This window comes from Ancylobacter pratisalsi (genome assembly GCF_010669125.1).
GTDB lineage: Bacteria > Pseudomonadota > Alphaproteobacteria > Rhizobiales > Xanthobacteraceae > Ancylobacter > Ancylobacter pratisalsi.
Window position 1 is genome coordinate 451,598 of record NZ_CP048630.1, and the last position, 111,038, is coordinate 562,635.

Here is a 111,038-nt window from a genome sequence, read left to right on the forward strand (position 1 = left end):
TATTCCTTTGATTGTCGGGGGATCAGCCGCCCGTGAGCAGTGCTCGCAGGAAATCGGCCCCATTGGTCGCCGTGCCGTCAGGATCCCCCTGACCACGCTTCAGGTTGATGCGCACGGCGCGCTCAGCCTGTGAGTTGGAAAGGCCGAATGGCTCCGCCTTCAGCAACCGTTCCCACTCGCGTTCGGAAAGCCGGTCCCCGGCCTTCAATCTCTCGATCGCTTCAGCCACTTCGGCCTTCACGCTTGTGATGCGCGCCTGGATATTCATCGGCATGGTCACGAGCGAAATCTCGCGTAGGTCGATCGTCTTCAACCGACTGACACCTGGGCGCTTGTCATCTTCGATGATGCCACCCGGCGGGATCCGGTAGCCGATCGACATGCCGCCGAGCGCTTTGGCCTTGAGCTTTCCATAGGCCCGCTGCGCGACGGGATCGCCGTCTAGAATGAGCTGACCTCGCACATAAAGACCCTTCGCGTCTTCGGCGATATCGGTCCAGATGCCGATTGGCTCATCCTGCTTGTGCTGCCAGAGCATTGGAATCGTGCGCCCCTCTTTCTTGGAGCGCACAATGCTCTCGATAAAGGCGCCAGGCTCGACGACATCGCCGCCCTGATCGACGTTGCCGAAGGTCGAAGCATGCCCTTCGAATTCGCCTTCAGAGCCGATCGACTTGGTATCGAGCACGTAGTCATAAGTCTGGGTCATGAAGACCTCCGCATAAGCGAGGCTGCGCGCCATCAGGCCGCTTCGTCCTGATCGGTTTCATCGTCGAGTAGCGGGCCGCCATTATCGCCTATGCCGCGGGCATTGGTGATCGGCTGGTTCTGCACCTGCATGCGGGGCACGTCTCCGCCGGCGACTGGCGCAAGCCCCTCAAGCGCTCGCACCTCATTAATCGTCATGACGCCCGCCCCAAGCATCGACGTATAGAAGGCCGCGCGCGCCGATGAATCGCCACGCAATAGCGCCTCTAGGTTGAATGAAACAGTTACGCCCTTAGCCTTATCGTCGGAGCTCAGCAGTTGCTTGCGAATGGCCTGCTCGATCTTCTTAAGCCGGCGACGAAGCGTGAACTTCTGAAAGGCTAGCACCTGTTGCTCAAGACCAGATCCCCAACTGGTAGACTTGACGGTGTGGCCAACCATGAAGGGCGGAACGCCGAAGATACGGCAGATCTCCTCTACCGAGAATGCCCGGCTTTCGAGCATCTGCGCGTCTTCGGGATTGATCGACAATTTCTCGATCCCCACGTCGCCCTCAAGGCGGATCGGGCGGCCGGCATTCCGCGCGCCTTGATAGCGCTCGACCATATCCAGTTCGACCAATGCCCTCTGTTCTGGGCTCAGAAACTTTCCGAATTTGAAAGCGATCGTCGGGTGTAGCCCGTTCCGGAAGGTCGAGCGGGCGGCGCGGTCGATTGCCTGAGCGACGCCGAAGGTGTTTCGTCCGTGTGCAAGTGTGGACATGCCACCAAGAGCATCGCCGCCAAAGCCGCGCACATGAAAGACACGCTCGGCGGGCTCGACATACGAATATCCCTCTTCGCTCCAGCGATATTCGAGAGTGCCCTCGCGCGTGCGACGAACAGTCACCAGGTCCGGACGGATCGGTACGAGTGAGATGATCTTGGCGCCGTTCCTTTCGATCCTGGCATAGGCATTGCCCCACAATTCGAGGCTGATGCACATGAATTCCCAGAAGTCGATCGGCGTCTGGTCGGCATTGGGGCTCTCGCGAAGAACGCGCTGGAGCGGATGATCTGGCGCCTCTTCGACGGCCCCGCCATTTCCTGCCATCTTCAGGTCTATGGGTAGTGCCGAAATCGTGCCGGCGAGCAGGTTGACGCAAGCCCATGCCGTCGACAGCGCGAGAACATTATCTGCCGTTATACTCTCTCCGGCCGGGAGGGCATCTTCGCCCCGACCCGGCAGGCCCAGGTCGCGCAGCCCGAACGGCCTCACCAGATAGGCGGCAGCTTTCCGAAGCAGCTTCACGATGCCACCGCCATGCTCTTGAGGTAGTCGTCAAGGGATCCGCCGGCAGCCGACGGGTTGCGGCTCATCATCTCGATCGCGTTGAAGGCGGCCATCACCACGTCGATCTTGGAGCTGGCGGTGCGCTTCGTGAGATAGACGTTACTGCCGCGTGCCTCGGCTTGAATGTTGCCGACGCACCAGGTCAGCAGGCTGGAGCCGCAATGCTTGAGCGTTCCGTCCGCGAGCTTGCGCTCGGTACCGAAGATCGCCGACGAGAGGCGATAGCCCTGACTGACGGCTGCGGTGCAGGGCTCGCCGATCTCGTACATCGCCAGCTCCTCGAGCAGCGCCGGCACGCCCGCCGGGTCGAGGCCGATGCCGCCCTTTTCGGGTAGCAGCCCCTTGTCTCGCAGATCGACGATGATTGCTGCCGCCTCTTCCGCGTCCTGCGTGACACGCTCGCAGATGACAAGGTCTCCGGCCTTCTCAAAGTCGCGCAGGCGCTCGGCAATCTCTTTGTGCCGCTCCAGCACGATCGGCTGTGCCCATGCCTTTGCCCACAGCATCCAGTGCCGTGTGACCTTGTGCCGGCCGAGCACGGCGAGACCCCACAGATCGTCAAGGCCGCCGACATCGCCGCCGGCGACGACGACGTCGGAATGTTTCTTGATGTAGTCGAGCGTGATCGCCTGATCGGCAGCCGCCTCCCAATAGTCGGCCCCGACCCAGCGACCGCCATGCATCGCCATGCCGACCTGCACGTTGAGGTGCTGCGATGCCCACTCCCGCGCGGCGCCTTCACCCTTGGCCTGAGCCGTTCGCCACTCTTTCTGCAACCTGTCGAGCGTGAGCGAGCGGCCGAGATTGGGCAGCACAAGGGGCCAGTTGGTAGGATCGTTCCACGGCTTGTCTTCAGCGACCTGCATCTCCTCGGGAAACTCGTAGAGGATCGGCAGCATGCGCACGTCCTCGGTAACTTCCCCGCTGCGAACCTTCCGCGCGTAGTCGAGTTCATCCTTGAATACGCCGAAGGGCGGAACTTCCGACTGCGTCGTGATGATGATCAGCAGGCTTTCATCGTTGGTAACCATACCGCCGCGGATCTGTCCGATGACGCGGCTCGCGAAGCTGCTGTGCGCCATGGCGTGCAGTTCGTCGAGGATCGCGAAGGCGGGGATCGAGCCGGTGACCACCTTCGGATCGAAGCTCTTGATCTTCAGCTTCGCGTTGCGCTTGACACCGGTTGCCGGGTCGACGTGCTGGTCGATGATCGTCTTCTTGTGGTCGATCACCCGGAAGCGGCGCTTGAGGTACTCGTCGGCGCCGATCATGAGGCTTGCCTGCTCGAAGCACTTCTCCGCCACCTCCTGCGTCGGGCCGACGATCATGCCGTCGACGTTCGGGCGCCGGTTCATCATCAGCCAGATTAGACCGAGCGTAGCGGCGTTCGTGGTCTTGCCGTTCTTCTTCGGCACCAGGTTGAAGATCTCGCCGACGAAACGCTTGCCGGTTTCAGGATCAAGCGAGCCGAAGGCGACGCGAACAATGTCGCGCATCCATTCGCCGGCCGCGTCCGCCATGGTCGGCATGCCCTTCACGTCCGGCACGCGAAGCTTGTTGAACAGCGCGACTGCGCAATCCGCCGCCACCTCGTCGAGCGGCAGCGCCGGAATTGGTGTCTCGCCGCGCTTCAGCTTCTCGAACCAGTCGGGGCAGGCGAACACAACATCACCCATCAGTGCCGCCGGTCCATTTTCTCGAAGATGTCGCCATAATCCGCCGGCACATCCTGTGCGTCCTGCAGGCGCTGCTCTTTCTTGCCGAGCGGTACGGCCTTGGCCGCGTCGTCCTCGTCGTCTTCGGTCTGCATCTTGCCGCGCGACCGTGGCGCCTGTGGACCGGCATCGGCGAGCACCTCGCGAAGCTGGCGGATGCTGGCGGCACGCCCCTCGCGTACCTGCTTCAGCAGCACATCCAGCACTAACCCCTCGACGAACAGGCGACCGCCCTCAAGCTCGCGGGAAAAATGTTTCCGCAGCGTCTTCTCGTCGATCCCCATGTCGTCAGCGATTGCCTTCTGCGTCCACCCGGCCGCCACGCGAACCGATACAAAGTCTTGATTATCCTTATCTTTCCTGAATGAGGGCCGCCCGCGCCGATCACGGATCGGGCGCACCGGGAGGCCGAACAGGTCGACCTCCGCCGCCTGCCCCGAAAAATCGTCAGCCATGAGGAAAAAATCTCTGAATGAGGGGGGCGCGGGTACGTACGCGAGGGGCTATTGGGACTTTTTACCCCCCCCTCCCGGTGGCGAGGCATCAGAGGCCGGACCGGCGCTCCTCGGCCTGCTTCACCCGATCATGGCAGGGCTTGCAGAGGGTTTGCAGGTTGCGTTCATCCCAGAATAGCGCCTCGTCGCCACGGTGCTGGCGGACGTGATCGCAGACGAGCTTTGAGGTATTGCCCTCGACCTTGCCGCAACCCGCCATCTGGCAGGTGAAGAGGTCACGGGAGAACACCGATAGCCGCAGGGCGCGCCAACGTGCCGTCTTGTACCAGGCGCGCCATGGCGCCAACGCGGCACGCAGCCGATCACGGTCGGGACCTGTATGCGACTGCACGGCGAGGCGAGAAGGAAGGGACGAGAGGCGCGGCGGCAGAGTGCTCAATCGCGCCATGCCAACCTCCGGATACGACAATGCCCGGCAGCGTCTCCGCTCCGGGCACATCTCCGACAATCTCATTTCGTGCGCTGACTATAGCCCGCATCCGGCCATATTGGTCAATCGTCGGCGTAGACGATTTTCACCTCTTTCTCGTCATACGGCCACGGCGCCTTGCTGTGGGCCGTCTTCCGGGTTCCTGCCCTCTGTGGATATCCCGCGCCGTCCTCATCCATCTTCCAAAGCCTGCACAGGGCCGATAGCCCTTGATTGAGTCGCTCGACCTGCTTCGCCGATGCCGGGAGACCCTTCAACACGACATGCTCCAAAGCCATGAACACCAGCGGCGCATGGTCGATATCGCGCAGGACGCGCATAGCGGCGCCATGCTGCGCAAGCACGCGGTCGTGCATCTCCTCTTCGGTTTCGGGCCGCTCGCTATTACCGGACGCCTCGTCCTGACCGATGCCTGGCGCCACCATGCGCCCCAGGGAACTGCCGCCAACCATCGGTGTGGCCAACACAACATGGAACTGCGTGATGATCGACTGCCAGCGCTCGGCAGCCCAATACTTGGCTTCGGAGATCCGGCCGAGCAGGAACATGCGCCCGATCTCGGTTCCCGCGCGCTGGTCCATCCGGCAGTCTTCGGGCAGAACCGCCCGGTGCGGCTGCGCCATCACCACCTCTCGCTCTGAGCGTTCCAGGATCGCAACCGTCGAACGGGAGAGCTGGCCCGATGCCGTCCTCTTCCCCGCCTTCCTCGGCCTGCCTCGCCTTGCCATCGCCCCGCTCCTATCCGCCGCTGCCCATGTACTTCTCGATCTCTTCCGCGCTCGGCCGATCGTCCGGCGGGCCGGTGGCGTCGGAAGCGCCGTCGCCGTTGCCCGCCTTCGGCGGATAGCGTTGCGGGAAGGTCCGGCCCGGCGCGGCGGAAAGCGTCCACCGGCCAAACTCGTCCTGCACCTGAAGGTGGCGCCCCCGCGTCCAGCGAAGGCCGAAGCCAGCGGCGATAAAGGCGCAACGCCACGCCTCCCACGCGTCAGACTCCTCCTCGACGAAGTGCCAGTCGGTCTTGGTGGTCGCATTGAGCACCCACATCACCGCCTTGCGGACCGGATCGGTCTCCGCCGTCCGCTTCGGCGCCTCGTCGGCCTTGGCGGCCGGCGCCGGCAGGCTGGCCATCGCCTCCCAGCGCCGCTCCGCCAGATAGGTCGAGGGATCGCAGATCCTGCGCCTGGCGGCCCGACAATGGTCCAGAAAGCGCGGCAGCATCGCCAGCGCTTGCGCCCGGTCGGCCGAGGCCAACCTTGCCCATGCCCGCAGCGCCTTGGTACGGCTCGCGGCCGGATCGGCGCCATATTGGGCCCACAGCACGTCGAACTGGGTGTCGGACGCCTCGGCAGGGGTCACACCCTCCTGCCCTTCCCCGTCAGAATTTGAAAACCCATCCCCGGCCCCCTCGGGGGTTTGGGGGGTCTTTTCCTTTGAGGGTTCTTTCTGATGGTTCAAGTCCCCCTGTTTTTGCGGGGTACGTACCCCCTGTTCCTGCGGGGGTGGTACCCCCTGTTTTTGCGGGGTACCCACCCCCGCAATTTGCGGGGTACCCTGCGCCGTCAGAAGAAGGCGAACCATGTCCGTGGTGCGGCGCCCCTTCTTGTCGAATCGCGGCTCACGCTCCAGTAGTCCAAGGCTCTCGAGCGTCTTGATATGCCGGGAAATGCTGTCCCGTGACATCTCTGTCACGTCGGCCAAAGTGGCCTGAGAGGGGTAGCAATAGCCGTCTTCGTCGGCATAGTTGGCGAGCGCCAGCAGCACCAGCTTGGCCCCGGCAGACCCCGCCCGCCGCTTGTTCGACCATGTGATCGCCTCGACACTCATTCCGCCGCCTCCCGGAATGCCGGGCTGACCGGCCAGTGGTTGACGCAGGCGAGCACGATGTCATCGAGTTGCCAGCCGAGCGCGAGCAGAGCCTGGATGCAGCCGGTGGATGAACCGCCGGCACCGCAGAGAAGATCGGCGACGAGGAGCTTGCGGGGCATCAGCGGGCCGCCTTCCGTGAGGATATGAGCACAGACTGATCCGGCACCAGGGCGATGTTCATGACCGCATTTCCGGTCATGAGTTCGAAGTCGATCTCGTAGCTACACACCGCAGGCACCATCGCACTCGTGACCAAAGAGGCCGGCAAAGAGCGGCGCTTCGGGTGCATCGATGTTGGCGCTTGCTAGCGGCTCGCGAGACGGATGCAGGAACAGTTCGCCCCGGAAGCGAGCGACCTGATCAGGCAGGCGCAGCCATTCGTCGAGTGCGATGACGCGCGCCCAATCCTCCGAACAGGATCGACGCCGACGCCACCCCACATTCCCTTGGAAACCGCAATAGATGCAGGCCGACTTCGGCGGTACAGGATAGCCATTTGCCTCCAGCCAAAGCACGCAGTCGCGCCGCGACATCCACTTCTCGATCAATGGATGCCGATTGATGATAAACTGCACGCCGCTAGGGCGCTTGCGCACGGCCTCGTCGGTTGAGATGCCGATCCAGCTTTCCACCGTGCCGGCCCGCACATAGCCGCGCGGCCCAACTGCCAATACTTCGCGGATCTTTCGCCGAATTGGCTTTATCTTGAAGTTTGTCGTGCATTGCCGCTTCGAAAGCCCTCCGGCGCCGACATAACAGGGCACACGGGCGGAATCGTCCCCGCGAAACAGGCTGTCGCTAAGCCGTCCTGCCGTCGTCACATAGACCGGAAACGGGAGCACGTTGGGCGACATGAGCCATTGCAGATGATCGTACACTTCCGCGGGCTCGTCCTGCGTGTCCGCGAAGATGGCGCAATCCGGCATCGGCCCAATTTCGCCATGCGCAGCCATGAGCGCGAGCGTCGTCGATTGCACGCCGGCGCCAAGCGATATGACACGGAGAGGATTATCCATCACGCCGCCTCCTGGCCATCGCCCGCCAACATGTCCACCACGGCGCCGATCGGGCCGAGCGGACGGCCTTCCTCGTCGCGCGCCATGCCGCGGCGGAGAACGGCGGGGCTGATGTCATGCTGAAGCAGGATGGACAGCAGAACGGCGGCATCCGAAGCGTTGACTTCGGCATCCGAGCCCGCCTTCGGCCCGTCGATGAACACCTCACCAACACGCCCGTCGTCATAGAAACCCAGCGTTGCGGTAAAGCTCATGCCGGCGGCAAGAAAGTCGCGGCTCTCGGAGAAGCGCCGCACGGGAAGCGGTTCGCGGCTCATTCGGCGGCCTCCGCGAGATCCGCCGCTTCCTCCATCCCGCCGGGATCGAGCATGCCGATATCCTCGGCGTCACCCGCCCGGGCGCAGTTGCGCCGCGCCTGTGCGAAATAGCTGGGCTTGATCTCGAAGCCGATGCCGCGCCGGCCGGCACGCACCGCGCAGAAGACCTCGGAGCCGATGCCAAGGAAGGGCGTAAGGACCGTATCGCCCGGGTTGCTCCACAACTCGATGCACCGCTCGATCACGTCGAGCTGCAGCGGCGAGATATGCTGCTCGTCCTGCCCGTCCCGGCCGGCGCGGTACTGCAGCGTCCGCGTCTGGTTGATGTCCATCCACACCGGCGAGGCGTAGCGCTGCCAGATCAGCGTCGACACCCATGTCTCGTAAGGCCATGGCCTGTGTCCCGCCTTCAGTCCGGCACACCAGCGGGCATAAGCCTCGCGCGAAAGGTCGATCCCCGCGCCGACGAACCGTTCGAACGGCCCGGCGATCGGCTCGGGGTTGTCGCCCGGCTTGCGGAAGGTCAGCACATAGTCCGCCAGCCCCTGCCCGCTCAGCGCCGAGTCCTTGCAGACCTGCTTGTGCAGCAGCCGGATCGACTTGGTGCGCTGCTGCGCCACCACCGGGTCTTTCCAGATGCAGACCTCGGAATGGTAGATCCAGCCGGCATCCTCATAGGCGCGCACGATCTCGCCGCGAAAATCGCGCATGCCGATATGCCCGTGCCGGATCTTGCTGGTCGGAAGCTGCATGCAGTGCACGCTGTGCAGCCGGCCGGGCATGGTCACGCGCCGCAGCTCGTCGATCAGGAAGGCGTAATGTTCCCAAAACTGCGCCCCCTCGCTGTTGGAGAGGTCGCGGTCGAAATTGGTGAACTTGTAAAGGCCCTCGAAGGGCGGCGAGTGCACGCCAAAATGCACGCTTCCCGTCGGGATGGCGCGGATCAGCTCGCAGGCGTCGCCCTGGTAGATCGCATAGGCATCCGTCACCGTCTGGTCGACGGCGAGTATGTCGGGGTTCACAGACACGAGGTCGCTCCACATTGACACCGTGACAATGTCACAGTAAAAAGGATCATCTTCGGAGGAGGCGCGCGATGATCGAGTTCTTCATTGTCAAGGTCCGGGACGGATTCTCGCTGATCGCCGACGGCGAAAAGATCGCCGTCTTCGCCAGTGCCGGAATGGCCGCCGAAATGGCCATCAGGTTTGCGCAGGACACACAGGCGCACAGCTACCGGATCATCTATTGAGCCCGCCGGAGTTCCGGGAATGGCGCCTGCGGCTGGGTTTGACCCAGGCGCAGGCCGCGCGGGCGCTCGGTCTAGCGACGACGTCGGATGGGACGTCGTCAGACGCCGTACGCCACTACGAGAACGGCCGACGCTCGGTTCCGCAGACCGTGGCGATCCTGTGCCAATATATCGAACGTTATGGGCCGCTTGCCTGATCATGCGGCCTCTCCGATCCAGTCGGGAAGTTGCATCCGCAGCGCCGGGGCATAAGCGCCCCGCTCGCGCGTGACCCCACGCACCGCGCGGGAGGAGAAGCCGGCCATGTGCCGCACCATTGCCGCCGCCATACGCTCGGCATCGGCCTCCTTGCGGCGCTGGTTCGCCAACACCGCACCCTCGGCCTCGGCGACCACGAAGTGCACGTTGACGGGCATCGTCTGGCCGAAGCGCCAGAAGCGGCGGATGGACTGGTAGACCTGTTCGAAGCTGTCGGTCAGGCCGACGAAGCCGGTATCGGCGCAGTGCTGCCAGTTCATGCCGAAACCGGCGATCGAGGGCTTGGTCACCAGCACGCGGATGCGGCCCTCGGAGAAGGCGACGAGCTTGCGTTCCTTCTCGTCCGGATCGTCGCTGCCGCGCACCTCGACCGCCCCGGGAATGATGGCTGTCAGCCCCTCGCTCTCGGCGTTCAGGTTGCACCACCACACGCACGGCCGGTCGGCAGGCGTCAGGCTCGCCGCCTTGGCGATCCGCTGCGCGACCGTCTCCCGGCGGGCGGCAAGCCGGTCCTTCAGCGTCACGGCAACCGGGGCGAACAGGCCGAAATCGCCTTCCGCCGCCGGCGCGCTCACCATGTGCTCGAACTGGCGCAGCGGCGGCAGCCGATAGGCGCCATCCTCATATCCGAGGTCGGAGGGCCGGCGCAGCATCACCGCCCAGCTCGCCATCCAGTGCCAGAAGGCATCCTCGGCGTGCCCCTTCAGGCGCCACTGGCGGGTGTCGCCGCCGTCATGGGTGAAGAAGGTGGCGAGCATGTCGGTGTAGCTCATCACGCCGAGAAATTCGGCGTGGTTGCCCAGCTCCATGAAGTCGTTCGGCGCCGGCGTCGCCGTGGCAGCGAGGCGGAAGGGAATGCCCGCGCATTCCTCGATAAGCCGCGTGCGGTAATGCCCGTCCGTGGATTTGAGGATCGAGCTTTCGTCGAGGATGACGCCGGCAAAGCGCGACGTGTCGAAATGGTCGAGCTTCTGGAAATTGGTGATGTTGGTGCCCGGCTCGCATTCGCGGCCGGCGCGCACCACGCGTGCTGCCAGGCCGAACTTCTCCGCCTCGCGCCCGAGCTGGGCAGAGACGGCGAGCGGGGCGAGGTGCAGCACATCGCCGCCGGTCTCGCGGTGCACCGCCTGCGCCCATGCCAGCTCCATCAGGCTCTTTCCGAGCCCGGTTCCGGCAAACAGCGCCGCCCGACCGCGCTTCAGTGCCCAGCCCGTCACCGCCGCCTGGAAGTCGAACAGGCATTCGGGCAGGTCGCGCGGCTCGGGAATGCCACTCGGCGGGTCGAGCAAGGCCTTGCCGGCGAGGAACTGGCGATAGGCGGAAAGATCGCTCACGACACCGCCTCCGCAACGAGGCGTGCGCGGCGACGCGCATAGGCCAGCTTCATGTTGCGCTTCTGGAACACCGGCCGCAGATGCGCCGGATTGCAGCAGCGCCGCGCGGCGCAGACGTGGTCGAGCTGCTCGCCCTTGCGCAGCGGTCGCCCGCCGGAAATCTGCCACACCAGCCGGTGCACCGACTGCGTGACGCCGAGCCATTTGACGCGGCCATAGCCGCCCCCGCGCCCGCTGCCACTGGTGGCTCCCTGCCAAATCCAGCATCCGGTCACGAGGTCCTCGCCGACCATGGCAAGCAATCGCGGAGGAAGATTGGTGCGGGTAAAGACCTGTCCGCTCATATCCCGCCCCCGATCGTCCGGCGAAGGCTCGCCACTTCCGCGCGCAGGTCAGGGTCGCGTGCCACCAGCCCGGCTACCTTGCGCACCGCATGCAGCACCGTCGTGTGGTCGCGCCCGCCGAACAGCCGCCCGATCTCCGGCAGCGAGCGCAGCGTCATTTCCTTGGTCAGGTACATCGCCACCTGGCGCGGTCGCACCACATTGGCGGTGCGCCGCTGCGACAGGAGATCCTCATGCGAGACGCGGTAGTGCCGGATCACGGCGCGCTGTACATCCGCAATCCGCACCTGCTTCCCGATGGTCTCGCGCATCAGCCCCGCCAGCAGGGTGCGCGCGTCATCCACCTGCGGAAGCGCCCCTTCCAGCCGCACCTGCGCGGCGATCCGGTTCACCGCGCCCTCGAGCTGGCGCCCCTCATGGCCGCAATGCTCGGCGATGAAGCCGGAGATCGCGGCGCGCGCGTCATGGTCGGCATCGGGAGCGACATGGAGCAGACGCACATCGACATAGGCAAGCCGCAACTCCCGCTCCATCGGCGTGATCTCCGCAACCAGCGCTCCCCCGAGGCGCGAGAGCAGGCTGTCGTCATATCCTTCCAGCTCCGCCGGCTCGCAGTCGGCGGCGAGTGCGCTCGCCATCCCCGCGTCCAGTCGCGCGCGCATCAAGGCGGCGAATTCCCGTCGCGCCAGCGCTCCGGTGATCAGCCGCACATCGTCGATCAGCACGAGCGGCGCCGCGCGCAGCGCGTGGAGCGCGTCCGGCCTGCCCTGCTTCGCCGCCTCCGCCACGGCCATCGTGAACGAAGAGGCGGTGAGATAGACCGCCTCGCCCCCCGCCGCCCGCACCATCGCGGCGCACCCCTGAAGGAGATGGCTCTTGCCGAGCCCCGTGCCGCCATGGAGGTAGAGCGGCGCCAGGGGCGCACCTCGCGCCAGGTCGAATATCGCCGCGCGGGCAAGCGCATTGCTCCCTCCCGCAATATGAGCGCCGAGATGCATGCGCGGATCTAGAGGCGCGCCGATCCCCGCCATCATCTCCGGCACCATGGGCGCCACGGGCACGACGGATGGGACAAGGGCCGCCCCATAGGGGGGTGATGGCGGCGGCACAGGTTCGGGGGCGGCATGCACAGCCCGCGCGCGCGCGTCCCGCAGCATGATCGCTGATCCCGCGATGCCAATCTCCTCGCGCCATCGCGCGGCAAGCCATTTCCCATAGCGCCGCTCCACCCACCGGCGCAGGAAGGGTGTCGGTGTACTGAGATGGACGACGCCGTCCACCACCCGCTCAAAGCGCACCGTGTGGCACCAGATCTCGAAGTCTTCCGCCCCGATCGCGGCGCGCAGCTCCTCACGGATCCGTGCCCACAAGGTCTCCATCCCGTCATCATCAGAGCGGGTGTCCATGGCCTCACTTATCGGCGTCATCAAAATCACCTCGTGATATCAGGGTGTTACAGCGGGTGTTTCCCGTGACGCCGGCCGTCTCGGCCTGCAAAGAGCCCAGCGGGCGCGGCGCGGCGGGCGCGGTGTAGTCCTGCGGAAGCCGCCCGATATAGGCGGCAAGCCGCGCCAACGAATCGAAGCTCAGGCAATGCCCGTTCTCGCAGCGCGAAACCGTGGCCAGCGACACCCCGGCGATGGCGGCGCAGCGCCGGGCGGAATGCCCGCGTCCCTCGCGCACCATACGCAGCCCGGCCCCGAGCGAGGCCCAGCACACCGGCCCGCGCGGGGCTATGCCGGGCGGGGTGGAAATAGACACCGGCGTCACCCCGACCGCATGACAAATCGCCATGTGCGCGTCGGCACCCACCGGGCGCCCGGCCGCCGCATTGCGCCATATCCGGCGATCGATGCGCGAGGCCGCGCACAGCACATCGAGATCGGCGGGCGAAAGCCTGAAGGTCGCAAGCCGCGCGGCAAGGCGCAGGCGACGTGCAAGGGCGGTCATGGCGGTGTCCTCCATGCTCATCACCGGGCCTTTTCGGAAAGCCGGGAATAGAGGTTGGACACCGCCACCAGGACGTCGCGCACCAGGGGCAGCGCGTCGCGTGCCTCGTGGGGCGTAATCGCCACTCCGCCCTCGGACGCGGGCGCGACGGCGGCGAATATCCTCGCCACCACCTCGGCCATTTCCTGCATCGCTTCGGCTGTCAGTACCGCCGCAGGCTCATTGTCGGGAGGCATGGGGATGAACACCCCGCCCGCGCATAGCGCCAGATGCTCCGCCCCCGCCGTGCAGCCGAACTGCCGGGTCAGCTGCACCACGCGGGCATAGGAGATTTCAGAGCCGCTCTTCTCCGGGTCCAGCTGGGCGCGCAGCGTCCAGTGCGACACGCCGAGGAAGTCGGCGGCGACGGCGAGCCCCTCGGAGGCCGCGCCCTTGGCTCCATGGGCCTCGCCGATGGCATCGAACAGGCGGTCGAGCGCGTCATGCGCGCTTCCTGGAAGCGGGCGCTTGGTCATCCCAACACCTCATGATGATTGGCATTTCCCGGCGCCGGAGGCGGCGGCAGGATGGTGGGCATGAAGTCCGTCGCCGTTACCGCTCCATTCGTTGCAACCTGAATTGCCGCAACAGTCGCCAAGCTCGGTGTCGCGCGGCCGGTACGGAGGCGAGTAACAAACGAACGTTCTCGACCGATCCGCTCTGCGAACGCGGCATCGGTCAGCTCATTTGCGGCGAGATAATTGGCAAGGTTCATACGCGATAAAGTGCATGTCATGCACTGTGCATGTCAAGCACAACGTGCACCCCATGCCGTCGCTACGCGACCTGTAACGCGAGACAATGCGACATGGCACCGATCCCAAAACCCAAGCGCCAGCGACAACGCCACTTCATCAAGCAGTGGCGCATAAACGCCAACCTCACCCAACAAAGGGCGGCGGATCGAATCGGCATGTCGCGGGAGAACTATGGACGGATCGAAAATGGAAAAGTGCCATACGATCAGGACTTCCTCGAGGAAGCAGCAAAGGCCTTCAACTGCTCTCCTGCCGATCTGATCATGCGCGATCCGAGCGCCCCTAATGCACCATGGTCAATTTGGGAAACGCTCAAGCCAGACCAGCAAGAAGAGGCGCTCGATTTCATTCGATTTATTCAATCGCGTGGCAAAAAGGCCAATGATGACAAGGCGGCCTAACTTCGGATACATGCATCATGAGCGAAGAAAAGAAGAAAGATCCTCCTCCACCTCCACCTCCGCCGGCGCCAACCCAGCACCAGCGCAGCGAGTGCCAGGTAGAGCTCGATCAGAAGCAAGCACAACGTCGTTCAGGTCGCTAGTAGAGCATAGAGCAGACTAAACATCACGGTAGAGATAGCTGCCGCTGGAGCGGCAGCTATCCCACACGCGCGGGCGCGACCGAGCCAGTCGCTCAATTCTCGATTGATCTCGTCATTGTCATGGTCTGTCGCAATCATCCCGGCGGTGTATGCCTTGATGATGCCATCCTCCCCGATACCATGATCAATGGTCCATTGCCAGAACGCGCTTTCCCGCCCTGGCAAAGTGATTTTAGATGTGGCGAGGATGCGGTAACAGCAAAGCCCGCCGAGCATAAAGGCGATACCTGGACCTATCAGGGATGCCGCAAAGAGTTTTGCCGACATCGAAGCTGCCGCCATTGCGGCAGCGGCGCCTGAAATACATGCCACGCTAAGCATCGAATACGTCCCAAGCAATGCGACTGCCTGCTGATCCTGCGAACGAAGTAGTTCGATCACGGCTTGGCGGCGTGCGCGCATATCGTCCAGAGCGAGTTGGGAAATGGATGTCATGGCAGATCCTCGTAGTGGCGTCTTGTGGCGATAGGCGCAATCTCTGCGCATGATGCCTTGATGCGTCGTCTGTCGCACCGGCGATTTGATGAGGTCGGCGCCGCAACTTCTGCTGCTGATACGCGGAAGATGCACCGGCCGCCGATTCGTCCTCGCAATGCAAGTGATCGATGATACATCGGCGAGTGTGCATGAGATACACTTTTCTCGTTGACAGATAAGTGCATCCCATGCACATCTTAACCCATCAACCAGATGGGAGCCCCTCATGCAGACCTCACCGACCCGAAACCGCACCGGCCGCGCGGGCAAGGCCCGCGCCATTGACGCTATCGCCGCCGCGCATGAGCGCGAGGTCGAGCGTCTCGCCCGCGACATCGAATCCATTCAGTCCGCCAGCGGCAGCGTGAAGGATGAGGATCTCCTCACCCTCGGCTGGTCGCTGCCAAAGATCGCCGAGCTCGCCCCCGACGCGCTGAAGCGCGTGCGCGGCCGTGCCCTGCGCGAAATGAACTGATCCCCCTCCCGACCCCTGGCGCGCCTCCCCCTGGCGCCAGGAACTGACCGGAGCGGGCATCCGCCGCGCCCGCTCCGGCTCTTCTCCCGCCTGCGATGGAGGACGCCATGCCGTTTCGCCTTCCCGCTTTCCTGCGCCGTCCGCTGCTGCGGGCCTGCTTCTCGGTGATGAACAGCCGCCGGCCGGATATGGTGATTGGCGGCACGGAGCGGCCCTATATGCGCCGCTGGTGGCTTCTGCCGAGAAACCGCTGGTTCAACGTCTACCTGCACCATTTCCTGCGCGATGATGATGACCGCGCGCTCCACGATCATCCCTGGCATTCGCTTTCCGTGCTGCTGTCGGGGCAGTTGATCAAGACCTTTGCGCCGATCCCGGCCTTGGCCGCCTGTCCGGCGCATCAGCGCGCGCGCTCCCACGCGGCCGGCGCCATTGTCTGGCGCGGCTGCCGGTTCGCGCATCGCCTCGCGCTGCCGCTGGGTAGCGATCTGGAGCCGCGGCCCGCCGTCACCCTCTTCATCATCGGCCCGCGGGTGCGTGAATGGGGTTTCTGGTGCCCTTCATCCTCGCCCGCCGGCGGCTGGCGGCCCTGGCGCAAATTCGTGGCGCCGGATGACCCCGGCGCCGTTGGCCCCGGCTGCGAGTGAGGGTGGGCCATGGCGATCCTCTTCACCGCCCTCCTGCTCATTGCGAACTCGGTTCTCGCCCTGTGCGCCGGCCCTCGCCCTCTCGCCGTGGCGCATGCCTTCGCCTCCGGCGCCCTGGCGATGATCCTTTTTGTCCTGGTCACGGAGATCTGAGCATGTTGCGCGTTCTGCTCCACGAGGCCGCCACGCTTTGCGCCCTCGGCCTGTTCATCGCCGCCCTGAATGTGTGGGCCGGCGCAATCTCATGGGTGCTGCGATGAGCGGCGCCATCCTGCTCGGCTTTCTGCTTGGCGCCGTCACCACCCTGCTTTTGGTCGGCATTGCCAGCGAATGCGCGCTCCGCCGCCGGCGCGAGCAGCGCGATGCCACGATGGACCGCATGCGCGGGGCACTGGCCTCCATCATTTCCACCTGCGGGCGCGACGGCGATGGCGAGGCCAGCGAGCGCATCCGGCACATCGCCACCAGCGGGCTGTATCCGCCGTCTGGGGAGGAATGGGATCGTGGCTAAGCGTTCCGATACCGACCGTTGGGGCAAGGCCGGCCGCCGCGCGGCCGAGGTCGTGGACGGCCCCTCCGCCCCGCCTACCAACGAGCCGATTTCCGAGGCCGCCGCCGGCTTCGCCAGCGAGCAGTTGCGGGCCTTCGTCGAGCGCATCGAGCGTCTCGAGGAAGAGAAGAAGTCGATCGCCGACGACATCAGGGATGTCTTCGCCGAGGCAAAGGGCAACGGCTTCGACACCAAGGCCCTGCGCGAGATCCTGCGCCGACGGAAGGCCGATCCCGACCAGCTCGCCGAGCATGAGGCGATCGGCGGCACCTACATGCACGCGCTCGGGATGATCGACTTCGACGACACGCCGCTCGGCCAGGTCGGGAGGGCATGATGGTCACCGAACACGACCAAAATCACGAGGACCACGACGACCACGTTGCCGCATGGGCGGCGTGGCTGGTCGAGATGGACTTCGACGCGACGGCCGCCGTGATCATCGGCGACGTCATCGCCGACATCCGCGCCGGCAGGGATGTCGACCTGCGCGCCGCGCTGGAAGATCTGGACGGTGCCGCTGAAGAGGCGGGCGACGACCAGGCGCGCGAAGACTATGCGATCGACTTCGATTGCCCCCCCATCTTCGAAGCCATCCTTGGCGAAGCGCGCGACCTTCTGCGGGTCGGGGAGCGCAAGGAGGCAGTCCGCCGGCTTCTCCTGCTGATCAACCCGAAATGGCCGAGCGAAGGCGCCTGCCAGGCTGCCTATCTCGGCGTGATGGCGGACCAGCGCGCCCGTCACGAAAGCATCGCCGCCTTTCTCGGCGACTTCATCAACACGCCGCTTGGCGCCACGCTCCTGAGGTAGCCCCATGAAACTGATCGTCGAGCGCACCCACCTGCTCGCCGCGCTGAAGGCCGTCGGCCATCTCGCGGATCGCAAGGCCGCCATCCTCGCGGTGCAGAATATCCGCCTGCGCACGCAGGGCGATACTCTGTTCGTCGCCGCGACCAATCTCGACGCCTATGCCGAGGCGGAGATCCCTGCCGAGGTCGAGCGGCAGGGTTGCGTCGCCTTTGCCGCCGATGTCCTGCAGCGCATGGTGCAGAACTTCGCGGAAGGCGCGCAGGTCCGCGTTGACGTCGGCGAGACGACGGCGACGATCCGTGCCGGCCGCAGCCGCTACCAGCCCCCGGTGCTTCAGGGCGACGACTTCCCCGCCATATTCGAGACCAGGGGGGAGCCGGCGCGCTTCACGCTGATGCCGGAGGAGGTGCTGCGCCTTTTCTCGCTCATCAAGCCCGCCGCCGCCAAGGGCATGAAGGACCGGCCTTACCTTGAGGGCGTCTATCTCCACGCCTCGGATGACGAGGCCATGCTATGGGGCGTGGCCGGCAGCGGCTATGTGCTGCTCGCCGCCGATATTCCGCTGCCGGAGGGCGCCGCCGGGCTGCCGAAACGGATCGACCCGACCGAGGATGATCCGCGCCAGCAGGCCCGCGGCGTCATGGTGCCGCTGGAGTCGGTCGATCATCTGCTGCGCATGGGTGGTTCCGGGATCGAGATCGAGACCGACGCCAACGTGCTGTGCGCCCGCACCCCGCCGGGAGGCGCCGTGAAGGTCAGCTATGCCACACGGCTGATCGAGAACCGCTATCCACCCTATGAGCGGGTTGTTCCCCCGCTCCACGGGCCGCGCATCACAGTTGAGGCCGGCGCCTTCGTCGCCGCCGTCAGGCGCCTTGCCGACATGGCCGGCGACGACGACCGCGCCGTCGCCATCGAATGGGGCGAGGAGGGCGACCTGTCGCTCTGGCTCGACGACCACGCCGCCGGCACCTATGGCGAGGAGACGCTGGAGATCGGCGAGCGCGAGGGTGTTGCCCGTGTCGGCATCAAGAGCGGCTTCATCATGAAGGCCGTCGAGGCGGTCGGACGCGGCCGGCTGGAGATCTGGTGCGCCGGCGAGAAGGCCGCGACCCGCTTTCGCAACCTCGACGATCCCGAACTCATTGCCGTCGCCTCGCCCCGCGTCCTCACCCGCCGCCCGCACCACGGCCCGGTCTTCGAGACGGAGGACGCGGCATGAAACTTTACGCTGTGCGTTTGATGGATACGTGCGAGGCGGTCGGCGTTTTCTGGGCGCCCGACGTCGACGAACTATGGGTCATGGTGGACGCCGCAGCGGACCCCGGCCAGTGTGAGTTTTGCCTTCTCAAGGGGATCGCTGCAATCCTCTGGGAGGGAAGGACCGAAGCGCGTTTCGGTAAGGCAGCTCCCGACGATGAAGAGGGTCTGTCCTCAATATTGGAAGATGCCACTCTCGAATGGTCGCTCGGTGACATGGTGTGGGATGAAGGCGCTCGATGGAAGCGCCTTCCGCTTTTCGATGAGCCTGGTGGCGGCTTCGATATCATCAAACGGGAGAGAAAGGACCGGCGGTCATGCTGATCAAGCACATCGCCGGCGCCACCCGAACCATCGGTAAATGCCAGGGCTATATGGGCCTACCGCTCCGCGACGAGCCGATCCACTGCACCGTCAACGGCCCCGCTACGCCAAGCATGGTGACCGCATGGGAGCCGACACCAGACGAGATCGCCCGCATCAATGCCGGCGCGCCTGTCCTGCTGCGCGTGCTCGGTACCCAGCATCCCTCTGTCATGATCGAGGTCGGAGATGCGCCATGACACTCGCCATTGAACTCGGCTGGTGGATAGCGCCAGCGGCAATCACGGCGATCAGCTACGTCGTCGCGTTCTGGTCCATCCCGGAGCCCCAACCTTCATCGTTCCTCCCCGACCTTGGCCCGGCGATCACGGGTTTCATCAACCTGTCGGTAGCCACGATCATCTCGCTGGTCGCGTGGCTTGTCTGGAGTCTCCTGTCATGACCACGCACGATACGACGTCCGCTTCGGTCGAGCCTGCCTCTGGAGAAACCATTCAGGCCACACAGATCACCATGGGGCATGGCTTGGTCGATGTAGGTGACATCAGCCACCCGCGCCGCTCTCGCCAACGGAGACACCAATGCTGACACCTGAGCGCATTACCGGCGTGGCGATCATGGACGACAAGGGGCGCCCCGGCGCGCAACTGGTAGTAACGCTCTATTCGGAGGATCTATGGTGATGACCCTCACCCCCTCACAGCGCGACGAAGTGGTCGAGGCGATGGCGCGGACGATGGTCACGAGTGTCTCGTGGTCGTCGTTCTGGTCGCATGAAGATGCCAGGAAATTGTGCCGGTGCGCCCTAGCCTCCGCCCTGCCGCTGATCGAGCGGGCGGTGATGGAGGAGGCGGCGGCTGAAATGGACCGGCGGCGAGAGGCGGCGAACGGACAGTGCTCGCCGTGATCACCTACAGCAACGCAGCGCATGCCATCCGCGCCCTGATCGACCAGCCCGCGAGCGCGGGAGGCCGGGATGGGTGATCCGATGCGCCCTGAGCCCACCGACCCGATCCGCTTGTCGGTGGCGGCCACTCTGGCCTTTCCGGACGGCAGCATGAAGGTGGCCGGCTTGCGGCGCGAGGCCGAGCGCGGCAATCTCGCCATCATGCGCATCGCTGGTAAGGACTACACCACCCTCGCCGCTATCCGGGAGATGATCGACAAATGCCGCGTCCCGCCAAAGGAGCGCGCCTCTGGCTCCGGCCGGCCCGCCGAAGCGATGGCCGGATCACACACGCCGCGACATGGATCATCCTCGACAGTGGACACCAGTACCCCACTGGCATCGGCGCGTCTGATCGTGAATCAGCTGAGAGGGCGCTCGCCGAGCACATCGCCCAAAAATACCAGCCGCCGCGGCGCGGTCGTGACCTCGATCAAGTCCCCATAGGGGACGTGATCGCCATCTATCTGCGCGACCGCGCGGCACACCAGGCAAACCAGAGAACGCTCGCCGAGCGCAGCGACCGCCTGCTGGACTGGTGGGGCAACAAGACCCTTGCCGATGTATCAGCCACCAGCTGCCGGGAATATGCCGCCTCGCGCGGCGGTGCCGGCGGCGCCCGCCGCGATCTCGAGGATCTGCGCGCCGCCATTCACTATCATGGGCGGGAGGGCTTCCACCGTGGAGAGGTCCGTGTGGTGCTTCCAGAGAAGGGCCCCGCCCGCGAGCGCTGGCTCACCCGCGACGAGGCCGCCCGCCTGCTCTGGGCATGCTGGCGCGCGCAGGAGAAACAGCGCCGCTCACACAAGGGCCTGCCGGGCGAGGCGCTACCTACCCGCAAATACACCATGCGCCACCTGGCGCGCTTCATTCTGATCGGCCTCTACACTGGCACCCGCGCCGGTGCCATCGCCTCGGCCAGCTGGGCAGCCGCCTCCGGTCGGTCCTATATCGATGTCGAGCGCGGCGTCTTCTACCGCCTGCCGCAGGGCGCCAAGGCCACGCGCAAGCGCCAGCCCCCGGTGCCGATCCCCGATCGCCTGCTCGCCCATATCCGGAGATGGAAGGACATGGGCATCTCGCGCGAATACCCGGTCGAATATCACGGCCAGCCGGTCAAGTCGGTAAAGGTGGCGATGGCCCGCGCGGTGAAACTCGCCGGACTCGACGGCAGGATCACGCCGCATACGCTGCGTCACACCGCCGCGACATGGTTGATGCAATCCGGCGTGCCGATGTGGGATGCAGCCGGCTTCCTCGGCATGTCGGTTGCCGTGCTCGAAAAGACCTACGGGCACCACCACCCCGACCACATGAAAGCCGCGAGCCGGGCGCTAAGCATTGGCGCCAATAAAACGCCAATGAAACCCATGAACCAAAAGAGAACATCCCCCACCGGAGCCGCTTAGTTCTGCACGGTTTCATGCGGTTTTGCTGCGGCAGAAACACGCTCATAACGGTCTGGTTGCAGGTTCGAGTCCTGCCGGGCCCACCAAATCCGCCGATGGGCTTTGATTTCTCATTGGTTTTCGCTCGTTTCGTCCCATCGGGGATTTTAGCGGCCGAAAGTGGGACACTCTTTCGGGCCGTCTGCGCGTCCAGCCGGGCGAAAGCGTTGCTCGCCATCAGCTTGCGCTGTGCCTTCCGAACATAGATTTCGGCGGTTTCGAGCTTCGACCAGCCGAACACGGCGCACAGCTCGGAAGCCGTCGCGCCGCTCTCGGCGAGAATCGTCGCTGCCGCCTTCCGCACGCCATGTGCCGAGCAATGCGGCAGGCCGGCCTCATTGCACCAGTCGCGGAATCGGTTGCCGAAGCTCTCCTTGGTGTAGGGCCGCCGTGCGCCGAGACGATAAAGGAGAGGTCACCCGTCGGCGTGGCGGCGATGACCGCCTGAAGCTCCGCCCGCACCGGGATCTCGATCCGCACCGCGCGGCGACGGCGGTTCTTTTCCTGCACGAACGAGAAGTAACCGCCGACAATATGCTGCGGGCCGAGCGCGTAGATATCGCCACGCCGGCCGCCCGTGTGCAGGAGCAGCGCCAGCGCCAGGCGGGCCTGAGAGCCGATCGGGTGCGCCTTCTCGAACTGGCGCACCTCGTCGGGCGTCCAGGCATGGAAGCCCTCGGACGAGGTGTTGATCTTCGTCACACCCGTCGCCGGGTTCGCCGCAATCAGGCGTTCCCGCTCGCACCAGGCAAAGAAGGCCTTGAGGTATTTCACCAGCTTGTCCGCTGCGCCGGGACGCTCCCTGCGCTTGTCGCGGCTCTTTTCAATGTCCTCGCGCCGGAATGCCGCCAACGGCAGAGGGCCGGCGTTCACGGCGTAGCGGTCGAGCACACTGCGCTTGTCGCGCTGCGTCGCCGCCTCGTGCCCCTTGAACAGCGGCGAGGCGTAGTAGCGCGTCAGCGCGTACTGAAAGCTGCCCTCGGCCACCCGTTGCAGCTTGGGGCGGCCCTGCTCCTCCTCGACACCCCGAATGGCGCGAAAGTACGCGCTCATGAATGCATCCGACAGGGTGCCGTCTTCGTTCAGCCTCGCCCGAATCCGCACCTTCTTGCGACCGGGCACGCGCACGTACCAGCGCACATTGCCGCGCTTGTCGGTGTCTTCCACCAGATAGCGGAGCTTTACCGGCGCCATCACAGCACCATCTCGTCGAGCGGGTTATGGGTCATCACCCCGTCCCGCAGCGCCAGCCAATGCTCTCGAATCTGCTCGGTATCCCACAGCATCAGCCCATCGATCTTGCGGCCCTTCGGCATACGCCCGTCGCTCACCCACTTGTCGAAGGTCGAGGCCGACACACTCAGGCTCGCCGCCGCCTCCTCGCGCCGGAGCGCGAAGCGGGGCAACGTCTGTTCCCTGAGCGAGCGCGCCGTCACTGCTTTACCCTTTCCGGTCGTGCTTCAGGTCGTCCAGTTCCTTGCGATTGATCACAAGGGGCGAGGTCCTGCCGCCGGAGAAGGCCTTCTTCACCGGCAGCTTTCCGTTTGCGGCGAGCCGCGAGACGGTGCGGGGCGAGCAGCCCAACTCGTGCGCGATGGCCTTGGCGCCGCGGATGATCGGCGGATTGTTGCCGCTCATGCGTCAATCCTCGATGCCGATGGGGCCAATAACCCGCTCTTCGTCCTCTTCACGAAGACGGGCGCTGATGCGTTCGCGGATCAGTTTGAGATTCCACTTCCTCTCGGAGAGGACTTCACGCCCGCCCAGAAGCACCGCGCCGCGGTCCAAGGCACCGCTCTGACGCCATGCGGACGTGAGAGGCTGGCCCTCGAAAACCACGTAAACAATGTGGTCGAGCTTCATCCATTCCTCGCCCACCAGGGGCATTTCCTGAAAATAGGTCAGCAATCGGCACGCCGCCGCCCCGGCATGCCGGGGCGTAATGCCCTCGTCCAGCAGCCGGCCGTAGATAAAGAGCACGACGAGATCGACGAGGCCGAACGAGCGCGCGCGGCCAGCCACCGTTTCGGGCGCACAGGTGTAAAGTCCGGACGCAACAGCTTCGTTGAACCGCTGACGATCGATACGGGCAATTTCGGCGGCAAGGGCGGTAGTGGCACGGAGCTTGAGCATGAGCATGGTCCTATTGATATTACCAGTGGTAAATTCGATAGGTATCACACCTAATGGACTTTGCAATAGCTTCTTCCTAGTTGCTCACCAAGAAGTCGCCCTTCCCCACGGCGTCGTCGAAAAAGTGCCGTGCCGAATAGCCGTGAGGATGGGCGCCGAGGGCGCCGCCAACTGAGTAGCTATGGAACGACGCGTCACCGCTGATGTGCCAATCCGGGTGCAGCTCCCATAAAGCCGAGCGGATCTCATCCATTGCCGCGGCAATCCGCTCCTGAGGTGTCGCGCGCGCCGGTGCTACGGGGAGCGTCGCCGCCGGTGTCGCGAGCAGGACCGGGCCGGCGCCGAGAAGGAGAGAGCGGCGGTTCATCACGGCACCACCTCTCCTATGGAAGTAGGACCCCAGCCCCGGAAAAACCTATCCAGGTCACCGGGACCACAGTCCTCCCAGTCCAACTCGCAATCGAGGCTGCCCAGGGAGCTGCCGCCGGCGAAGCGGGAAGGATTGCCATCCTCCCAGCCGAGGGTGGGCTCTTCGTCGCCGCAGTCCTCGAGGTCGGGATCGGTGTCGAGCTGGTCGAGAATGTCCATCAGCGCCTCGATGGTGCGCTCGGCCCGCTCGCGCAGGCGCTGGCGCTCCACCATCACGAACTCGCGTGCGTGCGTATTCATACGCGTGCCTCCCCAGCGAGAGAGGCGATCTCGCGCAGGAACTGGACATAGCAGAGCACTTCCCAGTCCATGTCCTCGTCGGCCACGCTGTCATGGCTGCCCGTCGCGAAGCTCTCGAAGAGAACCACCCGCGCCTTGACGTACAGGCCATGGATGCCTCGGGCGGGAAGCTGCCGGATGCGTCCAGCGACTTCGGTCACCTTATCGCTCGCCGCATCGTTGGCCGCCGTCGCCTCTGCGCAGCCATTGGCGTTCGAAACCTGGCAATAGCGCTCCCAGACGCTGGTTGCCTTTCCGGCAAACGCCAAGGCCTCCGTCCGGGTAACGCTTTCAAAGTCCGACCAGCGGCGCCAGAGAGGCAGCCATTCTGAGTAGAGCCGATCGAACTCGGCGCCGAGACGGATCAGTTCGGCGTCGGGGGATGTCTCGTCACCCAGCGCGGCCGCGCCGAGCGGCACAGCCGCGGCGAGCCCGCTGATGGCGATGGTACGCATCGCCTGGCGCCGGCTGGTGACGCACTTCTCCCGTTCGCGTTCATGGGTGCCCATGCGCGTGCTCCTCATTCAGGCAGATTGAAGAACGGCGACGTCAGTCGCCTATTGATTTACCCGCGCGAGCCATCCGCTCGCGGATCGAACGGACAATCTCCCACGTGCGGGAGGAGCCGTTGACCCGGGCCTGCCCGTCGAGCCAATCCTTCAGCTCGATCGGCAGTCGGACGACCACTTGGGGATCCTGTCGTGACATTCTGGCCTCCCGACCAATGTATTACCGTGATATGTATCACCGTGGTTTATTGCGCGCAATAGCACGGTGATATATTTCCTCGCCATGGCGAGAAATGACCCTCAGTTCAATCTTCGGATTCCCGCTGAGTTGAAGCAGCGGATCGAGGCGCAGGCCGAGCGCTACGGCATCAGCACGACCGCGGCGATCGTGGGCGCGCTCGATGAGCAGTTCCCTGCGATCATTACGACCGAGGATGTCTTCGCCCTGCTGCGGGCGGTGGAGGACTTCCAACGCAAGCATCCTGAGCGTCCGATGCCCTACGACGTCTATCGAAGCCTGGCAGATTGGCTTCACCATCGAGAGATGGAGCTCGACCTGCCGCGCACACCCGCCAAGGGACATATGTTGAAGTAGGCTCATTGAGCTGATCCAACGCGCCCAGTACGGCTGGGGACGCACTTCTCCCGTTCGCGAACATGGGTGTCCATGCGCGTGCTCCTGTGATAGAAATTCGTTGACCATCAACGAATAACGTTGATCGGCGGAGAATGTCAACGGTTTTCGTGGATTATAAATGGAAAGCGCCAACTCTGCGATAACGCCCGCGCAGTCGCGGGCCGCCAGGGGCCTCCTAGACTGGTCTCAGTCGGCGCTTGCTCAGGCCTCGAACCTCAGCGAAAGCACCGTTCGCGATTTTGAGAAGGGCCGCAGGTCGCCGACGGTGAACAATCTTGCCGCAATTCAGCACGCTCTCGAAGCTGCGGGCGTCATCTTCGTCGCCGAGAACGGCGAAGGGCCGGGGGTGAGGTTGAGGAAGGAGCGAACGGCATGAGCAACTTTGCGGCACCGGTCAACGTCAGCCCGGAAGAAATCGAGCAAGACCGTATCGAGCGACTCGCCGCTGAGGCCGAAGATCGAGAGTCGACACCCGAGGAACTGATCGCAGATTTCGCGCCCGGCACTTTTGGCTGTCATGAGGCGCTGCACACGGCCTCCATCGTCATGAACTTGGTGGACGAACGGCTGTGCGAACACCCGGCGATCCTCGCCAATCCCGACTGGTACCGCCTCGCAAGCGAGGCGCACATGGCATTGTACAACCTTTATCAGGCAATCGGCGCGCGTCACATCGGCGACGAGGTGCAAGAGGCCTGACACCCGAAACAGGCGAGGCGATCAGAAACGTTTTGGAGACTGTGGGGGCCGTCTTCGTCGCCAAACCCGCGACTGGCCGCCAAGAGGGTGAGGGAGGGCGCCACGTGACAGTCACCGGGAAGATGCTCATCGCCTTGGAGGCACCTAGGTCGCGGCGGCAAGCAGCCCTAGAGCGAATGGCTGTGGCCGTTTCGCCATATTGCGAACCACGAGTGATCCATGCACAACAGCGCTAGAATTTAACCGCGCTGGAGCGGCGAGCGCTACGGAATCGCAGTACGTTGGAAAACTGCATGCGACCCGCGCTCGACCGTAACGGCCGTTCAGGAAGGGGCGGCTTCGAGGCCTGTGCCACCTGCTCGCGATTATAATCCGGCTGCTGAACGAAAGGCCTATAAGATGAACTTCGCGATCCCCGCAAGCGGATTTGCTTCGGTCACCTCGATTGAGAGCGGAGACTCCTATAAGGGGACAGGCAGCACTGTGGACGCCTATTTTTCAGCCGACGTCGAGACCGACGGTCCGATCCCCGGTCCGTTTTCAATCCTGTCGTTTGCTCTCGTATATGCGGGAACGTTCGACGGGGAAAAATTTCAGCGGCCCTATTCATACGACCAGACTTTCTATCGGGAATTAAAGCCCATTTCGGACAATTTCCAGCCCGAAGCCCTTCGTGTGAACGGCTTGGACCGGGATGTGCTTCGCCAGAATGGTGCGAGTCCAGAACAGGCAATGTCTGATGCAAATCATTGGGTCCGCCAGATAGCTGGGCATGCAAGGCCGGTGCTAGTGGCATATCCTCTTAGCTTCGACTGGGCTTGGCTATATTGGTATTTTGTTCAATTTTCTCGTCTCGGCTCTCCTTTTGGTTATTCCCGGTGCTTTGATATCAAGACCGCAGTGGCCGTTAAAGCTGGCATTCCCATTTCAGAAGCGAGCAGATCCCGACTGCCTATGCATTTGACTTCAAAGCATGTCCACACTCACAATGCGCTTGATGATGCCATTGAGCAGGCTGAAGTCTTTGCCAATGTGTTCGAGTGGGGCGGGGAAAGATGACCATCTTCGATGAACGTCGAGAGGATACAAGACAACGAATTGAGAAGCTGCAGGGATTGCTCACAGAAGATGGCGCCAGAATTAAAGGCGCCGCCTGCGTCTACGCCACGGGCTCATTTGGGCGTGGCGAAACCGATAAGAACAGCGACCTCGATCTCTTTATCGTGAGTAAGAATAAGATATCAAATCAGAAGGACGAAGCCCGAGAAAGTCGCCTTAAGCGACTAGATGAGATTCGCCTTCAGGCCAGCTTGATAAACGCAACAAGCGAATTAGACATGCCCGAATTTGACGGCGACGGGCGATATCTCATACACTATACGTTAGCCGATCTTAAAGGGAAGCTCGGAACGCCTGACGATGATGCTGTAAATACCTTTACTGCCCGCCTCCTCCTTCTTCTTGAAAGCAAGCCTCTTCTTGGATCTGATGTATATTCAGATATTGTAGATGAAATAATCGGAGCTTATTGGCAGGATTTTCCTGACCATCAGCATGAATTCCTGCCTGCATTTTTGGCAAATGATATTCTGCGGCTTTGGAGAACACTGTGCGTAAACTATGAAGTTCGAACATCACGAACGCCAGAAGAAAAAAATATTAAAAGACGACAGAAAAATTACACACTTAAGCATAGCCGACTTTTAACGTGCTATTCAGCGCTACTATACCTTCTTTCCATTTATTCTGATGCTAGCACAGTAAGCCCTGAAAACGCGAAGGAAATGGTGAGTCTTTCGCCCACTGAACGTCTTGAGCGAATACTAAAGACGCCCAAATTCTCTGATTCATTTTCCTCCATTAATAATATCCTTCAGAAATATGACGAATTCTTGCGCGTCAAAAGCGATGCCGATGGATTTCATGCGATGTTCGTTGGAGAGGCCGCCAAGGATCACATGACTGCCGCCCGCGAGATCGCGGGTCATTTTTTCAAGGCAATCGAAGCGATTGGGCAGGGAAATCGACTTCATCAGCTATTGCTGGTTTAGAGCGGCTTCAGCGCCTAATCGGGCTCATATCTAGGCTCGGCGAAGAAGCTCGCGACTTGCCGCCACGTGAGTCGATCAATGAAGCAGCCATCAGCGGCCGAAAATTTCCGTTTATCTGGCCGCCTCGCCGCCTCTTCAGTTTTTGATGCGCCAAATGCGGCTAAAGAGGCCTTGCTTTCCGAGAAAGCGGAAGAGAAATGACATTTCCCGCCGAATCGAACCAATGGTTCGGAAGCGATGCGAGATCCTCAATGTCGCGAGCGGAAATAACGAACTCGGTCTCAAGCAAATCCTGCCTCGATCTGATGCCGTCCTCAACTAGATCAATGATGGCACGCGCCATTAGCTTCGGTTTGTCACGGGGCCAGTCACGGTCGAGAGGCTCGCCGCGGTTCCAACCCTTAAAGCTATAGTGCTTATAAAGCTGCGTAGCTGATGCTTTATCGATCAGATCTAGATCGTTGCACCGCATGATCATAGCCTTCACCGAGCAGCGCCACCTCTCCTTCAATGCAAGAAGCCCTGCCAATGTCGGGTGACGGACTTCCACCGCAAAGCTAGTCGCGGGCATCAAAAACGCGCTCGCAAGCCGAAAAGCCTGGCTTTCGATCCGATCGAAATCCTGCTCAAACTGCTCTTGCGTAAGATGCCTATGTAGGATCGCATGCGCCATCTCGTGCGCGGCATCCATCTGAGATCGAAAGAACGATTCCTTATCGCGCGCCAGCAAAACATAGGGGCGCTGATCTGACTCAGACCAATTGCAAACGCCATCGAGCCGACCGGAATCGGCAACGTCGTAGACAACCACAAACCCATGCATCTCGAGCACGGAGATCATGCTGGTGATTGGTCCAGTCCCGAGGTTCCAGTGCGTCCGCAAATCAATTGCGATCGCTTCAATATCCTCGTTATCCAGAGAGGCATAACTCCGGCCGCGAAGAAAATCAGGCACGTCATACGTCGGAAATTCATAATAGTGCTGAAGCACAAGCGAAATGTCCTGCGCCCAACGCAACCTTGCTCGCTCCCGAGCTTGAACCGCGGGCTCCACTGATTTGCGGGCACGGAGGAAAAAGGCACCACCGCCATGATCCGGCATTGGGCGCAGAAAATAACTCCGGCGGACATTTAGGGCACGCGCGAGCGCATCCAGGGCCTCCGGCTCGGGCGTGACTTCGCCGGTTTCCCAACGAGAGATTGTGCTGGACGGCTTGCCGATCAAATTGCCAAGGGCAAGCTGCCTATTGAGGCTGCGTGCCTCCCTCGCTTCTACGAGGCGGCGCGCGATGAAGCCAGGAGTTCCGGGGCGCATAGAATCCCTCCAGCCCCCGAGGCAGCTGCGTCGGGGGCACTACGCGATACAAATGATCAGCCGTGCTTCTTATCGTCGTCCGGCAAAATCTCTTCGGGAGGCTGATAGGCGCCGGCCCGCTTGCGCACAAGGGGCGGATCTGCGACCGGCACCGGTGGCGGGGCATACCGGGCCAGCACCTTTTCGAGAGCCTCATAGAATACAAAATTGTCATGCCGATGATCGACGATAGCGACGGCAATTTCGCCGATACCGTCGGGCTGCCGGCGATCCGGGCAGACGAGGAGGAAGACCGCGACAGAGCTGATGAACTCCCGCACCGCCGCGGGAGAGAAGAGATCGGCCGTAGCGGTCACAACGCGATTGAGGCGCTCTACGAGCTTCTTGCGAGACTTGTTCGCCGCCGGCAGCGTAGACGGAACCGAAATGGATGCACGAACAACAACCGCGCGCCCCACCTTGGCGTGCGCCTGATGGACGAAAAGATCCGTGCCCTCGATCGTACCCCGCTCCGCCGCGGAAAAGCCGCCGGAACCAGCAGCACGGAGCAGCCCTTTCTCGATCAAAGCAGTGCGGATCTGGCCCACAACACGGGAACGATCGCGATCGGTAACATCGAGGTCAGCCCCCTTGGCCAACGCCAGCCGACCCGCTGCACGAGCAGCTTCGTCAAATTCACGAAGGAACGTTTCCGTCAACTCGCTGACGATAAACTCACCCATATCCACGTCGGCCATGGAATCAACTCCAAATCCCGTTATGTGGGAATATGGTCGTATTTCTCTCCACAATCAACCTCTCCTTTCACCTGGTGATTTGGGTGGGAACACCGCTACAACACCATCATCTCTGGCGACCACTCGTCGCTCTCGTAGATGCTGGCGCCGCCCTCGGCGCTGGCGCGGGCAACCGCCATGGCGCAGGCCACGGCGCCGTCGATGCGGTCGCGGCTCTTGCCCTTGTGGAACACGCGATTGCCGGCGGTGTCGGTGTGAACGGCGATATTGTCGAAGCACCAGCGCAGCACCGGATGGCCGCCATGGGTGAACTGGCGCCCGACAATGGCGCGTTCCAGCTCCTTCACCGCCGGCGCCATCGTTACCCAGCCCTGCCGCATCTCGACGGCCGGTAGCCCATCGTCGAGCAGGTTATTCAGCACGTTGCGGGCGAGGTGCGGATCGAAGGCGATCTCCTGCACGTTGAAGCGGGCGCAGAGGTCGCGGATCGTGTCTTCCACAGTGCGGAAGTCGACGACGTTGCCGGGCGTGGGAATGATGAAGCCCTGTTCCGCCCAGGTCGGATACGGCACGCCGTCCCGGTCGGCGCGGGCGCGCAGGTTGTCCTCGGGACAGAAGAACCAGGGATGGACGACGTACCCTCCCGCCTCGTCCCGCCAGGCGCCGACGACGGCGGTCAGGTCGTGATTGCTGGAGAGGTCGACGCCGAGCCAGCAAGGCGCGCCTTCCGACGCATCAAGATCCACCGGGGCGGCGCCGGCGTCGTACACGTCCATATCGACGAACGGATCGGCGGAGTGATCGAGCCAGATATTGAGGTTGAGCTGGCGAAAGGCCTCGCGGTCGCCGATGCGCCGCTGCCCTTCGCGAGCAAGCTGGCGCAGTCCTTCAAGGTCGGGATAGCCATAGGCAAGGCCGGGGTTCACCCGATGCCACACGGCTTCGTCCGTCCAGTCGCAATCGCGCTCCGCCTCGAACAGGATGGGCAGGATCGAGGGATCGTCGACCTCGCCACGGGCGACGCGGCGCGCATCCTCGACGATGTCCCAGGCGACGTTCTCCTGCCCCCGGCCGGCCGTGGTGGCTACGACTAGGAGCGAACCCTTCTGTTTCACCAGGCCGGAGCGCAGCACGTCCCATAGCTCGCGCTTGGGCCAGGCGTGCAGTTCGTCCGCCAGCACGAAGGCGGGCGTGCGCCCGTGCTGCGTCCCGGCATCGGCCGAGATCGCCTCATAGAACGATCCGTCACGCGGGAAGGTCAGGCGGTTGCGATAGTCGACGACACGGGTATTCGCTGCCGCCTGCGGTACGGTACGCACGATGCCGAGCGCCTCGGCATAGGCGAGCCGCGCCTGCTTACGGTCGGCCGCGGCCGAGATCACCTCGCCGCCCGGAACCCGTTCCGGCCCGATAGTGTGCAGCAGCGCCAGCGCCGCCGCGAGCGCGGTCTTGCGGTTGCCGCGGGGCAGCAGCAGCACCACGGTCTTGACGATGCGGGTGCCGTCCGCGTGGCGTGGACCATAGATCGCCCGCACAATCCGCTCCTGCCACGGGTCGAGCTTGAACGGCCGGCCGGGCAAGGTGCTCTTGGGATGGCGCAGCATGCTCAGCCAGCGTACCGCCCGCTCGCCCCGCCCCATCGGGTCAGCAATCTCGCTATCGTCGAAGATCCAGTCGGGATAGGTCGAGCGCGCCATGGTCAGAATTCCATGTCGAACAGACCGGGGCCCATGCCTTGGCCGGTATCCGAGCGCGCGGCCGGCCGCGAGCGGCTGACCGGCGTCAACCCCAGCTCACCGGCCAGCAGCCGCGCCTGAGTCATCGCATCGGAGCGTATAGCGACGGCCGGATGCTTCTTCGGCCCCGTCTTCGATTGGTAGGTCATGCCCTCCGCTGTGATGATGCGGCTTGCCTCCGCCGCCTGTCCGATGGCGACGCAGTAGTTCACCAGGCTGGCGATGTCGGTCACGGTCAGCGTGCGCCGCTCATCGATCAGTATGGGTGCCACACGGTTCCACTCGGCAACCGCGTCTTCTGACAACCAGTCCGGCGGATCAAGCGGCTCGCGCACCGGCGAGGAGCCGGAAACGATCAGGTAGGGTTTAGCGCCCCTCATGGCCCGACCTTCGTACAGCGCAGTTCAAGCCCACGCCGCCGGCCGATCTCATCCGCGCCGACGACCTCGAAAGCGGCGCCCTCGTAGAGGACGCGGTCAAAAACCCCTATCCCAGCGATAAACCGGCCGCGGAAAACGATGACTTCCTTTTCTTCAAATCCAGCAGCCAGGACGACAGGAGCCGCCTCTCCCTCGATCTTCTGCGCCCACATCGTTGCAAAATCGCGCCACTCGAGGATCTCATTGCCTGCCCCGTCGTCACCGATCCGTACCGATCGCTGAACGATGATCACACGATCAAGTGCGCCTGCCCTCATGGTCAGAACTCCCACCTGCGGTAAGGTCCGATGAGGTCATGGAACCCGAATGGCACCTCGGAGAGGGTCGCCTGTCCATCGGAGGTCGCCTCCCTGTTCTCATAGAAGTGGCCGGCGAGCTGCTTCAGCGCCTCCACGAGATCGGCGGGCACCTCTTCGAAGTCGTCCAGCAGCCCGACCCACGCCTCGATGTGGCGCCGCGCCGCCTCGAGCATGTCGCTCAGACCCGCATCCTCTTCGCCATCATCGACGCGCAAATGCGCCTCCAGCTCGGCAAGCGTCACAATCTCGCTCGTCTCGATCATCCGCGCGTCTCCCTTTCCGCTGCAGCGAACCAGTCGCGCGCCGCCTGTTCCATGCGGGCTACGTCCCCGCTGCGCCGGGTATCGGCGCGGATACGGCGCAGGCATTCGTCCAATGGCGTCGGCATCAGGACCACAGGACAGGTCCCGAGCTTGCGCATCCAGAGTTCGCGCTCGGTCCTTTCCGGAGCACCGACGATGAACCAGGCGCGGATGCTCCATATCGTTCGCAAGGCTGGCGAGGAGGCGATTGCGCTCGTCGAGCGCCGGCCCGAGCCATTCCTGACCGGAGGCATAGAGAGCGGCGCCCGACAGCCGCGCGCGGATCACGTCGAGGTCGATGACAAGATCATTCGGCCCCTTGTTCTGCTCGACATAGGTGCTTTTTCCCGAGCCGGGCGCGCCGCACACCAGCACCACGGGAATGCGCGACCGAGCGAGGAACGGCTGCGCCCGCCGTCCGGTGGACGGGCCGCCCCGCTTCTCTTCGGATTGTTTGCGCCCGTCATGGCAGGCCTTGCAGAGCGGCTGCCAGTTGGAGCGCGACCAGAACAGCTTGCGATCGCCCCGGTGGGGCATGATGTGATCGACGACGCTCGCCGGCGCGCCACAACCCGGCCAGGCGCAGCGCGGATGAACCTTCAGATAGGCCGCGCGCTCCTTCTGCCATTTGCCGTCATAGCCACGCCCATGGGCGGACGGGCGCTTCGTGTCGGCCCGGGCCCTGCGCTCCGCATCGCGCTTGCGCTCGCACGGGCACTGCGCGCCGCCGGCGATACGGTGGCCGCAACCGCAAATACGAGGTGCACGAACAGGCATCAGGGTTTCCTTTTTCAAAGAGTGGGAGGCGGTCTGCTCGCCCGCCTCCCGTGAGCCCTTGGCCGAGGGGAGAGCCCCGGATGGTGCTCGCGACCATCCCCGCCTTGCCTCCCATTCAGGCTCTCGCGAGCCGGGCGCCGGAGAGGCGGGGTTACCGTTGTTGGACAGGCCGCTACGTGCCCTCAATAAGCGGGCGCCCCATCCTGTCAGGCCACCGGCCGTTCGCGCGCGTGGCCCTTCACAAGGCTGACGGAAAGCGGCGTGGCGGTGCCGTGCGTGCCGGAGAAATCCGCCAGCAGCTTCAGGAACCGCTTGTTGCCGACATAGCCGACGCGCGTGATCGAGGGCGCCGCATGGGCGGCAACCAGCGAGCGGACGATACCGCCGGAACCGACGCTGGCGATGCCCTGCACGTCGTCGATAGTCACGGCGGTATAGGTCGAATCGTCATCCGAATGCGTAAGCTTGAACTCGATCTTGTTCGTCCCGCTGAAGGTGATGCCGCCGACGCCGACGTGAATGGCCAGCATGGCGGAATCGAAACCCTGCAGGTCGATCGCGGCGGGCGTGTTGTCCGCGTCGTAGGCCGCCGGCGCAATGACCGAGGCGACGGCGATGTTCGAGATGATGTCGCGCATGGAAGATCCTCCGGGGAGCGCGTGAAGGGGAACGGCGACCGTCAGGACACCGCCATCTTGAGCTTGCGCAGCGCCCGGGCCTGCACCACGCCGGCGCCGGTGCGGCGCGTGGCGTGAATGCGGGTGATGCCCTCGGTGGCGCGGATGTACGGGTTCACCAGGATCGACAGCGCCAGGCGGTCGACGATCCGGTAACCCGTGGCGAAATCGCCGAACAGGATGGGATAAGCGTTCGCCGCCACGTCCGGCATGTCGATCGCTTCCACCACCGGGCGGCCGAGGATCATTTCCGGCTGGCCGGCCTGATAGCTCGGCTGCCAGAGATAGTTGCCCTGGCCGTCCTTCATGGTGCGCAGCTTGGCGAGGGTGCCACCATTCATCAGCCAGGAGCCGCGCGAGCGGTAAGGTGCCGGCAGCGCATACATGAGGGCGATCAGAGCGTCGGCCGAAAGCGTCGTCGCGTGGCCGTTGAGCGTCTCGGCGAGGCTGGCGGCGGTCAGCAGCCCTTCCGGCTCGAGGATGCCATTGCCCGAGACGAAGGCGAGGCCTTCCTTCTGGCCGAAGTCCTCCGCGAGGGCGAGATTGATTTCCGCCTCGGCGGTGCCGCCGCTGTCGGCGAGGAGCTGGTTGCTCACGTCGACATAGGTGTTGACCTCGCGGATCGGGATTTCGACCTGCCCGAAACCTGGCTCGCTCGCCTCCTGCGCCTGCGTCTCACCCTTCCACTTGGCGTTGGTGATGCCGGTGCGCTTGGGATAGCTGACGGCGGGAGCGAGCGTGGTGCGCACAGTGGCGAGGGTGCGGATCGGCGAAAACTCGGTGATGTCGCGGATAAACTCGGCCGACATTTCGGTCGGCGCCAGGTAGCCGCCCTGCGTGTCCGACGACACCGTGAGCACCTTCAGCTCGGCATCGGGGGCGCGGTCGCCATGGCGCAGATAGGCGCCGAAGGCCTTCTGCTCGACGCTCGGCTCGCCCTTGGCGTCGGTGCCGCCTCCAGGGCGGTTCACCTTCGCCTCGATCTTGTCGAGCCGCTCGGTGAGCTTGGCCGCCGGATCGTCCTTCTTGTCGTCCGGCTTCGCGCCCTTGGTCTCCATCGCCGTAAGCCGGTCGCCAAGCGCCTTTTGGCCGTCGTTGACGGTCTTCGTCAGCTCGTCGAGCGCTGCCGTGACGGTGGCGATCGGGTCGTCGTTTTCGCCCTTCAGCTCCAGAGCGCCGGGCGCCAGCATGTGCAGACAGGTATGCTTCATCGGTCAGTTTCCTCGGATGGCCGCCGCGGCGCGACGGAGGGATTCGGCGAGCCGGAAGGCGTCCGCCGCGGATTTGGCGCCGGTAATACGGGCACCGGGATGCATGGGAGCGGTGACGAGCGACACCTCGAAAAGGTCGAGAGCCTTGATCGTGCGCCCGCCTCCGGTCCGCGCCACGGCCTTGCGGGTGACGAAGCCGATGGAGAGACCGCCGACCGCACCGGCCTTGACCAGCGCCCGGACTTCACGGGCGCGGGGCACGTCCTCGACCAGCATGCGGCCCTCGAGGGCGAGCCCGGCGCCGGTCTCCAGCGCTTCGGTCCACACGCCGACAGGGTCGTTCATGTCGTGGCCGAACAGCATCGGCAGGGGCAATTTCAGCCCCTTGAAGGCGCCAGGCTCGATCATGTCGCCGACGCGATCGGGGATGCCGAACTTCCATGCCAGACCGGAGATAAGGCCGGCATCGTCGGCGAGGATCTTGGTCTCGATGAAAGCGTGCTCCATCAGGCGGCCTCCTCGGCAGGGGCGCCGCCGGGCTGGCTGGAGCCGGTATTGGGATTGGCGTATTCCGCGCCACCGGCTCGCGGAGGCATGTCGAGCCACTCGCGCCCCTCATTCGGGTTGAGCACCCGGGAGGCGATGAGCGAGGAGATCGCCGAGGCGCGCTCGGTCAGGCTGGCGCGGGTAAGGTCGTCGCGGTCGAAGGCGACGCGGTACTCGCCCCGCTCCTCGGCCGAGAACAGCGCGCGGCGAAGGGATGCCTCGAAGGCGCGAAGCCACGGTTCCAGCGAATAGGTGAGGAACTCCTTGCCCATCTGCTCGGAGTTGGACCAGGTCGCACGGTCCAGTTCGTAGAGCATCGACGGTGGCACGCGGAATGCGCGGGCGATCTCGACAATCTGGAAGGTACGCAGCTCAAGGAACTGCGCGTCGGTCGACAGCATCGTGAGTTGCGCATAGGTCGCCCCGCCTTCGACGATGGCCGTGCCGCCGGACTTGCCGTTGCCATGGGCGAGCTGCCAGGCGTCGCGAATGCGCTTCAGTGCCTCCGGCGTGGTGCGGTCGGCCAGGGAGAGCACGCCGGACGGGCGAGCGCCGTCGCGGAACAGCCGGCCGGCGTGTTGCTCCATGGTCTTGGCCACGCCGATCGCATCGGCCGCCAGCGAGAGCGGGCACCGTGCGAAGGGCGAGCGCAGGTGCACGACGTCATCCGCCGACACCGGCACGTTGTTGATGCGGAAGCTCGGCTCTAGCCGGCCATCTCCGGAATAGTCGACCGTGAAGTGCGCCGGCTCATACCGCACCAGCTCGATCACACGCCCGTTGATCTTGTTCGCCAGCGCCAGCGAGCCCTTGTCGCTGATGAGCGCCGCCGCGACCATGTCGCGGATGAAATCGAACGTGCCGGTCCAGTCGTTCGGGCGATCGGCGAACAGCTGCGCGACGGGATGATCGGAGGCCTCCGTGTCGGTGCCTCCGACGCGGCGCATCACCTTCAGGTCGAGGCAGGCGGACGCTTCCGAAAGCAGCCGGATCGCCGAGGCCACCGCCGGCACGGTCAGTGCCTGCGCCGCGCCAACCGACAGCCCGGAGGGCAGCGCGCCGAACACCGCCTGCAGCTCCGCATCGGGCGCCGCCAGGCTCTTGGTCGGCAGGCCGAACCAGTTCTTGACCGTCGCGAACACCGCAGAAAATCCCTCGATCTCTACCAAGCCACTGATTGAAAAGCCTAATTCGCCTCTATCTCACGCAATTGGGGGACGCCGGTCTAAGACCGAAAGGCAAAAGTCGGCGACCACCCCGGGGACGACTTCCGCCGCCAGGGTTGATCAGGTCGAATGCGTGGTGAGGTGCTGTCCCATCGACCATTTTATGCGCCGCCGCTCGCGCCAGCTCCAGACGGCCACTAGCGCCAACTTCTGCCAATTGACGCCACGCCTGCACCCTTCTCTTTCCGCAGGCCAGCGACGGCACCGCCGGGATCGCGGTTTGAAGAGGGAGATGATCCTTTGATGGGGTCTGTTCTTCTTCCTGTGTTCTTCGTGGGGGTCACTATTTTGGGTGAGTGCGTCGACGTTTTGGATCCTATCGGCCTGTGAGCCGCAGGACCACGCTTGAGCCACGCCAGCCACTCGGCGGAGACGATGACCACGAGGTTTGTCAGGTTCTTCCTGCCGCGCTGGGGGCGCCCGGTGACCTTGATCAAGCCGAGCCTGCGGGCCTCGTGCACCGCGTTCTGCACCGTGGTGCGGCCACAGCCGGCCAGAGCGGCGATCCTGTCGATCGGCAGGTCGCACTGCCCATGGTGCTTGACCTCGCCGGCGATGATCGTCAGGGCGGCGCGCTGGCCCTCGGTGAAAGCCCGGCGGATGGCGGCCGGCATGTTGCCCGCGCCGCCGAGGTCACGCCGACGATCGCGCGCCGCCTGCCGATCGGGAGAGCACGGACGGCGGCGCGGCTTGAACCGGCTCAGCAGCCGGGCGCTCGGCAACGGCGTGCCGACCGGGGATGCGCGCTTGCCACGCCGCTCCTGCGCCAGATCGGCCAGCGACTGCGCTTCGTCATCGCAAAGGCGCTTGGCGCCCCATTGCTCCCACACCAGGGCGGACAGGCGGTCGATCTCGGCAGGCCCGCTGGACTGGCCGATGGCGAGCCGCAGCATCTCGGCGGTGGCGGCGCTCACGGGAGCCTCCCGGCCGCTTCGCTCACCGCCGCAGCGGCCGCCTTCATCGTCCGGAAACGGCCGAGAAGCCGGCCATCGATCGACGTCGCTTCGAAGCCGCCGGAGGCGCGCTCACGCACGCTCCCCAGCCGAACGCGGCCGTCATAGAGGGCACAGCGGAGCAGGCAACGATCGGCGTCCGACCGACCTCGCCGTTCTCGCGAGAGTGGGACACGGACGGTTGTACCGCCCCCGGAAACACTGGATTTCGCTTTCGTCCCGACCGAACCTAAGCCGTTGTCATTTCTTGCGACGGGTCGGCCTGCCGGGCCCACCAAATTTGATCCTCCTGCCATGGCCTGAAGCCCCCCGGAAAGGGCCGGCGATGGTGGCGGTTCGATAAGTCTCCTCGACGTGTGCCGGAGGAGCCGCCCGTTGCGGCCCTTCGACCCTGCCGCCGTCATGGGCCGCTCGCAGCAGGCCCACAGGGCCGTGCCTCGCAGGGAAGTCGTCGCGGGTGTCGTTGCGTCGGCGCCGTGAAGAGCGGCCCTCCTCAAAGTAGGATGAGGCCGATAATGAGCGAGACTGAAACCGGCCCCCAATAGCGGAAGGCCGGGAGCCAGGTCATTCCGGCGGCCCTCAGCCGGCGCCGGCCATTGGTGTCTCGCCTCGCTCCATCTCGACAAAAATGTCGCGAAGGATGTCGAGCCCCTCGTCCATCTGATCCTCGCTGAAGGCGCTGAAGCCAAGCGTGACCAGATGATCGGCCTGCACGTCGTGTGCGAGAACGGCGATGGGCAGGATCTCCAGCCCCCGGCGCGCCGCGGCTTCCGCTACCCGTTGCCCACTCAGCCCCGCGGACAGGCTGGCGATGATCTCCATGCCGGTATTGGTCGGCGCGGCGGTCATCCACCGGGAGAGGCGGCGTTCGATCCCCTGCAGCAGATAGTCCTGCCGCCGCGCGTAAAGCCGCCGCATGCGCCGCACATGGGTGGCAAGATGGCCATCGTTCATGAAGCGAGCAACCAGTGCTTGTTCAAGCATCGGCGAATAGCGCCCGACGATGGCGCGCGCCGAGACGAATGCCTCGACCAGAGCATCCGGCAGCACCGCGAAGCCGAGCCGCAGGCCGGGAAACAGCATCTTGCTGAAGGTGCCGAAATAGAGGACGCGGCCCTCCCGATCCAGCGCGTGCAGCGCAGGCATCGGACGGCCCGCATAGCGGAACTCCGTATCGTAATCATCCTCCAGCACCCAGGCGCCGGCGGCGCCGGCCCATTGCAACAGGGCATGGCGTCGCTCGAGACTCAGTTCCATGCCGAGCGGGAATTGTTTGGACGGCGAAACATAGGCGAGGCGGGCATCCGGCGCGAGAGCCATGCCCCGCTCCACCACGATCCCTTCTTCATCGACGGGTATGGCCACGGGAATGGCACCCGCCGCGGTCGCCGAGGCGTAGATGCCGTCATAGCCCGGGTCCTCGCACCAGACCCGCTCGCCGGGGGTGAGCAGGATACGGCAGGCGAGATCCACCGCATGCTGCGCGCCCGCGAAGATGACGATGTTATGCGCGGTGCAGGTGAGGCCGCGGCTGAGCGCGACATGCTCGGCAATGGCGATGCGCAGCGGCTCATAGCCCTGCGGGTCGCCCTCCCCCAGCAACGCCCCCGCGGCGTCGGGATCCAGCTCGCGATAGAGAGACGCCGCCAGGCTGGCCCATTGCCGGACCGGGAACATCTCGACCGCCGGAAAATTGGCGCGGAATGGCACCGGCCGGCGCATGTGACGCAGGGTGGGTGGCGCATGGGTGATCGCCGAATCCGGCGCCATGGATCGGCTCAGATGTCCGGCCGCCTCGATGGCGGGATTTATGCGCGCGGACGCCTTCGCGGGACGCTGTTCGGGCAGTTCCCACGAGACATAGGTGCCGGAGCCGGTGACGGGCTCCAGATAGCCCTCGGAAATCAGGTGGTCGAAGGCGAGCACGACCGTGTTGCGCGACACCTCCAGCAGCCCGGCGAAGTCGCGCGTCGAGGGAAGCTTCTCGCCCGGACGCAGCGCGCCGGCGGTGATCTCCTCCACGAGCCGGTGATAGAGCTGCCGGTGCAACGGCGCTTCGGCAGCCCTGTCGATATGGAGCGCGAGCGAATCCAGCAGCCTCACAAATGCCTCCCGATCTGACCGATCGGGAGAACGCAAGTTCCGCACCATCCGGCCCGCGTCTGCGCGCTATACGGCGCTGCGTTCGCGTTCCGGCCGGTGGCCGAAGGTGACGAGGCCGGTCCTCATGAGCACGAACATGAGCCCGAGCAGCAGGAAGACGACAAGATTCACGCAGGTCGCCAACGCATAGAGTTCCGGTTTCACGCCGTAGCGCAGCGCACCCCAGGCCGCCGACGGCAGCGTCGGCGTCGCGCCCAGCAGGTAGAACGAGATCTCCAGATTGTTGAAGGCCATGATGAAGGCGACGATGAAGGCACCGAGCAGGCCGGGCCAGATCAACGGCAATGTCACCTCGAAGAAGGTGCGGGCCGGGCTCGCCCCGAACACCATCGCCGCGTCGTCGAGCCGCCAGTCATAGCGATAGAGCTGTGTCGCGATGATGAGCAGCGCATAGCTGAAGCAGTGGACCACATTGGCGAGGATGGCCGAGGCCATATTGCCGCGAAGCCCGAGAAACAGGCCATTGAAGATGAGCGAGGAGATACCGAGCAGCACCTCCGCCACGAAAAGCGGCGCGATGAACAGCGCCAGATAGAACGACGCGCGCCGGCCAGCGTGACGCATCAGCCCGATTGTCGCGAGCCCCGCGAGCGCGGTCGCCAGCAGCGCCGAGAAGATGCCGATGATGAGGCTGTTGGCCAGCGCGGTCTGGTAGAGCGAGTTGGAGAAGAGCCGCGTCATGGTGTCGAGCGACCATTTCGGCGGATAGGGGAAGTTCGAGTTCCGCGCGAAGCTTGCCAGGCCGATATGGACGACCGGCAGATAAAGGAACAGGTAGGAGACGGCGACCGTCGCGAGCAGCGCGGTCTTTCCCGGTTTCAGGCGCATCTCATCCCCTCCCGAAACCGGTGAAACCGGTGCGGCGCAGATCGATCAGCCGGGAGACCGCGACGACCAGCAGCACGGATACGGCGAACAGCACGACGCCCATGGCCGCGCCCAGCGCCCAGGTGCCGCTCTCACCGAATTGCTGCGCCATCGCCATGCCGTAGAGCGTGCCATTGGGGCCGCCGAGGAATCGGGGCGCCAGCGTCGCCGACAGACAGGGAATGAAGCACAGCGCGAAGCCGATCAGCGTGCCGAACAGGTTCAGCGGCCAGGTGACCTCAAGAAAGGCGCGCGCCGGGCTCGCCCCGAAAATGGTCGCGGCATCGATCAGCCGCTGATCGAAATTGAGCAGCGAGAGGTAGATCACCGTCACCACGATCGGCAGGTAGAGGTAGACGAGGCCGATGGCGCTGGCGACATTGGTGTACATGATCACCCGCAGCGGCGCCGCGCCCAGCGACAGCAGCACGCCATTGAGCAACCCGACCGGGCCGAGAAGCCCCTGAAGCGCGATGATGCGCAGCACCTCGCCGGTGAGGAAGGGCACGGCGAAGGCCAGTGTCAGCAACAGCTTGTAACGTCCGCCGTAGAGGGTGATGCCGTAGGCGACGGGCCAGGCGATCAAGGTGCAGATCAGCGAGACCGCGCTCGCCATCACAAGCGAGCGCACGAGAAAGGTCACGTAGGCCCCCTCGGTCGCCAGCACCTCGTAATTGTGGAAGCTGAAGTCGCGGATGATGTGGTAATTCTCGGTCCGCCAGACGCTCAGTACCAGCATGGAGATGAGCGGTAGCACGAACAGCCCGACCAGAAACACGCTGGGTATGCCGAGAAAGATGGCCGGGGCAAAGCGTCCTTTCATCGCCCATCCTCCGTCACCGGATAGAGGTCGATGTCCGCCTCATTCCAGAAGCAGACCACCTCCGTGCCCTGGGTGAACTCCGCCTCGCTGCGCGGCCGGCTGGCGATGATCTCGCCACCGCTCCAGCCGAGCACATATTCGGCATAGGCGCCGCGAAGGATGACGTACCGGATCGTCGCCTTCAGCGCGTTGGTTGCGGCCGCCGGCGCGTCTGCGGCAAGCCTGAGCTGGACCTTCTCGTTCTTCACGTGGGCGACAAGCGGGTCGCCCTCGGCGATGTCCGGCCGGGCTGCCGTCTCGATCCGCACATCGCCATCGTCGAGGGCGACCTTCCCCCCGGTGACGATCGCCGTGCCCGTGAACCGGTTCGAGCGCCCGACGAACTGGGCGATGAAGGCGGTTCGGGGATGGTCGTAGATCGCCGTGCGCGAGGCGAAGTCTTCGATGCGCCCGCCGCGCACGACCGCGATGCGGTCGCTCATCGACAGCGCCTCTTCCTGATTGTGCGTCACATAGATGAAGGGGATGCCCAGATCCGTCTGGTGCTTGCGGATCTCGACCTCCATCTCCTGTCGCAGCTCGCGGTCGAGATTGGCGAGCGGCTCGTCGAGCAGCAGCGCCTTGGGCCGACCGACAAGGCCGCGCCCCAGGGCAACGCGCTGCTGCTGGCCGCCGGAGAGCTGGTTCGGATAGCGCTTTTCAAGCCCGCGCAGGGCGAGGATGCCCACGACCCATTCGACGCGGGCCTCGATCTCGCCCCGGGGCAGCTTGAGCATGCGCAGCGGGAAGGCAAGGTTCTCGTAGACCGTGCGATGCGGGAACAGCAGGAATTCCTGGAACACCATCGCCACCCCGCGCTTGTGCGGCGGCAGGTCGGTCACGTCCTCGCCATCGATGAGCACGCGCCCCTGTGTCGGGCGCTCCAGCCCCGCGATGATGCGCAGCAGCGTCGTCTTCCCCGAGCCGCTGGGGCCGAGCAGTGAGACGAATTCATGTTTCTCGACCGCCATATCGACGCGATCGACCGCCCAGACGCTTCCATACTGCTTGGAAACGCCTTCGAGATGGATATAGGCCAAACGCCGAACTCCCTGATCGAACCAACCGAAGCAAGGCCCGGGCCGTTAAAGGCCCGGGGCTAGGGCTTGTCAGGCAGCCTGCACGCGCGACCAGACGCGCTCCCACTTCTCGGTCGAGGAGGGCTGGTCGAACTGATACATGCTCGACAGCTCCTCCGTGCGGTCCATCAGGAACAGCTTCTGCTCTTCGGGCGTGGAGATCGAGCGCAGGTCGACCGTCGCCGACGATCCGGCAATGAGCGAGATCTTCTTGATGTTCTCCGGCGCGAGAAAGGTGTTCATGAAGTCATGGCAGATATCGAGCGCGGCCGGATCGGTCACGCCTGAAGTCACCAGCCAGGTGTCGACCCAGCCGAGGCCACCTTCCTTCGGCACCAGCTGATGCGAGAAGTCGGCGGAGATGTCACCCTTCTCCTTCTTCTGCACCAGAATGCGATAGACCTGCGCAAATTCAGGAGCGGCGACGATGGCCCCGCTTTCCAGCAACTGCTGCAGGGTGGTGTTGTCCTGATAGCGCGTGAGCAGCAGCGACTTCTGCTGGATCAGCAGCTTCTCGACCTCGGCGAGTTCCTCATCGGTGAGGACATAGGGGTTGAACGGCTTGCCGTCCGGGCGCGGCTTGTCCTTGGTGCCCATGCGGGTGGCGGCCAGAATGCCGGTAAGCGCGATGTTCTCCTCGAAGCGGGCGCTGGTCGCGAGGCGTCCGGAAAAGGCGGGATCAAACAGCACCTCGATGCTCTCGACCTTCTCCTTCGGCACGTCGGCGGTGTTGTAGGTGGTGCCGTAGCTGCCCCAGCACCAGGTGACGCCGAAATGCTTGCCGCTGGCTTCGTCGGTCAGCAGCTTGAACCGGTCGGGCTTGAACACCGGATAGACATTGGCGGTGTTGGGGATCTTGGCATAGTCGATGTTGCGGATCAGCTTCTCGCGGAAATACAGGCCCGGCCAGAAGCCGTCGGCTTGGACGAGATCGAAATCCCTGGTGCCGCCGACGCGCAGCTTGTTGTAGGCCTCGGAATTGCCGTCGAAGAAGGTCGGGGAGAACTTGATCTTGTGCTTCTCCTCGAAGGCTCCGACGATATCGGGAACGGCATAGACCTCCCACATCAGCGCACGCAGCTGGGTAGGCGCGGCCGAGGCGGGCCGAATGTAGGGCGCGGCAAGCGCGCCGGCGGTTCCCGCCGCGAGTGTCTTCAGCACGGTACGGCGATTGACGGAGGCGGCGGACAGGGCCGCAGCGCCGGAAGACTTGAACGTCGATTTGGTCATGACCACGCCCTCTGGTTTTTTTGAGATCGATACGATCGGTCCTTGCGGGGCCCGTGCCTTGTGCGTTTCCTCCTCGGGGCAGTCTGAGCGCCGCCCCTGAGCCGTCACATCGGATGCGCTTCAGGCCGCGACCTTGAAGGGATTGTCGGCATCGGCGTAGTTGACCGGCGTCATGTGCCAGCCTTCCTTGTGCTTGCGCCAATAGGTCTCCTTCAGCTTGGCGCTGATCGGACCCGGCCGGTCATTGCCATAGATGCGCTCGTTCACCCGCGCACAGGGCATCACGCCGCCGGCGGTGGTGGTGGTGAACACCTCGTCGGCATCCATCAGGTCCTCGAAGGTGATCGGGCCGACGACCGGCTCGAGACCGAGCTCGGGGCACAGGTCGAGCACGGCGAGGCGGGTAATGCCGCGCAGCGCGCCGCGATCCGGGGTGGTGACCTTGTTGTCCTTGACGATGAAGACGTTGAAGCCGGCGCCTTCGGTCAGGTAGCCCTCGCTGTCGAGCAGGATGGCGGTGTCGAAGCCCTTATCCTTGGCCTCGAACATGCCGCGGGTGAAGTCGCGCCACATGTAGTTCTTCAGCGTCGGATCGAGCGAGTTCTGCGAGATGCGGGGCACCTGCGCGACGAGCAGGTGAGCACCGCGCTCCTGGACGTCGGGCTTGATCACGTCGACCCACGGCACCGCATAGGCAATGAAGGTATTGTCGCAATCGGCCGGGTCGCGCGAGCCGTAAACGCGCGGAACGCCGCGTGTGGAGACCATCGCGACGAAAGCATCCTTGAGGCCGCTCAGCGCCACCACCTTGCCGAGAATGGTGCGCATCTCGTCACGGGTAACGCCCGGATCGAGGCGGTAGCCTTCCAGCGAGCGATGAAAACGATCGAGGTGGTCCTCCAGCCGGAAGAACCCGCCGTCGGTCACATGAACCACGTCATAGGTCACATCCGAATGGGTGAAGCCCCAGTCACCGACCGGAATCTTGGCCTCGGAGATCGGCACGTAAATGCCGTTCATATACGCGGCGCCTTTCGAGTAATCGGGGCTCGACGGGCTCATGCTGTCCTCCTTCACACTCCCGCACCGAGCGGGTCGAGGTCAGCTTTTCTCCAAATGGCTCCATCAAAAAGGACCGCTTTAGGGGAAAATGACAGCACCACTTCGCGAATGGCACGTACGGCTCGCCGCAGGCATCATTCCCCCCCGGAGGTGCTGCGGCGACGCGTTCAGCCTCGCCGCCGCAGCGCAGAACCTCCGCAAGCCCGCCAGGCTTCCGCCGACGGCTTAGAAACATCATGAGCCGTAGACGGCTCGGCAGATTTCCTGCGGAAAGCGCCCGCCGCCGGACATGCCTTCGAGTGCCGTATTGGTGAAGGCGACGACACTGAGCTTCTGTGTGGGATCGACGAACCAGGAATGGCCATAGGCACCGCCCCATCGCCAGGTGCCAGGCGTTTCCGGCGTGCCCGCTTCCGTTGCGTCCTTCAGGATCGAAAATCCAAGGCCGTACCCCCAACCGGGCAAGCCGACGACGGGAAGGTTGCCGGTCTGGACGCGTGCCATCTCCGCGGCCAGCTCCGGCGGCAGCAGCGCGCCACCTCCCCCGCGCATCGTCTCCAGCAGGCTCAGGCTGTCATCGGCCGTCCCGATCATGCCGGCGCCGCCCGACGGGAAGGCGTCCGCGTCGAAGGCCCGTGCCGGGTCCATGACTATATCGGCAAGTCCTTCCAGCATCGGGATGCGATCAGGCTCGCGCATGCGGCGCGGTGAGGGCTGATCATCGGCATAGGCCGCCGCGAGCCTCGCCCGGTCACAAACGCTGAAGCCCGTATCGCCGAGACCGAGCGGCCGGGTGACCAGCGCACGAACAGCGTCCGGCAACGACGCGCCGAACGCCGAAGCCACGACGGCGCCGAGCACATCGATCGACAATGAATAGATCCAGTCCGTGCCGGGCGCGAACAACAGCGGAACCGACGCCAGGCGACGCAGATTCTCGTCGAGCGAGAGACCTGTCCTGTCCATGCCGTCGGACACGCCGGCTCGGTGATAAGGACCGTCCTCGGGCTCCAGAAAGCCGTAGCTCAGGCCGGCGGTGTGAGACAGCAGATGGCGGGGCGTGATGGTCGCGGGCTCGCCGCCCGGCAGCAGAGGGCGGAAGGCGGGCAGCCATGTCGTGATCGGCGCGTCGAGCGAAAGCCGTCCTTGCGCCACAAGCGCCATCGCGGCAACCGACACGAACAGCTTCGAGACCGAGGCCAGCCGGAACAAGGCGTCCTCCCGCATCGGTCGTTTCATCTCGCGATCCGCCATGCCCATGGCGCGGCGCCAGACGACCTCGCCATCGCGAGAGACCAGCACGACGGCACCGACGATGCGCTGTTGGGCGATCGCCTGCGCGATGGCCGCGTCGAGACGCGCTCCCATCGCCTGCACGGAGCTGGAGACAGGGCGCGGCGTGAGCGCGTGCATGGGTGGATCCTTCTATGATGTTCGATGGACCGGGAGATCGTTCAGGCCGACGGAAAACCGTGGCGTCGGGCCGCGTTGGCGATGAGGAACGCGGGTACCAGCAGCGCGGTAAGCCCCCATGGGAAAGCCCCGACGCCGAATGTACCGAGCAGCGCGCCCCCAATCAGCCCGCCGCCGGCAATGGCGATGTTCCAGACCGTGACCAGCATCGATTGCGCCAGATCGGCGGCGTCGCCGGAGGCCTCGGCGAGTGCCGTCTGGAACAGGGTCGCGGCGCCGCCGAAAGCGAGGCCCCAGACGGCGACGGCGATGAGAACCGGTCCCGGCGCGGTGTTCCACAGGCCAAGCGAGAGACTGGCGCCGAGGAACAGAGCCGTGCTCGCGAGAACGAGGCTGCGCAGGTGCCGGTCGATCAGCAGGCCGGTCAGCACGATGCCGCCAAGCGCGGCGGCTCCGAAGGCGAAGAGGACGAGATCGACACGCGGCGTCAGGCCCGCCGCGGCGAGGAACGGCGCGATGTAGGTGTAGAGAATGTTGTGCGCCAGCACGAAGAGCAACGTCACCAGCAGGATCGGTCGCACGCCGGGCAGTCGGAAGACCTGACGAAATCCGGCCCGCCGTTCCGCCGGCTGACCGGCGAAATCGGGCACCTGCCAAAGCACCCACCCGATCAGCAGCAGCGTCATGCCGCTCATGCCGAGAAAGGTCGTGCGCCAACCCAGCACGGCGCCGATGAAGGTTCCGACCGGGATGCCGAGAGACAGCGCCAGCGGCGTGCCGACCATGGCGATCGCGATAGCGCGGCCCTTGAGATGCTCCGGCGCCATGCGTGCGGCATAGCCCGCGACCAGCGCCCAGAGCAGCCCGGCCGAGACGCCGGCAATGAAGCGGGCGACGAGTATCAGCGTGTAGTCCGTCGACAGCGCCGTTACCGTATTCACGACGGCGAAGCCCGCGACGGCGCAGAGCAGCAGCGGGCGTCGGCGCACGCCTTGCGTCGCGGCCGTCAGCGGGATCGCCGCCAGGAGCGAGCCGACCGCATAGGCGGTGACGAGCTGGCCGATGAGCGCGGGCGAAACATCGAGATCGGCACTCATCTGAAGCAGGAGCCCGGCCGGCAGCGCCTCGGTCAGTATGGTGATGAAGGCCGCCATCGCCAGCGCCAGCAGGCCCGAGACCGGCAACTTTGCGGCGGCAGGCGCGCCGGGTGCCGTATCGGCGCAGATAATCGTCTCGGTCGTCATGGCTCCCGCCCACCTTCGGTTTGAACGGGACGGACGCTAGACGCTCTCGGGTGGCCGAAAAATAATCTGGAGTTCCATTCTTTCAGGACCTAATGATCCGTAATCGGAGGCATGACCATGATCGACAAGATGGCGGGGCTCAGTGCCTTCCTGCAGGCGGCCGAGACGCGCAGCTTCGTGGCGGCCGGGCGCCAGCTCGGGGTCTCGGCGTCGGCTGTCGGCAAGGCGGTGGCGCGGCTGGAGGAACGGCTCGGCGTCAGGCTCTTTCACCGGTCGACCCGCTCGATCACGCTGACCCCTGAAGGCAGCCTGTTCCGCGACCGCTGTCGCAAGATCGTCTGCGAGATCGAGGCCGCCGAGCTCGAACTCGCGCAGACGCGCGAGGCGCCGCGCGGCAAGCTGCGGGTGAGCCTGCCCCTCATCGGCATGCTGATGATGCCGGCGGTGATGGCCTTCATGCGTGCGTACCCCGAGATCGAGGTTGATCTCGACTTCACGGACAGGCTGGTCGACGTGATCGACGAGGGCTTCGATGCCGTGATCCGGACCGGCGAGGCGCAGGATTCCCGCTTGATGACGCGCAGGCTCGGCACCTTCTCGCACCGGATCGTCGCCTCGCCGGACTATCTCGCCGCCAGGGGCACGCCGCTGACACCGCAGGATCTGGCGCAGCACGCCTGCCACCATCACCGTTTTCCCTCGACCGGGAAGCTGGAGCGTTGGCCGCTGCGGTGGGAGGGAGGCGAGGTCGCGATCGAACTGCCCGTCTCCAGCGTCGCCAGCACGCTGGAACCCCAACTCTGCCTGGCTGAGGAAGGCTTCGGCCTCGCCTGCCTGCCGCTGTTCACCGTGCGCCGCCAGTTGGAGCGGGGAACGCTGGTCAGCGTGCTCGACGCCTACATCGCCGATGTCGGCGCCTTCCACATCCTCTGGCCGGCGAGCCGCCATACCTCGCCCAAGATCGCGGCCTTCGTCGCCTTCATGGCCAAGACGCTGTTCGCCGACCCGCCCCCCGTGCCGTGCCGGGGGTGAGCTCGAACACCCGGCCATACGACCCGCGCGCGGCGGAGCAGGTCTCACGGACCATGACCGCCGTGACCGGGCTGGTTGCGCTGTGTCTCGCTGGCGCAAAACGCTTCGCGTGACGGCCACCGCGCGGGCTCTCTGACGGGCGACGCGAGGCCTCACCGGGCAGGCGGCTCGGGGGAAGGCGATACGCCGGCGCGGCTTCCGCAAAGGCAGGGATCGGGGCCGGATCAATGCACATTAGTGCGACAAGCCGAAAAATGGTGCACGATCTTCGGCGGTACACGGTGTGACCCGAAAATGACATTCCGCCTGCTCCTCATTTGGGTGCAATAAATGTCGAATATTGCCGGGTTTGAAGACAAATTGCGTGATGCGCGGGTCCTGGTGACGGGTCATTCCGGATTCACCGGCGGGTGGGTCACGCTCTGGCTGTCGCGAATCGGTGCGCAGGTGCACGGCCTGTCCCTGCCCCCGGAAACGACGCCCAACCTGTTTTCGCTGGCCGGCATCGAGGCCGCCTGCGCGTCGAGCGTCTTCGCGGACATCCGGGAACCCGCCGCGCTGCGCGCCGCCTTTGACCGCGTGCGCCCCGATCTCGTGCTTCATCTGGCCGCGCAGCCGCTGGTGCGCCGCTCCTATGCGCAGCCCGTGGAAACCTACGCCACCAACCTGATGGGCACGCTGCATGTTCTGGAAGCGGCGCGGCGGCAGAGCGGCGTGAAGGGCGTTGTCTGCATCACCACCGACAAGGTCTACGCCAATCGTGAGACCGACCACGCCTATCAGGAGACCGACCCGCTGGGCGGCCATGATCCCTACAGCGCCTCCAAGGCCTGCGCCGAGATCGCGATCGAGAGCTATCGCCGCTCGCTCTCGTCATGGGACGCCAGCCTGCTCATCGCCAGCGCGCGCGGCGGCAACATCATCGGCGGTGGCGACTGGTCGCAGGACCGGCTCATTCCCGATTTCGCCCGCGCGGCGGCCCGCCATGAGCCGCTCGTCATCCGCAACCCCATGGCGGTGCGGCCGTGGCAGCATGTGCTGTGCCTGTGCCACGCCTATCTTGTGCTGCTGGCGGCCATCGCGCGCGGCCGCGCCGACGCGGCCCAGCCGTGGAATATCGGGCCGGAGCGTTCCGACTGCGTGACCGTCGAGGAAATGCTGGCGCGCCTGTCGAGGCACTGGTCCGCGCTGCGGGTGGAGGTGGTGCCCTCGATCGCGCACGAGGCCCAGCTTCTGATGCTCGACAGTTCGAAGGCGCGCCGCGAGCTTGGCTGGCACCCCGCCTGGACGCTCCACGAAGCCCTCGCCGAAACCGCCGGCTGGTATCGCGGCCATTACGAGGACCCGGCAGGCGCGCGGCCGCGCACGCTCGCCCAGATCGAGGCCTATCGCGCCGCCCTCACGACCGCGTCCCTCAAGGCCGGAACGGGCACATGAGCAACCGCGTCCTGATCGCCGGCGCCTCGGGCCAGCTCGGCCCTTCGGTGACACGCGCGTTCAGGGATGCCGGCTGGCACGTCTCCACCCTCCAGCGGCGCCCGTGCGAGACGGACGGCGACGCGAACATCACGCTCGCCGGCGAATGGACCGGCAAGGCCCTGGCGCAGGCCACCGCCGGGGTGGCGGCCGAGGTGGTGGTGAACCTTGTCGGCGCGGGTGTCGACCCCGGCACCCGGCAGCCCGCCGCGCTCGAGGCGGTGAATGTCGCGCTCGCCGGCAGGCTGGCGGATCTCGCGGCACGGGTCGGCGCGCGCGCCTTCATCACTCTGGGCAGCGGGGCGGAATACCAGCCCTCCTCGCAGGCGCGGCTCCGCGAGGAAGCCGCCGTCAATGCCGCCGATCCCTATGGCCGCTCGAAGGCGGAGGGCGGGCGTCAGGCACTGGCGCGGTGCGCGGCCCATGGCATCGCCGGGGCGCATCTGCGGCTGTTCGGCATGTATGGCGAAAGCGAGCGCCCCCATCGCCTGCTTCCCACCATCGTGCGGGCGCAGCGCGAGGGCGGCCGCGCCCGGCTCAGCGCGGGGCTCCAGCAGCGCGACTGGCTTTATGAGCGCGACATCGGCGAAGCGGTCCTTGAGCTGGCGCGGGCGCTTCTCGCCGGCCGCGCCGAGGCGGGGGTCTACAATCTCGGCTCGGGGCACGCGAACACGGTGCGCCGCTTCGCCGAGATTGCGGCCGAAGCCCTCGGCGCTGGGCCGGATCTGCTGGAATTCGGCGCGGTGGGCCTGCGCGAGGGCGAAGCCGACCGTCTCGTGGCCGACACGTCGCGGCTGCGCGCGGCCACCGGCTGGTCCCCGCGCGAGGATCTTCACTCCGGCATAGCCCGCGCCATCGCGACCATGGTGCGCAACGGTTCAGGAACGGGTTGATGAGCACGCGAAAGCTGATTTCGTTCTGCATTCCGGTCTTCAACGAATCCGGCAATGTCGAACGCCTGATCGCCCGGCTGCAGGATGTGAGCGAGAGCCTCTCGGAACGTTACGACTTCGAATTCCTGTTCACCGACAACTGCTCCGAGGACGACACGGTCGACAAGCTCAAGGCCGCTGCCCGCACCGAGCCACGCATCCGCATCATCCGGCTCTCGCGCAATTTCGGGTTCCAGCGCTCTATCCTGACCAACTACCTCAACGCGCGCGGCGATGCCCTGATCCAGCTCGACGCCGATCTGCAGGACCCGCCGGAACTGGCAGGTGATTTCCTCGCCCTGTGGGAGCGCGGCTACAAGGTGGTCTACGGCATCCGCAGGAAGCGGCTGGAAAGCGGGCTGATGACCCGTTTCCGCAAGGCCGGCTACGCCCTTATCCGCCAGCTCTCGGACGAGCCCATTCCGCTGGACGCGGGCGATTTCCGGCTTATCGACCGGGTCATCGTCGAGGCGTTGCAGGAATATAACGACTACGCGCCCTATCTGCGCGGAGCCATCGCCACACTCGGCTACCCCCAGACCGGCATCGAATATGACCGCGCCCGGCGCGAGGCCGGCAACAGCAATTTCGGCATAACGGCGATGATCCGGCTGGGCATGGACGGGCTGTTCAGCACCTCGATGGTGCCGCTGCGGCTGGCCACCTGGGTCGGCATCGCCGCGCTCGCGGTGAGCGTGCTGGCGATCCCGGTCTATGCCATCGCCCGCTACACCGACCCCACCTTCCCGACCGGGCTGGCGAGCGTCTACGTGCTGATCCTGCTGTCGATGGGCGTGAACGCCCTGCTGCTCGGCGTCTTCGGCGAGTATATCGGGCGCATCTTCCGCAACACACGCGGCGGCCCGATCACGATCATTCAGGAACGCTTCGAAGCCGCCCCTGTCCAAGCGGGCCCCGTCAAAGCGGACCCCGTCAAAGCGGACCCCATGGACGCCGCCACCCTCGAGCCCGGCCAGCCGCCGCGCGCAACGCTTTCGCCAGGGGAAGGGTGATCCGATGAAGGCTGTCATTCTGGCCGGAGGGTTCGGCACGCGCCTCGCCGAGGAGACCCAGCTCCGCCCCAAGCCGATGATCGAAATCGGCGGGCGCCCGCTGCTCTGGCACATCATGAAGCTCTACAGCTTTCACGGCGTCACCGAGTTCGTCATCTGCCTCGGCTACAAGGCCGAGGTCATCAAGGAATATTTCTGCAATTACTACATGCACAACTCGGATCTGGCGGTCGACCTGTCCGACGGGTCCGTGACCACCCTTCAGACCGTCGTCGAGCCATGGAAGATCACGCTGGTCGATACCGGTCTGAACTCCATGACGGGGGGCCGGCTGCGCCGCGCGCGCCGGCATATCGGGCAGGAAACCTTCTGCCTGACCTATGGCGACGGTGTCGCCGACATCGACATCGCCGCGCTGATCGCGCACCACAGGGCGAGCGGGCGCAGCGCCACCGTGACGGCGGTGCAGCCGCCGGGACGGTTCGGCGTGCTGCAGTTCGACGATGCCAGCGATCACGTCACCGCTTTCACCGAAAAGCCGCGCGACGAGATCGGCTGGATCAATGGCGGCTTCTTCGTGCTCGAACCCTCGGTGATCGATCTCGTCGACGACGATTCCACGGTCTGGGAAGACACGCCGATGCGTACCCTCGCCGGCACCGGCCAATTGTCCGCGTTCCGGCACACCGGCTTCTGGCAGGCCTGCGACACGCTGCGCGACAAGATGCAGCTTGAAGCGCTGTGGAGCACGGGCCGGGCGCCGTGGCGCGTGTGGTGAGGACGCCGTCGCGCCGGGCGCGGGCGCCTCGTCCTCCCGCCCCGGCTTGCCAGCACGCGGCAGCGCCCACATCTTCACGCCACCGGGGTGCGCCCGGCGAGGGGTTGCCTCCGGCGGCGCAGGCGCGGCATCTGCACCACAGGCGGTCCGGAAGAAGCGGCATCGCAGGGATCGGGAGAACCATGTGAGCGCGCAGCCCCCTTCGGATGCCGTTGCCACGACCTTCGACGAAGCCAGCGCCGCCTATGCCCGCGAGGTCAACGACGCCATGGCCTTTTCCGGCCTCAGCGTCGACCGCTTCGCCGCGGCCAAGGCCGAGCGCCTGAAGCAGCTTGCCCGTGCTGCCTTCGGCGATCCCGCGCAAATCGCGGTTCTGGATCTGGGCTGCGGCATCGGCACGTTTCACCGCTATCTGGACCACACCTTCGGCGCACTCCACGGCCTCGACGTGTCCCCCGCCAGCATCGAGCTGGCGCGCGCGGCCAATCCGCACTGCACCTACGCGGTCTATGACGGGGTGCATGCGCCTTATGAGGACGGCGCGTTCGATCTCATCTTCGTCGCCTGCGTCATCCATCATGTGCCGGTGCCGGACTGGCCCGGCTTCGCCGCGCAGATGCGTCGGCTGCTCAAGCCCGGCGGGCTCGCCGTGGTGTTCGAGCACAACCCGTTCAACCCGCTGACACGGCTGGTGGTCTCGCGCTGCGCGTTCGACGCCGACGCCGTGCTGCTGTCGCCGCGCACCCTGCGCGGGCTCATGGCGGAGGCGGGTTTCACCGATATCCGCAGCCGCAGCATCTTCACCCTGCCGCCGCTCTCCGCGCTCTGCACGCGCCTTGACCCGCTGTTCGCGCGCCTGCCCTTCGGCGCGCAATATGAGATGACGGCGCGGGCGGCGCGATGAGGTGCGTCCGGCAGGCTTGGCTCAGTTCCTCGCCACTGTTCCGGCTGGCGCGCTTCGTCCTCGTCGGCGCGGCGGCGAGCCTGACCTATATCGTGGTCTCGGCCCTGCTCCACCGCGCCGGCGGGGTGGACAAGTTCACCGCGTCGGCCCTGGGCTATGTCGTGGCCATCCCGGTCTCGTTCGTCGGCCACAAGCGCGTCACCTTCCGCGACACCGGACGCTGGCGTGTCCAGGCCGGGCGCTTCGGCTTCCTGCAGGGCGTCAACATCGCGGTGGTGCTGCTTGCGGTCTATGTCACCCAGCCGCTGGGTGAAGCCGGCTACTGGATCGGGCTGCTGCTTGGCGTCGTGCTGATGCCGCTCACCAGTTTTCTCGCCATGCACTTCTTCATTTTCATGTCCGACGGGCGCCCTCCCGCCGCGCCGCGCGGAAAGGACGCCGAAACGCCCTGAGCCCTCCGGCCTGGCAGCCTTGACTTGCACCCCGCATCAGGCTCGCATCTTGCCGTTCCGCCACGCGAGGGAAACAACCGCATGCCCACCCCCGCCCCACGGCAATCCTGGCTGGCGCCGTATCTCGCGGCGCTCGCGGCGGTTCCCTTCGTCATCCTCTTCTGCGCGCTGTTCGTGGCCGCCGAACATCCGCTCTACATCTGGGACTACACGACCTACTGGAACGCCTTCCGCGCCTATGGCCGGATGATCGACACCGGCATGCCGGGCTGGCCGGCGCAGCTGGCGGCCGATGTCGCCGCGCGCGACTACAATCCCCTGCCCGCCGCCCTGCTCTACCCGGTCTACTTCCTGTTCGGCGGTGGCCGCGTTGCCTTCATCGCCGGCATCGCCGTGGTCTACCTGCTGCCGGCGACGCTGGTGGCAACCGCGATCGCCCGCCGCGTCGTCCCCGGCCTGCCGGCTCTCGCGGTGTACGCGCTGGCACTCGCCTATGTGCCGTTCTGGAACCCGACCCTGCGCGGGCTGGTGGACGTGATCGGGCTAATCCCGCTCGGGCTGGCGACGCTCCTGGTGCTGCGCAGCGATTTTCTGATGCGCCGGCCGGTGCAGGCCGCGCTGCTGCTCGGCCTGCTGGTCTACCTGCCGTTCCTGATGCGGCGCTGGTACGCCTACAGCATCGTGGTGCTGCTGGGCCTCACCTTCCTGTTCGGGCTGTTTGCACGGCTGCGCGCCGGCGTCGGCCCGGTCCGGGCCGCGCTCTCCATCGGGGTGCTGGTCGGCCTTGCCGGGCTGGTCGCGGCGACGCTGGTGGCGAGCCTGCAATTCGAGCTCGCCCACCGCGCGCTGACCACCTCCTATGCCGCGCTGCACGAGCAGTTCCAGTGGAGTTTCCTCCAGCATTTCCGCACCTTCCCCAGCATGATGGGCGGCTATCTGATGGGGCTGACGGCAATCGGCATCGCCGCCGCCCTCGCCGCGCGCAACATCGCCGCGCTGTTCTGCGCGCTGGCCGCGTTCGGCACCTTCTTCCTGTTCATCCGCACCCAGTTCTTCGCGGTGCATCATTTCCTGCCGGTGGCGCTGTGGCTGTTCCCGCTCTACGTCGCGGGCGTCGATGCCCTCGCGCGGCGCCTAGCCCTGCTGCCCCGCACGCTGCGTCCCCTGCCCTTCGTGGCGCTGGCGGCGGCGGTGTTTGCCTTCAGTGTCATTCCCTGGCTGGGAAAGAACCCGGTGATGCGCAGCTATGTGGTCGCCTTCGACGCCCCCTTTCCACTGCATCTCGACAATTACGACGCCTATCGCCGTCTCATCGACGACCTGCACCGGGAAATGGGCACGGAAGGCAGCGCCGTTGTCTTTTCCTGCTCGTCCGGCATATCGGACCAGCACCTGATCGCGCTTGACGCCACGCTCGGGCCGCAGATGGTGCAGACCTCCTGCATTCCCGCGTTCGACCTGTTCAACTTCGACAGCCTTCGCGCCGGCAGCGCCGTGGTGCGCACCGATGACGGGCGGCGCAACGAGGTCGCCGCGCTGGACGCGGTGATGATCCCCGGCGAGTGGATCCGCACCGGAACCGGCTTCGGCGCCGCCTACGAGCAGGTCGGGGCCTACACCCTGTCGGAGGGCGAGAGCGTCGCGCTGTTCCGGCGCACCCGCCCGATAACGCTGGCCGAACTCGCCCAGCTGATCGAGGCCCTCGACAAGGCCTATGGCCGCGATGTCGCCGCCGACTACCGCGGCGACATGCGCATGCTGATGCCGCTGCGGGTCGACGAACCCGGCGACGTCTTTGGTGCCGTGCGCGAGAGCGGGCCGCACACGCTGTTCATGCATCCGGGCGCGACCACGCCGACCTCCACCACCCTGCCCGTTGATGCGCGCTTCGGCGCCCGCCCGAGCCGGCTGGTCTTCTCGATTCCGTCGAGTGCCCTCCAGACCTGCCCGGAAGCCGATGGCGTGGCCATCGAGGTGCGTCTGGACACACAGAGGCTGTGGAGCGGCACCGTCGAGCCGGGCGGCCAGCAGAGCGTGGCGCTGCCGCCGCGCGACGGCGCGTTACGGATCACGGTGGACAAGCGCGGCCAGCCCAATTGCGACCACGTCACCGTCGACATTGAGGTCGGCGGGGCCTGAGGAACGCCTCCCGGCTCAATCCCCGTAGGCGTCGGCGCCGCGTGGGACACCGAGCGGCATGGCTCCCATCCGCGAATGCGACTTGTCCACGCGCGCGCCGCGCGCCATTGAAACGCCGTCTCGGCGTGCTGCCTGCGCGGGGGTTCAGAACGTCAGCTGCATCAGGAAAAGCAGGGCCCGAATGTCGGCATCAGTGACCATCGTATCGCCTGCTCACCAAAACCGGCGGGCACGATGCTGAGGTCCTTCTTCTCCTATTATCGGCCGCACCGGAGGCTGTTCCTGGTCGATTTCGGCTGTGCGGTGGTCTCCGGACTGCTCGAACTCGGCTTCCCGATGGCGATGAAGGGCTTCATCGACCTGCTGCTGCCGCGCGGCGACCTGCAGCTCATCCTGCTGTCGGGCGCGGCGCTGCTCGCGGTCTACGCGCTCAACAGCGGCCTCATGGCCATCGTCACCTATTGGGGCCACGTTCTCGGCATCAACATCGAGACCGAGATGCGCGAGCGCGCCTTCGAGCATCTGCAGAAGCTCTCCTTCCGGTTCTACGACAGCTACAAGACCGGCCATCTCGTCGCCCGCATCACCAAGGATCTGGAGGAGATCGGCGAGATCGCCCATCACGGGCCGGAAGACCTGTTCATCGCGATCATGACCTTTGTCGGCGCCTTCGTGCTGATGCTCTGGGTGCATCCGCCGCTGGCGCTGATGACCGGGCTCATCGTGCCGCTCACCGCCTTCATCGTTGCCCGCTACGGCGGACGGATGACGCGAAACTGGCAGGCGCAGTTCGGCCGCATCGGCGCTTTCAACGTGCGGCTGGAGGAGAATATCGGCGGCATCCGCGTGGTGCAGGCCTTCGGCAACGAGGCCCATGAACGCCGCCTTTTCGCCGGCGACAATGCGCTCTACCGCGACACCAAGCTCGACGCCTACCGCATCATGGCCGCCAGCCAGGCGCTTAACTACCTGGCGATGCGGCTGGTCCAGCTCGTCGTCATGCTGGCCGGCAGCTGGTTCGTGGTGCAGGGCACGCTTTCCATCGGCGGCTTTGTCGGCTTTCTCCTGCTGGTGGCCGTCTTCTACCGCCCGCTCGACAAGATCGCGGCGGTGATCGAAACCTATCCCAAGGGCATCGCCGGCTTCCGCCGCTATCTCGAACTGCTCGCCACCGAGCCGGACATCGCCGACCGCCCCGACGCACGCGCCGTCGGCCATCTCGCGGGCGATATCCGTTTCGAAGGTGTGCGGTTCGGCTACACGCCGGATCGGCCGATCCTGAATCATATCGACCTCACCATCCGCGCCGGCGAGACTGTCGCCTTTGTCGGGGCTTCCGGCGCGGGCAAGACCACGCTGCTCTCGCTGCTGCCGCGCTTCTACGAGGTGGACGGGGGCAGCATCAGCATCGACGGCATCGACATTCGCGACATGACCCTGTCCGCGCTGCGCCGCAATATCGGCATCGTGCAGCAGGACGTGTTCCTGTTCGGCGGCACGATTCGCGAGAACATCGCCTATGGCCGGCTCGACGCCAGCGAGGAAGATATCCGGGACGCCGCGCGCCGCGCCCGTCTCGACACGCTGATCAACGAGATGCCGGACGGGCTCGACACCGTCGTCGGCGAGCGCGGGGTCAAGCTGTCGGGCGGACAGAAGCAGCGCCTCGCCATCTCGCGCATCTTCCTGAAGGATCCGCCGATCCTGATCCTCGACGAGGCGACCTCGGCGCTCGACACCCACACCGAACGCGAAATCCAGCGCTCGCTGGACGAGCTGGCGCACGGGCGCACCACGCTGGTCATCGCCCACCGGCTCGCCACCATACGCGACGCCGACCGCATCGTCGTGGTGACGCCCGACGGCATCGCCGAACAGGGCTCTCATCAGGCGCTGCTGGCGCATGGCGGGCTCTATTCGCGGCTGCACAGGGCCCAGTTCGCCGGCGAGACGCCGATCCCCGCCCTCGATCCGGGACTCTGAGCCTCCCGCCCTTCGCGAAATCCAGCATTTGCAATCGCCGCGTGGGCGGGAGAGGCCGGACAATGGGCGGCGCGCCGTGCTATCAGAACCACGTTTGAACGTGACGCCGGCGATGGATCTTCATGACGGACCAATTGCGCCTCGCCCACGACCTGCTGTCGGCCGCCTGCGAGGCGGACGCCGCGCTGCGGGAGAACGATACGAGTCGGTTTGACGCCTGCCACCAGCGGCTCGGCGGCTTTCCCGACTCCGCCCTCGCCTGCGCCCTTCGCACCGCGCTTGAGGCGCAGGACGCCGCCCGGCACGGGCAGCTCGATTCCGCACGCGACGGGTTCCTGACGCTGCTCGCGAGCCCCTTCTCCCTGCCCGGCGCGCTTGAGGCGGCGCAGCGCTTCTTCGGCGGGCAGGCCTATCTCGAAGCCGCCCTCGCCTGCCTTGGCCGACGCCTCGCCCCGCTTCAGCCGGCGGATGCCACGACGGCCGGGCTGCAGCAGAGCCTCGGCGCGCGCTATTGGGAGCTGTGGCGGCCCGCATTGCAGGCGAGCGATTTCAGCATCGACCTGCTGTATTTCCTCAAGCTGGACATGCAGGCGCGGCACGAGATCAAGGACGCCATCGCCGCCTATGCGCTGATGCTTGCGCCCGGCGGGGCGGCACATCTCAATTTCCTGAAGGTCGAGCCGCTGCTGGGCTATGCGCGTGCTAACGGCTTCCACGTCACCGAGACGGTTCCCGCCGGCATCAAGCAGGTGTCGTCCTCCGTGGTGGTCGGTCAGCCGCGCCTGCCGCCTTACGAGGTGGAGGGGCGCGCCGTGTTCCACGCCATGCTGCGCGATGCTACCATTACCGCTGGCTCCAGCGGCATCGAGATCGATGGGCGCCTGCTGTTCGACTATCAGGGCGGCGACCTCGAACGCATCTCGGTTGATTTCCGCTACGACGCCCCGATCGTGGCGATGGAAGACGGCACGGCGGCCGTCGTCGGCCTTGCCGAGGGCACGGACGAGATCGACCGCGCCATCAATCTCGTTGGCGCCACCAGCAGCGCCTTCGGGCACTGGATGCTGGAGTACCTTCCGAAGTTCTTCGGCATGGCCCTTGCCGGCATCCCCGAGGACGTGCCGGTGGTGATCGATGCCGCCATGCCGCCCACCCACCGGCAGGCGCTCGACTATTTTTCCCAGGGGCGGCGCCCCATCATCACGCTGGCCCCGCGTCGCCGGCTCCGGGTGCGTGAATTGTGGGTCGCCTCGACCTTCTGCTACGTCCCGGTGCTGCCCCGTCCCGGACAGGACTTCACCCCCGAGGCCTTCAATTTCGATTCCCGCGCACTGGCGGCGCTGATCGACCGGTTCGATCTACCCGCACCAGACCCGCGCGCACCGCGCAAGATCTATCTCGGGCGGCGCGCGCATCTGGCGCGCAAGCTCCTGAATGTCGAGGCGGTGGAGGCCCTGTGCGGCGCGCGCGGCTTCGAGACCATCTATCTGGAGGATCTGAGCTTTCCCGAGCAGCTCGCCACCATCCGCAGCGCGACGCACATCATTGCGCCCGCCGGCTCGGCGCTGCTGCTGCCCTTCGGCTATGGCACCGCGGGAACCCGCATCCTCAATCTTCACCCCCCCTATATCGACGAAACGCCCGGCCTGACCGACATCGCCCATGCGCGCGGCATCGAGGTAAGCGTCATTCTCGGCACGTCGGAACGACTTGAGGAAAGCTATCGCGGCCGTTCGGATTTCGCCGTTCCGCTCGACCCGTTGCGTGCGGTTCTCGACGCCTGGGAGCGCGGTGCTTGAATAGTCCCCCTCCGGGCGGCTAGCCTGCCGTTCGGTTAGCCTTTACGAGGCGGTTCGCGCACGCGGCGTGCCCCGCACGCTGCGCCGAAACGATCAAACGACAGAACGGATGACACATGGCCATCAAGCCCGACAAGGTAGACGGCAAGTACGAGACCTCGCGTTTCGCCGAGCTGAGCTATGATCGTTTTCGCGCCATGGCGCGCGACAGCACGCTCTCGCTCAACGAGCGCATGGGCATGCCGGACGCCTTCCGCGACGGCTATGAAGACGCCATCATGGCCGATATCTGCGCCAAGCTGCCGGTGCTGGGCGAAGAGGGGCGGACCATCGTCGACATCGGGTGCGGCTGCGGGCTGCTGACGCTGAAGATCATGGAGCTGTGCGCGGCCCGGGGCCACCGTCTCATCATGGTCGACAGCCCGGAAATGCTGGAGCTGGTGCCGGACGCGCCGCATATCGTCAAGGTTCCCGGCGCCTTCCCGGACTGCAAGCAGGCCATCCGCGCCGAAGCCCCCGAGGGTGCCGACGGCATTCTGATCTATGGCGTGCTGCAGGTGATCTTCGGCAGCGCCGACATCTTCGGCTTCGCCGCCGACGCCTCGCGGCTGCTGCGCCCCCATGGCCAGCTGTTATTCGGCGACATTTCCAATTTCTCCAAGACCCGCCGCTTCCTGGCCACGCCGGAAGGCGTCGAGCACCACAAGGCGTATATGCGCACCAATGAGCCGCCGGTGGTGCCGCCCTTCCCCGAAGACGATGCGCGCATCGACGACAGCGTGATCTTCGCCTTGCTCATGCGCCTGCGCGGCAGCGGATTCGAGGCCTATGTGATGCCGCAGGCCGCCGACCTTCCGCTCGCGAACCGGCGCGAGGACATTCTGGTGGTCAGGCGCTAGCGGGGCCCGGAACGTGGACGCTTTCGCCGTCAGGCCCTACCGCGCCGAGGAGGCCCGGGCGTGGAACGACTTCGTCGCGCAGAGCCGCAACGGGACGTTCCTGTTCGACCGCGCCTATATGGACTACCACGCCGACCGCTTTCCCGACGCCTCGCTCATCATCACCGAAGGCGAGCGGATCGTGGCGCTGCTGCCCGCCACGCGCCGGGGCGAGCGCCTCGCCAGCCATGACGGACTGACCTATGGCGGGCTGCTCGTCGGGCCCAAGGCCAATGCCGCCACCGTGCTCGGCGCCTTCGCGGCGGTGTGCGATCACTGCCGCGACATCGGCGTCACCACGCTGTTCTACAAGGCGGTTCCCTTCATCTACCATCGCCGGCCGGCGCAGGATGACCTCTACGCCCTGTTCCGCCACGAGGCGCGGCTGGTGCGGCGCGAGCTGCTGCCGGTCATCGAGCCCGGCGAGATCCGCCCCAATGAGCGCCGGCGCTCCTATATTCGCCGCGCCGGGGCGGCCCATCCCGGAGCGGTCGGACGGTCGCAGAACTGGGGCGGGTTCTGGGACGTGCTGGGCGAGCGGCTTGCCGACCGGCATGGCGTGCGCCCGGTGCACTCGCTCGACGAGATGCGCCTGCTCGCCGGCCGCTTTCCCGATGCCATCCAGCTCATTGCCGCCGAGGTCGAGGGCCGCGTCGAAGCGGGCATCGTGACCTATGAAACCCCATGCGTGCTGCACATCCAGTACATCGCCTCGACACCGGCGGGCGACGAGGCCCATCAGCTCGACGCCGTCATCCACCACGCCCAGCTTCAGGCGCAGCGGGCGGGCAAATGGCTCAGCTTTGGCATTTCCACCACCGAGGGCGGGCGGGTGCTCAATGAGGGGCTGACCTTCTACAAGGAAAGCTTCGGCGCCCGGACGATAATGCAAGACAGCTACGAGGTTTCCCTGTGACCGGACGCCGTCCTCTCTTTATGATTACATAGCAATAACCAGCCATCGCGCAGGCAAACATGACGCCCATCGACCAATGCCGCCTCATCGACATACGAACGATATCCAGCGAGAGCGGCGCGATCGGCGTGATCGAGGCCGAGGCCGACATCCCCTTCGCGGTGAAGCGTGTCTATTACTTGTTCGGCACGCAGCCCTCCAGCGTGCGCGCGGGCCATGCCCATCGCGCCCTGCGCCAGCTGCTCGTGGCCTCCTCCGGCGGGTTCGACGTCAGCCTGGACGACGGGCATCACAAGCGCGTCGTACGCCTCGATCATCCGAGCAAGGGATTGCTGCTGGTGCCCGGCGTGTGGCGCGTGGTCAGCAACTTCACCGCGGGTGCGTGCCTGCTCTGCCTCGCCTCGGCCCATTTTGACGAAGCGGACTATATCCGCGAACACGCCGACTTTCTCGAAGCCGTGCGTCGCAACGAGTTCGTCGCGTGATCCGCGTTCCCTTTCTCGACCTGAAGGACAATGTCGCCGCGCTGCGCCCCGCGCTCGACGCGGCCTTCGCGCGGGTCATGGATTCCGGCTGGTTCATCCTCGGCCCGGAACTGGAGGCCTTCGAGGCCGAGTTCGCGCACTTCATCGGCGTCCCCCACGCGATCGGCACCGGCAACGGGCTCGACGCGCTGCGCATTGCGCTGGAAGCCTCGGGCGTGGGACCGGGCGATGACGTGATCGTGCCGGCGCACACCTTCATCGCCACCTGGCTCGCCGTGACACAGCTCGGCGCGGTGCCGGTCGCGGTGGAGCCCGCCGCCGGCCGCTTCAACGTTGCCGCCGACGCCATCGAGGCGGCGCTCACCCCGCGCACGAAGGCGATCGTCGTCGTTCATCTCTATGGTGAGCCGGTGGAGATGGAGCCGGTGCTCGCGCTTGCCGCCGCGCGCGGCATTCCGGTGATCGAGGACGCCGCCCAGGCCCACGGGGCGACCCGCCACGGCGTCGCCTGCGGGTCCTTCGGCCACGCCGCCGCCTTCAGCTTCTACCCGGCCAAGAATCTCGGAGCCTTCGGTGACGCGGGCGCGCTGGTGACCGGGGACGAGGCCCTGCGCCAGCGGGCGCGAAGCCTGCGCAATTATGGCGCGGTGACGAAATACGACCACGCCGAAGCCGGCATCAACTCGCGGCTCGACGAATTGCAGGCGGCGCTGTTACGCGTCGTGCTTCCCGAGATCGAGGGATGGAACGCCCGCCGCCGGGCGATTGCCGCGCGCTATGACGAAGGCCTCGCCGATCTTCCCGGCCTGGAGCAGCCGCGCTCCCTGCCCGGCAACGTGCCGGCCTGGCATCTTTACGTGGTGCGCAGCGCGCGGCGGGCCGCGCTCCAGGCGGCGCTGGCGGAAGTTGGCATCGGCACGCAGATCCACTATCCCACGCCGATCTACCGGCTGCCGCCCTATGCCGGGCTCGGCCCCGCCTGTGAGACCCCGACCGACCGGATCGCCCGTGAAGCCCTCAGCCTCCCCATGAACCCGTTCCTCTCGGACCCACAGATCGAGCGCGTCATCGGGGCGGTGCGGGCGGCCTGTTCATAGTCGGCGCTCCAACATTCGAGCGCCGTTTCGACAATCACATCGCTTTCTAGACGCTATGCCCTGCAAGGTGACGCCCATGAGACTCGACAGCCTGACGGCCCTCAGGTTTTTTGCGGCATTCTCGGTTTTTCTTCATCACTGCGTTCCACTTGGAATCACGTTTTCCGATTACATGTTCAACCTGAATCTTGGCTGGACGGTCTCGTTCTTCTTCGTGCTCTCCGGCTTCGTGCTCAGCCTGTCCCGCGACAACCGCCTGCATACCCGCCGGGACCGATCGAACTTCATTATTGAGCGGTTCTTCCGAATCTGGCCGCTGCACCTCACCTGCGCCCTGATCTATTTTCTCACCATACCGATCACGGGTCAGTTCGAGCGGTATTACCTGTTTTTTACGCTGCAACATGCCTGGGTTCCGGCCTATTCCACCGCCTTCTTCATGAATGCCGTGAGCTGGTCGATCTCGGTGGAGCTGTTCTTCTACATCATGTTCCCCTTCATCTTCTTCACGAGGGTGCGGAACATGGTCCTGTTCGCCATGCTCTGGGCCGCCGGTGTGTTTTCGTTCATGGCGGTGGTGAGCTGGCACCCGCAGTGGTTCAGCTTTTCGCCCGAGGTGCCGAACCTGCTCGAGTCGGGCGTCACCGAGCATTCGTTCTTCTACTTCTTCCCGCCGGTGCGGCTGTGCGAGTTCATCGGCGGCATGCTGACCTATCAGGTCTTCAAGCGCGTTCGACTCTCCGACGCGAGCGCCACGATCGCGCAGGCCGCCGCGCTTCTCCTCGTGCTCGCCTATATGGTTTCCAGCCAGACCGTGATCGCGTTTTTCTATGGCATATATCCGCGTGTCGCGACCGATAACTTCGACAATTATGGCATGTACCCGCTTTTTTGCGTGTTCATCTGGGCGTTTGCCTACCAGGACGGGCTGCTCGCCCGCAAGGTATCGCATAAATACCTGGTGTGGCTCGGCGAGATCAGCTTCTCGTTCTACATGATCCATCAGATCGTCATCACGAACCTGCACCAGAACCTTCAGGTTGGGGCCTACGGATTCCCGTTGCTGTGGGTCGTGGTGGCGTTCGCGGTGAGTGTGGGCGCGTCGTGGCTCCTGCATGGCGGGGTCGAGAAGCCGGCGCTGAACTTCGTCAAACGCCGGCTGTATGGCGCGCGCCCGGTGCCCCCCACGGCCCTCGCACCCTGAGGCCCGCGGCCATGGCCGGCCCCGCATCGGTGCGCGCGCAGGGTTGCACCGGCTTCGCCTCGGGCGCATAAGCGCTTCGCAAAAATTGGAGGAGTTCCATGCCGCCCTATCGCTCCCGAACCACCACCCACGGCCGCAACATGGCTGGCGCGCGCGGTCTCTGGCGCGCCACGGGCATGAAGGACGGCGATTTCGGCAAGCCGATTATCGCGGTCGTGAACTCCTTCACCCAGTTCGTGCCCGGCCATGTCCACCTCAAGGATCTCGGCCAGCTGGTGGCGCGGGAGATCGAGGCCGCCGGCGGCGTGGCCAAGGAGATGAACACCATCGCGGTCGATGACGGCATCGCGATGGGTCATGACGGCATGCTCTATTCGCTGCCCTCGCGCGAGCTTATCGCCGACAGCGTCGAATACATGGTCAACGCCCATTGCGCCGACGCCATGGTCTGCATCTCCAACTGCGACAAGATCACCCCCGGCATGCTGATGGCGGCGATGCGCATCAACATCCCGGTCGTGTTCGTCTCCGGCGGGCCGATGGAAGCCGGCAAGGTCGTGCTGGGCGGCAAGACCAAGTCGCTCGACCTGATCGACGCCATGGTCGCCGCCGCCGATGACCGCGTGGCGGAAGCCGACGTCCAGACCATCGAGCGTTCCGCCTGCCCGACCTGCGGGTCCTGCTCGGGCATGTTCACCGCCAATTCGATGAACTGTCTCACCGAGGCGATGGGCCTTGCCCTGCCCGGCAACGGCACCACGCTGGCGACCCATTCGGATCGCAAGCGCCTGTTCGTGGAAGCTGGCCACGCCATCGTCGACCTCGCCCGCCGCTATTACGAGCAGGACGACGCCAGCGTGCTGCCGCGCTCCGTGGCCAGCTTCGCCGCGTTCGAGAACGCGATGACGCTCGACATCGCCATGGGCGGCTCCACCAACACGGTGCTGCACCTGCTCGCCGCCGCGCATGAGGGCGAGGTGCCCTTCACCATGGCCGATATCGACCGGCTGTCGCGCCGCGTGCCGGTGCTGTGCAAGGTGGCCCCCGCGGTTCCGGACGTGCATGTGGAGGACGTCCACCATGCCGGCGGCATCATGGGCATCCTTGGCGAACTCGACCGTGCCGGCCTGCTCGACACCTCCGTGAGCACCATTCACGCCCCCACGCTGGCCGCCGCGCTAGATCATTGGGACGTGAAGCGCAACACCAGCGAGGCGGTGCACGAATTCTTCCGGGCCGGCCCCGGCGGCATTCCCACCCAGGTCGCGTTCAGCCAGTCCGCCCGCTATGACGATGTCGATCTGGACCGCGAGAAGGGCGTGATCCGCGACGCCGAGCACGCCTTCTCCAAGGATGGCGGCCTCGCGGTGCTCTACGGCAACCTCGCCGAGGACGGCTGCATCGTGAAGACGGCGGGCGTGGACGACTCGATCCTGAAGTTCACCGGCACCGCGACCGTGTTCGAGAGCCAGGACGACGCCGTCTCCGGCATTCTGGGCAACCGGGTCAAGGCCGGCCAGATCGTGCTCATCCGCTATGAGGGGCCGCGCGGCGGGCCGGGCATGCAGGAGATGCTCTACCCGACCAGCTATCTGAAGTCGAAGGGCCTCGGCAAGCAGTGCGCGCTCATCACCGACGGCCGCTTCTCGGGTGGGTCCTCGGGCCTGTCCATCGGCCATGTCTCGCCGGAAGCGGCGGAGGGCGGCACGATCGGGCTGGTGCGCGAGGGCGACACTATCGAGATCGACATCCCGAACCGGCGCATCCATCTCGCCGTCGACGATGCCGAGCTGGCGGCGCGCCGCGAGGAGCAGGAAGCCAAGGGCTTCACACCCGCCGCCCCGCGCAAGCGCAACGTTTCCACCGCGCTGCGGGCCTATGCCGCCTTCGCCACCAGCGCCGCCAAGGGCGCCGTGCGGGTGGTCCCCTGACGCGGCAGGGCTGAAACGCGCGCCCCCTGAGGGGCGCGGTCATGTGGACGGTGCGGCGGCCCCTTTCGCCGTGCCATCCCGCCCCACCGGCGCGCGGGTCGCGCCGGGTGGCAGATGGAACGCGATATCGCGACATGGTAGCGTCGCGGCGTGCCGCTTCGGCATCGTTGTAACGCGAGTTTTCCCATGAAGAAGATCGCACTGGCTCTCGCCTGCGCCTTCGTGCCGCTCCCCGCCTTCGCCGACCAGATCGATCTCTCGACCATGACCTGTGCGGAGTTCCTGCAGAGCGACAAGACCGAGATGATGCTCACGCTCGCCTGGCTCGACGCCTATTACAAGGACGTGGACGCACCACCGGTCATCGACACCGACAAGTTCGTCGCCAATGCCGGAAAGCTCGGCGACTATTGCGCCGCCAACCCCACCATCGGGCTCATCACCGCCACGGACGAGCTGTTTGGCGAGTAAACGGCAACGGCGTGGCATCCGCGCCATTGCGAACAAAACAGGAAACGTGTTTGCGTAGGGCGTGAACCCCTGCGCTGAGATTCGTTTCGCCCGATGCACGCTGCCGCCTATCTCGAAAAGCTGAACCCGCAGCAGCGGCAGGCGGTCGAGCATGGCGTGAGCGGGGCCGGCGAGGCGCGCAAGGGCCCGCTTCTGGTCATTGCCGGCGCCGGCTCGGGCAAGACCAACACCCTCGCCCACCGCGTGGCCCATCTCATCGTCAACGGCGCCGATCCGCGCCGCATCCTGCTGCTCACCTTCTCGCGCCGGGCGGCGGCGGAGATGGCGCGGCGGGTCGAGCGCATCGCCGGGCAGGTAATGGGCGCCAATGCCGCCGTGCTGACCGAGGGCCTCACCTGGGCCGGCACCTTCCACGGCATCGGCGCGCGGCTGCTGCGCGACTACGCCCCGCAGATCGGGCTCGACCCCAACTTCACCATCCACGACCGCGAGGACAGCGCGGACCTGATGAACCTGGTCCGCCACGAGCTCGGCTACTCCAGAACCGAGAAGCGCTTTCCCACCAAGGGCACGCTGATCGCGATCTATTCACGCGCGGTGAACGCCGAGCGCCCGCTGGAAGAGGTCATCGCCCGCTCCTTCCCGTGGGTCGCGGGCTGGGCGGCCGAGATGAAGGCCATCTTCGCCGGCTATGTCGAGGCCAAGCAGGCCCAGGGCGTGCTCGATTATGACGACCTGCTGCTCTACTGGGCGCAGATGGCGGGCGAACCCCAGCTCGCCGCCGACATTGGCGGGCGCTTCGACCATGTGCTGGTCGACGAATATCAGGACACCAACCGGCTGCAGGCCTCGATCCTGATCGGCCTGAAGCCGGACGGGCGCGGCCTCACCGTGGTCGGCGACGACGCGCAGTCGATCTACTCGTTCCGCGCCGCGACCGTGCGCAACATTCTCGACTTTCCCGGCCATTTCTCGCCGCGCGCGGAAACCATCATGCTGGAGCAGAACTACCGCTCCACGCAGTCCATCCTGCGTGCCGCCAATGCGGTGATCGACTTCGCCGCCGAGCGCTACGCCAAGAACCTGTGGTCCGAACGCCCCTCGCTGGAGCGCCCGGCCCTGGTCAATGTGCGCGACGAGATCGAGCAGGCGAACTTCATCGCCACCCGCGTGCTGGAGAACCGCGAGGACGGCATCGCGCTGAAATCGCAGGCGGTGCTGTTCCGCGCCTCCCACCACAGCGGCCCGCTGGAAGTGGAACTGACCCGGCGCAACATCCCGTTCGTGAAGTTCGGCGGGCTGAAGTTCCTCGATTCCGCCCATGTGAAGGACGTGCTCGCGGTCCTGCGCTTTGTCGAAAACCCGCGTGACCGCGTCGCCGGCTTCCGCGTGCTGCGGCTGCTCAGCGGCTTCGGTGCCGCCACCGCGGCCAAGGTGCTGGACACGGTCGCCACCGGCCCGATGGTGCCCTCGCTGGAGACCTTCTCGCCCCCGCCCCGCGCGGCGCAGGACTGGCCCGGCTTCGTCACTCTCGCCCGCGACCTGAAAAGCCGCGCCACCGGCTGGCCTGGCGAGCTTGACCGTGTACGGCAATGGTATGAGCCGCATCTGGAGCGCCTGCACGAGGACGCCGCCACCCGGCAGGCGGACCTGGTCCAGCTCGCCCAGATCGCCGGCTCCTACCCCTCCCGCGCGCGCTTCCTGACCAAGCTCACCCTCGACCCGCCCGACGCCACCAGCGCCGAGGCCGGCCCGCCCCATCTCGACGAGGACTATCTCATCCTCTCCACCATCCATTCCTCAAAGGGGCAGGAATGGAAGTCGGTCTTCGTGCTGAACGTGATCGACGGGTGCATTCCCAGCGACCTCGGCGTCGGCACCAAGGATGAGATCGAGGAGGAGCGCCGGCTGCTCTATGTCGCGATGACGCGGGCCAAGGACAGTCTGAGCCTGATGCTGCCCCAGCGCTTCTTCGTGCATGGCCAGTCGCGCGGCGGCGACCGGCACGTCTATGCCGCGCGCACCCGCTTCATTCCCCCGCGCATCCTCGACCATTTCGCCACCAGCGTCTGGCCGCCGGCCACGCCCGAGGCCGCGACCGCCGCGTCGGCGAGCGAGGTGCGCATCGACCTCTCCGCCCGAATGCGCGGCATGTGGCGATAGGCAAGACCGGCGCGGACGTGCCCGCGCGGGGCATTTCCACGCGCCTGCCCCACGCCAGCCGGAACCCAGGTCGGTTGGGAACGCTCTAGCCGCCGGGGCCTTCGGAAATCGGCGTCAGCCGGTCCAGTTCGTCATCGTCGAACAGCCGCGAGCGGGTGAGGAAGCGCTCGCCGCGCCCGTTCTCCAGGCTGAACATGCCGCCCCGTCCGGGCACCACGTCGATGATCAGCTGGGTGTGCTTCCAGTACTCGAACTGCGAGGGGCTCATATAGAACGGCGCCCCGCCGATCTCGCCCATGCGCACGTCACGGTCGGCGATCATGTAGTCGCCCTGCGCGTAGCACATGGGGGACGAGCCGTCGCAGCAGCCACCGGACTGGTGGAACAGCAGCGGGCCATGCTCGGCGCGCAGTGTTTCGATCAACGCCAGCGCGGTCGGCGTCGCGCGCACGCGCGGCACCTCTTCACCCGCATGTTCACCGGCGTCGCCGGCGGGTGGGGAGATTGTGGCGTCCATTGGCGTCTCCTCCGCCTGAAAAAACAAAAAGGCCGCCACCCCGGGGGAAGTTCCGGGGTGGCGCGCCAGGTGCCCTTTAGTCGGGGACCTTTAGGTTCAGAAGAAGCCGAGCTTCTTGGGGCTGTAGCTGACCAGCATGTTCTTGGTCTGCTGGTAGTGGTCGAGCATCATCTTGTGGTTCTCGCGCCCGATGCCGGACTGCTTGTAGCCGCCGAAGGCCGCGTGCGCGGGATAGGCGTGATAGCAGTTGGTCCACACCCGGCCGGCCTGGATGGCGCGGCCGAAGCGGTAGGCGCGGTTGCCGTCGCGAGTCCACACGCCGGCGCCGAGGCCATAGAGCGTGTCGTTGGCGATGGCGAGCGCGTCGGCGTCGTCCTTGAAGGTGGTCACGGACACGACCGGCCCGAAGATCTCCTCCTGGAAGATGCGCATCTTGTTGTGGCCCTTGAACACGGTCGGCTTCACGTAATAGCCGCCGGCAAGATCGCCGCCGAGCATGTTGCGCCCGCCGCCGGTGAGGACCTCGGCGCCTTCCTGCTTGCCGATGTCGATATAGGAGAGGATCTTCTCCAGCTGCTCGGAGGACGCCTGCGCCCCGACCATGGTGGCGGGGTCGAGCGGGGAGCCCTGAACGATGGCCTCCACGCGCTTCAGCGCCTTCTCCATGAACTTGTCGTAGATGCTCTCCTGGATCAGCGCGCGGCTCGGGCAGGTGCAGACCTCGCCCTGGTTCAGCGCGAACATCACGAAACCCTCGACCGCCTTGTCGAAGAAGTCGTCATCTTCCGCCACCACGTCGCTGAAGAAGATGTTCGGCGACTTGCCGCCCAGCTCCAGCGTCACGGGGATCAGGTTCTGGCTGGCGTACTGCATGATCAGCCGGCCCGTCGTCGTCTCGCCGGTGAAGGCGATCTTGGCGATGCGCGGCGAGGACGCGAGCGGCTTGCCCGCCTCCAGCCCGAAGCCGTTGACGATGTTCAGCACGCCGGGGGGCAGCAGGTCGGCGATCAGCTCGGCCAGCACCAGAATGCTCGCCGGGGTCTGCTCGGCCGGCTTCAGCACCACGCAGTTGCCCGCGGCGAGCGCCGGGGCGAGCTTCCACACCGCCATCAGGATCGGGAAGTTCCACGGAATGATCTGGCCGACCACGCCAAGCGGCTCATGGAAGTGATAGGCCACGGTGTCGTGGTCGATCTCGCTGATGCCGCCTTCCTGCGCCCGCACGGCGCCGGCGAAATAGCGGAAATGGTCGATGGCGAGCGGCATGTCGGCGGCCGTGGTCTCGCGGATCGGCTTGCCATTGTCCCAGGTCTCGGCGAGCGCGAGGAGATCGAGGTTCTCCTCCATGCGGTCGGCGATGCGGTTGAGGATCAGGGCGCGCTCGGCGGCGCTGGTCTTGCCCCAGGCGTCCTTGGCGGCGTGGGCGGCGTCGAGCGCCTTCTCGACGTCGTCCTTGTCGGAGCGGGCAATCTCGCAGATCTTGCCGCCGGTCACCGGCGAGGTGTTGTCGAAATAGCGCCCGGCCACCGGCTCGACGAACGCGCCGCCGATGAAATTGCCGTAGCGGGCCTTGAACGGGGACTGCTTGGTAATCGCGATTTCAGGCTTATTCATTGGATCCTCCCAAGAGTAGTAGCGGGAAGATTGCACCGCCCGTGCCAAAGCTATGCGGCAGCGCACAAAATCGTTAGTGCGTAGCGGGAAAGCATTGAAACAATTGGCATCCCGCCTCAACTCGCGGCTTGTTGAGGAAAACACCGATAGACGCCCCACCAAAACTTGGTAAAATCTGTCGTAGAAAACAACAAGAACTGCAACAGCTGTGGCTTTTTGCAACACTGGGGAGATGCGCATGCGGACGGAGGCATCACCACGGGCCGTGCTCGCGGCCCGGCGGCAGTTCTTCCACGATGGGCGACCGGAAGGCCCGCTCGTCACCTCGCTGGTGCCTCCTTCGATCCTGCGTTCCTGGCAGCGTTGCGCCGAGCGCGGGCTCGACAGTGCCGCCCTGCCGCGCCTCGAACCCATGACCGAGCACGAGCTGCGCGAGGTCGCCGAACGGCATGAGAAGCTGCGCCGGCTCAGCCGCCCGGAAATCGAGAGCCTCTACGCCGACGCCATGCAGACCGGCTGCGTGGTCGTGCTCACCGACGCATCCGGCCTCATTCTCGACGCGCTCGGCAATGCCGATTTCGCCGCCCGCGCGGCGCGCGTGGCGCTGCGTCCCGGCGTCGAATGGGGCGAGGGAACCACCGGCACCAACGCGGTCGGCACCGCCATCGTCGAGGGCCGGCCGATCAGCGTGCACGGGGGCGAACACTTCTACGATCCGCACGGCATTCTGAGCTGCTCGGCGGCGCCCATCCTTGACCCGTTCGGGCAGACGGTGGGAGCGCTGGACCTCTCGGGCCCGGCCGCCGTCGACCACCGCCACGCGCTCGGGCTGGTGCGGCTGGCCGTGGAGCAGATCGAGCACCGTTTCTTCGACGACGACTTCAAGGGCCGCCGCGTGCTGCGCTTCCAGGCCGAGCGCGAGCTGCTCGGCACGGCGCGCGAGGGCATTCTGGTGTTCGAGGAGGACCGCCTCGTCGCCGCCAACCGGGTGGGTCTGGGCCTCGCCGGCCTCGACTGGTCCGCGCTGGGCATGCAGCGCGCGGACGAGATGTTCGCCGAGCTGCCACGGGCCGACGGCGCCGCGCACATGATGCGCGCGCTTGGTGGCGCGGGGCTGTTCGGCCGTTTCGACGGCGCGCCCTCGCGCCACGCCCGCCCGCCACGCCCGCTCGCGGATCCGCGCACGGCGAGCACGCTGCTGCTGCGCCCGGCGGACCGCGATGCCGTCTCCCGCGCCGTGCGCATGGTCGAGGCCGACGTGCCCGTGCTGATCCGCGGCGAAACCGGGACCGGCAAGGAGATGGTGGCGCATGAGATCCATCGCCTCAGCGAACGCGCCTCCGGCCCGTTCGTGGCGGTGAACTGCGCGGCGATCCCCGAGACGCTGATCGAATCCGAGCTGTTCGGCTATGAGGACGGCGCCTTCACCGGCGCCCGCCGCCACGGCCACAAGGGGCTGCTGCGTCAGGCCGAGGGAGGCCTGCTGTTCCTCGACGAGATCGGCGATATGCCGCTCGGCCTGCAATCGCGCCTGCTGCGGGTTCTTCAGGAACGCGAGGTCGCCCCTCTCGGCGGTGGCCGGCCGGTGCATGTCGACTTCGCCCTGCTCTGCGCCACCCATCGCGACCTGGGTGCGCTGGTGGAGGCCGGGGCGTTCCGTTCGGACCTGTATTTCCGCATTGCCCACTACACGATCGAGCTTCCCGCCCTGCGCGATCTCGACAACCGGCTGGAGACGATCCGCGCGCTGTGGCGGCGACTGGTCGACGACACCCGCGTCACGCTGTCGGAGAGCTGCGAAGCGCGTCTGGCGGCCTATCACTGGCCCGGCAATTTCCGCCAGCTGGCCGGCACGCTGCGCGCGCTCGCCGCACTGGCCGAACCCCGCCGGCCGGTCGAGGTCGACATGCTGCCCGCCGAGATGCGCGCCTCATCGTCCTCACTGCCCTCATCGTCCCCATCGGCCGCCTCATCGCCCTCATCCTCCACGCCGTGCGACGCCACGCTGGACGCTCTGACGGTGGATGCGATGCGACGCACGCTCGACGCCTGCGGCGGAAATGTCTCGCGCGCCGCCCGGCAGCTTGGCGTCAACCGTTCAACGCTCTATCGGCGCCTGTTCAACGCCTGAGCGGGGAACCTATCGCCGCGCCGGACCGTTGCCCCCTTGAGTTCATAAAGGGAGCCAAGCCATGGTCCGCGATCCGCGCCGACTCGATCAGAACCCCGTCGTCGTCGACCCCGCCAATGTCGACGCTGTGCTGGAGGATCGGGCGACCGACATTTCCTCCCCGCTAAAGCCGCCGCTGGAAGAAGTGCACAACGACAACGATCCCAAGGACGGCAAGCCCTCATCCCGCACCGGCGGGCGCTTCGCTCCGGACACCATCCAGACCGTCGACGGCTCGACCGACGGCACCCCGCAGGACTCCGACGATCCCAAGCGGTAACAAGGACTTAGCTTAACTCGGTCGGCTCCGGATCCGTGTCGGGGGCCGAGCCGGTGCGCTCGACGCGATCGCGATAGAGCGCGGCGCGGGCGAGCAGCATCAGTGTGACCGGCGTGGTGAGCGTGACGAAGGCCGCGATCAGCAGCTCGTGCACCAGAAACCGGGTCTGCAGCACACTGAAGGCGATCATGGACCCGATCAGGATGCACCCGGTGCCAAGCGTCGCGCCGAGCGAGGGGGCATGGGTGCGGGCATAGAAATCGGGCAGCCTCAGCAGCCCCACGGAACCGATCAGGGTGATCAGGGCGCCGGACAGCACGAGGAAGGACACCAGCAGCGCCGCCCACAGCGGCAAGTCGGGCGCGCCGCTCATTCGATCACCTCGCCACGCATGATGAACTTCGCCAGCGCCACCGTGGCGACGAAGCCAAGCAGGCCGATGATCAGCGCCGCCTCGAAATACAGGGTCCGCCCACTGCCAATGCCGATGGTGACGAAAAGCAGCATGGCGTTGATGTAGAACGTATCAACACCGAGGACGCGATCCTGCGCGCGAGGCCCCCGCGTAAAACGGATAGCGGCGCAGACCATGGCCAGCCCGAGCAAGATCTGCGCGATGGTGAGCGACCAGGCGAGGATCATCGCATTCATTCGAAGATCTCCAGCAACAGTATCTCGTAACGCAGTTTGATCAGTCGCACCCAGTCACTTTCGTTCACGAGATCAAGGACATGCAGCAGAAGCGTGCGCTTGACCGGGTCATAGTGCACCCACAGCGTGCCCGGCGTGCAGGTCATCACGATCGCCAGCACCGCGAGCCCGTAGCGATTGGTGAGGTCGAGGCGCAGCGTCATGAAACCGGCATGCGTCCGCCGGTGGCTGGCACCCAGAATGATGGTTCCGACCGCCCGATTGGAGCGGAACACATCCACGAAAACCCGGCCGGCAAGACGGAGTGCCGCGCTGATCCTGCGAATGCGCGTCGGCTCGGGGCGCATCGCCACCATCGCCCAGCACCCGCCGAGCGCGACAATGGTTCCAAGGATGAACTGGCCCGGCGACAGGCTTTGCTGGAGCAACATCCACATCGCGAGCAGCGCCAGGAACAGCAGCGGATAGGGAATGATCCGGCGCAGCGCGTTCATGGCTGGCCTCCCGTCGCGGGCACCACCGGAGTGGCCGCGCCCAGCACGTCCTGGGCATAAATCTGCGGCCAGTAGAGCAACTGCGCGGTCGCTTCCATGTAGCGCATGGCAGGACCACCCAGCACCGTCATCGACACGCAGATCAGCAGAAGCGCCGCGACCGGCATCGCCTCGATCGCCCTCACCCGCGGAATCGCGATCTCATCAGGCCCCCAGAGCGTGCGCATGCCGGTACGGGTCATGGCGATCAGCGTCGCAAGACCGGACAGGATCAGCAGAATGACCAGGGCCCAATGCGAGGGAGGAATGTCTCCCGCCTCATTGATCAGCGCCGACAGCATCGCGAACTTGGCGATGAAACCCGAGAGCGGCGGCATGCCGGCGAGCAGCGCGGTGCAGGCGAGGAAGGCACCGCCCAGCACGGCGATGGCAGCGGGAATGGCGACGCCGACCTCTTCCTCCTCCTCCTCGATGTCCTCTTCCGGATCCCCGAACACTTCCATCGTGACCGCAAGCACATCCGCGCCCGCCTGACGTCCGCGCTCGATCAACTCGACGAGCAGGAAATAGGCGCCGATGGTGAAGGTCGAGGTCACCAGGTAGAACAGCGCACCGGAAATCACCGCACTGTTGGTGGTTCCTATGGCGGCGAGCAACGTTCCGGAGGACACCAGAACGCTGTAGCCGCCCAGGCGCTGCATGGACTGCGAGGCCAGCACCCCGATGCCGCCAAAGGCAATGGTTGCCATGCCGCCATAGTAGAGCCACTCGGCACCGAAATCCGCGGAAGCCCCCGCCCCGTCCCCGAAGCACAGCAGGAACAGCCGCAGAATCACATAGATGCCCACCTTGGTCATGATCGCGAACATTGCGGCGATCGGCGCGCAGGAGGCGGCATAGGTTGTCGGCAGCCAGAAGCTCAGTGGCCACATGCCGGCCTTGACGAGAAAGGCCACCCCCAGCACCGCAGCCCCGGCCTCGAAGAAAACGCGCGTGTCGTCCGGCAGCGTGGGCACCAGCCGGCCCAGATCCGCCATGTTGAGCGTTCCGGTGACGCCGTAGATCAGGCTCACGCCGATAAGGAACAGCGAGGACGCGACGAGATTGATGGGAATGTAGTGCAGGCCGGCCTTCACCCGCGCGGTGCCCGAGCCATGGAGCACAAGCCCATAGGAGGCGGCGAGCAGGATCTCGAAGAAAACGAACAGGTTGAACAGGTCGCCGGTGAGAAACGCACCGTTCAGCCCTGTCAGCAGCAGCAGGAAGAGAGTGTAGAAACGCGGCCCCGCCTTGTGCCAGCGCGCCATAGCGAAAAGAAGCGTCGCGCATCCCAGCACGGCGGTGACGAGCACCATGAGCGCCGACAGCCGGTCCGCCACCAGCACGATGCCGAAGGGCGGCGGCCAGTTGCCCAGCGGATAGACGATAAGCGAGGACCAGCGGTCGCCCGACGGCGTATCGACGTGGACCACCAGCGCAATCGCCATGACCAGCACGGCCAGCACGGTGGCGAGGCTGAGCGCGATCTTGGTCAGTCTCCGGCGCTCGTCGAGCAGCAGCATGAAGGCGCCCACCGCGAGCGGCAGCAGGATGGGCGCGATGACGAGATGGCGGATCGCATCGCCCATCACTCCACCTCCCGCCCGTCCACATGGTCGGTTCCGGTGCGTCCGCGCGCGGCGAGCAGCACCACCAGAAACAGAGCTGTCATGGCGAAACCGATGACGATGGCCGTGAGCACCAGCGCCTGCGGCACGGGATCGGCCAGCTTGGCGGGATCCGCGACAATTCCCGGTGTCAGCACCGGCGGCGCGTCCATCTTCACCCGCCCCATGCTGAAGATGAAGATGTTGACCGCGTAGGAGATCAGCGACAGGCCGATGATCACCTGATAGGTGCGCGGACGCAGCAGAAGCCACACGCCGGAGGCGGCGAACACACCGATGCCGATGGCGAGCATCACTTCCATCGCTCGGCCTCCGAAGTCTGGGCCGAGCGCGACCCACGCAGCGACTGGTGGGCCAGCGCGATGAGGATGAGCACGGTCGCCCCCACGACCAGCGCAAATACGCCGAGATCGAAAAGCAAGGCACTCGCGACCGGCATCTTTCCGATCACCGGAAGTTCGACGTACTGGAAGTGCGAGGTGAGGAACGGGTACCCGAACCACCAGGAACCAAGGCCCGTCGCCACCGAGGTCAGCAGGCCGAGCCCCATCCAGCGCAGCGGCAGCACGCGCAGATGATCCTCCACCCACCGCGTCCCATTCGCCATGTACTGCACCACAAAGGCGATGGAGAGGGTGATGCCGGCCGCGAAGCCGCCACCCGGCAGGTCGTGTCCGCGCATGAAGAGATAGACCGCCAGGACACCGATCACGGGGAACAGCCAGTTCATGATGAGGCGCGGGATCATCAGATAGTCGGTCAGCGTGTCGCCCGGCGCGCGCGAGGGCTCGGCATCGTCGAAGGCGTCCTGAATGCGCTGCTGCTCCGGGATCTCAATGCTCTCCGGCGCCGGCCGGAACCGACGCAGGAGCGCAAAGACGGTAAGCGCGGCGAGGCACAGCACCACGATTTCGCCCATCGTGTCGAACCCGCGGAAGTCGACCAGGATGACGTTGACGATATTGCTGCCACCCCCCTCGCTATAGGCATTCTCGACGAAGAATCGCGAGACGTTGGAGGAGAGCGGGCGCGTCATCACGCTGTAGGAAAGGAAGGCCATTACCGCGCCAACGCCGCAAGCAATGGCGAGATCGGCATAGCGGCGTACCAGCGTGCTCAGGGGCGGCCGGCTCGGGTAGACTTCCTCGATGCGCTTGGGCAGCCAGCGCAGACCGAGCAGCAGAAGCACGGTGGTGACGATCTCCACCAGAAGCTGGGTCACGGCGAGGTCTGGCGCCGAGAGCCAGACGAACGTCACGCAGGTTACCAGCCCGGCGCCGCCCAGCAGCACGAGCGCGGCGAAACGGTGATACTTCGCCTGGTAGGCCGCACCGATCGCGCAGGCGATGCCGATCACCCACACCACCATGAACGCGGGCTCTATGGGCGCGCCAGGCAGCGTGCCGGCTTCCACCAAATTGCCGAAGAAGGGCGTGGCCGCCGCCACGATCGCCAGCGCGAGCACGAGCCGCATCTGCGGCTGCAGCCGCCGCGTGCCCAACACCGCCTCGGCGGCCCGCGCCCATTGCCAGGAAATGGTGACCAGCACCTTCTCGAAGATGCGCTGCCCCTTCAGCTCGCGGATCACCGGCGGTCCTTCGATCCCGCTACGCAGATAGGGACGCAAGGCGAAATAGAGAGCAATTCCGCCCAGCAGCGCGATGAAGCTCATCAGCAGGGGAAGCGTGAACCCATGCCACAGGGCGAGGCTGAAGGCCGGCATGCCGGTGCCGATGACCGAGCGGATCACCGTCGCCAGGAAGGGACCGACCGTCAGCCCCGGCACGATGCCGATCATCAGGCACAGCAGCACGAGGAACTCGATCGGGAACCGCATCCAGTGCGCCGGCTCGTGCGGACGACGCGGAAGATCGATCGGCGGGGGGCCGAAGAACACGCCGAGAATGAAGCGCATCGAATAGGTCACGCTGAAAACGCCGGCGAGCGTTGCCCAGTAAGGCAGGCTGTCATCCAGCAGCGAGCCGGTATGATTGGCCACGGCCTCAGCGAAGAACATCTCCTTGGAAATGAACCCATTGAGCAGCGGCACACCCGCCATCGACGCCGCCGCGACCATGGCCAGCGTGCCCGTAATCGGCATGTAGCGGTAGAGCCCGCTCAGCCGCCTCATGTCGCGCGTGCCGGTCTCATGGTCGATGATGCCGGCGGCCATGAACAGCGACGCCTTGAAGATCGCGTGGTTGAGCGTATGGAAGATCGCCGCCACCGCCGCCAGTTGGCTGCCAAGACCAAGAAGCAGCGTGATCAAGCCTAGATGGCTAATGGTCGAGTAAGCCAGCAAGCCTTTGAGATCCTGCTGGAAAATAGCAGCAAACGCGCCGAGCAGGAGCGTCGTGAGCCCCACCGGCACGACGATGTAGAACCAGCTATCGGTGCCCGCCATCACCGGCCAAAGCCGGATCATGAGGAAGATGCCCGCCTTCACCATGGTTGCGGAGTGCAGATAGGCCGACACCGGGGTGGGCGCCGCCATCGCATGCGGCAGCCAAAAATGGAACGGGAACTGCGCACTCTTGGTGAAGGCACCGAGCAGGATGAGCACCAGCGCGGGCACATAAAGATCACTGCCCCGGATCAGGGCACCGGAATTGAGCACCTCGTCCACGTCGTAGCTGCCGACGATCCGACCGAGCAGCATGACGCCGACGAACAGGCACAAGCCGCCGCTCGCCGTGATGATCAGCGCCATGCGCGCGCCATCGCGGGCGGGCGCGGAGTGGTGCCAATAGCCGATCAGCAGAAAGGAAAAGAGACTGGTCAGCTCCCAGAAGAAGACCAACTGCACCAGGTTCCCCGAGATCACGACGCCGATCATCGAGCCCTGGAACGCCAGCAGAAACGAGAAGAAGCGCGGCACCGGGTCGTCGGGCGACATGTAATAGCGGGCATAGAGCGCAACCAGCGCCCCAATGCCCGAAATCAGGATCGCGAAAAGCCACGAGAGCCCATCCAGCCGAAGGGTGAAGTCGAGCCCCAGCATGGGAAGCCAATCCAGCGTGAACCGAATTGGCACCTCGTCCGCGACGCTGATGTACAGCCAGGCCAGAATTGCACTGCCTGCCAAGCCGATGCTTCCGGCCAGAGTCGCGGCGGTATTGCGCGCATTGGTCGGAAGAAACCCCGCCACAACGCTTCCCGCAAACGGCAGGAGCAGCGCAACGAGGAGAAACGAGCCGATCGGCATTGGTGAGGCAGTCCTCCCGCGCTGAGATCGTCAGAGTCTTGTGTAATATCGCCCATTATGGTTGATTTACGGGTCTGAAGGCAAGGCATGAGCGATGGAATTGTCGCCTGAGCAATGCCGTGCCGCACGCGGCCTCCTGGATTGGACGCAGGAGCGACTGGCCGTGCGCGCCGGCGTTTCACGCAGCACCGTTCGCGACTTCGAGCGGCATAGACACGTGCTGCATCGAGGCACGGAAACTCTCCTTGTGCGCACCTTGCAGGATGCCGGGGTGATGCTTCTGCCGCCCGACGACCACGGCCCCGGGGTGAGGATTCGCTAGGCTCGCCTACCTTGAATGAAGCCCCTCGAACGAAGCGCACCGCCCACAGCGTCGTGTCTTCGTGTCGCTCGCTGGCATCACTTAGAAACGTGGGACTCTGAGCGCCGGCAAGGTCTTCGCGACTCCTCCCGCGCCTGGAAAAACTTGCGCATGACGAGGAGTGCTGTCCGGTCTGACGGTCGTGCCGCGCAACCACGTCCCGAGCATTGAGCTTGGCCGCTCAATCCGCGCGTCTTATTCATCGGGAGAGTAGGCTGCGGCCCTGAGGAGGCGCCGTCTTGCGACATGCCGTTTCGCGGCATCCGCCGGAGACCCCTATCGCCCGGGAGATCCGGTGATCTGCCAGAACGCGCTGGGGAGTATGCGAGGTTGTCGGACAATGGATGCGGGAGACCTTATGGGTAGGGGGCACCGCGGTTCGGACCCCTCCAGGCCCGCACCCGAGCCCATGCTCCCATGGGCTTCAGGTTCTGGCCGATGAGACCGCCGCCGACATCTGTCCCAACATGGAACGCCTCGCACCTAGACCGGGGGAGCGGCCTATTGAGCGAACGAGCGTCACAGAACCAGAATCGATCGCGCCGGAGCAGGGCTCGAACGGCGTGCTCTCAACTTCACCTTCGGCGACGCACGGGATCACGCGTCGGAACGGGCGCCTCACCTACTGGCAGAGCAGGATGTCTTGCTCACGTGTCAGCTGGTAGTTCGACGAGAGCTTGACCACGTAGCGCACGTCACCACTGCTGTTCAGGCAATAATCGTATATGCGACCGTCGCCCCAGCTGATGCGCACCGCGCGAGGATTGAAGCAGAGGTTCTGCAGCTCAATCCGCTGGCCGTCGGATGCGGAGCTGATCTCGACGATGCAGGTACGCTCGACCGCCTTCTGCAGCGCTTCACCTGCGGCCCTCTGCTGGGCCACCGCCGTGCCGCCCATGGCACCAAACGCCATGAGAGCGGAACATGCCAACACCGTTAATTCACGCCTCATATTGCCCTCCCCGGCAATTTTTAACCATAGGCGGAATATATACCCGGCTACCCACCTTGCAATGAATCTGTTTCTTATTTGATCTGAAATTAAGGAAAATTTCAAACTAGTGACACATCCGCGCCACTTTGACGCAGAGTCAGCCGCCTTCAAAAGCTTCGCAACAAGCTGAACACGTCCCCGTCGGGCCCAACGGGCACGTTCCACCCAACAGCCTGGCAGAAGGGATTATTTCGGCGTGAGCGCCGTCACTGCCAGTGCCGTTGCGGCAGCCCGGTTCTCGACGCCGATCTTGGAGTAGATCTGCTCCAGGTGCTTGTTAACCGTACGCGGCGAAAGACCCAGTATCTCGCCGATATCCCGGTTCGCCTTGCCCCTAGCCAACCACATAAGCACCTCCGCCTCGCGGATGGTGAGGTTCAGTCGGGCTTTCAGCACCTGCTCGGGGGCCAGCCCATCGTCCTCCACAATCCGCAGCAGCAGCTCTTCAGGACCTATCTGGCCGACATAGGAGATGCGATGCCGCAGCGGCGAGCCTTCCATCGGCAGTTCAAGAGCGTTCGGCTCAATTCCGCTAGTCTCGCTGCGACGGTTGCTGAGCCAGCGGCGCACGGTGTCGGGGAGCATGAGGCTATCGCCGGCCGGGGATGCCGTGATCGCGGTGAGCAGCGCCGTCGCCTGCGGCGTGCTCCACAAGACGCGGCCGTCAGGTGTGGCGGACAGAAGGAAACGGCCCGCGGCATCCAGTGCGGCGCGGGCGCTGTGAGTCTGACGGGCGTTGGCGAGATGAACGCGGATGCGTGCGATCAGTTCGTCGGGCGAGATTGGCTTGGTGACATAATCCACACCTCCCGCCTCCAGCCCCTTCACGATCTGCTCCGTTTCCGACAGGCCGGTCATGAAGATCACGGGCACATGAGCGACCGATTTGTTGCGCTTCAGTCGGCGACAGGTCTCGAATCCGTCCATTCCCGGCATGACGGCATCGAGCAGGATTACGTCGGGCGTAATCCGCTCGACGAGCGCGAGCGCGTTGGCTCCCTCTACCGCGACGAGGACCGTCGCGCCGGCAGCTTCCAGCGCATCGGTGAGAAGGCTCAGTGTTTCGGGTGAATCGTCGACCACGAGGATGATGTCGCGGCGCTCCACGCTATGCATCATTGCTGCGCAACGCCTCCAGAACGGTCATGTATTGCTTCAGATCGAACGTCTCCATCAGGTCTCGCATATGCGAGACGAAAGCCTCGTTGTCCGGCGAGGCGTTCTCGATCTCCTTGAGCTTGGCCTGAATGCCGCGCACATAGCCAATTTCACCAAGCTTGAGCAGATCATCGATATGAATTCCAGACGGCGGCTGCAGCGCGCCTGACACGCGTGTCTGTGTGGCGAGATCCGCGACCTCGCCCTCCCCGATCCACTCAAGGTCGAGCAGCTTCTCCATCTTCTCCAGCAGGCCCCGCAGCTGAACCGGTTTGACGATATGGTCGTCCAGCTGGTTGGCCTCGAGGCCGTTGCCGTGGATCTCCCCGACATTGGCCGAGATGATGACGATACGCATGCGCGCGAACCCTTCATCGCGCACCTGCCGAACCACCTCCCAGCCATTGAGGCCGGGCATTGAAAGATCGAGCAGCAACAGATCCGGATCCCACTGCCGTACCATTTCGAGCGCGGCGACACCGTCGGCGGCCGACAGCACCGTGAAGCCGAGAGGCACCAGGAGTTCGTGCATCAGATCGCGATGCGTCGCATCGTCGTCCGCCACCAGCACCGTACGTCGCGGTCCGGTGTAGCCCGCGACACGGCGATGCTGGATAGGCCCCGGGCGCGTGGGATTGGAGACCTCCGAGAGCATCAACTTGACGCGGAACGTGCTGCCGAACCCGGGTTTCGAGGTGAGCGATATTTCTCCCCCCATGATCTCGGTCAGCAGCTTGGTGATGGTGAGGCCAAGCCCGATGCCGCTCGTCGAATAAGTCCCGGCACGCTCGCCGCGCTCGAAAGGCTCGAAGATGCGCTCGTGGTCAGCAACCGGGATGCCGATTCCGGTGTCCTCGACTTCGAACTCGGCGACCTGGTTTCGATAGCCGATGCGCAGCGCCACCCGTCCATTCGCGGTGAACTTGATCGCATTCGAAAGCAGGTTGATGAGAATCTGCCTCAGCCTTTTCTCGTCCGTATAGACGATCGCCGGCAGACGCTCGGGACGAACATAGACGAAGTCGATTCCCTTGGCCGTCGCCTGCAGACGGAACATGTCGACAAGCTGGTCGAGGAACTCGGCGATCCGCACCTCGTCCCGGTTCAGATGCAGGCGGCCGGCCTCGATCTTCGAGATGTCCAGCAAGCCGTCGATCAGACCGGAGAGATGCTCAGCCGACCGTCGCACCACGCGAATAGCGTCCCGGCGATGGTCGGGAATGGAGGTGTCGCGCTCGAGCAGTTGCGCATAGCCGAGAATGGCGTTGAGCGGTGTCCGCAACTCGTGGCTGATTCCGACAACGTAGCGGCTCTTGGCGAGATTGGCCGCTTCGGCGACTTCCTTGGCCTGCTGAAGCTTGGCGTCGGTGCGCTTATGCGCCGCAATCTCGCGCATCAGCAGCGCCGTCTGCCGGTTGCTCTCTTCCTGTGCAACGCGCCGGCTTTCCTGCGCCAGCACGAACAGCCACGCGGCGACACCGGCGATGATCAGCAGGATGAAGTACAGCGTGAACAGCGTCGACCCGATAGCCTCCCGCTGCGCCGCCGGAGCAAAAGTCGCCTGAAAATAGATCACCCCGAGAATGGCACCGATCACCAGTCCCAGCAGCGATAGCACGCCAATGTAATGGCCGATGCGGGAGTTGATCTGCGCCACCATCCAGGTGGGTAGCGTCGCCCTCAGCGCGCCGAGGATCTGATCCGGGAACCGCGCATCCTCCTTGCATCGATCATGACAGCGCGCATCGAGCGAGCAACACAGCGAGCAGATCGGTCCCGCATAAACGGGGCAATGCGCCATGTCCTCCGGCTCGAACTTGTGCTCGCAGATGCAGCACTTGATCGTCAGCCGCTGATCCCAGTTCTTGGTCGTGCGGCGCGCGATGTAGTAGCGCCCCTTCGTCGCGAAGGCGATGCCGGCGGCGGTAACGAAGGACACCACCAGCGCCACGAAGGGCGCGAACACCTTGATCGTCGTCCCGAACAGGCCGGTGAAGGCGATGCCGGCGATCAGCGTTCCGGCAATCACCGCGCCAACGCCGACAGGATTGATATCGTAGAGGTGTGCCCGCTTGAACTCGATGCCGGGCGGACTCCATCCCATCGGCTTGTTCACCACGAGGTCCGCAACCAACGCCGCGACCCATGCCACGGCAACAATGGCGTAGAGCCCCAGGATCTGTTCGAGGACCTTGTAGATACCCAGCGCCATCAACATCAGCGCGATGGTGACGTTGAAGACCAGCCAGACGACGCGTCCCGGATGGCTGTGCGTCAATCGCGAGAAGAAATTCGACCAGGCGATCGAGCCCGCATAGGAGTTCGTCACATTGATCTTGAGCTGGGCCAGGATCACGAAGACGCCGGTGAAAACGAGCGCCATCTCGGGATTCAGCACGGTCTTGAAAGCCGCCAGATACATCTGGGTCGGCTCAGCGGCGTGAATGAGAGGCACACCCTGCGTCAGGACGAAGTAGGCCAGGAAGGACCCGGCAAGCATCTTGATGGCGCCGGGGACGATCCAGCCCGGCCCCGCCGAAAGCAGCGACAGCCACCAGATAGTGTTGCGCTTGAACGCCGTGCCGCCGGGCGCCCGCCGCGGAAGGAAGCGCAGGAAGTCCACCTGCTCGCCAATCTGCGCAACAAGGGCGAACACCACTGTTGAGGCGGCGCCGAACATGACCAGATCGAACGATCCGTCGGGTGCACCGAACCGCCCGGTATATTCGGTCCACCCCGTGATGGAGTGGCGATGATAAATGAAGATGAAGACGAAGGGGATCAGATTGAGCAGCAGCCAGAAAGGCTGAGTCCAGAGCTGAAAGCGGCTGATGAAGGTGATGCCGTGGGTCACCAGCGGTATGACGACAAGCGCGCTGATGAAATACCCCACCATCATGGGCACGCCGAAACACATCTCCAGTGCCAGCGCCATGATCGCCGCCTCGATAGCGAAGAACAGGTAGGTGAAGGAGGCGTAGATCAGCGACGTGACGGTGGACCCGATATAGCCGAAGCCGGCACCGCGGGTGAGCAGATCGATGTCGACCCCGAACTTCGCGGCGTAGTAGCTGATTGGAAGACCCGACGCGAAGATGATGATGCTCACGACGAGAATCGCGGCAACCGCATTCGGAAAGCCATAAGCCAGCGTGATCGAGCCACCGATCGCCTCAAGCGCGAGAAAAGACACCGCTCCCAGCGCGGTGTTGGCGACGCGCATCGGAGACCAGCGCCGGGCGCTCTTTGCCGTGAAGCGCAGCGCATAATCCTCGAGCGTCTCATTGACGACCCACTGATTATACTGGCGTCGAACACGAACGATCTTCTGTTCCGCCGCCATAGGGTTCCGCCTCGCCGTCTCGACGCTCGACATCCGCTTGCGTTTATCCTCCCAGGCACTTTTCTCGTTGCTGCACTGCGTCGAATGGTCTGGTCATTCGGACCACCCTTCCACAAGCATAAACCGTTCCAACAAAGTCGTAAGACCCAAGGACGCTCCGGACCCCTTCGAAATTAAGACTAATTGCCGCATATACATGACGATGCGGCACGCCACCTCGCTAAACACACATAATTTCTATGTATTTTCTATATCCAGCTGGTCGCTTCACGTACGATATACGCGCACGCGCGCGCGAACACACATACAGGCGCAGGACGCACCTGTATCTCGATGATTTAATTCACTGTGAGCCGAGCGACTGAAATCCCCTATACGTCAATCGACGTATTGCTGCGTCGCGGCATCGCCCCCCACGATCTACACAATGCAAGCACACCGAGAAGCTTGTTGAGGCCACGTCAAACCCGTGGAGGGGATCGTATGTCTTCTAACAATGATAAATCCAATACGTTTTCGAGCACACGCCGAAAGCTACTGATGGGCATGGCTACGTTGCCGGCCGTGCCTCTTCTTGCCCAAGCTGGCCTCTTCTCTACTCCCGCGCACGCCCAGACGCCGGCAACGGCGGATGTAAACACCACGGGACTTGCGGTGACCGACGACGAAGTCACCGTCGGCATCCTGCACTCCATCACGGGCACCATGGCCATCTCCGAAACCGGCTCGGTGCAGGCCGAAAAGCTCGCCATCGAGCAGATCAACGCCATGGGCGGCGTGCTCGGGCGCAAGATCAAGTATGTCCAGGAGGACGGCGCATCTGACTGGCCGACCTTCGCGGAGAAGGCGAAGAAGCTGCTGGTGCAGGACAAGGTCGCGGCCATCATGGGCTGCTGGACCTCCGCGTCCCGCAAGGCCGTGCTTCCGGTCGTCGAGCAGTACAACGGCATGCTCTATTATCCGACCTTCTATGAAGGCCTGGAGCAGTCCAAGAACGTGATCTACACCGGTCAGGAAGCGACCCAGCAGATCCTCGCGGGCCTCGATTGGGTGCAGCGCGAGAAGAACGGCAAGACGTTCTATCTCATCGGCTCGGACTACATCTGGCCCCGCACCTCGATGAAGATCGCGCGTAAGCACATCGAAGGGCACCTCAAGGACTCGTCCGTCGTCGGCGAGGAGTATTTCCCGCTCGGCCACACCCAGTTCAACTCGGTAATCAACAAGATCAAGCTGAAGAAGCCCGACGTGATCTACGCTGCCGTCGTCGGCGGCTCGAACGTCGCGTTCTACAAGCAGCTCAAGGCGGCCGGCATCGACCTCTCGAAGCAGACGCTTCTCACCATCTCGGTGACCGAGGACGAGATCGACGGCATCGGCGGTGAGAACTTCGCTGGCGCCTACAGCTGCATGAAATACTTCCAGTCTCTCGACAACCCGAACAACAAGGACTTCGTCGCCGCCTTCAAGAAGATGTGGGGCGAGAAGACCGTTATCGGTGACGTCACCCAGGCCGCCTATCTCGGCCCCTGGCTTTGGAAAATGACGGTCGAGAAGGCCGGCAGCTTCGATGTGGACAAGATCGCCGCGGCTTCGCCGGGCATCGAGTTCACCAAGGCTCCCGAAGGATACGTCAAGATCCACAAGAACCATCACCTCTGGTCGAAGACCCGCGTCGGCAAGGCCCTGGTCGACGGTCAGTTCGAGGTGGTGTTCGAAACGCCCGACCTCATCGAGCCCGATCCGTTCCCCAAGGGCTACCAGTGAGCTCAGAAGCTCCCACCCGGAGAGGGCTAACCCGCCCTCTCCGGGGCCTTTGCCTTTGAACGGAGACCGCGCCGCAGGGCGCACGCCGGGGGATTCGTGATGTTTTCAGACTATTCGCTTGCCGAACTCAGCTCGATTTTTGTGATGCAGGGCTTTGCAGGCCTGATCCTGTTCTCCGTGTTCCTGCTGATGGCGCTCGGACTGGCGATCATTTTCGGCCAGATGGGCGTCATCAACATGGCGCACGGCGAATTCATGATCCTTGGCGCTTATGTCACGTATTTCACGTCGCAGTTCTTTCTCAATTTCATACCTGACCTGTTCAGCGTCTACTTCTTCGTCGCCATGATATTGGCCTTCATCGCATCTGGCGCGCTAGGAATGCTCGTTGAATGGTTGATGATACGCCGCCTCTACAAACGACCACTCGACACGCTGCTCGCCACCTGGGGCCTTAGCCTCATTCTTCAGCAGTTCTACCGTTCGGTGTTCGGCCCGCGCGAAGTGGGCGTGGAGCTGCCGAGCTGGATGATGGGTTCGCTTCCGCTCACCGACGTTGTCGAAGTGCAGATCAACGGACTGTTCGTGATGGCGCTGACCATCGTGATCACGATTGCCGTGGCGTTGCTGATGTACAAGTCGAACTGGGGCAAGCAGGTTCGCGCCGTGGTGCAGAACCGCATGATGGCCAGCGCCGTCGGCATCAATACCGAGAAGGTCGACCGTTACACCTTTGGGCTCGGCTGCGGCATCGCCGGCATCGCCGGTTCCGCCTTCACGATGATCGGCTCGACCGGCCCGACTTCCGGCCAGCTCTACATCGTGGACACGTTCCTGGTCGTCGTCTTCGGCGGCGCGCAGAGCCTGCTCGGCACCATCGCCTCCGCCTTCACGATTTCGCAGGCCCAGTCGACCATGGAGTTCTTCCTCTCCGGTTCGACGGCCAAGGTCCTCACGCTTCTCAGCGTGGTCATCATCCTGATGCTGCGGCCCCAAGGCCTCTTCGTCATCAAGGTCCGTCGTTGAGGAGGCGAACATGACAAAGTCCGGCCGCACTTTCTTCCTGCGCCCGCAGGATATGATCGGGATCGCGATCCTCGCTATCCTCCTCATCGTCGTCCTGCCGCTCACACTGGACAATTTCCGCCTCCAGTTCATCGGCAAGTATCTCACCTATGCCTTCGTCGCGCTCGGCCTTGTGCTGTGCTGGGGCTATGCCGGCATTCTCTCCCTTGGACAGGGCGTGTTCTTCGGCCTGGGCGGCTATTGCATGGCGATGTTCCTCAAGCTGGAAGCCTCCAGCGTGGAGAACACCAAGATCCAGACCACGCCGGGCATTCCAGACTTCATGGACTGGAACCAGATCACCTCCCTGCCCTGGTTCTGGGAGCCGTTCCGGCATCTGAGCTTCACCATGCTCGCCGTGATCCTGGTCCCCGCCATCTTCGCCTTCGTGGTCGGGTTCGCCATGTTCAAGCGGCGCGTGGGCGGCGTGTACTTCGCCATCATCACCCAAGCGCTCGCGGCGATCCTCACCATCCTGATCGTCGGCCAGCAGGGCTATACCGGCGGCATCAACGGCATCACCGATCTGCGGACGCTGAATGGCTGGGATATCCGCACCGACAGCGCCAAGACCATCCTCTACTTCATCTGCGTCGGCCTGCTGCTCGCCTGCATCCTGCTCGCCTATTTCGTGAAGTCGTCGAAGCTCGGCCGCATCCTCGTCGCCATGCGCGACAAGGAAGATCGCGTTCGCTTTTCCGGCTACGACGTCGCGAACTTCAAGGTGTTCGTCTTCTGCCTGGCGGCCTCGTTGTCGGCCATCGGCGGCGCCATGTTCACCCTGCAAGTAGGTTTCATGTCGCCGTCCTTCGTGGGCATCGTGCCCTCGATCGAGATGGTGATTTACACCGCGGTCGGCGGGCGCCTGTCGATCCTCGGCGCCATCTACGGCACGCTGCTCGTCAATTGGGCCAAGACTTCGTTCTCGGAAACCTTCCCAGAACTCTGGCTATTCGGTCTGGGCGGACTGTTCATCGCCGTCGTGCTCGCCTTCCCGAATGGCATCGCGGGTCTCTACCAGACCTATGTCGCCCCGCGCCTCGGCCCGTTGTTTGGCGGTGCCACCAAGCGCCGCGACGCGACGCCGCCAGCGCCGTCCAGCTCTGCCCCCGCCGCCGCCGAGTAAGGAGCAGGTTCCATGAACACGACTGTCATCACCGACACGATGAACCGAGACTTCGTCCTTGCCGTGGAGGGCCTCACGGTCTCCTTCGACGGGTTCAAGGCGGTCAACGATCTCTCCTTCTATGTCGACGAGAACGAGATCCGCGTCATCATCGGCCCCAACGGGGCCGGCAAGACGACGGTGTTGGACCTCATTTGCGGGCGCACAAGGGCGACCAATGGTTCGATCCGGTTCAAGGACCAGGAACTGACCAAGATGAAGGAGCATGAGATCGTGCGCGCGGGGGTTGGGCGGAAGTTCCAGAACCCTTCGATCTATGAAGACCTTACCGTCTTCGAGAACCTGGAGATCTCCTACCCTAAGGGGCGTTCGGTAGTCGGCGCCCTCACCTTTCGCCGAGACAACGCAGTCAAGGAGCGGGTGCAGGAAATCGCCGAAACGATCTTCCTCGCCGATCAGCTCGACCAGCGGGCCGAGTATCTCTCCCATGGCCAGAAACAGTGGCTGGAGATCGGCATGCTGCTGATCCAGGACCCCGAGCTTCTGATGCTCGACGAGCCCGTCGCCGGCATGAGCGTGTCCGAGCGCAAGAAGACGGCCGAATTGCTCAATACCATCATCAAGAACCGCTCGGTGATCGTTATCGAGCACGACATGAAGTTCGTCGAGGACATCGCCCATAAGGTCACGGTCCTGCACCAAGGCAAGATCCTGTCGGAAGGCTCCATGGCCAAGGTTCAGTCGGACCCCAAGGTCATCGAAGTCTATCTCGGCCATTGAGGGGCGGAACATGCTGAACGTCGAGAACCTCCACGTTTCCTACGGCGAGAGCGAGGCGCTCCACGGGCTCGACTTCAAGGTCGCGCCCAACGAGATCATCGCCATCATGGGCCGCAACGGCATGGGCAAGACCACGCTCATGAAGTCGCTCATGGGCATCGTGCCCACCAAGAGCGGCAAGGTGACGGTCGGCGATACCGACATCACCAACCTCAAGAGCTATGAGCGCGTCGCCAATGGCGTCGCCTATGTGCCGCAGGGCCGCATGATCTTCTCCACCATGACGGTGCAGGAGAATATCGAGACCGGCCTCATCCCGCGCGGCGAGAGCAAGGTGCCACCGGACATCTACGAGCTGTTTCCCGTCCTGCTGGAAATGAAGGGACGGCGCGGCGGCAACCTTTCCGGCGGCCAGCAGCAGCAGCTTGCCATCGCCCGCGCGCTTGCGACCGCGCCGAAGGTGCTGCTGCTCGACGAGCCGACCGAAGGCATCCAGCCGTCCATCATCCGTGAAATGGCGCGCACGCTGAAGCGCATCCGCGATGAGCGCGGCCTGTCCATTGTGGTTTCCGAGCAGGTGCTCTCCTTCGCCCTCGAAATCGCCGATCGCGTGCTCGTCATCGAGAATGGCGAGTTCGTCCATGAGAATTTGCGTTCCGAGGTCGACGAGGCAGCGGTCGCCAAGTTCCTGTCCGTCTGACACCCCGGCGACCGCCCTGCCAATCGGCGGACGCCGGTTTTTGAATCCGCATGAAGCCCAAGGGGAACGGAGTGTGCCATGCCTGAAACACTGATCTCGGTCGATCTGTCCAAGCCGGCCACGGAGAACGAATATCTGCACAATCGCTGGCACCCGGACATTCCGATCGCCACCTGGGTCGAGCCCGGTGCGGACTTCATCGTCGAAACGGTCGACTGGACCGGCGGTGCGATCGCCAATAACGACTCCGCCGACGATATCCGTGACGTCGATCTGTCCACGGTCCATTATCTTTCCGGGCCCATCGGCGTGAAGGGCGCGGCGCCGGGCGACCTGCTTGTCGTCGACATTCTCGACGCCGGCACGCTCAAGGGCCACGAGTGGGGCTTCAACGGCTTTTTCTCGAAGAAGAATGGCGGCGGCTTCCTGACCGACCACTTCCCCCTCGCCCAGAAGTCGATCTGGCACTATGAGGGCATGTTCACCCGGTCGCGCCACGTACCTGGCGTGGGTTTCGCGGGCCTGATCCATCCCGGCCTGATCGGCACCCTGCCCTCGCAGAAGTTGCTCGATACGTGGAACTCGCGCGAGCAGGCACTGATCGACACCAACCCGACCCGGGTGCCGCCGCTGGCCAATCCGCCCGCGCCGAAGACCGCGCATCTGGGCAAGCTGTCCAAGGGCGATGCCTGGGACAAGGTGGCCTCGGAAGGCGCGCGCACCGTTCCGCCGCGTGAACACGGCGGCAATTGCGACATCAAGGACCTGTCGCGCGGCTCGAAGATCTACTTCCCGGTCTATGTCGACGGTGCCGGCCTCTCGATGGGCGACATGCACTTTTCGCAAGGCGACGGCGAGATCACCTTCTGCGGCGCCATCGAGATGTTCGGCGCGTGGCTGCACATCAAGGTGGACCTGATCAAGAACGGCATGGCGATGTACGGGATCAAGAACCCGATCTTCAAGCCGTCGCCGATCACGCCGAACTACAAGGACTATCTGATCTTCGAGGGCATCTCGGTCGACGAGAGCGGCACGCAGCACTATCTCGACGCCAATGTCGCCTATCGTCAGGCCTGCCTTAACGCCATCGAATACATGAAGAAATTCGGCTATTCGGGAGCACAGGCGCACTCCATCCTCGGTGTCGCGCCCGTGCAGGGGCATCTCTCGGGTGTTGTCGACATCCCGAACTCCTGCGCCACGCTGTGGCTACCCACCGAGATCTTCGATTTCGATATCAAGCCTTCGGCTGCCGGTCCGACCAAGTTCATTGACGGGTCGATCGACATGCCGATCTCGCCGGACCTGTGACCCCCGCTTAGGTCCGGCCATGGGGCGATGCCGCGCATCGCCCCATCTGTCACGGGAATTCGGAGAGCCATGGCGACATCGCTCTCCTCTTCCTGCTTCGAGGAAACGCCCAAGGAACCGGCCGATGCCCGTTTACGAGTATCTTTGCGACGAATGCGGCGACTTCACCGCGCTGCGGCCGATGAGCGAGTATCAAGCGCCTCAGCCCTGCCCCGACTGCGGCGCGCAGGCCCCACGCGTGATGCTGACCGCGCCGCATTTCTCTTCCATGTCGCGTGAGCGGCTGGTCGCGCATTCGACCAATGAGAGCGCCAGCCATGCGCCATTGAATGTGGATCAGTACAAGGATAAGCAGGACCGCGCCCGCCACCGAGCCGGCTGTTCCTGCTGCTCCGGCATGAAGAGCCGGACCAAGAAATCGAAGACCGCGACCAGCCCGAACGGGGCCAAGAGCTTCCCCTCTGCCCGTCCCTGGATGATCAGCCACTAGGGCCCACGCGGCGCTCTGTCGTGCGCAGGAGCCCATCGGGTGAGCGCCGGTTCGCCCGATGGGCTCATTGCTTTTGTCTCAAACCACTGTCCCTGCGCCATCCATCCGCACCTTGCGCGACGACAACCGGGCCTCCCTCACTCGCCGATGGCGACGCCCTCGCGGCGCGGATCCGCGGCGCCGGAGAGCCCTTCGGGACCAATCGCCACCGCCTGCACGCCCGATGTCATCGGTGCCGTCTTCACCTCGAAACCCAGCTGTCGCATCTCGGGTTCCAGCGACATCGCCGTGCTTCCTTGCTCGATCTCTACCGCATCGAAGCGCGCCAGCATGTTCGGTGCGGCGATCGCCTCGGCGAGCGGCATGCCCCAGTCGAGATGCGCAATCAGTGTCTTTGCCACATAGCCGATGATCTGACTGCCACCGGGTGAGCCAAGCGCAAGAACGGGCTTTCCATCCTTCAGGACAATGGTCGGCGTCATGGAAGAGCGCGGTCGCTTTCCGGGCTCCACCCTGTTGGCAACCGGCACACCGTTCCTTTGCGAGCGAAAGGAAAAGTCCGTCAGCTCGTTATTGAGCAGGAAACCGCCGACCATCAGCCGCGAGCCGAACCCTGCCTCGATTGTGGAGGTCATGGAGACCACATTGCCGTCGGCATCCACAAGGGTGATCTGCGTCGTCGAGGGCAGCTCCGGCGCGTCGCCATCCGCACGGCCGGGCGCCGCCATCGCATGGTCCCAGGTAGGACTGCCCGCGACGACCTCCGGCAGGGCGTCATCGCCGGCCAGAAGCTGCGCGCGCGTCGCCAGATAGTCGCGGGCGAGCAATCCCTTTGTCGGCATTGGCACATAATCGGAATCCGCCATGTAGCGCTCACGATCAGCGAAAGCGAGGCGCGAGGCGTCCGCGATCAGGCGCCATGCCTGCGGGGACTGGGGGCCGAGCGCCTTGAGATCATACGCATCCAAAATGCCCAGAATCTGGCCCAATGTGAGCGCGCCCGAACTTGGGGGACCCATGCCGCAGACATTGAACCCACGATAGGCGCCGCACACCGGGGCACGCTCCCTCACCTGATAATCACGAAGGTCGCCACGTGAAAGCAGGCCTGGATTGTCGCCCGAATGGACCGTGCGCACGATCTCATCAGCCAGCGCACCATCATAGAAGGCGTCGGTGCCGTCGCGGGCCAGCAGGCGCAGCGTGTCGGCATAGGCCGGGTTCTTGAGCAGAGTACCGCTCTTCAGCGGAGCGCCCTCCGAGTCCAGGAAATAGGCGCGCGCGGCCGCATTGCGCTTCAGCATCGCGACATCGCCGGCAATGAGTTCGGCCAGTCGCGGCGAGACGGCGAAACCCTTCTCCGCCAGCGCTATCGCCGGCTGCGCGAGTTGCTCCCAAGGCAGCTTTCCGTATCTGCGGTGCACCGTCTCAAGAAGCCTCGGCGTGCCCGGCGCGCCAACCGACCGACCACCGACCACCGCCTCCATGAATGCCAGAGGCTGGCCATTTTCAGTCTGGAACAGCGTCGGCGTCGCCGCTCGAGGGGCCGTCTCGCGGCCGTCAAATGTCGTAAGCGCCTGTCTCTCGGCATCCCAGAAGACCAGAAATGCCCCTCCGCCGAGGCCGGAGGACTGCGGCTCGACCAGCCCCAGCACAAGCTGGGTGGCAACCAGAGCGTCAATCGCGTTCCCTCCGCGCCGCAACGCGGCGGCGCCGGCTTCCGCGGCAAGTGGATTTGCTGCCGTCACCATCCAGTGTTTGCTGGTAGCCGCCTTCTGGCCGGCGACGGGTGCGCTCGCCGCTTCCGGCGCCTGTGCGTCCGAACTTTGCTGCGCCTGAAGCGGCGTTGCCAAAAGCACTGACGCGACCAACCACGACCATTTCCACCACATCGCCTGATCTGCCCCCCGTGAACGCGCACCGAAGATTGCGCACCGTAACGCGAAGTGAACATCGAATTCGATCCCGAAGGCACCACGAGGAGATGACGAGGGCGCGAATCAGGGTAAGCTTCAGTTGTCGTTAACAATCGAAAGGAGGTGATCCAGTGTCTGATCGTCTTGATCCGCGGTCGTCGGAGAACGTGACCTGGACTCTTGCCTCTTGCGAGGTCCGTGCCGCGTGAAGCGACACTTCGCGCCGGCTGATCGGCGCTCACCGGGCCGGACCGCGGTCTGACATGGGAAGGGCTGCCTGCAAGGGCAGCCCTTCTTTCTTGGAAAAACCATGCAAGGCACCGACATAAACTTGGCGAAACCAATTCTCATCTATATCGATGCCGATGCCTGCCCGGTGAAGGACGAAACCTATCGCGTGGCGGCCCGCCATCGCATCAAGGTATTTCTCGTTTCCAACAGCCATATCGCCATCCCTCGCGATGCCGAGGTGGAGCGCGTCATCGTACCAGCAGGGCTCGACGTCGCCGACGACTGGATCGCGGAACGCGTCGAGGAAGGCGATCTGGTCATTACGGCAGACGTACCGCTCGCGGCGCGGGTGGTGGCCAAGGGCGCAGAGGCCATCGGGCCTACCGGCAAGCCTTTCACGGCGTCCTCGATCGGACTGCAGCTCGCCACGCGCAACCTTATGCAGGACCTGCGCGAAGCCGGCGAGGTAACCCGTGGGCCCCGTCCCTTTTCAGCCCGCGACCGCTCGGAATTTCTCCAGGCGCTGGACCGCGCCGTAAATAGGCTGAAACGAAAAGGCTTCCTGGCGGGTTGAACCAAACAGTCCTCGCACAAGGAGATCACCATGCTGCAGGCTTGCCTCAACGGTTCGCGGATGCGCGACTTTCATCCACACACACCTCTCAAGGTGACCGACCTCGCGGCCGATGCAGCCGCCGTCATCGCAGCCGGCGCCAATGAGCTTCATATTCATCCACGCGACACGGACGGGGCCGAGACGCTTGATCCCGACGTCGTGGCCGCGACGCTGGAGGCGATCCGCGCCCGCGCGCCGGGAACGCCCATCGGCCTGTCCACCCATTCGCGCATTGCGGCGGGCGCGGAGCGGCTGGACGCGATGGCGCGCTGGACCGTTTTGCCCGATTACGTTTCGGTGAACCTGATCGAGCCCGAGGCCCCGGAGATCATACGCCTCGCCTTCTCGCGCGGCATCGGCGTGGAAGCGGGGCTGTGGTCGGCCGATGATGCCGAGCGCTTCGTCGCCCTGCCGGAGGCCCGTCAGGTCCTGCGCATTCTTATTGAGATCAACGAGCAGGACGAGGCCGAGGGACTGGAGGCCGCTGTCGCCATCCGCAAGGTTCTGGCCCGCGCGAGCCTCGACGTCCCCATCCTCCAGCACGGACTCGACGCCACCATGTGGCCGCTTTACCAGGACGCGCTGATGCGCGGGCTGGATAGCCGGATCGGGCTCGAGGACGGCAAGTTCCTGCCCTCCGGCGAAGAGGCCCGGGACAACGCGGCCCTGATCAAGGCCGCGTTCGTAATGGCACGCGTGCCGCCGAACCTGGCGCCCGAAGCCACGCCGTCGATCGGGGGGCAATAGGCGCCCCCCGTCCAAAGGCCTCAACCCGAGTTGCGCAGGCCCGCCGAGATGCCATTGATGGTGAGCTGGATGCCCTGAAGCACCTTCTCGTCGGTGTCGTTGGCGCGATACTTCCGCAGCAGACCCACCTGAACGTGGTTCAGCGGGTCAATATAGGGAAAGCGAGCCCGGATCGATCGGTCGAGAAGCGGGTTGGAGCCCAGCAATTTCGGCTGCTCGGAAATCGCCAGCAACGCGTCGATCGCCGCCTGATGCTCCGAGCGGATGCGTCCGAAAATGCTCTCGCGCAGCTCCACATCCTCCACCAGTTGTGCGTAGCGCGAGGCAATGGCGATGGAACTCTTCGAGAGCACCATGTCCATGTTGGAGAGCTGCGTGCGGAAGAACGGCCACTCGCGGTACATCTCCTGGAGAAGACCGAGGCCATCGGGATGGGCCTCAAGCCACTGCCGCACAGCCGTGCCAAAACCGTACCAGCCGGGCAGCATCAAGCGGCACTGCGCCCAGGAAAACACCCAGGGAATCGCCCGCAGATCCTCGATCCGGCGCGTCTTCTTGCGTGAGGCGGGGCGCGAACCGATGTTCAGCGTCGCGATCTCGTTGATAACCGTGGATTCCCAGAAATAGTCCTCGAAGCGCGGGGTCTCGTAGACCAGCGCGCGATACGCGCGGAATGCCGCCTCCGACAGATCCTCCATCACGGTCAGATATTCGTCGCGCGGGGCCTTGGCGTCGCCCGAAAGCAGCGTCGCCTCCATCGTGGCGGCGGTGAGGATTTCGAGATTTCCGCGCCCGACCGCCGGATTCGAGTACTTGGAGGAGATGATCTCGCCCTGTTCGGTGATGCGGATCTGCCCCTGCACCGCCCCGCCGGGCTGGGCCAAGATAGCGTCGTAGCTCGGCCCGCCGCCACGGCCGACGGACCCCCCGCGGCCATGGAACAGGCGCAGGCGCACGCCGTGGCGTCTGAATACCTCGATCAGCTCGATCTCTGCCTTGTAGAGTTCCCACCCGGAGGTGACGAAACCACCATCCTTGTTGCTGTCAGAATAGCCGAGCATCACCTCCTGCTCGCCGCCGCGGCTATCGACCAACTTGCGGTATTCCGGCAGGCGGAACATCTGCTCCATCACCCTGGGCGCGCTGCGCAGATCCTCGATGGTCTCGAACAGCGGCACGATATTCACCGCCGACGAACCCGCCGGATCGACAAGGCCGACTTCCTTCAGCAGCAGCGCCAGCTCCAGCATGTCGGACACGCCTTCAGCCTTGGAAATGATGCAGGTCTGGATGGCGTCGGGCCCGTACGTTTTGTGGATGCTCGCGCATGTGCGCAGCATTGCCAGTTCGCCGTCGGTCTCGTCTGAATAGGCCGTGAAGGGCGAGGTGAGAGGACGCGCCGTGGTCAGCTCGCGCAGCAGCAGCGCAACGCGTGTGCCCTCGGGAAGCTCCCTGTAGTTCGTGCCCGGCGCCGCCACTTCGAACAGCTCGGCGACGCAACGCTCGTGCACATCCGAATTCTGGCGCGAATCGAGAATGGCGAGGTGAAATCCGAAGCAGTCCACCGCGCGGCGCAGCGCCCTCAGCTTGCCGCGGGCGATGGCCGCTGAGCCATGCGCCTTCAGCGAAGCATCGATCACATCGAGATCGGCCAGAAGCTCGGCCGCCGACAGATAGGGCGCGACATCCGGCTTGTCGGTGACACCGGCGAGCGGTGCCACGTCCAACCGGAATGCCGTGGCCCGCAGCCGCGCGGCAATGGCGCCCGCAGCCAGCCGGTAGGGCTCGTTGCGCCGGTGCGGCGAGCTTTCGCCGGGCGACTTGTCGATCAGCGCCATCAACTCGTCCGACACCGTCACCCGAATGGTGCTGATGGACAGTTCGGCTCCGAGTTCATGCAACTCACTCAGATAGAAGCTCACGGCGAGCGCGCTCTGCATGCGCATGGTCTCACGCGTGACATCGGCGGTGACGAAGGGATTGCCGTCGCGATCGCCGCCAATCCAGCTCCCGACACGGAAGAAGGAGGCCACCTCCGGCCGGCCGGGTTCAACCTCGCCTTCCATGGCCCTGAGCTGGTCTTCAAGTGCGCCGTAAAGCGTCGGGAGCTGCCTCAGGAAGGTGTAGTCGTAATAGGCCAGCCCGTTTGCAACCTCATCGAGCACCGTCAGCTTGGTCTTGCGTAGCAGATTGGTCTGCCACAGCGTCAGGACACGCCGGCGCAGCTCTTCGGCCGCGAGGCTCTGCTCCTCGGGCGTCGGCTCGATGCGGGCGCGCTCGGCCAAAAGCTCAGCGATCCGCATTTCATGCGTGAGCGTTGAACGTCGGCGCACCTCGGTCGGGTGCGCGGTCAGAACGGGGCTTGCCAGCGCGGTTGCGAAGAACTTGCGCAGTTCACCCACCGAAATGCCCGCGTCGCGCGCGCGCTCCAGCGCCGCGGCAACAGTGGCCGGCCCGCCCCCCCGCCCGCTTGCGGCCGAGGCGCGCATCCGGCGGATGACGTTCTGATCCTCCGCGATGTTGGCGAGATGCGAGAAGTAGCTGAAGGCCCGCACGATGCTGATGGTGTCGTCGGCGCCGAGATCGCTGAGCATGGCTTCCAGCTCGTGCCGCGCGCCCTCGTCTTCCTCGCGGTGGAAGCGGGTGGAGACACGGCGGATGTTCTCCACCAGATCGAAGATCGCCTCACCTTCCTGGTCGCGCAGCGTGTCGCCGAGCACACGGCCCAGCATGCGGATGTCGTCACGCAAGGAGAGATCGAGCTCACCGTCCGGATCAATCTCGGCATCGGAAAGGGCGATGGTGAGGGCAACGGACATGGCGATACTCCCTTAGACGTCGTGCACTTAGCAATTAGCATGCCGGTCATGACAACCGGCAGTACGCCTGTTTTCCCGACGCGAATAGGTGTCGGGATGCGGTGCGGCGTTCCAGCCACAGCCGTGGTTTCTCGCATGCCACGATCATCGCTGCCCTATGTCTGCCTCGATTGTGAAGGAAATCCACACCCATATGATCGAAACCCTGAGCAGGGGCTCAGTGTTAATCGTTCATAACCCAGTTCGTGGAAAGATCAGCGTCGGCAGATGACGGCGTTTGAAATAGCAGGAAACCGGTCCCCGACCGGCATGTAGGCAGATGCGTACGCGTAATAGGAAGGACGTTGAAATGCCCCCCGTCTTGAACCGCGCCGAGGGTCAGGCCCCCGCCGCGCTTCGTCAGGCAAAGGCCCCGCTCTCGGTTGACCCGCGCCAGTCCGCCAGCTCCATCGAAAAGAAGGCTGCCGCCGCAGCCGCCAACGCCCCGGTCGGGTCGATTGCCGCGATCGAATCCCTGCTCGGCTTCTGATTAGCCTCAGGTGATGGCGAGCGTCCGGGCGCGGGCATAGGCGTGCCCTTTTGCGACCGACCTCGCGTGCTTGTGCTGAGTGGCGCTGTGATTGCGCCCCGGCAGAGGGTGACAAAGCCTGCCCTGCGCCCCATATGGATGACGTAACGGCATACGCCGTCATCCGTTTTGAGTAAGGAAGAGGTTTGCCCGTGCGTTACTCGCGACTGAGCCCCGTCGCCCTGCGTCTTGCGCTGGCGTCCGTTATCGTCGCCGCCGGAATGGTCGTGGCGAGCGATTTCGCCGAGGCGCGTCTTGGCCGAAGCGGTAGTTTCGGCAGCCGTGGCGCACGGACCTGGTCGACCCCGGCTCCGACGCCCACCGCCCCCAGCGCCCAGTCGATGCAGCGCTCGGTCACGCCGCAGAGTCAGATGGGACAGACCGCTGCCCGCACGACATCCGCGCGCACCGGTGGCCTGTTCAATCGTAGCGGCTTCATGGGCGGCCTTATGGGCGGACTGCTCGGCGCCGGTCTCTTTGGCCTGCTCATGGGCTCGGGCTTCTTCTCCGGCCTTGGCAGCATGGCGGGCATCCTCGGCCTCCTGCTTCAGGTTGCCCTCATCTTCATCGTCGTGCGACTGGTCATGGGCTGGATGCGCTCACGCAATCAGCCATCCTATGCTGGCGGCGCACGGCCTGAGCCGATGCAGCGTTCCGCGCTCGGCGGCGGTTCGGAGACGGCCGAAACCCCTGAGACCACCGCAGCGCCGATGCGACCGGGCTTCGGCTCCGCTCCCCGCGGGCGTCCCTTGAAACTCGAGAGTGGCGATTTCGACAGCTTCGAACGGCTGCTTGGCGAGGTTCAGGGTGCCTATAGCCGACAGGACCGCGCGGCGCTGGCCCAGCTCATGACACCCGAGATGATGGGCTATATCGGTGAGGAGCTCGACGACCTCGCGCGCAATGGCTGGGAAAACCGCCTTGCCGATGTGAAGCTGCTTCAGGGTGACCTTTCGGAGGCCTGGAGCGAAGGCGCCAGCGAGTTTGCCACGGTTGCCATGCGCTATGAGCTCAAGGATTTCGTCGTCGAGACCGCCACCGGCCGCGTTGTCCAGGGAGACCCCGAGCGCCTGGGACAGGCGACCGAATTCTGGACGTTCACGCGCAGTTCCGGCGGCGAGTGGAAGCTCAGCGCCATCCAGCAGGTGTGAGTAACGCCCCCTTCCGAGCGCCGACATGATATCGATCATCGGCCGGTAGGACTTTTCGTGCAGTCATCGACGGCGCGGAAGCCCTATCAACGGCGCAAGGAGGAAAGCGATGACGAAAAGAACGATCCGCAGGATCCTTACAACATTCACAGCCGCCGCGATCGCGGCGGCTCCTGTTGCAGCCAACGCCTGCACCTCTTTCGTTCTGGCAGCGAAGGACGGCTCTTATGTCTATGGCCGGACGATGGAATTCAGCTTGCCGATGCGCTCGGAGCTGATGGTCATCCCTCGCGGCTATGCGATCACCGGCACCGGTCCGGACGGCACGGCAGGCGCGGGCCTCGCCTGGAAGTCCAAATATGGAGCCGCCGGCGCCAATGCGCTCGGCCTGAAGATTCTCGTCGACGGCATGAATGAAAAGGGCCTCGCCGGCGGCATGCTCTACCTGCCGAACATCGCCGAGTTCCAGGACGTGGCACCCGACGAGGCGAAGAACTCGATCGCCTCGGTCGAACTGCTCACTTGGATCCTGACCAACTTCGCCACCGTCGACGAAGTCCGGGAGAACCTTCCCAAGATCAAGGTGAACAAGGCGCCGCAGGAAACCTTCAAGATGCCCGTGCCGGTGCATGTCACCCTGCACGACATGAACGGCAAGAGCCTGGTTATCGAGTATGTCGGTGGCAAGCTGAACATGTACGACAACCCGGTCGGCACCCTCACCAACGCCCCGGAATTCCCCTGGCATCTGGCGAATCTCGGCCAGTACGGCAATCTGTCGACCAACGAGCCCCCGGTCCGCGAAATTGGCGGCGTGAGCTTCGCCGAGCCGTCCACGGGCGCCGGCATGCACGGCATTCCCGGCGACTTCCTGTCCCCGTCGCGCTTCATCCGCGCGACCCTGTTCGCTGACAGCCTACCGCCTCTCGACACCGGGCTCGACGCCATGGACGCCGCACGGCACATCCTGAACAATTTCGACATTCCCCCGGGCGCGATCCGCACCGCGGCCGGCTCCAATGTCGGCGGCGGTGTCGCCGGTTGGGAAACCACAGAATGGTCGGTCGTGGCCGACATGAAAAAGGGCGTCTACGCGATCTGGGATTACAAGAATCCCAATCCGCGCGCGCTCATCTTCTCCGAGCTGAACTTCGACGCCAAGGACATCAAGCTGATGTCACTCCAGGTGAAGCCGGACTTCGTCAATCTGTCGAAGTAAACGCTTCGAGCCATCGCGCGCCACACACCGCGCGTGATGGCTCCAGAGCCTTGTCCGGCAACGCCTGCTAGACAGGGCGACGGTCGAGCGGGTCCGAACCGTAACGGTTCGGGCCTTCATCGCCCCGGACCATGAACCAGAAGAAAATGACGATAGCGCCGATTCCGGTGAACGTCAGCAACAGCCACCAGCCCGTGCGCCCCATGTCATGGAAACGCCGCGCGCCAACCGCGATGGTCGGCAGCAGCATGGCGAGGCCGGCAAGGCTCGTGATGGGCGTGAACGCGTGCATGTCGCCATAGTCGGCGAACGACATTCCGCCGAAAAGCGCGCTGTCGATGATACCGGCCGCCGCCTGCACCAGAATGGTGAACAGGACCCACCACCAGTACTCGGAGCGCGGCGCGCGGCCACTGAAGGTGGCGTATTTTCCGACAACACGCGAGATCGACTCGCCGAATTCCAGTCTCTGACCGTAGCTCATGACCACCCTGCCCGACTCCCTGCGATGGTTAGATGTTACGTCAGGTGACCACATATTCACAGATGCACACCCAAGCGCCGTGCAGCGATCCCTGGTCGGATGGGAGGCCAGACGTCGGAACGCGGCGAAGCAATTCCGGCCGGCGCATCTTTCGGCGTGATCATGGCGGAAGCTACACCTGCGCGCCTGCAGAGAGGAGTGCCCCTAAAAGGGTCTCCAGGTCGCGTAAAGAGCACGCACCGAAGCAATCCGCGAGAACACTCTAACGCTTGCGGCGCCCGCCCTTGCGATGCCCCTTGGTCATCGGGTCCGGTCGTTCCGGGCGCGTCCAGCCCTCCGGTCCCAGCGGCTCCACGCGATCGGTCCCCGGCCCCATGTCGTCCAGCGACGGCCGAACAAGGCGAGAGCCGGAACCACTCGGGTCGTAGACCGCCTGCGCCTCATCCGCCCGCGCGGACGCGCCGGATGAGACGTGGCCCGGCGAGGAGCGCGGGCCCACTCGCCCGGCCTTGCCCTTCTTCTCCGGCATGTTGGCCGAGCGGCCGTATTTGCGCTCGCCGCGATAGCCGCCCGTTCGGTCGTCCACGCTGTCCTGGCGCGTCATCGGATCATCGGAGATGGCGAGTTCGGTCGCCTGCAACCGCTTGACCTCGTCGCGCAGCCGCGCAGCCTGTTCGAAGTCGAGATCGGCGGCGGCGGCGCGCATGCGCTTCTCGAGGTCGGCGATCACCGTGCCGAGATTGTTGCCATAGGTCGCCGCCCCTTCGGCGAGACCGGAATCCACCGTCACGTGGTCGCGTTCATAGACGCTCTCGAGAATGTCGCCGATCGCCTTCTTCACACTCTCCGGCGTGATGCCGTGCGCGGTGTTCCACTCGACCTGCTTGGCGCGGCGGCGCTCGGTTTCCGCCATCGCCCGTTCCATCGAGCCGGTGATGTTGTCGGCGTAGAGCACCACCCGGCCATCGACATTGCGCGCGGCGCGGCCGATGGTCTGGATGAGAGAGGTTTCAGAGCGCAGGAAGCCTTCCTTGTCGGCATCGAGAATGGCGACAAGGCCGCATTCGGGTATGTCGAGCCCCTCGCGCAGCAGATTGATGCCAATCAGTACGTCGAAGGCCCCCAACCGCAGATCACGGATGATCTCGATGCGCTCGATGGTGTCGATGTCCGAGTGCATGTAGCGCACGCGGATGCCATTCTCGTGGAGATATTCCGTCAGGTCCTCGGCCATCCGCTTGGTCAGCACCGTGACCAGAGTGCGATAGCCCTGCGCGGCGGTGGCGCGGACCTCACCGAGCAGGTCGTCGACCTGAGTGCGCGCCGGGCGCACCTCGATCTCGGGATCGACAAGGCCGGTAGGCCGGATCACCTGTTCGACGAACACACCGGCGGTGCGTTCCATCTCCCATTTGCCGGGCGTCGCGGAGACATGAACCGTCTGCGGGCGCATCGCCTCCCATTCCTCGAAGCGCAGCGGCCGGTTGTCCATGCAGCTCGGCAGGCGGAAGCCATACTCCGCCAGCGTCGCCTTGCGGCGGAAGTCGCCGCGATACATCGCGCCGATCTGCGGGATCGTCACATGGCTCTCGTCGCAGAAAATCAGCGCATTGTCGGGCACATACTCGAAAAGCGTCGGCGGCGGCTCGCCCGGCTGGCGCCCGGTGAGCCAGCGCGAATAGTTCTCGATGCCGGCACAGCTGCCCGTCGCCTCCATCATCTCAAGGTCGAAGGTGCAGCGCTGCTCCAGCCGCTGGGCTTCGAGGTAGCGGCCCATCGCGTTGAGCTCGTCGAGCCGGTGCTTCAGCTCGGCCTTGATGCCCTGCGTAGCCTGGATGAGGGTCGGGCGCGGCGTCACATAGTGCGAATTGGCGTAGAGCTTGATGAACTTCAGGTCCTGGGACTTCTGCCCGGTCAGCGGGTCAAATTCCTGGATGCTCTCGACCTCATCGCCGAACAGCGAGACGCGCCAGGCCCGATCCTCGTAATGGGCAGGGAAGATCTCGATCACGTCACCGCGCACGCGGAACGTGCCGCGCGCGAAGTCGCCCTGAATGCGCTTGTACTGCAGGGCAACGAGATCGGCGAGAAGCTGGCGCTGATCGATGCGCTCGCCAACCTCGACCTTGAAGGTCATCGAGGCATAGGTCTCGACCGACCCGATACCGTAGATACAGGACACCGACGCCACGATGATGACGTCGTCGCGCTCCAGCAGCGAACGCGTCGCGGAGTGCCGCATGCGATCGATCTGCTCGTTGATCGACGATTCCTTCTCGATGAAGGTATCGGTGCGCGGCACATAGGCTTCCGGCTGGTAGTAGTCGTAATAAGAGACGAAATACTCCACCGCATTGTCGGGGAAGAAGCTCTTGAACTCGCCATAGAGCTGGGCGGCGAGCGTCTTGTTCGGGGCCAGCACCAGCGCCGGGCGCTGCAGCCGCTGGATGACGTTCGCCATGGTAAAGGTCTTGCCCGAGCCGGTGACGCCGAGCAGCACCTGGTCGCGCTCGCCCTGGCTGGCGGCTTCGACCAGTTCCTCGATTGCCTTCGGCTGGTCGCCATTGGGCGTGTAGTCCGACTTCAGTTCGAAACGGACGCCGCCTTCGGACTTTTCGGGCCGCGCCGGACGATGCGGCACCCACACCTGCTGGTCGACCTCGGCGCGACCGCTCTCGATCAGCGCCGACAGCGCGGCGACGGTGGCGGATGCACCCGATGTCGGCGCCACGCCGAGCTTTTCGGCGAGCGCGGGATCAAGGGTCGCGGATTGGGCGGGCTCGAACGCGCGCTGGGAGCGCTCCGCGAATCCGCCGGGACGTGCTGCTTTGGCCATTGCGGGAATATGGGGTCTCCCGGCGGCGGAGGGAAGGGTCCGGCAGCACGCGTCACCTTCCGAGCTGTGGCCCGTCCCCGGCTTGTCGGAAAGTGGCGCGGCCGCTCACGGTTACTGCGTCCGCAGGTTGCGGGGTAGCGGGACGATAGCGAACACCACCGCCTTGCCGTTCGCCTTGTCGCTTATCTCGTCGCGTAGTTTGGCTTCCAGCTTGGGTTGCAGCTTGCTGAGTTTAATGGAGACGTCTCCCTCCAAACCCGCACCCCGCTTGCGGCTCAGCATAAGATCGCCCGTGTAGACCGACTCGACCTGATAGACGGCGAACAGCCGGTCCACGTTGCTGAACCACCCCTTGCAATCCTTGCGGCGACGCAATGAGTCGAACACGGTCCGGGCATCGCTATGAGTGATGCCCGTCTTGGTCACATTGGCCAGCTTGAGATCGTAGTAGCTTGTGAGATCCGCCTTGAGGCCGGCAGAGACCAGCAGTGTCTTTATTCCTGAAAGTCCAGTGCTTCCGGAAAAACTATTGGTCACGTCAATGTCCGGCACACCAATGGGGTCGAGCAAAGGCACGCCGTGAATATCGAGCGACGTAAAGCACAACGGCTCGATCGCCAGAGGCTTGCTGAACTCTCGCGTCGGCTCCTCGCGGGCATAGTAAAGCGACCCGATCCGGACATTTTGTTGCGGCGGCTTGATCGCCCGCGCCTCAATCCAGGACGAGGGCACGGCACTCGCATCCGGAAGCCACATGCCCGTCCTTCCCTGGCAGCCCGCTAGAGCGAGCACGGACACCAACACGAACCCAACTGCGTAGCGCATTGTCACCCCCCAATGAATGGAAGCAATAGCGCTAATACAAAACTATAAGTTGTAAATTAAAGACAAAATACACTCAAAAATTGCGTATCGAAGACTTCCTCGTGTGGCGAGAAGCCCACTCTCCCGACTCCGCCGCCGCTGACAATTTTCACCCCTGGAATGAGCATTTGCTGAATTTTTCGTCACCATAAATAGCACCCGCAATCGAGACGCATTTCAAATTTCTACTATTTTTCTTATATTTATATAATATTAGGCTAATAAATGAGCAATGGCACGGCATATGCATGCATGATTGTATGCATTAGCGCGATCAGTCGCCCCGGAGCCGCCCATGCCCGAGTCTCTCCTGTCCGCCGAACCGACGCCGCTGGCCTTCGATCCGAATCGCACCGCGCTCGTCATCATCGACATGCAGCGCGACTTCCTGGAGCCCGGGGGGTTCGGCGAGACGCTTGGCAACGACGTTTCGCTGCTTCAGGCCGCCGTCGGCCCGTGCAAGGCGGCGCTTGCCGCGGCCCGCGCCGCGGGCATGCTGGTCATCCACACCCGCGAAGGCCATCGCCCCGATATGATGGATGCCCCGCCCGCCAAGGTGGAGCGCGGCGAGCCGACGACCCGCATCGGCTGCGCGGGACCGATGGGCCGCATCCTCATCCGTGGCGAGGCCGGCCACGACATCATCGCCGAGCTCCACCCGGCCGAGGGCGAACCCGTGCTCGACAAGCCGGGCAAGGGTGCCTTCTACCAGACCGACCTCGAGCTGATGCTCAAGAACAGAGGCATTGAAACGCTTCTGGTCTGCGGCGTGACGACGGAGGTGTGCGTCCACACCACCATCCGGGAGGGCAATGACCGCGGCTATCGCTGCGTCGCCCTCGCCGATTGCTGCGCGTCCTACTTTCCCGAGTTCCACCGCGTCGGTCTGGAGATGATCAAGGCGCAGGGCGGAATCTTCGGTTGGGTGTCTTCATCCTCAGCGCTCATCGCCGCGCTCGGCAACAAGATCCGAGCCGCCTGAGGACAAGATCCCGCGAGACCGGAGGCGACGCCATCCGCGCCGCCGCCCCGAAAAAGCGAGCCGTGCCTGCCGCCTGCGCGACCACGTTCTTTTCAAGGGGATGAGCTGCATGTCCACAAACGAGATGACACCGATTTCGCCCTCCCGCATCGGCATGCGTCCGACGCTGTGGACCCGGGGTGACTGGAATGCCCTGTTCGGCTTCGGCACGAACATCCTGGTCAACATGCTGGTGCTGACCGGCCTGCTTCAGTTCGTGCTGAAGATGCCATCGGAAATCGTATTCGGCCGCATCCTGCCGGCCGTCGGCCTGATGATGTTCCTATCGACCGCCTACTATGCCTGGCTCGGCTATCAGCTCGCCAAGAAGACCGGGCGCGATGATGTGTGCGCCCTGCCCTCGGGCATCAGCGTGCCGCACATGTTCGTTGTTACCTTCGTGATCATGCTGCCGATCGGTGCGGCGACCGGCGATCCGATCCAGGGCTGGGAGGCCGGCCTGGTCTGGGTGTTCTTCCAAAGCTTCATCCTGATGATCGGCGGTTTCGTCGCGCCTTACATCCGCCGGATCACGCCCCGCGCCGCCCTGCTCGGCACGCTGGCGGGTGTGTCGATCGCCTTCATCTCGATGCGCCCCGCCTTTGAGATCTTCACGACGCCGGTCATCGGTCTCACCTGTTTCGCCATCATCATGGTGAGCTGGTTCGGCGGGGTGAAGTACCCGAAAGGCATCCCCGCCGGCCTCGTCGCCATCGCGGTGGGCATGGCCATCGCCTGGGGCTCGAACCTGTTCGGCCTGAACTATGGCGGCATGAGCGTGGACAAGGTCGGCGGTGCTTTCTCCAGCTTTGGCTTCTCCGTGCCGCTTCCCGCGTTCGACCACGTCTTCCACGGCTTCAAGTATCTCGGCGTGATCCTCGTCACCGCCATTCCCTTCGGCATCTACGATCTCGTGGAGGCGATGGATAATGTCGAGAGCGCGGAAGCGGCCGGCGATCATTACCCCACCACTCGCGTACTCACCGCTGACGGCGTGGTCAGCCTGATCGGCTGCCTGATGGGCAACCCCTTCATCAATGCGGTCTATATCGGCCACCCCGGCTGGAAATCGATGGGCGGGCGCATCGGCTACTCCGCGGCCACCGGGCTCATGGTCATCGTGCTGTCGTGGTTCGGCATCATCGCGCTGCTGCTGGCGCTGATCCCGGTCGTGGCGATCTCGCCGATCCTGCTCTATATCGGCATGCTCATCGGCGCGCAGGCCTTCCAGACCACGCCGAGCCGCCACGCGCCGGCGGTCGTGCTCGCGCTCACACCGCATCTGGCGGCCTGGGCGAAGCTGCTCATCGACAATTCTCTGGGCATGGCCGGAACCTCGGCGGCGGCAATCGGCATGGAAAAGCTTGGCGCGGTCGGCGTGCTCTATCACGGGCTTGAGGTGATGGGCGGCGGCGCGATTCTCGTCGGGCTGGTGCTTGGTGCCATCGCCGTCTTCGTCATTGAACGCAAGTTCGAGCACGCCTCCGCCTTCGCGCTGGCCGGCGCGGTGCTCACCTTCTTCGGCTTCATGCATGGCGAGATGGTCGGCTTCGCGGTCACACCCGGCGTGTCGCTCGCCTATGTCATGGTTGCGGGCGTCCTTTTCGCTTGTTCCAAATATGCAGTGATCGAAAGCCTGCCGGCCGAATATCCTGAAGGCGCACACACCGCGGCCGCCGAATAGGGTTTCCGCTTCGGCCGGGGGGCCAACGAAGCGGCTTGAGACGGCGCGGTTCATCGCACAGGATGGCCGCGCCGTTTTTCGTTTTCACCGACGCTTGCGTTCAGGCGCGCCCCTTCCCAGTCGAGGCCCTCATGTCCCTTCTGCTCACCTTCGACCTTGAGACATTCGGCCCTCCCGAGGAGACCGTGCCACTACCCGAGCGTGTGGTGTCGGGCGACCCGCGCCATCTCACCTGGAACTTCGAGACGCTGCCGGATGGCACGCTGTTCGCCGGCATATGGGAATCCTCGCCCGGCGCCTGGCGGGTGGACTATGAGGAATGGGAGTTCTGCACGCTGACCTCTGGCGTCTCCATCCTTCATGAAGACGGCAAGGAACCGGTGACGCTGAAGACCGGCGACAGCTTCGTCATCCGCCCCGGTTTCACCGGTATTTGGGAAGTCGTGGAAACAACGCGTAAGATCTATGTGCTCCGCTTGATCTAGGAGGAACGGCGCAGCGCGCCACAATGCACGGGTGTCCGAATGCTCTACGCTCGCACATGCCTGGCCTACCCACGTCCCTTCAGCCACGCCGGCGTGGCCGCCGCCCTCCTGCTGCTCGCGTGTGGCAGCGCGGCGGCTGACTGCACCTGTCGCGCCGGTGGGCGGGACTACAATCTCGGCGAACGCATCTGCATCGCCGGCCCCTCCGGCCCGCGCGCAGCGGTGTGCGGGATGAACCAGAACGTATCGAGCTGGATCTTCGACCAGGAGCCGTGTCGCGTCTCGGCCCGCCCGGCATCACTGCGTCTGGCGGCGGATGGCGGGGCAATGGACGGCACGACGACGCACTGAACACATCGCGCCGATTTTGCACTGTGTGTGGCTCCCCCGTCCTTGACCGGTGGCGGGGTGGGATGCATCGTCCCGGCAACGTTTGAGAGAGGGCAGTCATGGGCAGGGATCGGAGCCGGAAATTGGGCGCCGCGACACGTTGGGCGACGGGACTGCTGGCAAGCGCGGCGCTGGTCGCGGCCACGGCCGGAACGGGGCACGCCGCCAGCTTCCTTGAGAAGAATTTCTGGCTCTCCGGCCCCGACTACAGCGGGAACGTGCCGGCCTGCGACACGCCCGCGGCGCTTTCGCGAATCCAGAAGCACTTCGCCGAAACCGAATCCCGGTTCTGGAACTCGTCTCTCACGATCGATTCCTTCGATCGCATCCACCAGATCGCCTTCCGT

The 111,038-nt window shown here is 64.8% G+C and carries 119 protein-coding genes and 1 pseudogene (1 of these 120 cut by a window edge); 59 read left to right on the forward strand and 61 right to left on the reverse strand.

Annotated elements, in window-relative coordinates; all coding sequences use genetic code 11:
• Positions 1 to 22: 22 nt before the first annotated feature.
• The 11 genes from G3A50_RS02180 to G3A50_RS02230 form a co-directional block, all read right to left on the reverse strand.
• On the reverse strand, positions 23 to 742 hold the full coding sequence (locus G3A50_RS02180) for an HK97 family phage prohead protease (RefSeq protein ID WP_210255202.1): 720 nt from the start codon (positions 740 to 742) through the stop codon (positions 23 to 25).
• On the reverse strand, positions 742 to 1,998 hold the full coding sequence (locus G3A50_RS02185) for a phage portal protein (protein WP_246252045.1): 1,257 nt from the start codon (positions 1,996 to 1,998) through the stop codon (positions 742 to 744). The genes G3A50_RS02180 and G3A50_RS02185 overlap by 1 nt, the downstream gene beginning before the upstream one ends.
• Complete coding sequence (locus G3A50_RS02190; RefSeq protein WP_163073691.1) at positions 1,995 to 3,716, reverse strand: terminase large subunit; 1,722 nt, start codon at positions 3,714 to 3,716, stop codon at positions 1,995 to 1,997. The genes G3A50_RS02185 and G3A50_RS02190 overlap by 4 nt, the downstream gene beginning before the upstream one ends.
• Complete coding sequence (locus G3A50_RS02195; RefSeq protein WP_163073693.1) at positions 3,716 to 4,210, reverse strand: hypothetical protein; 495 nt, start codon at positions 4,208 to 4,210, stop codon at positions 3,716 to 3,718. The genes G3A50_RS02190 and G3A50_RS02195 overlap by 1 nt, the downstream gene beginning before the upstream one ends.
• Positions 4,211 to 4,298: 88 nt before the next feature.
• A complete protein-coding gene (locus G3A50_RS02200) occupies positions 4,299 to 4,658 on the reverse strand; it encodes an HNH endonuclease (protein WP_163073695.1) in 360 nt (119 codons plus the stop codon).
• 104 nt (positions 4,659 to 4,762) lie between these two features.
• Positions 4,763 to 5,323, reverse strand: coding sequence for a hypothetical protein (locus G3A50_RS02205; RefSeq protein ID WP_163073697.1), 561 nt, complete (start codon positions 5,321 to 5,323; stop codon positions 4,763 to 4,765).
• 115 nt (positions 5,324 to 5,438) lie between these two features.
• A complete protein-coding gene (locus G3A50_RS02210; RefSeq protein ID WP_163073699.1) occupies positions 5,439 to 6,524 on the reverse strand; it encodes a helix-turn-helix domain-containing protein in 1,086 nt (361 codons plus the stop codon).
• Positions 6,521 to 6,685 (reverse strand): hypothetical protein, encoded by a 165-nt coding sequence (locus G3A50_RS02215; RefSeq protein ID WP_163073701.1) that lies wholly within the window; start codon positions 6,683 to 6,685, stop codon positions 6,521 to 6,523. Before G3A50_RS02215 ends, G3A50_RS02210 begins: the two co-directional genes overlap by 4 nt.
• A 102-nt stretch (positions 6,686 to 6,787) precedes the next feature.
• Entirely contained in the window at positions 6,788 to 7,582 is a 795-nt protein-coding gene (locus G3A50_RS02220; protein WP_210255203.1) for a hypothetical protein, read from the reverse strand.
• The gene (locus G3A50_RS02225; RefSeq protein WP_163073703.1) at positions 7,582 to 7,899 is read right to left on the reverse strand and encodes a TSCPD domain-containing protein; all 318 of its coding nucleotides are present in this window, start codon (positions 7,897 to 7,899) and stop codon (positions 7,582 to 7,584) included. The genes G3A50_RS02220 and G3A50_RS02225 overlap by 1 nt, the downstream gene beginning before the upstream one ends.
• Positions 7,896 to 8,927, reverse strand: coding sequence for a DNA-methyltransferase (locus G3A50_RS02230; protein WP_246252049.1), 1,032 nt, complete (start codon positions 8,925 to 8,927; stop codon positions 7,896 to 7,898). Before G3A50_RS02230 ends, G3A50_RS02225 begins: the two co-directional genes overlap by 4 nt.
• 68 nt (positions 8,928 to 8,995) lie before the next feature.
• On the opposite strand from G3A50_RS02230, the gene G3A50_RS02235 reads away from it, so the two are divergent.
• Positions 8,996 to 9,151: a hypothetical protein gene (locus G3A50_RS02235; RefSeq protein WP_163073707.1), complete on the forward strand. Its 156-nt coding sequence runs from the start codon at positions 8,996 to 8,998 to the stop codon at positions 9,149 to 9,151.
• Positions 9,148 to 9,348, forward strand: coding sequence for a helix-turn-helix domain-containing protein (locus G3A50_RS22960; protein ID WP_163073709.1), 201 nt, complete (start codon positions 9,148 to 9,150; stop codon positions 9,346 to 9,348). Before G3A50_RS02235 ends, G3A50_RS22960 begins: the two co-directional genes overlap by 4 nt.
• Here G3A50_RS22960 and G3A50_RS02245 read toward each other — a convergent pair whose 3' ends face one another.
• Genes G3A50_RS02245 through G3A50_RS02270 form a run of 6 tightly spaced genes read right to left on the reverse strand, consistent with a single transcriptional unit; the run spans position 9,349 to position 13,791 of the window.
• Positions 9,349 to 10,743: a DEAD/DEAH box helicase gene (locus G3A50_RS02245; protein ID WP_163073711.1), complete on the reverse strand. Its 1,395-nt coding sequence runs from the start codon at positions 10,741 to 10,743 to the stop codon at positions 9,349 to 9,351.
• A complete protein-coding gene (locus G3A50_RS02250) occupies positions 10,740 to 11,087 on the reverse strand; it encodes an HNH endonuclease (RefSeq protein ID WP_163073713.1) in 348 nt (115 codons plus the stop codon). Before G3A50_RS02250 ends, G3A50_RS02245 begins: the two co-directional genes overlap by 4 nt.
• A complete protein-coding gene (locus tag G3A50_RS02255) occupies positions 11,084 to 12,514 on the reverse strand; it encodes a helix-turn-helix domain-containing protein (RefSeq protein ID WP_163073715.1) in 1,431 nt (476 codons plus the stop codon). The genes G3A50_RS02250 and G3A50_RS02255 overlap by 4 nt, the downstream gene beginning before the upstream one ends.
• Positions 12,498 to 13,037 carry a helix-turn-helix domain-containing protein gene (locus G3A50_RS02260; RefSeq protein WP_246252052.1) on the reverse strand — a complete coding sequence of 180 codons (540 nt, stop codon included), beginning with the start codon at positions 13,035 to 13,037 and terminating at the stop codon, positions 12,498 to 12,500. The genes G3A50_RS02255 and G3A50_RS02260 overlap by 17 nt, the downstream gene beginning before the upstream one ends.
• Positions 13,038 to 13,057: 20 nt before the next feature.
• On the reverse strand, positions 13,058 to 13,552 hold the full coding sequence (locus G3A50_RS02265; protein ID WP_163073717.1) for a phage regulatory CII family protein: 495 nt from the start codon (positions 13,550 to 13,552) through the stop codon (positions 13,058 to 13,060).
• Entirely contained in the window at positions 13,549 to 13,791 is a 243-nt protein-coding gene (locus G3A50_RS02270; RefSeq protein WP_246252053.1) for a helix-turn-helix domain-containing protein, read from the reverse strand. Before G3A50_RS02270 ends, G3A50_RS02265 begins: the two co-directional genes overlap by 4 nt.
• A 93-nt stretch (positions 13,792 to 13,884) precedes the next feature.
• Between G3A50_RS02270 and G3A50_RS02275 the strand changes: the two genes are divergently transcribed.
• A complete protein-coding gene (locus tag G3A50_RS02275; RefSeq protein ID WP_210255204.1) occupies positions 13,885 to 14,235 on the forward strand; it encodes a helix-turn-helix domain-containing protein in 351 nt (116 codons plus the stop codon).
• A gap of 131 nt (positions 14,236 to 14,366) precedes the next feature.
• Here G3A50_RS02275 and G3A50_RS02280 read toward each other — a convergent pair whose 3' ends face one another.
• On the reverse strand, positions 14,367 to 14,873 hold the full coding sequence (locus tag G3A50_RS02280) for a hypothetical protein (protein WP_163073722.1): 507 nt from the start codon (positions 14,871 to 14,873) through the stop codon (positions 14,367 to 14,369).
• 268 nt (positions 14,874 to 15,141) lie between these two features.
• Between G3A50_RS02280 and G3A50_RS02285 the strand changes: the two genes are divergently transcribed.
• From G3A50_RS02285 to G3A50_RS02340, 13 genes are all read left to right on the forward strand, one after another.
• Positions 15,142 to 15,390, forward strand: coding sequence for a hypothetical protein (locus G3A50_RS02285; protein ID WP_163073723.1), 249 nt, complete (start codon positions 15,142 to 15,144; stop codon positions 15,388 to 15,390).
• A 95-nt stretch (positions 15,391 to 15,485) separates the two neighbouring features.
• Entirely contained in the window at positions 15,486 to 16,037 is a 552-nt protein-coding gene (locus G3A50_RS02290) for a hypothetical protein (RefSeq protein ID WP_246252055.1), read from the forward strand.
• Between the two features lie 9 nt (positions 16,038 to 16,046).
• Complete coding sequence (locus tag G3A50_RS02295) at positions 16,047 to 16,190, forward strand: hypothetical protein (RefSeq protein ID WP_163073725.1); 144 nt, start codon at positions 16,047 to 16,049, stop codon at positions 16,188 to 16,190.
• Positions 16,191 to 16,293: 103 nt separating this feature from the next.
• Positions 16,294 to 16,548: a hypothetical protein gene (locus tag G3A50_RS02300; protein WP_163073727.1), complete on the forward strand. Its 255-nt coding sequence runs from the start codon at positions 16,294 to 16,296 to the stop codon at positions 16,546 to 16,548.
• 52 nt (positions 16,549 to 16,600) lie between these two features.
• A complete protein-coding gene (locus G3A50_RS22500; protein WP_425483492.1) occupies positions 16,601 to 16,924 on the forward strand; it encodes a DUF2312 domain-containing protein in 324 nt (107 codons plus the stop codon).
• Positions 16,924 to 17,397, forward strand: coding sequence for a hypothetical protein (locus G3A50_RS02310; protein ID WP_246252057.1), 474 nt, complete (start codon positions 16,924 to 16,926; stop codon positions 17,395 to 17,397). Before G3A50_RS22500 ends, G3A50_RS02310 begins: the two co-directional genes overlap by 1 nt.
• 4 nt (positions 17,398 to 17,401) lie before the next feature.
• On the forward strand, positions 17,402 to 18,619 hold the full coding sequence (locus tag G3A50_RS02315; protein WP_163073731.1) for a DNA polymerase III subunit beta: 1,218 nt from the start codon (positions 17,402 to 17,404) through the stop codon (positions 18,617 to 18,619).
• The gene (locus G3A50_RS02320; protein WP_163073733.1) at positions 18,616 to 18,981 is read left to right on the forward strand and encodes a hypothetical protein; all 366 of its coding nucleotides are present in this window, start codon (positions 18,616 to 18,618) and stop codon (positions 18,979 to 18,981) included. Before G3A50_RS02315 ends, G3A50_RS02320 begins: the two co-directional genes overlap by 4 nt.
• Entirely contained in the window at positions 18,975 to 19,220 is a 246-nt protein-coding gene (locus G3A50_RS02325; RefSeq protein WP_163073735.1) for a hypothetical protein, read from the forward strand. Before G3A50_RS02320 ends, G3A50_RS02325 begins: the two co-directional genes overlap by 7 nt.
• Entirely contained in the window at positions 19,217 to 19,423 is a 207-nt protein-coding gene (locus tag G3A50_RS02330) for a hypothetical protein (protein WP_163073737.1), read from the forward strand. Before G3A50_RS02325 ends, G3A50_RS02330 begins: the two co-directional genes overlap by 4 nt.
• A 240-nt stretch (positions 19,424 to 19,663) precedes the next feature.
• The gene (locus tag G3A50_RS02335) at positions 19,664 to 19,888 is read left to right on the forward strand and encodes a hypothetical protein (protein WP_163073739.1); all 225 of its coding nucleotides are present in this window, start codon (positions 19,664 to 19,666) and stop codon (positions 19,886 to 19,888) included.
• Positions 19,889 to 19,957: 69 nt separating this feature from the next.
• Positions 19,958 to 20,374, forward strand: coding sequence for an excisionase (locus G3A50_RS22505; protein ID WP_246252059.1), 417 nt, complete (start codon positions 19,958 to 19,960; stop codon positions 20,372 to 20,374).
• A 5-nt stretch (positions 20,375 to 20,379) separates the two neighbouring features.
• The gene (locus G3A50_RS02340; RefSeq protein ID WP_246252061.1) at positions 20,380 to 21,336 is read left to right on the forward strand and encodes a site-specific integrase; all 957 of its coding nucleotides are present in this window, start codon (positions 20,380 to 20,382) and stop codon (positions 21,334 to 21,336) included.
• 286 nt (positions 21,337 to 21,622) lie between these two features.
• On the opposite strand, the pseudogene G3A50_RS22965 reads toward G3A50_RS02340, so the two are convergent.
• The 8 genes and pseudogenes from G3A50_RS22965 to G3A50_RS02380 all read right to left on the reverse strand — a co-directional run.
• Positions 21,623 to 21,706, reverse strand: a pseudogene (locus G3A50_RS22965) (integrase); the annotation flags it as partial.
• 862 nt (positions 21,707 to 22,568) lie between these two features.
• Positions 22,569 to 22,781 (reverse strand): XRE family transcriptional regulator, encoded by a 213-nt coding sequence (locus tag G3A50_RS02350; protein ID WP_210255205.1) that lies wholly within the window; start codon positions 22,779 to 22,781, stop codon positions 22,569 to 22,571.
• A 34-nt stretch (positions 22,782 to 22,815) separates the two neighbouring features.
• Positions 22,816 to 23,013, reverse strand: a complete 198-nt coding sequence (locus tag G3A50_RS02355; RefSeq protein WP_163073743.1) for a helix-turn-helix transcriptional regulator — start codon at positions 23,011 to 23,013, stop codon at positions 22,816 to 22,818.
• Positions 23,014 to 23,016: 3 nt separating this feature from the next.
• Entirely contained in the window at positions 23,017 to 23,508 is a 492-nt protein-coding gene (locus G3A50_RS02360) for a hypothetical protein (protein ID WP_163073745.1), read from the reverse strand.
• A 76-nt stretch (positions 23,509 to 23,584) separates the two neighbouring features.
• Positions 23,585 to 23,875 (reverse strand): hypothetical protein, encoded by a 291-nt coding sequence (locus tag G3A50_RS02365; protein ID WP_246252065.1) that lies wholly within the window; start codon positions 23,873 to 23,875, stop codon positions 23,585 to 23,587.
• On the reverse strand, positions 23,875 to 24,177 hold the full coding sequence (locus G3A50_RS22445; protein ID WP_210255337.1) for a hypothetical protein: 303 nt from the start codon (positions 24,175 to 24,177) through the stop codon (positions 23,875 to 23,877). The genes G3A50_RS02365 and G3A50_RS22445 overlap by 1 nt, the downstream gene beginning before the upstream one ends.
• Positions 24,174 to 24,725 carry a hypothetical protein gene (locus G3A50_RS02375; RefSeq protein WP_163073748.1) on the reverse strand — a complete coding sequence of 184 codons (552 nt, stop codon included), beginning with the start codon at positions 24,723 to 24,725 and terminating at the stop codon, positions 24,174 to 24,176. Before G3A50_RS02375 ends, G3A50_RS22445 begins: the two co-directional genes overlap by 4 nt.
• Positions 24,726 to 24,765: 40 nt before the next feature.
• A complete protein-coding gene (locus G3A50_RS02380) occupies positions 24,766 to 24,924 on the reverse strand; it encodes an Arc family DNA-binding protein (RefSeq protein ID WP_163073750.1) in 159 nt (52 codons plus the stop codon).
• A gap of 84 nt (positions 24,925 to 25,008) precedes the next feature.
• On the opposite strand from G3A50_RS02380, the gene G3A50_RS02385 reads away from it, so the two are divergent.
• The 5 genes from G3A50_RS02385 to G3A50_RS02405 all read left to right on the forward strand — a co-directional run bounded on the left by G3A50_RS02385 (position 25,009) and on the right by G3A50_RS02405 (position 28,112).
• A complete protein-coding gene (locus G3A50_RS02385; RefSeq protein WP_163073752.1) occupies positions 25,009 to 25,320 on the forward strand; it encodes an Arc family DNA-binding protein in 312 nt (103 codons plus the stop codon).
• 160 nt (positions 25,321 to 25,480) lie between these two features.
• A complete protein-coding gene (locus tag G3A50_RS02390) occupies positions 25,481 to 25,738 on the forward strand; it encodes a helix-turn-helix domain-containing protein (RefSeq protein WP_163073754.1) in 258 nt (85 codons plus the stop codon).
• Positions 25,735 to 26,061, forward strand: coding sequence for a hypothetical protein (locus tag G3A50_RS02395; protein WP_163073756.1), 327 nt, complete (start codon positions 25,735 to 25,737; stop codon positions 26,059 to 26,061). Before G3A50_RS02390 ends, G3A50_RS02395 begins: the two co-directional genes overlap by 4 nt.
• Positions 26,062 to 26,460: 399 nt before the next feature.
• Positions 26,461 to 27,120: a 3'-5' exonuclease gene (locus G3A50_RS02400; protein WP_163073759.1), complete on the forward strand. Its 660-nt coding sequence runs from the start codon at positions 26,461 to 26,463 to the stop codon at positions 27,118 to 27,120.
• Positions 27,117 to 28,112 (forward strand): nucleotidyltransferase domain-containing protein, encoded by a 996-nt coding sequence (locus G3A50_RS02405; RefSeq protein ID WP_163073761.1) that lies wholly within the window; start codon positions 27,117 to 27,119, stop codon positions 28,110 to 28,112. The genes G3A50_RS02400 and G3A50_RS02405 overlap by 4 nt, the downstream gene beginning before the upstream one ends.
• A gap of 160 nt (positions 28,113 to 28,272) precedes the next feature.
• On the opposite strand, the gene G3A50_RS02410 is transcribed toward G3A50_RS02405, so the two are convergent.
• The 19 genes from G3A50_RS02410 to G3A50_RS02500 form a co-directional block, all read right to left on the reverse strand.
• Positions 28,273 to 29,427: a helix-turn-helix domain-containing protein gene (locus G3A50_RS02410; protein WP_163073763.1), complete on the reverse strand. Its 1,155-nt coding sequence runs from the start codon at positions 29,425 to 29,427 to the stop codon at positions 28,273 to 28,275.
• Positions 29,428 to 29,483: 56 nt separating this feature from the next.
• Entirely contained in the window at positions 29,484 to 30,164 is a 681-nt protein-coding gene (locus tag G3A50_RS02415) for a hypothetical protein (RefSeq protein WP_163073765.1), read from the reverse strand.
• 95 nt (positions 30,165 to 30,259) lie between these two features.
• The gene (locus tag G3A50_RS02420) at positions 30,260 to 31,861 is read right to left on the reverse strand and encodes a terminase large subunit (RefSeq protein WP_163073767.1); all 1,602 of its coding nucleotides are present in this window, start codon (positions 31,859 to 31,861) and stop codon (positions 30,260 to 30,262) included.
• A 2-nt stretch (positions 31,862 to 31,863) separates the two neighbouring features.
• The gene (locus tag G3A50_RS02425) at positions 31,864 to 32,280 is read right to left on the reverse strand and encodes a phage terminase small subunit P27 family (RefSeq protein WP_163073768.1); all 417 of its coding nucleotides are present in this window, start codon (positions 32,278 to 32,280) and stop codon (positions 31,864 to 31,866) included.
• The gene (locus tag G3A50_RS02430) at positions 32,277 to 32,597 is read right to left on the reverse strand and encodes a head-tail adaptor protein (RefSeq protein ID WP_163073770.1); all 321 of its coding nucleotides are present in this window, start codon (positions 32,595 to 32,597) and stop codon (positions 32,277 to 32,279) included. The genes G3A50_RS02425 and G3A50_RS02430 overlap by 4 nt, the downstream gene beginning before the upstream one ends.
• A gap of 2 nt (positions 32,598 to 32,599) precedes the next feature.
• Positions 32,600 to 33,718, reverse strand: coding sequence for a head-tail connector protein (locus tag G3A50_RS22900; protein WP_163073772.1), 1,119 nt, complete (start codon positions 33,716 to 33,718; stop codon positions 32,600 to 32,602).
• Between the two features lie 206 nt (positions 33,719 to 33,924).
• Positions 33,925 to 34,356, reverse strand: a complete 432-nt coding sequence (locus tag G3A50_RS02440; protein ID WP_163073773.1) for a hypothetical protein — start codon at positions 34,354 to 34,356, stop codon at positions 33,925 to 33,927.
• 41 nt (positions 34,357 to 34,397) lie between these two features.
• Positions 34,398 to 35,606 (reverse strand): phage major capsid protein, encoded by a 1,209-nt coding sequence (locus tag G3A50_RS02445; protein ID WP_163073774.1) that lies wholly within the window; start codon positions 35,604 to 35,606, stop codon positions 34,398 to 34,400.
• Positions 35,607 to 35,609: 3 nt separating this feature from the next.
• Entirely contained in the window at positions 35,610 to 36,113 is a 504-nt protein-coding gene (locus G3A50_RS02450; RefSeq protein WP_163073775.1) for an HK97 family phage prohead protease, read from the reverse strand.
• On the reverse strand, positions 36,113 to 37,294 hold the full coding sequence (locus G3A50_RS02455; RefSeq protein ID WP_163073776.1) for a phage portal protein: 1,182 nt from the start codon (positions 37,292 to 37,294) through the stop codon (positions 36,113 to 36,115). Before G3A50_RS02455 ends, G3A50_RS02450 begins: the two co-directional genes overlap by 1 nt.
• Before the next feature lie 221 nt (positions 37,295 to 37,515).
• Positions 37,516 to 38,292, reverse strand: a complete 777-nt coding sequence (locus G3A50_RS02460) for a helix-turn-helix domain-containing protein (protein ID WP_163073777.1) — start codon at positions 38,290 to 38,292, stop codon at positions 37,516 to 37,518.
• 618 nt (positions 38,293 to 38,910) lie between these two features.
• Positions 38,911 to 40,434: a MocR-like pyridoxine biosynthesis transcription factor PdxR gene (gene pdxR / locus G3A50_RS02465; RefSeq protein WP_163073778.1), complete on the reverse strand. Its 1,524-nt coding sequence runs from the start codon at positions 40,432 to 40,434 to the stop codon at positions 38,911 to 38,913.
• Between the two features lie 66 nt (positions 40,435 to 40,500).
• Positions 40,501 to 41,322 (reverse strand): ABC transporter permease, encoded by an 822-nt coding sequence (locus G3A50_RS02470; RefSeq protein ID WP_163073779.1) that lies wholly within the window; start codon positions 41,320 to 41,322, stop codon positions 40,501 to 40,503.
• Position 41,323: 1 nt separating this feature from the next.
• Entirely contained in the window at positions 41,324 to 42,184 is an 861-nt protein-coding gene (locus G3A50_RS02475; protein WP_163073780.1) for an ABC transporter permease, read from the reverse strand.
• A complete protein-coding gene (locus G3A50_RS02480) occupies positions 42,181 to 43,263 on the reverse strand; it encodes an ABC transporter ATP-binding protein (RefSeq protein ID WP_246252069.1) in 1,083 nt (360 codons plus the stop codon). Before G3A50_RS02480 ends, G3A50_RS02475 begins: the two co-directional genes overlap by 4 nt.
• A gap of 69 nt (positions 43,264 to 43,332) precedes the next feature.
• A complete protein-coding gene (locus G3A50_RS02485; RefSeq protein ID WP_163073781.1) occupies positions 43,333 to 44,532 on the reverse strand; it encodes an ABC transporter substrate-binding protein in 1,200 nt (399 codons plus the stop codon).
• Positions 44,533 to 44,652: 120 nt separating this feature from the next.
• Positions 44,653 to 45,594 carry an aminotransferase class IV gene (locus tag G3A50_RS02490; RefSeq protein ID WP_163073782.1) on the reverse strand — a complete coding sequence of 314 codons (942 nt, stop codon included), beginning with the start codon at positions 45,592 to 45,594 and terminating at the stop codon, positions 44,653 to 44,655.
• Between the two features lie 234 nt (positions 45,595 to 45,828).
• Complete coding sequence (locus tag G3A50_RS02495; RefSeq protein ID WP_163073783.1) at positions 45,829 to 47,007, reverse strand: serine hydrolase domain-containing protein; 1,179 nt, start codon at positions 47,005 to 47,007, stop codon at positions 45,829 to 45,831.
• Between the two features lie 41 nt (positions 47,008 to 47,048).
• Positions 47,049 to 48,251 carry an MFS transporter gene (locus tag G3A50_RS02500; protein ID WP_163073784.1) on the reverse strand — a complete coding sequence of 401 codons (1,203 nt, stop codon included), beginning with the start codon at positions 48,249 to 48,251 and terminating at the stop codon, positions 47,049 to 47,051.
• A gap of 120 nt (positions 48,252 to 48,371) precedes the next feature.
• Between G3A50_RS02500 and G3A50_RS02505 the strand changes: the two genes are divergently transcribed.
• From G3A50_RS02505 to G3A50_RS02590, 18 genes are all read left to right on the forward strand, one after another.
• Positions 48,372 to 49,283: a LysR family transcriptional regulator gene (locus G3A50_RS02505; protein WP_163077221.1), complete on the forward strand. Its 912-nt coding sequence runs from the start codon at positions 48,372 to 48,374 to the stop codon at positions 49,281 to 49,283.
• Positions 49,284 to 49,613: 330 nt separating this feature from the next.
• Entirely contained in the window at positions 49,614 to 50,720 is a 1,107-nt protein-coding gene (gene rfbG, locus G3A50_RS02510; protein WP_163073785.1) for a CDP-glucose 4,6-dehydratase, read from the forward strand.
• A complete protein-coding gene (locus tag G3A50_RS02515) occupies positions 50,717 to 51,652 on the forward strand; it encodes an NAD-dependent epimerase/dehydratase family protein (protein WP_163073786.1) in 936 nt (311 codons plus the stop codon). The genes rfbG and G3A50_RS02515 overlap by 4 nt, the downstream gene beginning before the upstream one ends.
• Entirely contained in the window at positions 51,652 to 52,704 is a 1,053-nt protein-coding gene (locus G3A50_RS02520) for a glycosyltransferase family 2 protein (RefSeq protein WP_163073787.1), read from the forward strand. The genes G3A50_RS02515 and G3A50_RS02520 overlap by 1 nt, the downstream gene beginning before the upstream one ends.
• A gap of 4 nt (positions 52,705 to 52,708) precedes the next feature.
• Positions 52,709 to 53,482, forward strand: a complete 774-nt coding sequence (gene rfbF, locus G3A50_RS02525; protein WP_163073788.1) for a glucose-1-phosphate cytidylyltransferase — start codon at positions 52,709 to 52,711, stop codon at positions 53,480 to 53,482.
• 184 nt (positions 53,483 to 53,666) lie between these two features.
• Entirely contained in the window at positions 53,667 to 54,386 is a 720-nt protein-coding gene (locus G3A50_RS02530) for a class I SAM-dependent methyltransferase (protein ID WP_163073789.1), read from the forward strand.
• The gene (locus G3A50_RS02535) at positions 54,383 to 54,838 is read left to right on the forward strand and encodes a GtrA family protein (protein WP_163073790.1); all 456 of its coding nucleotides are present in this window, start codon (positions 54,383 to 54,385) and stop codon (positions 54,836 to 54,838) included. Before G3A50_RS02530 ends, G3A50_RS02535 begins: the two co-directional genes overlap by 4 nt.
• An 81-nt stretch (positions 54,839 to 54,919) precedes the next feature.
• Positions 54,920 to 56,977 (forward strand): hypothetical protein, encoded by a 2,058-nt coding sequence (locus G3A50_RS02540; protein WP_163073791.1) that lies wholly within the window; start codon positions 54,920 to 54,922, stop codon positions 56,975 to 56,977.
• 234 nt (positions 56,978 to 57,211) lie between these two features.
• Entirely contained in the window at positions 57,212 to 58,960 is a 1,749-nt protein-coding gene (locus tag G3A50_RS02545) for an ABC transporter ATP-binding protein (RefSeq protein ID WP_163073792.1), read from the forward strand.
• A 122-nt stretch (positions 58,961 to 59,082) separates the two neighbouring features.
• The gene (locus G3A50_RS02550; protein ID WP_163073793.1) at positions 59,083 to 60,759 is read left to right on the forward strand and encodes a glycosyltransferase family 61 protein; all 1,677 of its coding nucleotides are present in this window, start codon (positions 59,083 to 59,085) and stop codon (positions 60,757 to 60,759) included.
• Between the two features lie 116 nt (positions 60,760 to 60,875).
• Complete coding sequence (locus tag G3A50_RS02555; protein ID WP_163073794.1) at positions 60,876 to 61,658, forward strand: class I SAM-dependent methyltransferase; 783 nt, start codon at positions 60,876 to 60,878, stop codon at positions 61,656 to 61,658.
• A 13-nt stretch (positions 61,659 to 61,671) separates the two neighbouring features.
• The gene (locus G3A50_RS02560; protein WP_163073795.1) at positions 61,672 to 62,613 is read left to right on the forward strand and encodes a GNAT family N-acetyltransferase; all 942 of its coding nucleotides are present in this window, start codon (positions 61,672 to 61,674) and stop codon (positions 62,611 to 62,613) included.
• Positions 62,614 to 62,672: 59 nt separating this feature from the next.
• Positions 62,673 to 63,098, forward strand: coding sequence for a sugar 3,4-ketoisomerase (locus tag G3A50_RS02565; RefSeq protein ID WP_163073796.1), 426 nt, complete (start codon positions 62,673 to 62,675; stop codon positions 63,096 to 63,098).
• Complete coding sequence (locus tag G3A50_RS02570; RefSeq protein ID WP_246252071.1) at positions 63,095 to 64,195, forward strand: DegT/DnrJ/EryC1/StrS family aminotransferase; 1,101 nt, start codon at positions 63,095 to 63,097, stop codon at positions 64,193 to 64,195. The genes G3A50_RS02565 and G3A50_RS02570 overlap by 4 nt, the downstream gene beginning before the upstream one ends.
• A 55-nt stretch (positions 64,196 to 64,250) precedes the next feature.
• A complete protein-coding gene (locus G3A50_RS02575; RefSeq protein ID WP_163073797.1) occupies positions 64,251 to 65,399 on the forward strand; it encodes an acyltransferase family protein in 1,149 nt (382 codons plus the stop codon).
• Between the two features lie 98 nt (positions 65,400 to 65,497).
• Complete coding sequence (ilvD, locus tag G3A50_RS02580) at positions 65,498 to 67,330, forward strand: dihydroxy-acid dehydratase (RefSeq protein WP_163073798.1); 1,833 nt, start codon at positions 65,498 to 65,500, stop codon at positions 67,328 to 67,330.
• 186 nt (positions 67,331 to 67,516) lie between these two features.
• Positions 67,517 to 67,801 (forward strand): HdeA/HdeB family chaperone, encoded by a 285-nt coding sequence (locus G3A50_RS02585; protein ID WP_163073799.1) that lies wholly within the window; start codon positions 67,517 to 67,519, stop codon positions 67,799 to 67,801.
• Positions 67,802 to 67,894: 93 nt separating this feature from the next.
• Complete coding sequence (locus G3A50_RS02590; protein ID WP_163073800.1) at positions 67,895 to 69,964, forward strand: ATP-dependent helicase; 2,070 nt, start codon at positions 67,895 to 67,897, stop codon at positions 69,962 to 69,964.
• A gap of 85 nt (positions 69,965 to 70,049) precedes the next feature.
• Here the strand turns inward: G3A50_RS02590 and G3A50_RS02595 are convergent, their stop codons facing one another.
• Positions 70,050 to 70,481 carry a DUF779 domain-containing protein gene (locus G3A50_RS02595; RefSeq protein WP_163073801.1) on the reverse strand — a complete coding sequence of 144 codons (432 nt, stop codon included), beginning with the start codon at positions 70,479 to 70,481 and terminating at the stop codon, positions 70,050 to 70,052.
• A 96-nt stretch (positions 70,482 to 70,577) separates the two neighbouring features.
• Entirely contained in the window at positions 70,578 to 72,095 is a 1,518-nt protein-coding gene (gene adh / locus G3A50_RS02600) for an aldehyde dehydrogenase (RefSeq protein WP_163073802.1), read from the reverse strand.
• Between the two features lie 238 nt (positions 72,096 to 72,333).
• Between adh and G3A50_RS02605 the strand changes: the two genes are divergently transcribed.
• Both G3A50_RS02605 and G3A50_RS02610 read left to right on the forward strand, forming a co-directional pair.
• Positions 72,334 to 74,226, forward strand: coding sequence for a sigma-54-dependent Fis family transcriptional regulator (locus tag G3A50_RS02605; RefSeq protein ID WP_163073803.1), 1,893 nt, complete (start codon positions 72,334 to 72,336; stop codon positions 74,224 to 74,226).
• A 61-nt stretch (positions 74,227 to 74,287) separates the two neighbouring features.
• Complete coding sequence (locus G3A50_RS02610; RefSeq protein WP_163073804.1) at positions 74,288 to 74,545, forward strand: hypothetical protein; 258 nt, start codon at positions 74,288 to 74,290, stop codon at positions 74,543 to 74,545.
• 7 nt (positions 74,546 to 74,552) lie between these two features.
• On the opposite strand, the gene mnhG is transcribed toward G3A50_RS02610, so the two are convergent.
• From mnhG to G3A50_RS02640, 6 genes are read right to left on the reverse strand one after another with little or no spacing between them, the layout of a single operon-like run.
• A complete protein-coding gene (mnhG, locus tag G3A50_RS02615; RefSeq protein WP_163073805.1) occupies positions 74,553 to 74,918 on the reverse strand; it encodes a monovalent cation/H(+) antiporter subunit G in 366 nt (121 codons plus the stop codon).
• Positions 74,915 to 75,196, reverse strand: a complete 282-nt coding sequence (locus tag G3A50_RS02620) for a K+/H+ antiporter subunit F (RefSeq protein ID WP_163073806.1) — start codon at positions 75,194 to 75,196, stop codon at positions 74,915 to 74,917. The genes mnhG and G3A50_RS02620 overlap by 4 nt, the downstream gene beginning before the upstream one ends.
• The gene (locus G3A50_RS02625) at positions 75,193 to 75,690 is read right to left on the reverse strand and encodes a Na+/H+ antiporter subunit E (RefSeq protein WP_163073807.1); all 498 of its coding nucleotides are present in this window, start codon (positions 75,688 to 75,690) and stop codon (positions 75,193 to 75,195) included. Before G3A50_RS02625 ends, G3A50_RS02620 begins: the two co-directional genes overlap by 4 nt.
• Entirely contained in the window at positions 75,687 to 77,318 is a 1,632-nt protein-coding gene (locus tag G3A50_RS02630; protein ID WP_163073808.1) for a monovalent cation/H+ antiporter subunit D, read from the reverse strand. Before G3A50_RS02630 ends, G3A50_RS02625 begins: the two co-directional genes overlap by 4 nt.
• A complete protein-coding gene (locus G3A50_RS02635) occupies positions 77,318 to 77,659 on the reverse strand; it encodes a Na+/H+ antiporter subunit C (RefSeq protein ID WP_163073809.1) in 342 nt (113 codons plus the stop codon). Before G3A50_RS02635 ends, G3A50_RS02630 begins: the two co-directional genes overlap by 1 nt.
• A complete protein-coding gene (locus G3A50_RS02640) occupies positions 77,650 to 80,562 on the reverse strand; it encodes a monovalent cation/H+ antiporter subunit A (protein WP_163073810.1) in 2,913 nt (970 codons plus the stop codon). Before G3A50_RS02640 ends, G3A50_RS02635 begins: the two co-directional genes overlap by 10 nt.
• A 94-nt stretch (positions 80,563 to 80,656) precedes the next feature.
• On the opposite strand from G3A50_RS02640, the gene G3A50_RS02645 reads away from it, so the two are divergent.
• A complete protein-coding gene (locus G3A50_RS02645) occupies positions 80,657 to 80,884 on the forward strand; it encodes a helix-turn-helix domain-containing protein (protein WP_163073811.1) in 228 nt (75 codons plus the stop codon).
• Positions 80,885 to 81,545: 661 nt separating this feature from the next.
• On the opposite strand, the gene G3A50_RS02650 is transcribed toward G3A50_RS02645, so the two are convergent.
• The 3 genes from G3A50_RS02650 to G3A50_RS02660 all read right to left on the reverse strand — a co-directional run bounded on the left by G3A50_RS02650 (position 81,546) and on the right by G3A50_RS02660 (position 86,418).
• Complete coding sequence (locus tag G3A50_RS02650; RefSeq protein WP_163073812.1) at positions 81,546 to 81,875, reverse strand: hypothetical protein; 330 nt, start codon at positions 81,873 to 81,875, stop codon at positions 81,546 to 81,548.
• A 228-nt stretch (positions 81,876 to 82,103) separates the two neighbouring features.
• Positions 82,104 to 83,036 carry a response regulator transcription factor gene (locus tag G3A50_RS02655; protein ID WP_163073813.1) on the reverse strand — a complete coding sequence of 311 codons (933 nt, stop codon included), beginning with the start codon at positions 83,034 to 83,036 and terminating at the stop codon, positions 82,104 to 82,106.
• Positions 83,026 to 86,418: a hybrid sensor histidine kinase/response regulator gene (locus G3A50_RS02660; protein ID WP_163073814.1), complete on the reverse strand. Its 3,393-nt coding sequence runs from the start codon at positions 86,416 to 86,418 to the stop codon at positions 83,026 to 83,028. Before G3A50_RS02660 ends, G3A50_RS02655 begins: the two co-directional genes overlap by 11 nt.
• Positions 86,419 to 86,901: 483 nt before the next feature.
• On the opposite strand from G3A50_RS02660, the gene urtA reads away from it, so the two are divergent.
• The 7 genes from urtA (at position 86,902) to G3A50_RS02695 (ending at position 93,660) form a co-directional block, all read left to right on the forward strand.
• A complete protein-coding gene (urtA, locus tag G3A50_RS02665) occupies positions 86,902 to 88,185 on the forward strand; it encodes an urea ABC transporter substrate-binding protein (protein WP_163073815.1) in 1,284 nt (427 codons plus the stop codon).
• A gap of 99 nt (positions 88,186 to 88,284) precedes the next feature.
• Positions 88,285 to 89,211: an urea ABC transporter permease subunit UrtB gene (gene urtB / locus G3A50_RS02670; RefSeq protein WP_163073816.1), complete on the forward strand. Its 927-nt coding sequence runs from the start codon at positions 88,285 to 88,287 to the stop codon at positions 89,209 to 89,211.
• Positions 89,212 to 89,221: 10 nt separating this feature from the next.
• Positions 89,222 to 90,376, forward strand: a complete 1,155-nt coding sequence (gene urtC, locus G3A50_RS02675) for an urea ABC transporter permease subunit UrtC (RefSeq protein WP_163073817.1) — start codon at positions 89,222 to 89,224, stop codon at positions 90,374 to 90,376.
• 12 nt (positions 90,377 to 90,388) lie between these two features.
• Positions 90,389 to 91,156 (forward strand): urea ABC transporter ATP-binding protein UrtD, encoded by a 768-nt coding sequence (urtD, locus tag G3A50_RS02680; RefSeq protein ID WP_163073818.1) that lies wholly within the window; start codon positions 90,389 to 90,391, stop codon positions 91,154 to 91,156.
• A gap of 10 nt (positions 91,157 to 91,166) precedes the next feature.
• Positions 91,167 to 91,856, forward strand: a complete 690-nt coding sequence (gene urtE / locus G3A50_RS02685; RefSeq protein ID WP_163073819.1) for an urea ABC transporter ATP-binding subunit UrtE — start codon at positions 91,167 to 91,169, stop codon at positions 91,854 to 91,856.
• A 78-nt stretch (positions 91,857 to 91,934) separates the two neighbouring features.
• The gene (gene fmdA / locus G3A50_RS02690) at positions 91,935 to 93,170 is read left to right on the forward strand and encodes a formamidase (protein ID WP_163073820.1); all 1,236 of its coding nucleotides are present in this window, start codon (positions 91,935 to 91,937) and stop codon (positions 93,168 to 93,170) included.
• Between the two features lie 124 nt (positions 93,171 to 93,294).
• Positions 93,295 to 93,660, forward strand: a complete 366-nt coding sequence (locus G3A50_RS02695; protein ID WP_163073821.1) for an FmdB family zinc ribbon protein — start codon at positions 93,295 to 93,297, stop codon at positions 93,658 to 93,660.
• Between the two features lie 137 nt (positions 93,661 to 93,797).
• Here the strand turns inward: G3A50_RS02695 and ggt are convergent, their stop codons facing one another.
• Positions 93,798 to 95,552 carry a gamma-glutamyltransferase gene (gene ggt / locus G3A50_RS02700; RefSeq protein WP_163073822.1) on the reverse strand — a complete coding sequence of 585 codons (1,755 nt, stop codon included), beginning with the start codon at positions 95,550 to 95,552 and terminating at the stop codon, positions 93,798 to 93,800.
• Positions 95,553 to 95,907: 355 nt separating this feature from the next.
• Here ggt and G3A50_RS02705 point away from each other — a divergent pair, with 355 nt between their 5' ends.
• Both G3A50_RS02705 and G3A50_RS02710 read left to right on the forward strand, forming a co-directional pair.
• The gene (locus G3A50_RS02705; protein WP_163073823.1) at positions 95,908 to 96,381 is read left to right on the forward strand and encodes a YaiI/YqxD family protein; all 474 of its coding nucleotides are present in this window, start codon (positions 95,908 to 95,910) and stop codon (positions 96,379 to 96,381) included.
• Between the two features lie 30 nt (positions 96,382 to 96,411).
• Positions 96,412 to 97,170 carry a 3-keto-5-aminohexanoate cleavage protein gene (locus G3A50_RS02710; protein WP_163073824.1) on the forward strand — a complete coding sequence of 253 codons (759 nt, stop codon included), beginning with the start codon at positions 96,412 to 96,414 and terminating at the stop codon, positions 97,168 to 97,170.
• A 20-nt stretch (positions 97,171 to 97,190) separates the two neighbouring features.
• Here the strand turns inward: G3A50_RS02710 and ppc are convergent, their stop codons facing one another.
• Positions 97,191 to 99,989, reverse strand: a complete 2,799-nt coding sequence (gene ppc / locus G3A50_RS02715; protein WP_163073825.1) for a phosphoenolpyruvate carboxylase — start codon at positions 99,987 to 99,989, stop codon at positions 97,191 to 97,193.
• A gap of 349 nt (positions 99,990 to 100,338) precedes the next feature.
• Here ppc and G3A50_RS02720 point away from each other — a divergent pair, with 349 nt between their 5' ends.
• From G3A50_RS02720 to G3A50_RS02730, 3 genes are all read left to right on the forward strand, one after another.
• A complete protein-coding gene (locus G3A50_RS02720; RefSeq protein WP_163073826.1) occupies positions 100,339 to 100,518 on the forward strand; it encodes a hypothetical protein in 180 nt (59 codons plus the stop codon).
• A 191-nt stretch (positions 100,519 to 100,709) separates the two neighbouring features.
• Positions 100,710 to 101,708: a TIM44-like domain-containing protein gene (locus tag G3A50_RS02725; RefSeq protein WP_246252074.1), complete on the forward strand. Its 999-nt coding sequence runs from the start codon at positions 100,710 to 100,712 to the stop codon at positions 101,706 to 101,708.
• Between the two features lie 109 nt (positions 101,709 to 101,817).
• Positions 101,818 to 102,927, forward strand: coding sequence for a linear amide C-N hydrolase (locus G3A50_RS02730; RefSeq protein WP_163073827.1), 1,110 nt, complete (start codon positions 101,818 to 101,820; stop codon positions 102,925 to 102,927).
• A 67-nt stretch (positions 102,928 to 102,994) separates the two neighbouring features.
• Here G3A50_RS02730 and G3A50_RS02735 read toward each other — a convergent pair whose 3' ends face one another.
• The 3 genes from G3A50_RS02735 to G3A50_RS02745 all read right to left on the reverse strand — a co-directional run bounded on the left by G3A50_RS02735 (position 102,995) and on the right by G3A50_RS02745 (position 107,003).
• Positions 102,995 to 103,411, reverse strand: a complete 417-nt coding sequence (locus G3A50_RS02735) for a DUF805 domain-containing protein (RefSeq protein ID WP_246252076.1) — start codon at positions 103,409 to 103,411, stop codon at positions 102,995 to 102,997.
• A 262-nt stretch (positions 103,412 to 103,673) separates the two neighbouring features.
• The gene (gene uvrB / locus G3A50_RS02740; protein ID WP_163073828.1) at positions 103,674 to 106,247 is read right to left on the reverse strand and encodes an excinuclease ABC subunit UvrB; all 2,574 of its coding nucleotides are present in this window, start codon (positions 106,245 to 106,247) and stop codon (positions 103,674 to 103,676) included.
• A gap of 111 nt (positions 106,248 to 106,358) precedes the next feature.
• A complete protein-coding gene (locus tag G3A50_RS02745) occupies positions 106,359 to 107,003 on the reverse strand; it encodes a hypothetical protein (RefSeq protein ID WP_163073829.1) in 645 nt (214 codons plus the stop codon).
• A gap of 403 nt (positions 107,004 to 107,406) precedes the next feature.
• On the opposite strand from G3A50_RS02745, the gene G3A50_RS02750 reads away from it, so the two are divergent.
• The 5 genes from G3A50_RS02750 to G3A50_RS02770 form a co-directional block, all read left to right on the forward strand.
• Entirely contained in the window at positions 107,407 to 108,093 is a 687-nt protein-coding gene (locus G3A50_RS02750; protein WP_163073830.1) for a cysteine hydrolase family protein, read from the forward strand.
• Positions 108,094 to 108,202: 109 nt separating this feature from the next.
• On the forward strand, positions 108,203 to 109,816 hold the full coding sequence (locus G3A50_RS02755; RefSeq protein WP_163073831.1) for a regulator: 1,614 nt from the start codon (positions 108,203 to 108,205) through the stop codon (positions 109,814 to 109,816).
• Between the two features lie 131 nt (positions 109,817 to 109,947).
• Positions 109,948 to 110,301 carry a cupin domain-containing protein gene (locus tag G3A50_RS02760; RefSeq protein WP_163073832.1) on the forward strand — a complete coding sequence of 118 codons (354 nt, stop codon included), beginning with the start codon at positions 109,948 to 109,950 and terminating at the stop codon, positions 110,299 to 110,301.
• Between the two features lie 39 nt (positions 110,302 to 110,340).
• Positions 110,341 to 110,652, forward strand: coding sequence for a hypothetical protein (locus G3A50_RS02765; protein WP_163073833.1), 312 nt, complete (start codon positions 110,341 to 110,343; stop codon positions 110,650 to 110,652).
• A 122-nt stretch (positions 110,653 to 110,774) separates the two neighbouring features.
• Positions 110,775 to 111,038: the start of a hypothetical protein gene (locus tag G3A50_RS02770; RefSeq protein WP_210255207.1), read on the forward strand. Its footprint extends 273 nt past the window's final position; the window shows 264 of its 537 coding nt (coding positions 1-264); the start codon lies at positions 110,775 to 110,777; the stop codon falls past the right edge of the window.

Bases quoted from the DNA above. Each gene is read 5' to 3' on its own strand.
- G3A50_RS02180 (WP_210255202.1), bottom strand. From the start codon at position 742: ATGGCGCGCAGCCTCGCTTATGCGGAGGTCTTCATGACCCAGACTTAT.
- G3A50_RS02190 (WP_163073691.1), bottom strand. From the start codon at position 3,716: ATGGGTGATGTTGTGTTCGCCTGCCCCGACTGGTTCGAGAAGCTGAAG.
- G3A50_RS02195 (WP_163073693.1), bottom strand. From the start codon at position 4,210: ATGGCTGACGATTTTTCGGGGCAGGCGGCGGAGGTCGACCTGTTCGGC.
- G3A50_RS02200 (WP_163073695.1), bottom strand. From the start codon at position 4,658: ATGGCGCGATTGAGCACTCTGCCGCCGCGCCTCTCGTCCCTTCCTTCT.
- G3A50_RS02205 (WP_163073697.1), bottom strand. From the start codon at position 5,323: ATGGCGCAGCCGCACCGGGCGGTTCTGCCCGAAGACTGCCGGATGGAC.
- G3A50_RS02210 (WP_163073699.1), bottom strand. From the start codon at position 6,524: ATGAGTGTCGAGGCGATCACATGGTCGAACAAGCGGCGGGCGGGGTCT.
- G3A50_RS02215 (WP_163073701.1), bottom strand. From the start codon at position 6,685: ATGCCCCGCAAGCTCCTCGTCGCCGATCTTCTCTGCGGTGCCGGCGGT.
- G3A50_RS02220 (WP_210255203.1), bottom strand. From the start codon at position 7,582: ATGGATAATCCTCTCCGTGTCATATCGCTTGGCGCCGGCGTGCAATCG.
- G3A50_RS02225 (WP_163073703.1), bottom strand. From the start codon at position 7,899: ATGAGCCGCGAACCGCTTCCCGTGCGGCGCTTCTCCGAGAGCCGCGAC.
- G3A50_RS02235 (WP_163073707.1), top strand. From the start codon at position 8,996: ATGATCGAGTTCTTCATTGTCAAGGTCCGGGACGGATTCTCGCTGATC.
- G3A50_RS02250 (WP_163073713.1), bottom strand. From the start codon at position 11,087: ATGAGCGGACAGGTCTTTACCCGCACCAATCTTCCTCCGCGATTGCTT.
- G3A50_RS02255 (WP_163073715.1), bottom strand. From the start codon at position 12,514: ATGACGCCGATAAGTGAGGCCATGGACACCCGCTCTGATGATGACGGG.
- G3A50_RS02260 (WP_246252052.1), bottom strand. From the start codon at position 13,037: ATGACCGCCCTTGCACGTCGCCTGCGCCTTGCCGCGCGGCTTGCGACC.
- G3A50_RS02265 (WP_163073717.1), bottom strand. From the start codon at position 13,552: ATGACCAAGCGCCCGCTTCCAGGAAGCGCGCATGACGCGCTCGACCGC.
- G3A50_RS02270 (WP_246252053.1), bottom strand. From the start codon at position 13,791: ATGAACCTTGCCAATTATCTCGCCGCAAATGAGCTGACCGATGCCGCG.
- G3A50_RS02275 (WP_210255204.1), top strand. From the start codon at position 13,885: ATGGCACCGATCCCAAAACCCAAGCGCCAGCGACAACGCCACTTCATC.
- G3A50_RS02280 (WP_163073722.1), bottom strand. From the start codon at position 14,873: ATGACATCCATTTCCCAACTCGCTCTGGACGATATGCGCGCACGCCGC.
- G3A50_RS02285 (WP_163073723.1), top strand. From the start codon at position 15,142: ATGCAGACCTCACCGACCCGAAACCGCACCGGCCGCGCGGGCAAGGCC.
- G3A50_RS02290 (WP_246252055.1), top strand. From the start codon at position 15,486: ATGGAGGACGCCATGCCGTTTCGCCTTCCCGCTTTCCTGCGCCGTCCG.
- G3A50_RS02295 (WP_163073725.1), top strand. From the start codon at position 16,047: ATGGCGATCCTCTTCACCGCCCTCCTGCTCATTGCGAACTCGGTTCTC.
- G3A50_RS02300 (WP_163073727.1), top strand. From the start codon at position 16,294: ATGAGCGGCGCCATCCTGCTCGGCTTTCTGCTTGGCGCCGTCACCACC.
- G3A50_RS02310 (WP_246252057.1), top strand. From the start codon at position 16,924: ATGGTCACCGAACACGACCAAAATCACGAGGACCACGACGACCACGTT.
- G3A50_RS02315 (WP_163073731.1), top strand. From the start codon at position 17,402: ATGAAACTGATCGTCGAGCGCACCCACCTGCTCGCCGCGCTGAAGGCC.
- G3A50_RS02320 (WP_163073733.1), top strand. From the start codon at position 18,616: ATGAAACTTTACGCTGTGCGTTTGATGGATACGTGCGAGGCGGTCGGC.
- G3A50_RS02325 (WP_163073735.1), top strand. From the start codon at position 18,975: ATGCTGATCAAGCACATCGCCGGCGCCACCCGAACCATCGGTAAATGC.
- G3A50_RS02330 (WP_163073737.1), top strand. From the start codon at position 19,217: ATGACACTCGCCATTGAACTCGGCTGGTGGATAGCGCCAGCGGCAATC.
- G3A50_RS02335 (WP_163073739.1), top strand. From the start codon at position 19,664: ATGACCCTCACCCCCTCACAGCGCGACGAAGTGGTCGAGGCGATGGCG.
- G3A50_RS22505 (WP_246252059.1), top strand. From the start codon at position 19,958: ATGGGTGATCCGATGCGCCCTGAGCCCACCGACCCGATCCGCTTGTCG.
- G3A50_RS02355 (WP_163073743.1), bottom strand. From the start codon at position 23,013: ATGAGCGGCAACAATCCGCCGATCATCCGCGGCGCCAAGGCCATCGCG.
- G3A50_RS02360 (WP_163073745.1), bottom strand. From the start codon at position 23,508: ATGCTCAAGCTCCGTGCCACTACCGCCCTTGCCGCCGAAATTGCCCGT.
- G3A50_RS02365 (WP_246252065.1), bottom strand. From the start codon at position 23,875: ATGAACCGCCGCTCTCTCCTTCTCGGCGCCGGCCCGGTCCTGCTCGCG.
- G3A50_RS22445 (WP_210255337.1), bottom strand. From the start codon at position 24,177: ATGAATACGCACGCACGCGAGTTCGTGATGGTGGAGCGCCAGCGCCTG.
- G3A50_RS02375 (WP_163073748.1), bottom strand. From the start codon at position 24,725: ATGGGCACCCATGAACGCGAACGGGAGAAGTGCGTCACCAGCCGGCGC.
- G3A50_RS02380 (WP_163073750.1), bottom strand. From the start codon at position 24,924: ATGTCACGACAGGATCCCCAAGTGGTCGTCCGACTGCCGATCGAGCTG.
- G3A50_RS02385 (WP_163073752.1), top strand. From the start codon at position 25,009: ATGGCGAGAAATGACCCTCAGTTCAATCTTCGGATTCCCGCTGAGTTG.
- G3A50_RS02390 (WP_163073754.1), top strand. From the start codon at position 25,481: ATGGAAAGCGCCAACTCTGCGATAACGCCCGCGCAGTCGCGGGCCGCC.
- G3A50_RS02395 (WP_163073756.1), top strand. From the start codon at position 25,735: ATGAGCAACTTTGCGGCACCGGTCAACGTCAGCCCGGAAGAAATCGAG.
- G3A50_RS02400 (WP_163073759.1), top strand. From the start codon at position 26,461: ATGAACTTCGCGATCCCCGCAAGCGGATTTGCTTCGGTCACCTCGATT.
- G3A50_RS02405 (WP_163073761.1), top strand. From the start codon at position 27,117: ATGACCATCTTCGATGAACGTCGAGAGGATACAAGACAACGAATTGAG.
- G3A50_RS02410 (WP_163073763.1), bottom strand. From the start codon at position 29,427: ATGCGCCCCGGAACTCCTGGCTTCATCGCGCGCCGCCTCGTAGAAGCG.
- G3A50_RS02415 (WP_163073765.1), bottom strand. From the start codon at position 30,164: ATGGCCGACGTGGATATGGGTGAGTTTATCGTCAGCGAGTTGACGGAA.
- G3A50_RS02420 (WP_163073767.1), bottom strand. From the start codon at position 31,861: ATGGCGCGCTCGACCTATCCCGACTGGATCTTCGACGATAGCGAGATT.
- G3A50_RS02425 (WP_163073768.1), bottom strand. From the start codon at position 32,280: ATGAGGGGCGCTAAACCCTACCTGATCGTTTCCGGCTCCTCGCCGGTG.
- G3A50_RS02430 (WP_163073770.1), bottom strand. From the start codon at position 32,597: ATGAGGGCAGGCGCACTTGATCGTGTGATCATCGTTCAGCGATCGGTA.
- G3A50_RS22900 (WP_163073772.1), bottom strand. From the start codon at position 33,718: ATGCCTGTTCGTGCACCTCGTATTTGCGGTTGCGGCCACCGTATCGCC.
- G3A50_RS02440 (WP_163073773.1), bottom strand. From the start codon at position 34,356: ATGCGCGACATCATCTCGAACATCGCCGTCGCCTCGGTCATTGCGCCG.
- G3A50_RS02445 (WP_163073774.1), bottom strand. From the start codon at position 35,606: ATGAAGCATACCTGTCTGCACATGCTGGCGCCCGGCGCTCTGGAGCTG.
- G3A50_RS02450 (WP_163073775.1), bottom strand. From the start codon at position 36,113: ATGGAGCACGCTTTCATCGAGACCAAGATCCTCGCCGACGATGCCGGC.
- G3A50_RS02470 (WP_163073779.1), bottom strand. From the start codon at position 41,322: ATGCGCCTGAAACCGGGAAAGACCGCGCTGCTCGCGACGGTCGCCGTC.
- G3A50_RS02475 (WP_163073780.1), bottom strand. From the start codon at position 42,184: ATGAAAGGACGCTTTGCCCCGGCCATCTTTCTCGGCATACCCAGCGTG.
- G3A50_RS02485 (WP_163073781.1), bottom strand. From the start codon at position 44,532: ATGACCAAATCGACGTTCAAGTCTTCCGGCGCTGCGGCCCTGTCCGCC.
- G3A50_RS02490 (WP_163073782.1), bottom strand. From the start codon at position 45,594: ATGAGCCCGTCGAGCCCCGATTACTCGAAAGGCGCCGCGTATATGAAC.
- G3A50_RS02495 (WP_163073783.1), bottom strand. From the start codon at position 47,007: ATGCACGCGCTCACGCCGCGCCCTGTCTCCAGCTCCGTGCAGGCGATG.
- G3A50_RS02500 (WP_163073784.1), bottom strand. From the start codon at position 48,251: ATGACGACCGAGACGATTATCTGCGCCGATACGGCACCCGGCGCGCCT.
- rfbG (WP_163073785.1), top strand. From the start codon at position 49,614: ATGTCGAATATTGCCGGGTTTGAAGACAAATTGCGTGATGCGCGGGTC.
- G3A50_RS02515 (WP_163073786.1), top strand. From the start codon at position 50,717: ATGAGCAACCGCGTCCTGATCGCCGGCGCCTCGGGCCAGCTCGGCCCT.
- G3A50_RS02520 (WP_163073787.1), top strand. From the start codon at position 51,652: ATGAGCACGCGAAAGCTGATTTCGTTCTGCATTCCGGTCTTCAACGAA.
- rfbF (WP_163073788.1), top strand. From the start codon at position 52,709: ATGAAGGCTGTCATTCTGGCCGGAGGGTTCGGCACGCGCCTCGCCGAG.
- G3A50_RS02535 (WP_163073790.1), top strand. From the start codon at position 54,383: ATGAGGTGCGTCCGGCAGGCTTGGCTCAGTTCCTCGCCACTGTTCCGG.
- G3A50_RS02540 (WP_163073791.1), top strand. From the start codon at position 54,920: ATGCCCACCCCCGCCCCACGGCAATCCTGGCTGGCGCCGTATCTCGCG.
- G3A50_RS02545 (WP_163073792.1), top strand. From the start codon at position 57,212: ATGCTGAGGTCCTTCTTCTCCTATTATCGGCCGCACCGGAGGCTGTTC.
- G3A50_RS02550 (WP_163073793.1), top strand. From the start codon at position 59,083: ATGACGGACCAATTGCGCCTCGCCCACGACCTGCTGTCGGCCGCCTGC.
- G3A50_RS02555 (WP_163073794.1), top strand. From the start codon at position 60,876: ATGGCCATCAAGCCCGACAAGGTAGACGGCAAGTACGAGACCTCGCGT.
- G3A50_RS02565 (WP_163073796.1), top strand. From the start codon at position 62,673: ATGACGCCCATCGACCAATGCCGCCTCATCGACATACGAACGATATCC.
- G3A50_RS02575 (WP_163073797.1), top strand. From the start codon at position 64,251: ATGCCCTGCAAGGTGACGCCCATGAGACTCGACAGCCTGACGGCCCTC.
- ilvD (WP_163073798.1), top strand. From the start codon at position 65,498: ATGCCGCCCTATCGCTCCCGAACCACCACCCACGGCCGCAACATGGCT.
- G3A50_RS02585 (WP_163073799.1), top strand. From the start codon at position 67,517: ATGAAGAAGATCGCACTGGCTCTCGCCTGCGCCTTCGTGCCGCTCCCC.
- G3A50_RS02590 (WP_163073800.1), top strand. From the start codon at position 67,895: ATGCACGCTGCCGCCTATCTCGAAAAGCTGAACCCGCAGCAGCGGCAG.
- G3A50_RS02595 (WP_163073801.1), bottom strand. From the start codon at position 70,481: ATGGACGCCACAATCTCCCCACCCGCCGGCGACGCCGGTGAACATGCG.
- adh (WP_163073802.1), bottom strand. From the start codon at position 72,095: ATGAATAAGCCTGAAATCGCGATTACCAAGCAGTCCCCGTTCAAGGCC.
- G3A50_RS02605 (WP_163073803.1), top strand. From the start codon at position 72,334: ATGCGGACGGAGGCATCACCACGGGCCGTGCTCGCGGCCCGGCGGCAG.
- G3A50_RS02610 (WP_163073804.1), top strand. From the start codon at position 74,288: ATGGTCCGCGATCCGCGCCGACTCGATCAGAACCCCGTCGTCGTCGAC.
- mnhG (WP_163073805.1), bottom strand. From the start codon at position 74,918: ATGAGCGGCGCGCCCGACTTGCCGCTGTGGGCGGCGCTGCTGGTGTCC.
- G3A50_RS02620 (WP_163073806.1), bottom strand. From the start codon at position 75,196: ATGAATGCGATGATCCTCGCCTGGTCGCTCACCATCGCGCAGATCTTG.
- G3A50_RS02625 (WP_163073807.1), bottom strand. From the start codon at position 75,690: ATGAACGCGCTGCGCCGGATCATTCCCTATCCGCTGCTGTTCCTGGCG.
- G3A50_RS02630 (WP_163073808.1), bottom strand. From the start codon at position 77,318: ATGGGCGATGCGATCCGCCATCTCGTCATCGCGCCCATCCTGCTGCCG.
- G3A50_RS02635 (WP_163073809.1), bottom strand. From the start codon at position 77,659: ATGGAAGTGATGCTCGCCATCGGCATCGGTGTGTTCGCCGCCTCCGGC.
- G3A50_RS02640 (WP_163073810.1), bottom strand. From the start codon at position 80,562: ATGCCGATCGGCTCGTTTCTCCTCGTTGCGCTGCTCCTGCCGTTTGCG.
- G3A50_RS02645 (WP_163073811.1), top strand. From the start codon at position 80,657: ATGGAATTGTCGCCTGAGCAATGCCGTGCCGCACGCGGCCTCCTGGAT.
- G3A50_RS02650 (WP_163073812.1), bottom strand. From the start codon at position 81,875: ATGAGGCGTGAATTAACGGTGTTGGCATGTTCCGCTCTCATGGCGTTT.
- G3A50_RS02655 (WP_163073813.1), bottom strand. From the start codon at position 83,036: ATGATGCATAGCGTGGAGCGCCGCGACATCATCCTCGTGGTCGACGAT.
- G3A50_RS02660 (WP_163073814.1), bottom strand. From the start codon at position 86,418: ATGGCGGCGGAACAGAAGATCGTTCGTGTTCGACGCCAGTATAATCAG.
- urtA (WP_163073815.1), top strand. From the start codon at position 86,902: ATGTCTTCTAACAATGATAAATCCAATACGTTTTCGAGCACACGCCGA.
- urtB (WP_163073816.1), top strand. From the start codon at position 88,285: ATGTTTTCAGACTATTCGCTTGCCGAACTCAGCTCGATTTTTGTGATG.
- urtC (WP_163073817.1), top strand. From the start codon at position 89,222: ATGACAAAGTCCGGCCGCACTTTCTTCCTGCGCCCGCAGGATATGATC.
- urtD (WP_163073818.1), top strand. From the start codon at position 90,389: ATGAACACGACTGTCATCACCGACACGATGAACCGAGACTTCGTCCTT.
- urtE (WP_163073819.1), top strand. From the start codon at position 91,167: ATGCTGAACGTCGAGAACCTCCACGTTTCCTACGGCGAGAGCGAGGCG.
- fmdA (WP_163073820.1), top strand. From the start codon at position 91,935: ATGCCTGAAACACTGATCTCGGTCGATCTGTCCAAGCCGGCCACGGAG.
- G3A50_RS02695 (WP_163073821.1), top strand. From the start codon at position 93,295: ATGCCCGTTTACGAGTATCTTTGCGACGAATGCGGCGACTTCACCGCG.
- ggt (WP_163073822.1), bottom strand. From the start codon at position 95,552: ATGTGGTGGAAATGGTCGTGGTTGGTCGCGTCAGTGCTTTTGGCAACG.
- G3A50_RS02710 (WP_163073824.1), top strand. From the start codon at position 96,412: ATGCTGCAGGCTTGCCTCAACGGTTCGCGGATGCGCGACTTTCATCCA.
- ppc (WP_163073825.1), bottom strand. From the start codon at position 99,989: ATGTCCGTTGCCCTCACCATCGCCCTTTCCGATGCCGAGATTGATCCG.
- G3A50_RS02720 (WP_163073826.1), top strand. From the start codon at position 100,339: ATGCCCCCCGTCTTGAACCGCGCCGAGGGTCAGGCCCCCGCCGCGCTT.
- G3A50_RS02730 (WP_163073827.1), top strand. From the start codon at position 101,818: ATGACGAAAAGAACGATCCGCAGGATCCTTACAACATTCACAGCCGCC.
- G3A50_RS02735 (WP_246252076.1), bottom strand. From the start codon at position 103,411: ATGAGCTACGGTCAGAGACTGGAATTCGGCGAGTCGATCTCGCGTGTT.
- uvrB (WP_163073828.1), bottom strand. From the start codon at position 106,247: ATGGCCAAAGCAGCACGTCCCGGCGGATTCGCGGAGCGCTCCCAGCGC.
- G3A50_RS02745 (WP_163073829.1), bottom strand. From the start codon at position 107,003: ATGTGGCTTCCGGATGCGAGTGCCGTGCCCTCGTCCTGGATTGAGGCG.
- G3A50_RS02750 (WP_163073830.1), top strand. From the start codon at position 107,407: ATGCCCGAGTCTCTCCTGTCCGCCGAACCGACGCCGCTGGCCTTCGAT.
- G3A50_RS02755 (WP_163073831.1), top strand. From the start codon at position 108,203: ATGTCCACAAACGAGATGACACCGATTTCGCCCTCCCGCATCGGCATG.
- G3A50_RS02760 (WP_163073832.1), top strand. From the start codon at position 109,948: ATGTCCCTTCTGCTCACCTTCGACCTTGAGACATTCGGCCCTCCCGAG.
- G3A50_RS02765 (WP_163073833.1), top strand. From the start codon at position 110,341: ATGCTCTACGCTCGCACATGCCTGGCCTACCCACGTCCCTTCAGCCAC.